This is a genomic window from Kitasatospora sp. NPDC001261 (assembly GCF_042896795.1).
Classification (GTDB): Bacteria; Actinomycetota; Actinomycetes; order Streptomycetales; family Streptomycetaceae; genus Kitasatospora.
In genome coordinates this window covers 113209-223829 of sequence record NZ_JBIAXP010000008.1, presented here as the reverse complement: position 1 = coordinate 223829, position 110621 = coordinate 113209, and the positions used below count along the sequence as shown (strand labels likewise).

Annotated in this window: 103 protein-coding genes and 1 pseudogene; 56 read left to right on the top strand and 48 right to left on the bottom strand. The window is 74.9% G+C overall.

The features are described 5' to 3' along the window. Positions 1-225 precede the first annotated feature (225 nt). The 3 genes from ACFY4B_RS13760 (at position 226) to ACFY4B_RS13750 (ending at position 3730) form a co-directional block, all read left to right on the top strand. The gene (locus ACFY4B_RS13760; protein ID WP_387967921.1) at positions 226-1836 is read left to right on the top strand and encodes a beta-propeller fold lactonase family protein; all 1611 of its coding nucleotides are present in this window, start codon (positions 226-228) and stop codon (positions 1834-1836) included. Between the two features lie 101 nt (positions 1837-1937). Continuing rightward, complete coding sequence (locus tag ACFY4B_RS13755; RefSeq protein WP_049652446.1) at positions 1938-2594, top strand: transcriptional regulator; 657 nt, start codon at positions 1938-1940, stop codon at positions 2592-2594. After that, positions 2591-3730, top strand: a complete 1140-nt coding sequence (locus ACFY4B_RS13750; RefSeq protein WP_387967919.1) for an aminotransferase class I/II-fold pyridoxal phosphate-dependent enzyme — start codon at positions 2591-2593, stop codon at positions 3728-3730. Before ACFY4B_RS13755 ends, ACFY4B_RS13750 begins: the two co-directional genes overlap by 4 nt. A gap of 161 nt (positions 3731-3891) precedes the next feature. Here ACFY4B_RS13750 and nagB read toward each other — a convergent pair whose 3' ends face one another. Together nagB and ACFY4B_RS13740 are read right to left on the bottom strand one after the other, a co-directional pair. Then, positions 3892-4674 carry a glucosamine-6-phosphate deaminase gene (gene nagB / locus ACFY4B_RS13745; protein ID WP_387967917.1) on the bottom strand — a complete coding sequence of 261 codons (783 nt, stop codon included), beginning with the start codon at positions 4672-4674 and terminating at the stop codon, positions 3892-3894. Positions 4675-4985: 311 nt separating this feature from the next. Then, the gene (locus tag ACFY4B_RS13740) at positions 4986-5393 is read right to left on the bottom strand and encodes a hypothetical protein (RefSeq protein WP_143204672.1); all 408 of its coding nucleotides are present in this window, start codon (positions 5391-5393) and stop codon (positions 4986-4988) included. Between the two features lie 299 nt (positions 5394-5692). Between ACFY4B_RS13740 and ACFY4B_RS13735 the strand changes: the two genes are divergently transcribed. The 6 genes from ACFY4B_RS13735 (at position 5693) to ACFY4B_RS13710 (ending at position 12646) form a co-directional block, all read left to right on the top strand. Beyond that, positions 5693-6454 carry a serine/threonine protein kinase gene (locus tag ACFY4B_RS13735; protein ID WP_380741498.1) on the top strand — a complete coding sequence of 254 codons (762 nt, stop codon included), beginning with the start codon at positions 5693-5695 and terminating at the stop codon, positions 6452-6454. Continuing rightward, positions 6451-8055 carry a protein kinase gene (locus ACFY4B_RS13730; RefSeq protein ID WP_387967915.1) on the top strand — a complete coding sequence of 535 codons (1605 nt, stop codon included), beginning with the start codon at positions 6451-6453 and terminating at the stop codon, positions 8053-8055. Before ACFY4B_RS13735 ends, ACFY4B_RS13730 begins: the two co-directional genes overlap by 4 nt. An 89-nt stretch (positions 8056-8144) precedes the next feature. Then, positions 8145-9245, top strand: coding sequence for a calcium:proton antiporter (locus ACFY4B_RS13725; RefSeq protein ID WP_074004922.1), 1101 nt, complete (start codon positions 8145-8147; stop codon positions 9243-9245). Between the two features lie 495 nt (positions 9246-9740). Continuing rightward, entirely contained in the window at positions 9741-11066 is a 1326-nt protein-coding gene (locus ACFY4B_RS13720) for a geranylgeranyl reductase family protein (RefSeq protein ID WP_387967913.1), read from the top strand. A gap of 212 nt (positions 11067-11278) precedes the next feature. Then, on the top strand, positions 11279-11935 hold the full coding sequence (locus ACFY4B_RS13715; protein WP_074004920.1) for a TNT domain-containing protein: 657 nt from the start codon (positions 11279-11281) through the stop codon (positions 11933-11935). Positions 11936-12046: 111 nt separating this feature from the next. After that, positions 12047-12646 carry a GNAT family N-acetyltransferase gene (locus ACFY4B_RS13710; RefSeq protein WP_387967910.1) on the top strand — a complete coding sequence of 200 codons (600 nt, stop codon included), beginning with the start codon at positions 12047-12049 and terminating at the stop codon, positions 12644-12646. Between the two features lie 35 nt (positions 12647-12681). On the opposite strand, the gene ACFY4B_RS13705 is transcribed toward ACFY4B_RS13710, so the two are convergent. After that, positions 12682-13383: a DUF4328 domain-containing protein gene (locus ACFY4B_RS13705; protein WP_387967908.1), complete on the bottom strand. Its 702-nt coding sequence runs from the start codon at positions 13381-13383 to the stop codon at positions 12682-12684. 340 nt (positions 13384-13723) lie between these two features. Here ACFY4B_RS13705 and ACFY4B_RS13700 point away from each other — a divergent pair, with 340 nt between their 5' ends. The 4 genes from ACFY4B_RS13700 to ACFY4B_RS13685 all read left to right on the top strand — a co-directional run bounded on the left by ACFY4B_RS13700 (position 13724) and on the right by ACFY4B_RS13685 (position 15547). Then, entirely contained in the window at positions 13724-14170 is a 447-nt protein-coding gene (locus ACFY4B_RS13700; RefSeq protein WP_074004917.1) for a hypothetical protein, read from the top strand. A gap of 66 nt (positions 14171-14236) precedes the next feature. Then, the gene (locus ACFY4B_RS13695; protein ID WP_147409348.1) at positions 14237-14650 is read left to right on the top strand and encodes a DUF3040 domain-containing protein; all 414 of its coding nucleotides are present in this window, start codon (positions 14237-14239) and stop codon (positions 14648-14650) included. A gap of 4 nt (positions 14651-14654) precedes the next feature. Beyond that, on the top strand, positions 14655-14951 hold the full coding sequence (locus ACFY4B_RS13690; RefSeq protein ID WP_387967905.1) for a PRC-barrel domain containing protein: 297 nt from the start codon (positions 14655-14657) through the stop codon (positions 14949-14951). Positions 14952-14962: 11 nt separating this feature from the next. Next, positions 14963-15547, top strand: coding sequence for a type 1 glutamine amidotransferase domain-containing protein (locus ACFY4B_RS13685; RefSeq protein ID WP_049660559.1), 585 nt, complete (start codon positions 14963-14965; stop codon positions 15545-15547). Positions 15548-15568: 21 nt separating this feature from the next. Here ACFY4B_RS13685 and ACFY4B_RS13680 read toward each other — a convergent pair whose 3' ends face one another. The 3 genes and pseudogenes from ACFY4B_RS13680 to ACFY4B_RS13670 all read right to left on the bottom strand — a co-directional run bounded on the left by ACFY4B_RS13680 (position 15569) and on the right by ACFY4B_RS13670 (position 17951). Beyond that, a complete protein-coding gene (locus ACFY4B_RS13680) occupies positions 15569-16423 on the bottom strand; it encodes a DNA ligase (protein WP_387967992.1) in 855 nt (284 codons plus the stop codon). 96 nt (positions 16424-16519) lie between these two features. After that, positions 16520-17389 (bottom strand): annotated as a pseudogene (ligD, locus tag ACFY4B_RS13675) (non-homologous end-joining DNA ligase); the annotation flags it as partial. A gap of 127 nt (positions 17390-17516) precedes the next feature. After that, positions 17517-17951 carry a VOC family protein gene (locus ACFY4B_RS13670; RefSeq protein ID WP_387967903.1) on the bottom strand — a complete coding sequence of 145 codons (435 nt, stop codon included), beginning with the start codon at positions 17949-17951 and terminating at the stop codon, positions 17517-17519. Between the two features lie 270 nt (positions 17952-18221). Here ACFY4B_RS13670 and ACFY4B_RS13665 point away from each other — a divergent pair, with 270 nt between their 5' ends. Further along, complete coding sequence (locus ACFY4B_RS13665) at positions 18222-18656, top strand: CBS domain-containing protein (protein WP_181970903.1); 435 nt, start codon at positions 18222-18224, stop codon at positions 18654-18656. A gap of 152 nt (positions 18657-18808) precedes the next feature. Here ACFY4B_RS13665 and ACFY4B_RS13660 read toward each other — a convergent pair whose 3' ends face one another. Continuing rightward, positions 18809-19741, bottom strand: coding sequence for a helix-turn-helix domain-containing protein (locus ACFY4B_RS13660; protein WP_387967900.1), 933 nt, complete (start codon positions 19739-19741; stop codon positions 18809-18811). A gap of 151 nt (positions 19742-19892) precedes the next feature. Here ACFY4B_RS13660 and ACFY4B_RS13655 point away from each other — a divergent pair, with 151 nt between their 5' ends. Continuing rightward, on the top strand, positions 19893-20477 hold the full coding sequence (locus ACFY4B_RS13655; protein ID WP_049658863.1) for a pyridoxamine 5'-phosphate oxidase family protein: 585 nt from the start codon (positions 19893-19895) through the stop codon (positions 20475-20477). A 139-nt stretch (positions 20478-20616) separates the two neighbouring features. Here ACFY4B_RS13655 and ACFY4B_RS13650 read toward each other — a convergent pair whose 3' ends face one another. Beyond that, on the bottom strand, positions 20617-21012 hold the full coding sequence (locus tag ACFY4B_RS13650) for a transglycosylase family protein (RefSeq protein ID WP_387967898.1): 396 nt from the start codon (positions 21010-21012) through the stop codon (positions 20617-20619). Between the two features lie 483 nt (positions 21013-21495). Here ACFY4B_RS13650 and ACFY4B_RS13645 point away from each other — a divergent pair, with 483 nt between their 5' ends. From ACFY4B_RS13645 to ACFY4B_RS13630, 4 genes are all read left to right on the top strand, one after another. Next, positions 21496-22089, top strand: coding sequence for a universal stress protein (locus tag ACFY4B_RS13645; protein ID WP_375873738.1), 594 nt, complete (start codon positions 21496-21498; stop codon positions 22087-22089). Positions 22090-22235: 146 nt separating this feature from the next. Continuing rightward, positions 22236-23690, top strand: coding sequence for a PLP-dependent aminotransferase family protein (locus ACFY4B_RS13640; protein WP_049658329.1), 1455 nt, complete (start codon positions 22236-22238; stop codon positions 23688-23690). 163 nt (positions 23691-23853) lie between these two features. After that, on the top strand, positions 23854-24369 hold the full coding sequence (locus ACFY4B_RS13635; RefSeq protein WP_063780349.1) for a hypothetical protein: 516 nt from the start codon (positions 23854-23856) through the stop codon (positions 24367-24369). Positions 24370-25008: 639 nt separating this feature from the next. Beyond that, complete coding sequence (locus ACFY4B_RS13630) at positions 25009-26415, top strand: family 2B encapsulin nanocompartment shell protein (RefSeq protein ID WP_074004908.1); 1407 nt, start codon at positions 25009-25011, stop codon at positions 26413-26415. Between the two features lie 896 nt (positions 26416-27311). Here the strand turns inward: ACFY4B_RS13630 and ACFY4B_RS13625 are convergent. Beyond that, complete coding sequence (locus ACFY4B_RS13625; protein WP_387967896.1) at positions 27312-28004, bottom strand: hypothetical protein; 693 nt, start codon at positions 28002-28004, stop codon at positions 27312-27314. A 240-nt stretch (positions 28005-28244) separates the two neighbouring features. Here ACFY4B_RS13625 and ACFY4B_RS13620 point away from each other — a divergent pair, with 240 nt between their 5' ends. Together ACFY4B_RS13620 and yidD are read left to right on the top strand one after the other, a co-directional pair. Beyond that, complete coding sequence (locus ACFY4B_RS13620) at positions 28245-29012, top strand: DUF4239 domain-containing protein (RefSeq protein WP_049660896.1); 768 nt, start codon at positions 28245-28247, stop codon at positions 29010-29012. 148 nt (positions 29013-29160) lie between these two features. Continuing rightward, positions 29161-29718, top strand: coding sequence for a membrane protein insertion efficiency factor YidD (yidD, locus tag ACFY4B_RS13615; protein WP_259317003.1), 558 nt, complete (start codon positions 29161-29163; stop codon positions 29716-29718). A 112-nt stretch (positions 29719-29830) separates the two neighbouring features. Here the strand turns inward: yidD and ACFY4B_RS13610 are convergent, their stop codons facing one another. Then, a complete protein-coding gene (locus ACFY4B_RS13610; protein WP_117492965.1) occupies positions 29831-32185 on the bottom strand; it encodes a glycosyl hydrolase family 18 protein in 2355 nt (784 codons plus the stop codon). Positions 32186-32487: 302 nt separating this feature from the next. On the opposite strand from ACFY4B_RS13610, the gene ACFY4B_RS13605 reads away from it, so the two are divergent. Together ACFY4B_RS13605 and ACFY4B_RS13600 are read left to right on the top strand one after the other, a co-directional pair. Further along, on the top strand, positions 32488-33162 hold the full coding sequence (locus tag ACFY4B_RS13605) for a class I SAM-dependent methyltransferase (protein WP_387967893.1): 675 nt from the start codon (positions 32488-32490) through the stop codon (positions 33160-33162). Positions 33163-33257: 95 nt separating this feature from the next. Beyond that, positions 33258-34343 carry a hypothetical protein gene (locus ACFY4B_RS13600; RefSeq protein ID WP_387967891.1) on the top strand — a complete coding sequence of 362 codons (1086 nt, stop codon included), beginning with the start codon at positions 33258-33260 and terminating at the stop codon, positions 34341-34343. Here the strand turns inward: ACFY4B_RS13600 and ACFY4B_RS13595 are convergent. After that, positions 34340-36583: a hypothetical protein gene (locus ACFY4B_RS13595; protein ID WP_387967889.1), complete on the bottom strand. Its 2244-nt coding sequence runs from the start codon at positions 36581-36583 to the stop codon at positions 34340-34342. The genes ACFY4B_RS13600 and ACFY4B_RS13595 overlap by 4 nt on opposite strands. 411 nt (positions 36584-36994) lie before the next feature. Here ACFY4B_RS13595 and ACFY4B_RS13590 point away from each other — a divergent pair, with 411 nt between their 5' ends. Beyond that, complete coding sequence (locus ACFY4B_RS13590; protein WP_049656177.1) at positions 36995-37582, top strand: TerD family protein; 588 nt, start codon at positions 36995-36997, stop codon at positions 37580-37582. A gap of 188 nt (positions 37583-37770) precedes the next feature. Here ACFY4B_RS13590 and ACFY4B_RS13585 read toward each other — a convergent pair whose 3' ends face one another. After that, positions 37771-39231: a lytic transglycosylase domain-containing protein gene (locus ACFY4B_RS13585; RefSeq protein WP_387967886.1), complete on the bottom strand. Its 1461-nt coding sequence runs from the start codon at positions 39229-39231 to the stop codon at positions 37771-37773. 490 nt (positions 39232-39721) lie between these two features. On the opposite strand from ACFY4B_RS13585, the gene ACFY4B_RS13580 reads away from it, so the two are divergent. Continuing rightward, positions 39722-40132: a hypothetical protein gene (locus tag ACFY4B_RS13580; RefSeq protein ID WP_143204668.1), complete on the top strand. Its 411-nt coding sequence runs from the start codon at positions 39722-39724 to the stop codon at positions 40130-40132. Positions 40133-40150: 18 nt separating this feature from the next. Further along, positions 40151-40459: a hypothetical protein gene (locus ACFY4B_RS13575; protein WP_380777468.1), complete on the top strand. Its 309-nt coding sequence runs from the start codon at positions 40151-40153 to the stop codon at positions 40457-40459. Between the two features lie 13 nt (positions 40460-40472). On the opposite strand, the gene ACFY4B_RS13570 is transcribed toward ACFY4B_RS13575, so the two are convergent. From ACFY4B_RS13570 to ACFY4B_RS13560, 3 genes are all read right to left on the bottom strand, one after another. Next, positions 40473-42092, bottom strand: coding sequence for an alpha/beta hydrolase (locus ACFY4B_RS13570; protein ID WP_387967884.1), 1620 nt, complete (start codon positions 42090-42092; stop codon positions 40473-40475). Between the two features lie 130 nt (positions 42093-42222). After that, complete coding sequence (locus tag ACFY4B_RS13565; protein ID WP_387826349.1) at positions 42223-42864, bottom strand: NAD(P)-dependent oxidoreductase; 642 nt, start codon at positions 42862-42864, stop codon at positions 42223-42225. Positions 42865-42919: 55 nt separating this feature from the next. Continuing rightward, the gene (locus tag ACFY4B_RS13560; RefSeq protein WP_387967881.1) at positions 42920-43843 is read right to left on the bottom strand and encodes an EamA family transporter; all 924 of its coding nucleotides are present in this window, start codon (positions 43841-43843) and stop codon (positions 42920-42922) included. A gap of 111 nt (positions 43844-43954) precedes the next feature. On the opposite strand from ACFY4B_RS13560, the gene ACFY4B_RS13555 reads away from it, so the two are divergent. Then, positions 43955-44452, top strand: coding sequence for a MarR family winged helix-turn-helix transcriptional regulator (locus tag ACFY4B_RS13555; RefSeq protein ID WP_074004989.1), 498 nt, complete (start codon positions 43955-43957; stop codon positions 44450-44452). 111 nt (positions 44453-44563) lie between these two features. Here ACFY4B_RS13555 and ACFY4B_RS13550 read toward each other — a convergent pair whose 3' ends face one another. Continuing rightward, positions 44564-45430, bottom strand: a complete 867-nt coding sequence (locus ACFY4B_RS13550) for a methyltransferase domain-containing protein (RefSeq protein ID WP_387967877.1) — start codon at positions 45428-45430, stop codon at positions 44564-44566. Between the two features lie 29 nt (positions 45431-45459). On the opposite strand from ACFY4B_RS13550, the gene ACFY4B_RS13545 reads away from it, so the two are divergent. The 5 genes from ACFY4B_RS13545 to ACFY4B_RS13525 all read left to right on the top strand — a co-directional run bounded on the left by ACFY4B_RS13545 (position 45460) and on the right by ACFY4B_RS13525 (position 49871). Further along, positions 45460-46983: a PLP-dependent aminotransferase family protein gene (locus ACFY4B_RS13545; protein WP_387967875.1), complete on the top strand. Its 1524-nt coding sequence runs from the start codon at positions 45460-45462 to the stop codon at positions 46981-46983. A gap of 96 nt (positions 46984-47079) precedes the next feature. After that, complete coding sequence (locus tag ACFY4B_RS13540; protein ID WP_387967872.1) at positions 47080-48273, top strand: glycoside hydrolase family 3 N-terminal domain-containing protein; 1194 nt, start codon at positions 47080-47082, stop codon at positions 48271-48273. A 303-nt stretch (positions 48274-48576) separates the two neighbouring features. Then, entirely contained in the window at positions 48577-49044 is a 468-nt protein-coding gene (locus ACFY4B_RS13535; RefSeq protein WP_387967870.1) for a hypothetical protein, read from the top strand. A 250-nt stretch (positions 49045-49294) separates the two neighbouring features. After that, positions 49295-49636, top strand: coding sequence for a helix-turn-helix transcriptional regulator (locus tag ACFY4B_RS13530; RefSeq protein WP_049656769.1), 342 nt, complete (start codon positions 49295-49297; stop codon positions 49634-49636). Positions 49637-49679: 43 nt separating this feature from the next. Further along, positions 49680-49871, top strand: coding sequence for a DUF6126 family protein (locus ACFY4B_RS13525; RefSeq protein ID WP_049656767.1), 192 nt, complete (start codon positions 49680-49682; stop codon positions 49869-49871). A gap of 19 nt (positions 49872-49890) precedes the next feature. Here the strand turns inward: ACFY4B_RS13525 and ACFY4B_RS13520 are convergent, their stop codons facing one another. Beyond that, positions 49891-52383, bottom strand: a complete 2493-nt coding sequence (locus ACFY4B_RS13520; protein WP_387967868.1) for a cytochrome P450 — start codon at positions 52381-52383, stop codon at positions 49891-49893. A gap of 341 nt (positions 52384-52724) precedes the next feature. Between ACFY4B_RS13520 and ACFY4B_RS13515 the strand changes: the two genes are divergently transcribed. The 4 genes from ACFY4B_RS13515 to galE all read left to right on the top strand — a co-directional run bounded on the left by ACFY4B_RS13515 (position 52725) and on the right by galE (position 56821). Then, positions 52725-53489 (top strand): sigma 54 modulation/S30EA ribosomal C-terminal domain-containing protein, encoded by a 765-nt coding sequence (locus ACFY4B_RS13515; RefSeq protein ID WP_181970906.1) that lies wholly within the window; start codon positions 52725-52727, stop codon positions 53487-53489. A 52-nt stretch (positions 53490-53541) separates the two neighbouring features. Continuing rightward, positions 53542-54003, top strand: coding sequence for a hypothetical protein (locus ACFY4B_RS13510; protein WP_387967866.1), 462 nt, complete (start codon positions 53542-53544; stop codon positions 54001-54003). 1020 nt (positions 54004-55023) lie between these two features. Next, on the top strand, positions 55024-55674 hold the full coding sequence (locus tag ACFY4B_RS13505) for a hypothetical protein (RefSeq protein ID WP_380737271.1): 651 nt from the start codon (positions 55024-55026) through the stop codon (positions 55672-55674). A gap of 130 nt (positions 55675-55804) precedes the next feature. Then, a complete protein-coding gene (gene galE, locus ACFY4B_RS13500) occupies positions 55805-56821 on the top strand; it encodes a UDP-glucose 4-epimerase GalE (protein WP_049660328.1) in 1017 nt (338 codons plus the stop codon). A gap of 13 nt (positions 56822-56834) precedes the next feature. On the opposite strand, the gene ACFY4B_RS13495 is transcribed toward galE, so the two are convergent. After that, a complete protein-coding gene (locus ACFY4B_RS13495; protein WP_049660326.1) occupies positions 56835-57524 on the bottom strand; it encodes a transglycosylase SLT domain-containing protein in 690 nt (229 codons plus the stop codon). Between the two features lie 71 nt (positions 57525-57595). Continuing rightward, positions 57596-57802, bottom strand: coding sequence for an antitoxin (locus ACFY4B_RS13490; protein WP_049660325.1), 207 nt, complete (start codon positions 57800-57802; stop codon positions 57596-57598). Between the two features lie 290 nt (positions 57803-58092). On the opposite strand from ACFY4B_RS13490, the gene ACFY4B_RS13485 reads away from it, so the two are divergent. Further along, positions 58093-58716 carry a DUF6542 domain-containing protein gene (locus ACFY4B_RS13485; RefSeq protein WP_074004891.1) on the top strand — a complete coding sequence of 208 codons (624 nt, stop codon included), beginning with the start codon at positions 58093-58095 and terminating at the stop codon, positions 58714-58716. Continuing rightward, entirely contained in the window at positions 58709-60358 is a 1650-nt protein-coding gene (locus ACFY4B_RS13480; protein ID WP_387967862.1) for an LCP family protein, read from the top strand. Before ACFY4B_RS13485 ends, ACFY4B_RS13480 begins: the two co-directional genes overlap by 8 nt. Before the next feature lie 204 nt (positions 60359-60562). On the opposite strand, the gene ACFY4B_RS13475 is transcribed toward ACFY4B_RS13480, so the two are convergent. Next, complete coding sequence (locus ACFY4B_RS13475; RefSeq protein ID WP_380737263.1) at positions 60563-61372, bottom strand: nucleotidyltransferase domain-containing protein; 810 nt, start codon at positions 61370-61372, stop codon at positions 60563-60565. A gap of 121 nt (positions 61373-61493) precedes the next feature. On the opposite strand from ACFY4B_RS13475, the gene ACFY4B_RS13470 reads away from it, so the two are divergent. Then, positions 61494-61928 (top strand): DUF4259 domain-containing protein, encoded by a 435-nt coding sequence (locus ACFY4B_RS13470; protein ID WP_049658045.1) that lies wholly within the window; start codon positions 61494-61496, stop codon positions 61926-61928. Between the two features lie 42 nt (positions 61929-61970). Here the strand turns inward: ACFY4B_RS13470 and ACFY4B_RS13465 are convergent, their stop codons facing one another. Beyond that, positions 61971-63236 carry an MFS transporter gene (locus tag ACFY4B_RS13465; RefSeq protein WP_387967859.1) on the bottom strand — a complete coding sequence of 422 codons (1266 nt, stop codon included), beginning with the start codon at positions 63234-63236 and terminating at the stop codon, positions 61971-61973. A 136-nt stretch (positions 63237-63372) separates the two neighbouring features. On the opposite strand from ACFY4B_RS13465, the gene ACFY4B_RS13460 reads away from it, so the two are divergent. Then, positions 63373-63816, top strand: coding sequence for a helix-turn-helix domain-containing protein (locus ACFY4B_RS13460; protein ID WP_049658043.1), 444 nt, complete (start codon positions 63373-63375; stop codon positions 63814-63816). 80 nt (positions 63817-63896) lie between these two features. Here ACFY4B_RS13460 and ACFY4B_RS13455 read toward each other — a convergent pair whose 3' ends face one another. Continuing rightward, the gene (locus ACFY4B_RS13455) at positions 63897-65210 is read right to left on the bottom strand and encodes a DUF6777 domain-containing protein (RefSeq protein ID WP_387967856.1); all 1314 of its coding nucleotides are present in this window, start codon (positions 65208-65210) and stop codon (positions 63897-63899) included. 623 nt (positions 65211-65833) lie between these two features. Here ACFY4B_RS13455 and ACFY4B_RS13450 point away from each other — a divergent pair. Then, positions 65834-67174: a streptophobe family protein gene (locus tag ACFY4B_RS13450; protein ID WP_387967854.1), complete on the top strand. Its 1341-nt coding sequence runs from the start codon at positions 65834-65836 to the stop codon at positions 67172-67174. Between the two features lie 24 nt (positions 67175-67198). On the opposite strand, the gene ACFY4B_RS13445 is transcribed toward ACFY4B_RS13450, so the two are convergent. From ACFY4B_RS13445 to ACFY4B_RS13425, 5 genes are all read right to left on the bottom strand, one after another. Further along, complete coding sequence (locus ACFY4B_RS13445; RefSeq protein WP_387967852.1) at positions 67199-67696, bottom strand: hypothetical protein; 498 nt, start codon at positions 67694-67696, stop codon at positions 67199-67201. Positions 67697-67775: 79 nt separating this feature from the next. Further along, complete coding sequence (locus ACFY4B_RS13440) at positions 67776-68150, bottom strand: DUF1304 domain-containing protein (RefSeq protein WP_387967850.1); 375 nt, start codon at positions 68148-68150, stop codon at positions 67776-67778. Further along, positions 68147-69145: a serine/threonine-protein kinase gene (locus ACFY4B_RS13435; protein WP_387967990.1), complete on the bottom strand. Its 999-nt coding sequence runs from the start codon at positions 69143-69145 to the stop codon at positions 68147-68149. The genes ACFY4B_RS13440 and ACFY4B_RS13435 overlap by 4 nt, the downstream gene beginning before the upstream one ends. Positions 69146-69231: 86 nt before the next feature. Continuing rightward, positions 69232-69852 (bottom strand): hypothetical protein, encoded by a 621-nt coding sequence (locus tag ACFY4B_RS13430; RefSeq protein WP_387967848.1) that lies wholly within the window; start codon positions 69850-69852, stop codon positions 69232-69234. Positions 69853-69870: 18 nt separating this feature from the next. Further along, positions 69871-72267 (bottom strand): FHA domain-containing protein, encoded by a 2397-nt coding sequence (locus ACFY4B_RS13425; RefSeq protein ID WP_387967846.1) that lies wholly within the window; start codon positions 72265-72267, stop codon positions 69871-69873. A gap of 179 nt (positions 72268-72446) precedes the next feature. Here ACFY4B_RS13425 and ACFY4B_RS13420 point away from each other — a divergent pair, with 179 nt between their 5' ends. After that, complete coding sequence (locus ACFY4B_RS13420; RefSeq protein ID WP_074004881.1) at positions 72447-73796, top strand: acyltransferase; 1350 nt, start codon at positions 72447-72449, stop codon at positions 73794-73796. 117 nt (positions 73797-73913) lie between these two features. Here the strand turns inward: ACFY4B_RS13420 and ACFY4B_RS13415 are convergent, their stop codons facing one another. From ACFY4B_RS13415 to ACFY4B_RS13365, 11 genes are all read right to left on the bottom strand, one after another. Next, positions 73914-74699 (bottom strand): DUF3050 domain-containing protein, encoded by a 786-nt coding sequence (locus ACFY4B_RS13415; RefSeq protein WP_074004880.1) that lies wholly within the window; start codon positions 74697-74699, stop codon positions 73914-73916. Positions 74700-74785: 86 nt separating this feature from the next. Then, positions 74786-75754 carry an alpha-ketoacid dehydrogenase subunit beta gene (locus tag ACFY4B_RS13410; RefSeq protein WP_074004879.1) on the bottom strand — a complete coding sequence of 323 codons (969 nt, stop codon included), beginning with the start codon at positions 75752-75754 and terminating at the stop codon, positions 74786-74788. Then, positions 75751-76824 (bottom strand): thiamine pyrophosphate-dependent dehydrogenase E1 component subunit alpha, encoded by a 1074-nt coding sequence (locus ACFY4B_RS13405; RefSeq protein WP_387967843.1) that lies wholly within the window; start codon positions 76822-76824, stop codon positions 75751-75753. The genes ACFY4B_RS13410 and ACFY4B_RS13405 overlap by 4 nt, the downstream gene beginning before the upstream one ends. Then, on the bottom strand, positions 76821-78755 hold the full coding sequence (hppD, locus tag ACFY4B_RS13400; RefSeq protein WP_387967841.1) for a 4-hydroxyphenylpyruvate dioxygenase: 1935 nt from the start codon (positions 78753-78755) through the stop codon (positions 76821-76823). Before hppD ends, ACFY4B_RS13405 begins: the two co-directional genes overlap by 4 nt. A 137-nt stretch (positions 78756-78892) precedes the next feature. Then, positions 78893-80191 carry a beta-ketoacyl-[acyl-carrier-protein] synthase family protein gene (locus ACFY4B_RS13395; RefSeq protein WP_387967839.1) on the bottom strand — a complete coding sequence of 433 codons (1299 nt, stop codon included), beginning with the start codon at positions 80189-80191 and terminating at the stop codon, positions 78893-78895. Then, the gene (locus tag ACFY4B_RS13390; RefSeq protein ID WP_375873770.1) at positions 80188-81804 is read right to left on the bottom strand and encodes a class I adenylate-forming enzyme family protein; all 1617 of its coding nucleotides are present in this window, start codon (positions 81802-81804) and stop codon (positions 80188-80190) included. The genes ACFY4B_RS13395 and ACFY4B_RS13390 overlap by 4 nt, the downstream gene beginning before the upstream one ends. Positions 81805-82107: 303 nt before the next feature. Continuing rightward, positions 82108-82677 (bottom strand): beta-ketoacyl synthase N-terminal-like domain-containing protein, encoded by a 570-nt coding sequence (locus ACFY4B_RS13385; RefSeq protein WP_387967836.1) that lies wholly within the window; start codon positions 82675-82677, stop codon positions 82108-82110. Beyond that, positions 82674-83831 carry a beta-ketoacyl synthase N-terminal-like domain-containing protein gene (locus tag ACFY4B_RS13380; protein ID WP_387967834.1) on the bottom strand — a complete coding sequence of 386 codons (1158 nt, stop codon included), beginning with the start codon at positions 83829-83831 and terminating at the stop codon, positions 82674-82676. The genes ACFY4B_RS13385 and ACFY4B_RS13380 overlap by 4 nt, the downstream gene beginning before the upstream one ends. Then, positions 83828-84094 carry a hypothetical protein gene (locus ACFY4B_RS13375; RefSeq protein ID WP_074004875.1) on the bottom strand — a complete coding sequence of 89 codons (267 nt, stop codon included), beginning with the start codon at positions 84092-84094 and terminating at the stop codon, positions 83828-83830. Before ACFY4B_RS13375 ends, ACFY4B_RS13380 begins: the two co-directional genes overlap by 4 nt. Continuing rightward, the gene (locus tag ACFY4B_RS13370; protein ID WP_049653814.1) at positions 84091-84366 is read right to left on the bottom strand and encodes an acyl carrier protein; all 276 of its coding nucleotides are present in this window, start codon (positions 84364-84366) and stop codon (positions 84091-84093) included. Before ACFY4B_RS13370 ends, ACFY4B_RS13375 begins: the two co-directional genes overlap by 4 nt. 93 nt (positions 84367-84459) lie before the next feature. Further along, the gene (locus ACFY4B_RS13365; protein ID WP_387967832.1) at positions 84460-85884 is read right to left on the bottom strand and encodes a class I adenylate-forming enzyme family protein; all 1425 of its coding nucleotides are present in this window, start codon (positions 85882-85884) and stop codon (positions 84460-84462) included. Positions 85885-86064: 180 nt separating this feature from the next. Between ACFY4B_RS13365 and ACFY4B_RS13360 the strand changes: the two genes are divergently transcribed. The 4 genes from ACFY4B_RS13360 (at position 86065) to ACFY4B_RS13345 (ending at position 90377) form a co-directional block, all read left to right on the top strand. Further along, positions 86065-87165, top strand: coding sequence for an alpha-hydroxy acid oxidase (locus tag ACFY4B_RS13360; RefSeq protein WP_387967830.1), 1101 nt, complete (start codon positions 86065-86067; stop codon positions 87163-87165). 145 nt (positions 87166-87310) lie between these two features. After that, on the top strand, positions 87311-88087 hold the full coding sequence (locus ACFY4B_RS13355; protein ID WP_074004873.1) for a class I SAM-dependent methyltransferase: 777 nt from the start codon (positions 87311-87313) through the stop codon (positions 88085-88087). 38 nt (positions 88088-88125) lie between these two features. After that, on the top strand, positions 88126-89061 hold the full coding sequence (locus tag ACFY4B_RS13350) for an alpha/beta hydrolase (RefSeq protein WP_074004872.1): 936 nt from the start codon (positions 88126-88128) through the stop codon (positions 89059-89061). Beyond that, complete coding sequence (locus ACFY4B_RS13345; protein ID WP_387967826.1) at positions 89058-90377, top strand: PLP-dependent aminotransferase family protein; 1320 nt, start codon at positions 89058-89060, stop codon at positions 90375-90377. Before ACFY4B_RS13350 ends, ACFY4B_RS13345 begins: the two co-directional genes overlap by 4 nt. Positions 90378-90440: 63 nt before the next feature. Here ACFY4B_RS13345 and ACFY4B_RS13340 read toward each other — a convergent pair whose 3' ends face one another. The 4 genes from ACFY4B_RS13340 to ACFY4B_RS13325 form a co-directional block, all read right to left on the bottom strand. After that, a complete protein-coding gene (locus ACFY4B_RS13340; RefSeq protein WP_074004870.1) occupies positions 90441-91205 on the bottom strand; it encodes an ABC transporter permease in 765 nt (254 codons plus the stop codon). A gap of 88 nt (positions 91206-91293) precedes the next feature. Then, positions 91294-92268 carry an ATP-binding cassette domain-containing protein gene (locus ACFY4B_RS13335; protein WP_049653828.1) on the bottom strand — a complete coding sequence of 325 codons (975 nt, stop codon included), beginning with the start codon at positions 92266-92268 and terminating at the stop codon, positions 91294-91296. Between the two features lie 117 nt (positions 92269-92385). Beyond that, positions 92386-93588 (bottom strand): glycosyltransferase, encoded by a 1203-nt coding sequence (locus tag ACFY4B_RS13330; protein ID WP_380737237.1) that lies wholly within the window; start codon positions 93586-93588, stop codon positions 92386-92388. After that, positions 93585-93884 (bottom strand): hypothetical protein, encoded by a 300-nt coding sequence (locus ACFY4B_RS13325; protein WP_380737235.1) that lies wholly within the window; start codon positions 93882-93884, stop codon positions 93585-93587. The genes ACFY4B_RS13330 and ACFY4B_RS13325 overlap by 4 nt, the downstream gene beginning before the upstream one ends. A 142-nt stretch (positions 93885-94026) precedes the next feature. Here ACFY4B_RS13325 and ACFY4B_RS13320 point away from each other — a divergent pair, with 142 nt between their 5' ends. The 5 genes from ACFY4B_RS13320 to ACFY4B_RS13300 all read left to right on the top strand — a co-directional run bounded on the left by ACFY4B_RS13320 (position 94027) and on the right by ACFY4B_RS13300 (position 98733). Then, positions 94027-94959 carry a 3-oxoacyl-[acyl-carrier-protein] synthase III C-terminal domain-containing protein gene (locus ACFY4B_RS13320; protein WP_387967823.1) on the top strand — a complete coding sequence of 311 codons (933 nt, stop codon included), beginning with the start codon at positions 94027-94029 and terminating at the stop codon, positions 94957-94959. 141 nt (positions 94960-95100) lie between these two features. Beyond that, complete coding sequence (locus ACFY4B_RS13315; protein WP_049653836.1) at positions 95101-95391, top strand: phosphopantetheine-binding protein; 291 nt, start codon at positions 95101-95103, stop codon at positions 95389-95391. A gap of 4 nt (positions 95392-95395) precedes the next feature. Beyond that, the gene (locus ACFY4B_RS13310; protein WP_387967821.1) at positions 95396-96181 is read left to right on the top strand and encodes a hypothetical protein; all 786 of its coding nucleotides are present in this window, start codon (positions 95396-95398) and stop codon (positions 96179-96181) included. Further along, entirely contained in the window at positions 96178-96855 is a 678-nt protein-coding gene (locus ACFY4B_RS13305; RefSeq protein ID WP_387967819.1) for a 4'-phosphopantetheinyl transferase family protein, read from the top strand. Before ACFY4B_RS13310 ends, ACFY4B_RS13305 begins: the two co-directional genes overlap by 4 nt. Before the next feature lie 123 nt (positions 96856-96978). Further along, positions 96979-98733 (top strand): condensation domain-containing protein, encoded by a 1755-nt coding sequence (locus ACFY4B_RS13300; RefSeq protein ID WP_387967817.1) that lies wholly within the window; start codon positions 96979-96981, stop codon positions 98731-98733. A 29-nt stretch (positions 98734-98762) separates the two neighbouring features. On the opposite strand, the gene ACFY4B_RS13295 is transcribed toward ACFY4B_RS13300, so the two are convergent. Continuing rightward, on the bottom strand, positions 98763-99494 hold the full coding sequence (locus tag ACFY4B_RS13295; protein WP_387967815.1) for a hypothetical protein: 732 nt from the start codon (positions 99492-99494) through the stop codon (positions 98763-98765). After that, positions 99491-100090, bottom strand: coding sequence for an RNA polymerase sigma factor (locus ACFY4B_RS13290; RefSeq protein WP_387967813.1), 600 nt, complete (start codon positions 100088-100090; stop codon positions 99491-99493). Before ACFY4B_RS13290 ends, ACFY4B_RS13295 begins: the two co-directional genes overlap by 4 nt. A gap of 286 nt (positions 100091-100376) precedes the next feature. On the opposite strand from ACFY4B_RS13290, the gene ACFY4B_RS13285 reads away from it, so the two are divergent. Next, a complete protein-coding gene (locus tag ACFY4B_RS13285; RefSeq protein ID WP_387967811.1) occupies positions 100377-101180 on the top strand; it encodes an SAM-dependent methyltransferase in 804 nt (267 codons plus the stop codon). 30 nt (positions 101181-101210) lie between these two features. Here ACFY4B_RS13285 and ACFY4B_RS13280 read toward each other — a convergent pair whose 3' ends face one another. Further along, entirely contained in the window at positions 101211-101933 is a 723-nt protein-coding gene (locus ACFY4B_RS13280; protein ID WP_387967808.1) for a DUF981 domain-containing protein, read from the bottom strand. A 179-nt stretch (positions 101934-102112) separates the two neighbouring features. On the opposite strand from ACFY4B_RS13280, the gene ACFY4B_RS13275 reads away from it, so the two are divergent. The 3 genes from ACFY4B_RS13275 to ACFY4B_RS13265 all read left to right on the top strand — a co-directional run bounded on the left by ACFY4B_RS13275 (position 102113) and on the right by ACFY4B_RS13265 (position 104694). Beyond that, complete coding sequence (locus ACFY4B_RS13275; protein ID WP_387967806.1) at positions 102113-103000, top strand: DMT family transporter; 888 nt, start codon at positions 102113-102115, stop codon at positions 102998-103000. A gap of 78 nt (positions 103001-103078) precedes the next feature. Further along, positions 103079-103930, top strand: coding sequence for an SDR family NAD(P)-dependent oxidoreductase (locus ACFY4B_RS13270; protein ID WP_387967804.1), 852 nt, complete (start codon positions 103079-103081; stop codon positions 103928-103930). Positions 103931-103938: 8 nt separating this feature from the next. Next, positions 103939-104694 carry a polysaccharide deacetylase family protein gene (locus ACFY4B_RS13265; RefSeq protein WP_387967801.1) on the top strand — a complete coding sequence of 252 codons (756 nt, stop codon included), beginning with the start codon at positions 103939-103941 and terminating at the stop codon, positions 104692-104694. A gap of 48 nt (positions 104695-104742) precedes the next feature. Here the strand turns inward: ACFY4B_RS13265 and ACFY4B_RS13260 are convergent, their stop codons facing one another. From ACFY4B_RS13260 to ACFY4B_RS13250, 3 genes are read right to left on the bottom strand one after another with little or no spacing between them, the layout of a single operon-like run. Beyond that, positions 104743-105834, bottom strand: a complete 1092-nt coding sequence (locus ACFY4B_RS13260) for a hypothetical protein (RefSeq protein WP_380737215.1) — start codon at positions 105832-105834, stop codon at positions 104743-104745. 13 nt (positions 105835-105847) lie between these two features. Next, positions 105848-106792 carry an NAD(P)-dependent oxidoreductase gene (locus ACFY4B_RS13255; protein WP_049658039.1) on the bottom strand — a complete coding sequence of 315 codons (945 nt, stop codon included), beginning with the start codon at positions 106790-106792 and terminating at the stop codon, positions 105848-105850. A 22-nt stretch (positions 106793-106814) separates the two neighbouring features. After that, on the bottom strand, positions 106815-107939 hold the full coding sequence (locus ACFY4B_RS13250; RefSeq protein WP_387967798.1) for a DegT/DnrJ/EryC1/StrS family aminotransferase: 1125 nt from the start codon (positions 107937-107939) through the stop codon (positions 106815-106817). 380 nt (positions 107940-108319) lie between these two features. Between ACFY4B_RS13250 and ACFY4B_RS13245 the strand changes: the two genes are divergently transcribed. Beyond that, complete coding sequence (locus ACFY4B_RS13245) at positions 108320-110521, top strand: MMPL family transporter (protein WP_387967796.1); 2202 nt, start codon at positions 108320-108322, stop codon at positions 110519-110521. The last annotated feature ends 100 nt before the right edge of the window (positions 110522-110621 follow it).

The window sequence follows — 110621 nt, the reverse complement described above, 5'->3', positions numbered from 1 at the left end:
AGCCCTCGGCCCGGTCGGGGCCGTGGCGGGTCCGTGCACCCTCGCGCGGTGATCGGATCTGAACATTTGGCGACATTAGTAGTCACTCCCTGACGGAAAGTCAGGGCGGCTTCTACGCTTCCCCCGGCTCCGAACCCACCACAGCACCACCACACGTTCGTCCGTGCCGAGCAGTTGGAGAGACCCGTGAGAACACCCCGCACACCCCGTCGTACCCGGACGGCCGTGGCCGCGATATCCGCGACCACGGCCGCACTGCTGTCGCTGCCCGCGACCGCCGAGGCCGTCACACCGCCGCCGGCCGTCGCCGCGCACCTGGCGGTGGCGCCGTACCCGGCGGGCGTCGCGCTGACGCCGGACGGTGGCCACGCCTATGTGACCAGCCAGAGCAGCGGCGCCGTCAGCGTGCTCGACACCGCGAGCAACACCGTGTCCGGCGGCTTCACCGCCGGGTCCGGCTCGTACGCCGTGGCCGTGTCGCCCGACGGGCACCGGGCCTACCTGACCCACCACCTGGACAACACCGTCAGCGTCGTGGACACCGCGACCGACGCCGTCACCGCGACCGTCCCGGTCGGCGCCCAGCCCTGGGGCCTCGCCCTCGCGCCGAACGGCTCCCGCGCCTACGTGAGCAACGCCGCCGCCAACACCGTCAGCGTGCTGGACACGTCGTCCGACACCGTGACCGCGACCGTGCCGGTCGGCGCCGAGCCGCACGGCCTGGCCGTCTCCCCGGACGGCACCCGGCTGTACGTCGCCGCGTCCGGCGCCAAGGCCGTCACCGTGGTCGACACCGCGAGCGGCACGGTGAGCGGCACCGTCCCGGTCGGCCACGGCGTCTTCGGCCTCGCGCTCAGCCCGGACGGCACCCGGCTGTGGACCGCCGACGGCGACGACGGCACCGCCGCCGTGATCGACACCGCGGCCGGTACGGTCCTCGGCACCGTCGCCGTCGGCTCCGGCCCCTACGCGGTGACCGTCTCCCCGGACGGTACGGCGGCCTACGTCTCCAACTACGCCGACAACACCCTGAGCGTGGTGGACACCGCGAGCCGGACGGTCGCCGCGACCGTCCCGGTGGGCGCCAGCCCGTACAGCCTGGCCCTGACCGCCGACGGGCGGCACGGCTACCTCGCCGACTTCACCGGCAGCGCCGTCGACGTGGTGACCTTCCCGCTGCCGGTGCCGGACGTGACCGCGATCAGCCCGAACGGCGGCTCCGGGACGGGCGGCACCGCGGTGACCATCACCGGCACCGACCTGGCCGGCGCCACCGCCGTGACCTTCGGCGCGGCCGGTGCCGCCACCTCGTTCAGCTGCACGAAGACCAGCTGCACCGCGACCGCCCCCGCCACCACCGTCGCCGGAGCCGTGGACGTGCGGGTCACCGGGCCCGGCGGCACCAGCGCGGCCGTCGCCGCCGACCGCTTCACCTACACGGCTCCGGCCGCCCACCTGGGCGTCGCGCTCACCGCGACCCCGGTCACCGGGCTGCTCTCCAGCCGGGTCGACTACACCGTCACCCTCACCGGCCAGGGCCCCGACCCGGTGACCACGGCCACCGTCGCCGCCGACCTGCCCGCCGGGCTGACCACGACCTCCGGCGACTGCACCGTCGCCGCCGGGAAGCTCAGCTGCGCGCTGACCGCGCCGCTGGCCAAGGGCGCGAGCACCACCCGGCACTTCTCGGTCGGCGTCGGCCTGCTCACCCTGCTCCGCAGCTGGGACGTCACCGTGGCGCGCACCGCCGGGGCGCCCGCCGACCCGTCGCCCGCCACCAGCCGGGCCACCCGCAGCTGCTCCGCGGTGCTCGGGCTGCTGATCACCTGCAAGTAGCGCACGGGCAGCCGCCCCCGGGCCCCGCCGGAACCCTCCGGCGGGGCCCGGGGCGCGAAAAGCCCTGGACCAAGTGTCCGATCCGGACGTACAGTCCAGGCATGTCCTCGGAAAACCCCGACCCCCGCGTGCGGACCTGGTCCCCGGTCTGCCGCGCGGTGGCCCTGCTGCTCGGCCCGTACGCCGAGGTCGTACTGCACGACACCGCCACCGACCGGGTCCTCGCCGTCTGGAACCCGATGACCCCCCGGGCCCCCGGCGACCCGTCACTGCTCGGCGAGCTCGACGGGATCGACCCCTCCGCCCCCGACGTCTACGGCCCGTACGCGAAGCTGCTGCCCGACGGACGCCGGCTCTCCTCCGTCAGCGCCGTACTGCGCGACGACGACGGGAAGCCCACCGCGGTGCTCTGCGTCAACCTCGACCGCGGCCCGCTGGAGCAGGCCGCCGCCCTGCTGGCCGGCTTCGCCGCCCCCACCGCGCCGCGCCCCGAACCGCTCTTCGAGCGCGACTGGACCGAGCGGATCAACGACGTGGTCGGCGGGTACGTCCGCGCCCAGGGCCGCCCGCTGGAGCGCTTCACCCGCGAGGACCGGCTCGCCGTCCTGGGCGAACTCGACCGGGCGGGCGTGTTCGCCGTCCGGCGCGCCGTCCCCGTCGTCGCCACCGCGCTGCGGATCTCCCGCTCCAGCGCCTACAGCCTGCTCGCCGAGCTCAAGCAGCACCCCGCGGGCCCCGGCGAGGAGGACCACCAGTGACCAGGCTCCCCGACTTCCGGCTCGAAACCCACTTCTCGCGCTGGGAGTTCACCGCCCGCCACCACCTCACCGCCTCCGACGCGCAGACCATGACGACGGCCGAGCTGCTCGCCCTGGCGGGCCCCGAGGACCGCGAGGCCTGGGACACCCTGGCCCTCGGCTACACCGAGACCTTCGGCGACCCCGGGCTGCGCCGCGCCGTCGCCGGGATGTACGAGCGGGTCGGCGAGGACGACGTGATCTGCTTCGGCGGCGCCCAGGAGGGGCTCAACCTCGCCATGCAGGTCCTGCTCGAACCGGGCGACCACGCGGTGGTGCTGACCCCGAACTACCAGTCCGCCGAGACCGTCCCGCTCTCGCTCTGCGAGGTCACCGGCGTCGCGCTGGACCCGGAGCGGGACTGGGCGCTGGACCTGGACGCGGTCGAGGCGGCGCTGCGGCCGAACACCAGGGTGCTGTCGGTCAACTTCCCGAACAACCCGACCGGCACGGTGATCGACGCCGCCGACTTCGTCCGGCTGGCCGAGCTCTGCGACGAGCGCGGCATCCGGCTGTTCTCGGACGAGGTCTACCGCGGCCTGGAGCGCGACCCGGCCCGCGCCCTGCCGCAGGCCGCCGACCTCTCCGAGCGGGCCCTCTCGCTCAACGTGACCTCCAAGTCGCTCGGCCTGCCCGGCCTGCCCGGCCTGCGGATCGGCTGGATCGCCTGCCGGGACCAGGAGCTGCGCTCGCGCCTGGAGCGGGCCAAGCACTACACCACGATCTGCAACTCGGCGCCGAGCGAGGTGCTGGCCCGGATCGCGATCACCGCCCGCGACCGCATCCTGGCCCGCAACCGCGCGATCATCGCCGGGAACCTGCCGCTGTTCGACGCCTTCTTCGCCGAGTTCGCCGACCTCTTCGAGTGGCGCGCGCCGGACGGCGGCTGCGTCGCCTTCCCGCGCTACCTGGGCCCGGACGGCGTGGAGGAGTTCTGCACCGCGCTGGTCGAGCAGGCGGGCGTGCTGCTGCTGCCCGCCGGGATCTTCCGCTCGGAGCTGACCCCGACCCCGGTCGACCGGTTCCGGATCGGCGTCGGCCGCCGCGACCCGGGCCCGGGCCTGGCGGCCTTCGCCGACTGGCTCCGCAAGCGCTGAGCGGCGCTTCCCGTGCTGAGCGGTGCTCCCCGTGCTGAGCGGTGCTCGCGGAACTGAGCGGTGCTTCCGTACGGCGAAACGGCCGGGGCGCCGGCCACCGAGGGGAGTCGGTGGCCGGCGCCCCGGCCGTCACGGCCGTCAAGGCCGCTGCCCGGGAGCGCTCAGAGCTTCTGCCAGGCCGGCTTGGCCGCGTAGGTGTCGCGGAAGTAGTCGGCGAGCTTGAGGCGGGAGGCGGCCGCCTCGTCCACCACGACGGTGGCGTGCGGGTGCAGCTGCAGCGCCGAGGCGGGGACGACCGCGGAGAGCGGGCCCTCGACGGCGAGCGCGACGGCCTCGGCCTTGGCCTCGTCGGTGGCGAGCAGGACCAGGTGGCGGGCCTCCAGGATGGTGCCGATGCCCTGGGTGATGACGTGGTGCGGGACCTCGTCGAGGCTGTCGAAGAAGCGGGCGTTGTCCTCGCGGGTCTGCCGGGTCAGGGTCTTGATCCGGGTCCGGGAGGAGAGCGAGGAGCAGGGCTCGTTGAAGCCGATGTGGCCGTCCGTGCCGATGCCGAGCAGCTGGAGGTCGACGCCGCCGGCCTCGGCCAGCGCGCGGTCGTAGGCGGTGGCCGCCGCGGCGATGTCGGAGGCGTTGCCGTCCGGGCCCAGGAAGGAGTCCTCGGTCAGGCCGAGCGGCTCCACGACCTCGCGCAGCACCACCGAGCGGTAGGACTCCGGGTGGCCGGCGGGCAGGCCGACGTACTCGTCCAGCTGGCAGATGCGCGCCTCGGCGGCGTCCAGTCGGCCGTCGCGGACCCGCTCGGCCAGGGCCTGGTAGATCGGCAGCGGGGTCGAGCCGGTGGCCACGCCGAGCAGGGCGTCGGGCTTGTCGGTCAGCAGATCGGTGATCGCCGCGGCGATGAGTTCGCCGGCCGCACGGGCGTCAGGGACGATCACGATTTCCATACTGGGTCCACCGTTCTGAGGCGAGGCTGAGGTCTAGACCTCCAAGGTCTAGACCAGTTTGCCGTGAAGGGGTGCCCCAGGTCCACCCGGGTCCGCGTTCCGGATGATCTCCGCCACCGCCTCTTCTGCCTGATCGGGACGGCTGCCGCCCGATCAGGACGACCGGGGCCGGTCGTCGGGATGGGATGTCCCGGCGGCCGGCCCCGGTGGTGGTGCCCTCTACTGCTTCCCGCCCCCTGGTCGTCCGGACGGCTGCCCGGTCGTACGGACGGCGTGGGGGTGGCGGGTGCGGCGCCTCGGCGGCCCCGCGATCAGAACGGGCGGGTACAGGTGGTGACCTGCTTGGCGACGTCCAGCGCGGGGCCGGCGGTCGCGCAGATCATGCGGGGGGCGCCGGCGGTCACCCGCGGGGTGACCGCCTTGGCGGAGCCGAACCGGACGGTGGTCGCGGAGGCGACCGCCTCCCAGGGGCTGCCCCAGGCGGCCTGGGTGCGGACCTCGACCCGAACCAGCGTCAACTGGCCCGGGTCCGCGCTGACCTGGGCGACGCCGACGATGCCGGCGCCGTCGGCCTGGTGCGAGATGCAGGGCTGGTTGAGCACCGTGGCGCAGAGCGCGGTGTCGGTGTCGGACGTCGCGGTGGCCGCTATGGCCGGGGCCGCCGTCAGGCCGGCGATCCCTGCCGCCGCCATCACCACAGCTGCGATCCGAGCGCGCATGATACGAACCTCCTTGGAAATTAAGGGAATCTCACTCCTTGAGATGAGTCTTGCACACATCGTGAACGTGTTGTGTGTGCGTTGCGTCACACTCATGGTGACCGTTCAACTACATCCTGCAACCATTCCTTATCTGTTCAGCACACGGACAACTCCAGTCCTGACGGATGATCAGTTCATGGGCGGAAAAGGGCGGTTCCTCACCCGTCCGGGTGGCGGGTTTGCCCCCGGGGCGAATAGGACGGATACCATCGACCCCATCCCACGGAGGTATCGACCCGATCCCACGGAGGTGCCGCGTGGACACGGTCATCGTCCAACTGCCCGGCCCCGGGCCCGGGATGAGGCCCGGTGGGGCCCCCGGCCTGCTGCGGATGGGCCCGGGCGAGACCGCGGTGTTCGGGCGCGGGGAGCCCGGCCGACCGGTCCCCATCCCACTGCCCGACCAGGGCGTCTCCCGCCGGGCGGGGGAGGTGGTCGCGGCCGAGGACTACTGGCGGCTGTCCAACTTCAGCACCTCGGCCACCTACGTGGTGGAGAACCTGGAGGGCGCGGGGGAGCACGTCAAGGTCGCGCCCGGCCGGCTCGGCGCCCCCGTCCCGTTCGAACTCTCCCGGGTGCTGCTGCCCGCGCTCGGCGAGCCCGCGGCCTTCAAGGTCTTCGCCCCGCAGCACGCCTACCTCGACGGGCGGCCCGGCGGCGCCGACGGCGAGCACACCGTCAGCCCGTTCGCCCTGGACCCGACCGCCAAGTACTTCCTGGTCCTGCTCGCGCTCTGCGAGCCCCGGCTGCGCTCGCCCTCCGCCGCCGCCGTCCCCGGGGTGACCGAGGTGCTCGCCCGGCTGCGCGCCCTGCCCGGCTGCCGCGGGCTGAGCCGCTCGGCGGTCAACTACCACATCGACTACCTGGTGGAGGCCAAGCTGCGGCTGCGCGAGCCGTACGAGGAAGGGCCGGCCGGCGGCAAGCGCGAGGAACTGGTGGCGCTGGCGCTGAAGTTCGACCTCGTCCGGGAGGAGCACCTGGCCCTGCTCCCGCCCCGGCGCCCGGTCGCCCGGCCGTGACGCCCGGCGCCCCGTCCGAGCCGTCGCCGCGGTCCGAGCCGGAGCCGTCGCCGCGGTCCGAGCCCGGGCCGGAGCCGGGTTCCGACCCCGGGCCGTCCGGGGGCCCGTCCTTCGCGGTCCCGGAGGGCTACCCGATCGCCGGCTACCGCCTCGGCGCCTTCCTCGGCGCGGGTGCCTGGGGCAGTGTGTACGCAGCCGAGGGCCCCGACGGGAGCCAGGCCGCCGTCAAGATCCTCGGCGCGGCCCGGTTCGCCCCCGGCCAGCGCCGGACCGTGGCCCGGATGGCCCGCAGTGAACAGCGTTTCAGCCGCCGCGCCGACCACCCCCACCTGATCCGAACCCTCGCCGTGGCCACCGTCGAGGACCCGGACCACCCGGCGCTCGACGGTGCCGTCGCCCTGGTGATGGAACGCGCCGCCGGCAGCCTCCAGGACCTGCTGGGCGAGGCCCGCCCCGGTGCGGCGGTGCCCGGCGCCGAGCGGATCCTGGCCGAGGTCTGCGCGGGGCTGAGCCACATGCACCGGGTCGGCTGGGTGCACGGGGACCTGAAACCGGCCAATGTCCTGCTGATGCCCGACGGCACCGCGAAGATCGCCGACTTCGGCCTCACCGCCGAGCTGGAGGGCACCCACGCCTACGCCCCGCCGCTGGGCTCGCCCGACCACGTCCCGCCCGAGTGGTGGTCCGAGCGCACCGGCGCCCGCGGCATCGCGGTGCGTCCGAGTGCCGACGTCTGGGCGTTCGGGGTGATCGCCCACCAGGTGCTCACCGGCGGCCTGCACCCCTTCCTCGGCGCCACCTGCCGGGCCCGCTCGCTGGCCGCCCAGGCGTACGCGCGGGGCGCCGCGCCGCTGCGGCTGGACGAGGCGCTGCCGGTGCGCTGGCGGCCGGTGGTCGCCGCCTGCCTCGCCCCCGGGCGGGAGGAGCGGATCCGGACCGGGCCGGCCGGGCTGGCGGCGCTGGTCGCCCGGGCCGCCGCCGTTCCGGGCCGGGGCCGTCGGGCCGCTGTCCGGGTCGCCGTCCAGGCCGCCGTCCGGTCCGGCGCGGGCCTGCTCGCCTGCGGGCTCGCCGTCCTCGTCCTGGCCGGTGGCCCGGAGTCCGGCGGTCCGGGCGCGGCTGAGCGCGCGGCGCCCCCGCCGCCCGGCGCGATCCCGGCCGGATCGGACGTCCCGGTGGCCTATCGGGGCATGATCGAGACCGCGGCGCGGCGCTGCCCCGAGCCGGAGGTCACCCCGGTGCTGCTGGCCGCCATGCTGAAGGCCGAGAGCGGCTTCGACCCGAAGGCCGCCCGCCCGGAGACCGGCGAGTACGGCATCGCCCTGTGGACGCCCTCCGTCTTCGAGGCCTGGGGCAAGGCCGCCACCCATGCCGGTCCGAAGTCGTACTGGGACCCGGGCGACGCGATCGCCGCGATGGGCAACTACGCCTGCTGGCTCGACCAGCAGATAAAGCGCCACGGCTTCACCCGCGACCTGCCCGCCCTGGTCGCGGCGGCCTACCGGACCAGCGACAAGACCGTGGCGACCGCCGGGGGCGTCCCGGAACGGCTTCGGCGACATGTCGACAAAGTGCTTCAGTACCTTCATGGCTACGGTGGGTGACTGCCGAATTGGGATGAGTTATGCCACATCCCTATGTATCCGGCGCGGGCACCCGGGTGACGGGCCTCCGGTCTGGGATCCTCGGCGGCATGATCACGAAGCTCCGCGCGGCTCTCGCGCAATGGACCGTCGTCGTCCCGGTGGTGTCGTTCCTCGTCCTCGCCCTGACCTGGCACAAGGAACTCCCCGGCTGGGTGGTGGCGGTGGTCGCCTGCTTCCTGGTGGGCGCCGTGCTGTCGGCCGTGCACCACGCGGAGGTGATCGCGCACTGGTCGGGGGAGCCCTTCGGGTCACTGGTCCTCGCCGTGGCGGTCACCGTGATCGAGGTCGCGCTGATCGTGACGCTGATGGCCGACGGCGGGGACAAGTCCTCCACCCTGGCCCGGGACACCGTCTTCGCCGCCGTGATGATCACCTGCAACGGCATCCTCGGACTGTCCATCCTGGTCGCCGCCGTCAAGTACCGGACCGCCGTCTTCAACGCCGAGGGCACCGGCGCCGCGCTGGCCTGCATCGCCACCCTCGCGACCCTCAGCCTGGTGCTGCCGACCTTCACCACCAGCTCGCCCGGCCCCCAGTTCTCGACCACCCAGCTCACCTTCGCGGCCACCGCCTCACTGGTGGTCTACGGCCTGTTCGTGGCCACCCAGACCGTCCGGCACCGCGACTACTTCCTGCCCGTCACCCCCGAGGGCCGGGTGCTGGCCGAGGAGGAGCACGCCTCCCCGCCCACCCTCCGGGCCGCCGGGATCAGCCTGCTGCTGCTCGCCGTCGCCCTGGTGGCGGTGGTGGGCCTGGCCAAGGGCGTGTCGCCGACCATCGAGAAGGCGGTGGACGACGCCGGGCTGCCGCACGCCGTGGTCGGCGTCGTGATCGCCATGATGGTGCTGCTGCCGGAGACCATCGCGGCGCTGCGCGCGGCCGTCCGCAACCGGGTGCAGACCAGCCTCAACCTCGCCCTCGGCTCGGCGCTCGCCAGCATCGGCCTGACCATCCCGGCGGTCGCGATCGCCTCCACCTGGCTCTCCGGCCCGCTCGTCCTCGGCCTCGACCCGGCGCACATGGTGCTGCTGAGCCTGACCATCGTGCTGCTCACCCTCACCGTCATCCCGCGCCGGGCGACCCCGCTGCAGGGCGCGGTGCACCTGGCGGTGCTGGCGGGGTACGTGGTGCTGGCGCTGAACCCGTGAGGGCCCGCCGGCCGTAGTCGACAGTGGAAGCCCCTGCCACGTTCCCCCGTGCGGTCAGGGGCTTCCGCCGTTCCCGGGGCCGGATCGGGTGGTGCCGGTGGTGTCAGTGGGACTAGTGAGACCAGTGGGACTGGTGGTGAACCCGGGAGGCGGTGCCGGCCGTGGTACCGGATGAGGGCCCCGGTCCGCCCCCGTGGTCGGGGCCCTCGTCGAACCCGGCGCGACCGCCGTTGATCCCCCCGAGGGGTCCGCGCCGCGGAACGACGGAGAGCCCCTGGTCCCGCTGCTGCTCGCGGGCCGGGGGCTCGGTTGCGTCCGGGATCCGGCGTGGCGGGTGGACCCGTACGGCAGGGGTGGCCGGTATTGGCCGGTTCGCGGGGCGGCCTGCGTGTCGGGGCGGCGGGCGGGCGCCGGGGTTCTCTATCGTCCGTCCGGAACCGCCCAGTCCGAGGACTCCGTCGCGCGGACAGCCGATCCGACCCGTGGGAGAGTGCGATGCCCGGCCCAGAGCAGACCGTCCGGCCCGAGGAGACCGTCAGTGGCGGGGAGGCCGTCCAGGACGGGGGGAGCGCCGACGTCATCGTGGTCGGCGCCGGACCGGCCGGCTCCACCGCCGCCGCCCACCTCGCCCGGACCGGACTGGATGTCCTGCTGCTGGAGAAGTCCGCCTTCCCGCGCGAGAAGGTCTGCGGGGACGGCCTCACCCCGCGCGCCGTCAAGCAGTTGACCGACCTCGGCATCGACGTCTCCGAGGAGGCCGGCTGGCTGCACAACCGGGGCCTGCGGCTGATCTCCGGGCACCGCTCGGTGGAGTTCGACTGGCCCGAGCTCTCCGCCTACCCCGGGTACGGACTGGTCCGGCGCCGCGCCGACTTCGACGAACTGCTCGCCCGCAAGGCCGCCTCGCTCGGAGCCCGGGTGGTCGAACGCGCCAATGTGACGGGCCCGACGCTGGACGAGCGGACCGGCCGGATCACCGGGGTCACCGCCAAGCTGGGCGAGGAGCGCCGGCCGGTCGCCTACCGGGCCCCGGTCGTGGTCGCCGCCGACGGCAACTCCACCCGGCTGTCGGTGGCGATGCGGCGCTACCGCCGCACCGACCGCGCGATGGGCGTCGCGTACCGGACGTACTTCACCACCCCGAGGCACGACGACCGCTACCTGGAGGTCTGGCTCGATCTGCGCGACCCCGACGACCGGGCCCGGCGCCAGTTGCCCGGCTACGCCTGGGTGTTCGGCATGGGCGACGGCACCGCCAACGTCGGCCTCGGGGTCCTGGACACCGCCGGGACCGAGGCGGACTGGCGGGAGGTGCTGCGGCGCTGGTGCGACGGCCTGCCCCCGGAGTACGGCTACACCCCCGACGCGGTCACCGAGCCGATCCGCGGTGCCGCCCTGCCGATGGGCCTCAACCGCGCGCCCCACTACGCCGACGGCCTGCTGCTGATCGGCGACGCGGGCGGGACGGTCAGCCCGGGCACCGGCGAGGGCATCGCCTACGCGATGGAGTCCGGCCGCTACGCCGCCGAGACCATCGTCCAGGCCCTCGCCCGCCGCACCGACCGCGGTCGCGAACTCGCCCTGCGCGCCTACCCGCAGGCGCTGCGCTCCGCCTACGCGGGCTACTTCGCGCTCGGCCGCCTGGCCGCCGACATGCTGGGCCGCCCGAAGCTGCGCGGCGCGGCCGGGGCGGCCGGGCTCGGCCACCCGGCGCTGCTGAAGGCGGCGTTCCGGCTGATGGCCAACCTGACCGAGCCGAACTCCAAGGACGCCCTCGACCGGCTGCTCCACCTGCTCGGGCGGGTCACCCCGGGGAAGTGACCCGGGCGTGCCGGACCGCTCATCCTCGCGGACGGGCGGTCCCGGTGTCCCGGCTTTGGCCGAATCCGCTGAGTCGAACGCGCAGTCGCACGGATCATGTTGACGAATGATCAGATGATCCGATTGCCTGGTGTCGAACCAGCCACGGAGGGTGAGCACAACGCTCCTCCGTGGCTCCTTTTTCGACCGCTGACCCGTTCGACGGAGACACCGTGCGCCTTCGCCTTCGCCTGCTCGTCGCGCCGCTCGCCGCGGCCGCCGCCCTCACCGCCGTGACCGTCCCCGCCGCCGTCGCGGCCCCGGCGGCCACCCCCGCCGACCAGTGCTCCGCCGCCTTCCGCCACGACGACGCCCGCCTCGGCCCGGCCGACCTCCCGACCGCCGGGCCGGTCGGCCGCCAGCTCGTCGGCTACCAGCGCACCGGCGGCGCGGGCGAGCAGGACTTCCTGGCCAAGTACTACGACCCGGCCGGCAACGGCGGCAAGGGCGGCTGGATATACCCGCCGGCCGACGGCTACGTCACCCTGCCCGACGGCAGCCCGATCGAGTTCGACCTCACCCTCTACCCGAACCAGAACATCGACCGCTACGGCAGCGAGTACGGCGCCTACCTCGCCCCCGAGGGCCTGCCCTACGCCAGCCGCGCGCTCCCGCCGCAGAGCCTGGACGGCACCCCGCCGGCCGCCTGCAACTACCACGACTACAAGGTGGTCAAGGCCTTCACGGTGCACGCCGGCCCGATCGCTCCCTGGTTCAACCAGCCCGGCTGGGGCCTCCAGTACCAGCTCGACGCCACCCTGCTGCCCGGCGGCCCGGCCAAGCTGAACGTGCTCTGGCTGGTGGAGAACGGCTACCTGGCCCGGATCTGACCGCGCCCCGTCCGCCCGCCCGCTCCGTCCACGAGGGCGGAGCGGGCGGGCGAAGTCGGGAACCGGAATATTCGCTGGCGGGCCCGGGGGAGCGGGGGATAGGAAGACGGGATGACCATCAGCGATCCCGGCACCGCCCAGCGGCTGTTCCGCCCCACCGTCCTCGACCTCGGCGACGCCGTGCTGCGCCCGTGGGGGCCCGGCCTCGACGTGGCCGGCGGTATCGTGCCCGCCCTGCTCGCCGCCGCGGCGGACCCGGCCGTCGCCCGCTGGAACCCGCTCAGCGCCACCGGCCCGCTCGACCCGCAGGCCTACCTGGAGCGCTGCGAGGCGAGCTGGGCCGACGGCAGCGCGGCCCCCTTCGCCGTGATCGACGCCGCCGACGGCAGCCTCTGCGGCAACGCCTACCTGGGGTGGAGCAACCGGGACGACGGCGTGGCCATGGTCGGCTACTGGCTGCTCGCCGCGGCCCGCGGCCGGGGCCTGGCCACCCGGGCCACCACCGCCGTCACCCGCTGGGCGGTGGAGCACGCCGGCGCCCGCCGGATCGAGCTCTACCACGCCGTCGGCAACGAGGCCTCCTGCCGGGTCGCCGAGCGGGCCGCCTTCCCGTACGAGGGCACCCTGCGCGCCTCCTACACCTACGGCGGGGGCGTCTACACGGACGAGCACCTGCACGCCCGGCTGGCCTCGGACCCGTTCACGGACTGAGCGCCCGGCCGCGGGCCCGCGGCCGGCGGAACGGCTCAGCCCCGGACGGTCCCGCCGCGGACCGCGTACGCGTGGGCGGTGGACTCGGCGAAGCGCTCCTCCTGCATGGCCGTCAGCCGCTGGACGACCAGGACGGCGAAGACGGCGGCGACCACCTCCAGCACGTCGGAGACCAGCAGCCAGCCGAGGGCGGTCTGGTAGTCGTCCGGGTACTTCGCCGAGTTCAGGTAGTTGGCGCCGAACCGGCCGGTCGCGTTGGCCAGCCAGAAGGTGGCCCACCAGAGGTTGACCAGCGGCTGGGGGTGCGGCAGGCGCACCCCGGAGGCGTCCGGCCGGGCGCTGGCCGTCCAGGTGTCGACCGTGATCCGGAACGGGAACCAGAGGGCGACCACGGGGGTGAACCAGCCGCCGATCGCCCAGCCGCGCTTGAACCGGTGCCCGCTCGGGTCGAAGACCTCCGCGTTCACCCGCACCCGGTGGAACCAGGTGATGAAGGCGACCGCCGAGGCCAGCAGGGTGAGCGTCTGGACCAGGCTGACGTTGTCGTAGAGCAGGGCCGCGTCCGTCAGCGCGGAGTCGTCGGCCAGGTCGGAGTCGGCGGCGAACTCCCCCGCCTCCCCGTACAGGCGGAAGCCCGCGGCGAGCGAGGCGAGGGTCGCGGTGCCGCACACGGCGAGCAGGACGGTGGCGGCGGTGGAGCTGGGTCTGGGCGAGCGGTACAGGGCGGGCGAAGGCATCGGGGACGGACTCCTGGACTGGACCAATGTGACGGGGCGACACCCTAGGGCCTGCGGGCAGCCCCGGACCAGCGGCTTTTCACGGACCGCACCGCACGACGGGCCCCGGCGCGCGGCCGCCGCCCCCGCCCCGGCCCCGGCTCGCGCTCCGGAGCGACGGCGCACGCGCGGAGCGGCGGTCCGGGCGGCGCGAACCGACGGCCGCGCGGCCCCCCGCCGTGGCTCCTTGCCACGGCCCCCCGCCGCGGATCCACGGGGCGCAGGCTGCGCGCGCGGCGGGGGAGCGACCTAACCTGGAAGAGAGCGTTCGGTGCGTCGCCCGCGAACGGAAGCGGTGGTCATGACGGTGGTCTCGGCGGCTCTCTTCGGTACCGACTGGTGGCAGCCCGCGCTGCCCGGCGGTGCCGAGTTGCTGCGCGAGTGCGCGGTACGGGGCTGGACGGTCGTGCTGACCGGCCCCGGGCCGGCCGGGGCTCCGGCACTGGCCGTGGCCGACCCCGGGGGCGACCCGGTGCGGGCCGCGCTGGACCTGGTGGACGGCAGGCCCTCGCACGCCGTGGCCGTCGCCGGGAGCGTGCGCGAGGTCCGGGCGGCGCGGCGGGCCGGGGTGCCGTGCGTCGCCTTGGCGGCCGGCCGGGACACCGGCCCCGAGCTGCGGGCGGCGGGCGCGGCCGAGGTCCACCGCGACGCCGCCGCCCTGTTGAGCGTCCTGGACGACAGCCTGCTCGCCCGCCCCCGGGCGTTCGGGCCCGTCGGCGCCGGAACAGGCGGTGCCCGGAACGGTTAGCGCGAGCCCGTACCGGGCAACCGCCCGGGTGCGAGCACGTCACCCGAAGTGTCGGAGGTGACCGAGATGGACGGACCCGCGTTGAGCGGATGGGAGCGGCGGCTCCTCGAGGAGATCGAGTCCGATCTGCGCCAGGACACACGGCTCGACCGGAAGCTGAGCACCATGGGCGCCGAGCCGCCGAGCCGGGTCCGGGGCGTGCTCCGCGGCATCGGGCGCAGGTTCTCGGCGGGGGTCGTGCTGACCGCCCTGGTGATGACGATGATCTGCCTCGGCGTGGGCCTGCGGACCCCGGCCACCGCCGTACTGGTCGCGCTCGGCGTGGTCTGGGCGGCCACCGTGGCGGCCGCGTTCGCCGCCTCCGAGCTGCTGCGCCGCCGCCGCGCCGGCCGCGGCGGCACCGAAGCGGTGGACCCGGCGGAGGCCCGGGAACGCCGGGAGCGCCGCGAACGGCGGCCCTGGGACCGTCCGGAGGCGTGACACCATGACCACCGACCTGTGGGAGTACCGCCCGGGCTCCCATCCCGCGGCCGAGTTCACGCTGGTCGGGTACGAGGTGCTCGCCACCGACGGCCCGGTCGGCCGGGTCGAACAGGACGCCGGGGACCACCTGCTGGTCGACGCCGAACCCTGGGTGCCCGGCACCCGGGTGCTCGTCCCAGCCGGGCTGGTCGCCCGGCTCGACCACCTCGACCGCGCCGTCCACCTCGACTGCCCGCGCGCCAGGCTCAGCTCCGCTCCGCCCGCGGCCGTCGACCTGACCGCCCCGCACCCGCGCTGAGCGACCACGCCATGGGCTGGCCGTCCACCACGCTCACCGGACGCGTGATCGCCTTCCTGGTCGCACCGTACGGGGCCGAACAGGTCGAACTGACCGACCCCTGGCAGGCCGTCGCCGAGTCCGGCGGCACCCCGCGGCTGCTGTCCACCGCCGAGGGCCGGGTCCGCACCGTCCGGCACCACGCCGAGGGCGACACCTTCGCCGTGGACGCCCTGGTCGCCGAGGCCGACCCGGCGGCCTACGACGGGCTGGTCCTCCCCGGCGGCGTCGCCAACCCCGACCGGCTGCGCCTGGACCGCCCGGCGGTCGCCTTCGTGCACGCCTACTGCGCCGCCGGCCGTCCGGTCGCGGCGATCTGCCACGCGGCCTGGACGCTCATCGAGGCCGACGCCGTCCGCGGCCGCACCCTCACCTCCTGGCCCAGCCTGCGCACCGACCTGGTCAACGCCGGCGCCCACTGGGTGGACGAGCCGGTCCACGTCTGCCACGACGGCCCCGGCCCGCTCGTCACCAGCCGCAAGCCGGGCGACCTGCCGCTGTTCGACGACGCCTTCGTGACGGAGTTCGCCCACGCGGCGGCGAAACGGAGGCGGTGAGCAAGGGGAGCGAGGGCGGGGTCAGTCGCCGCGGAGGCGGAGGAAGGTGGCGGACGGCGGGCGGCCGGTGAGGGTGAACTCGGCGCGGAGCGGGGCGGTCAGCGGGTGGACCGGGCCGTGGTCCGGGTCGGTGGCGGGCGGGCCGAGCAGGGGGCGGGCGAGTTCGGCGACCTCGCGGGACTGGACCGGGGTGAGCCGCGGGGTGGTCAGGAACACCCGGCCGTCGTCCAGCTGGAGGATCAGCGCGTGCGGCTGGGTGGCCGGGCCGGTGACGGCGCGGACGGTGGCGTCGAGGGTGTCGCCGCGGCGGTACTTGACCCAGACCCGGCCCGCGCCGCGCGGGCGGTACGGGGCTGCCGCGGCCTTGCAGACGAGCCCCTCCACCCCGGTGTCGGCGAGCCGCTCCGTCCACTCCAGCGCCTCCGCCCGGTCGGTCGTGGCCATGACCGGCCGGATCGGCGGCGGGACGTCGGCGAGGGCGGCGAGCAGCAGCCGGCGGCGGTCGGTGAGCGGAAGGGCCCGTACGTCGCGGCCGGGCAGCGCCAGCAGGTCGAAGGCGATCAGGCCGAGCGCGACCCCGGTGGCGGCGGCGCGGGCCCGGCGGGTGCGCAGCAACTCGCCGAAGGCGAACCGGCCGTCGCGCCAGGCGACCAGCTCGGCGTCCAGCACCAGGCCCTCCGGCAGCCGGGCGACGGCTGCGGCGATCGGCGGGAACTCGGGGGCGAGGTCGCGGCCGCCGCGGGACTGGAGGTACGCGGGCCGCCCGCCCCGGGCGAAGGCGACGCAGCGGAAGCCGTCCAGCTTCAGCTCGTACTGCACGCCCCCGCCGCCCAGGCCGTCGGCGGGCGGGACGGCGGCCACGGCGGCCGGGCGCATCACCTCGACGGGCGGGTGCAGCACCTGGGCCGGCCGCGCTCCTTCCGCCCGCCTCGTCGGCGGTGACCCCGTCGGCGGAGGCGCCGCCGGTGCGCCGGGCAGCGGCCGGGCCCGCTCCGGGTCCAGCAGCGGGGCGAGCAGGTCGCCGTGGGCGGCCAGCCGGTCGGGCACCTCGGCGAGGGTGAAGACCAGGTCCCGCTCGTCGGCGGCCCGTTCCAGCTCCGCCCAGGCCAGCGGGGTGGAGACGGTCGGCAGCGGCCTGGCCCGCAGGGTGTACGGCGCGGCGGTGGTCTTCTTGGCGTTGTTCTGCGACCAGTCGACCAGCACCCGGCCCCGGCGGCGGGCCTTGGCCATGGTGTGCACCACCAGCTCCGGGTGCTCGGCCTCCAGGGCGGCGGCCAGCGCCTTCGCGTACCCGGAGACCCGGGCGCTCGGCGCGGGCTCGATCGGGACCAGCAGGTGCAGGCCCTTGGAGCCGGAGGTCTTCACCCAGGCCGTCAGGCCGTCCGCCGCGAGCCGCTCGCGCAGCAGCAGCGCGACCGTGCGGCAGGTGAGCACGTCGGCGCCCTCGCCGGGGTCCAGGTCCAGCACCAGCCGGTCGGCGAGGGCGGGTCGGGCCGCGTGCCACTGCGGGACGTGCAGTTCCAGGCAGCCCAGGTTGGCGACCGCCAGCAGCGCCGCGCCGCTCTCCAACACCACCTGGCGCAGCTCGCCGGTGTTGCTCGGCACGTCGACCGTGCGCACCCAGTCCGGGGTGCCGGGCGGCGGGTTCTTGGCGACGAACACCTCCGCCTCGACGCCGTCCGGGCAGCGGAGGAAGGAGACCGGGCGGTCGCGCAGGTGCGGGAGCAGCGCGGCGTGCACGGCGGCGTAGTAGCGCAGCACCTCGCCTTTGGGCGTGCCGGTGCGCGGGTAGTACACCTTGTCGAGGTGGGAGAGGGCGAGGGTGCGCCCGTCCACCGTCATCTGCGGCACGGTCCGCCTCCGATGCCTCCGATGCCTCCGGTGGGGTGGCCCCGCTGTCAGTCTGCCCCGGTCCGGCGGCCACCGCCTCGGCGCCGCCGCTCCGGGCCGTCCGCGACCGCGGACCGCCTCACCCCCGTGGGCGGACGGCCGGCCGGGGCGCGCCCGGGTAGGTGCCGAAGTACCAGCGGTTGCCCTCCGGGTCGGCGGCGGCGAAGTCGCGCGAGCCGTAGTCGGTCTCGTACAGCCCGGTGGTGATCCGGGCCCCGGCGGCCACCGCGCGGGCGTGCACGCCGTCCGGGTCGGCGGTGACCACGTAGGCGGTGAAGCCGCCCGGCCGGCCCGGCCACGGTTCGGCGTCCTCGGGTGTCGGACGGTCGGAGCCGAGCATCACGCCGCCGCCCTCGGGCCAGGCGAGTTCGGCGTGCGCGACGAACTCGCCCTCGCCGTAGGTGACGACCTCCTGGAAGCCGAAGGCGTCGACCAGGAAGCGGATCAGGGCCCGGGCGTCGGTGGCGCGCAGGTTGGGCCAGACCTGCGGGGCGGGGGTCTCGGTGGTGTCCATCGCTCGCTCACTCCTCGGGAGGTGCGGGTGGCCGGGCCGGGAGCCGGGCCGGTCGCGTTCTCCTCCACTCTGCGGCCGCGCCCCGGGCCCCGCCTCGAAGGTCGCGCGGACTCGCCCGCTCCGGCTGCGCGGGGTCGCGGGCGGAGGCGGGATTGCTTATGGTGAGGGCGCGGTCACAGCCCCCTTCCGCCCCGACGGCGGGAGCCCGGGAGCACCGCCAGGGGGATGCGGGGGGATCCGGCGGGGGGAACCACCGACGAAGGAGTCCCCGTGACCAAAGCCCGAGACATCATGCACACCGGTGCCCAGTGCATCGGCGCTCACCAGACGCTCGCCGAGGCCGCGCGGATGATGCGCGACAAGCACGTGGGCGCGCTGCCGATCTGCGGCGACGACCAGAAGCTCAAGGGCATCATCACCGACCGCGACATCGTGCTGCGATGTATCGCGGAGGGCAAGGACCCGGCCACGATGACGGCCATCGAACTGGGCGGCCACCTGCACTGCGTACGCGCCGAGGACAGCATGGAGGCGGTGCTGCGCAAGATGGAGCAGCACCAGATCCGGCGCATCCCGGTGATCGACGGGGACCGGCTGGTGGGCATGATCAGCGAGGCCGACCTGGCGATGGGCCACCGCGAAGGCCAGCGGCTGACCGATCAGCAGATCATCGAATTCATGGACAGCGTGTACCTGAAGCACTGACCGGCTGACACCCCGACCGGCCCGCCCGCCCCGTTTCCGCCCTGCCCGGCCCCGCCCCGCCCGCTCCGGTGACCGGCCGGCCCCCCGTACCGGCCGGGCCCTTCGAGCGTGCCGGGCGGGGCAGCGGTGCGTCTTGTACGAATGCGCACGCCTCAGCTCCCGGAGCCCCCTGGGTCCAGGACGGTGCTGGTCACCCGCCCGCTGACCCGGTCGGTGACCCGCTCGGCGGGCCCGGGCAAGGCGGCGGCGGTGCGCCGGGCGGCCAGGAACGCGCGCGGCGAGCAGCCGACCATGGCGCGGAAGGTCCGGTCGAGGTGGGACTGGTCGTAGTAGCCGCAGCGCGTGGCCAGGTCGGCGCCGGTGGGCCGGTGCCCGGAGCGGTGATCCCCGGAGGGGTGGTCCTCGTGCGCGGTCAGGGCGTTGAGGGTGCGCTGGAGCCGGAGGATGCCGGCCGCCTGCTTGGGGGCCAGCCCGAGGTGCTCGCGGAAGCGCAGCTCCAGTCGGCGGCGGCTCCACCCGGTGCCCTCGACCAGGGTGCCGATCGGCACCAGCCCGTGTGAGTGCCGCAGTTGCCGCCAGACCCAGTGCACGGACGGGTCCCAGTCCGGCCCGTACGCGAACAGCGCGCCGAAGTACCCGTCCAGCATGGCGAACCGGGCCGGCCAGCTCGGCGCGTGGGCCAGCCGGTCGGTCAGCGCCCGCAGCCGCGGGCCCAGGACGTCCCCGGCCTCGGCCCAGTGCCCGCCGAGCTCGCCGGCCAGCGGCCCGAACGCCCGGAACGCGCCCTGCGGGGTGAGCGAGACGGCCAACCCGTGCAGCGCGCCCGCGTGTTCGGCGACCGTCGCGGTGCGGCGCAGCCCGGCCGCGACCGAGCCGAAGGAGGCCGCGGCCGCGGGGGAGACGGCGTCGGTGAGGCTCATGGTGCCCTCGAAGGCGAGCGCCACGGTGACCACGTCCGTCGGCACCTCCAGCCGCCGGAGCGGCTGCCGCAGCGCCAGCCGGTAGCCCCGGTAGCCGAGCACGTACCCGCGCAGCGGCGCGGCCGGCGCGCCGAGGACCGCCCCGGGAGGGGTGTTCCGGATCATCGCAACTCCCCAGCTCGGTCCGGCGGGTGACACGCGCACGGGCCATCGTAGGCGGCACCGCCCGGCCCCCGGGAGGGCCCGGGCGGTGCGGGGCGTCTCAGGAAGCGGAATCCGGTTTCTTGCCAGCCGAGATGGGGGCAGACTGGCGGGCATGGGAAAGCAGTACGAAGCCATCGACGGTCGGCTGCGCCGGTTCATCGAGCGCCAGCCGGTCTACTTCGTGGCCACCGCCCCGCTGGCCGCCGACGGGCACGTCAACCTCTCGCCCAAGGGCCGGTCAGGGACGCTCGCGGTGATCGACGAACTCACCCTCGCCTACCTGGATTTCGGCGGCTCGCAGGCCGAGACGGTCGCCCATCTGCGGGAGAACGGCCGGATCACCCTGATGTGGTGCGCCTTCGAGGGCCCGCCGACCGTGGTGCGGGTGCACGGGCGCGGGGAGCCGGTGTTCCGGGACGACCCGCGGTTCGCCGAACTGCTCGGCCACTTCGACCCGTCCGCCGACGGATCCGGGCTGCGGGCGATCGTGCTGGTCAGGGCGGAGCGGGTCAGCGACTCCTGCGGGTACGCGGTGCCGTTCATGGACTACCGGGCCGACCGCGACCTGCACGCCCAGTACTTCGACCGGAAGGACGAGGAGGAGTTCGGCGCCTACTGCGAGCGCAAGCCGCTGGTCGGCAGCAGCATCGACGGGCTGCCGGCCGTTCCGCTGCCGCTCCCGCCCCGGCCGTCCTGACCGGCCCGTTCCACCGGGGTGGCCGGGATCCGGGGGCCGAGGGGCCGGGAGCCGAGGGGTCGGGATCCGGGGCTCCGGCCGGGAACGCGACGAGGCCGCCGCGCCCCGGGTGGGGTGCGGCGGCCTCGTGGCCTACGTCCTACTTGCTCAGACCGGCCTTGACGGAGCAGACCGGCCAGGCGCCGGGGCCCTGGGCGGCGAGGACCTTCTCGCCGATGGCGATCTGCTGGTCCTTGGAGGCCTGGTGGGCCTGCGCGGCGTAGGCGGTGCCACCGAAGGCGGCCCAGGTGCTCTGGGTGAACTGCAGGCCGCCGTAGAAGCCGTTGCCGGAGTTGATGGCCCAGTTGCCGGTCGCCTCGCAGGCGGCGACCTTGTCCCAGACCGTGGCCGGCGCGGCGGAGGCGCTGGTGGCCGTGACGAGGCCGGCCACGGGCAGGGCGGTGATCGCCCCGGCCATCAGAGCCATCCGGACGCGGTTGCGGCGCTTCGGGGTGGCAGTGGTGGTGGCAGCGGCGGTCTCGTTACGGAAGGTCATGGAGTTCCTTTCGGAGGGGTCTGCGAGCGCGCGGAACCAGGCCCTCGGAAGGCCGTCGGTTTCGGGGACACGTCACTCGCGTGGTCCTGCACCGTTCTGCCCGGGGGCGGTTGGCCCGGCCGGAGCGGATCGCTCGGTGCAACGGGTTCGAAGTTACGGGGGTGGACGGGGCGGTTTCAAGGATCCGAAGGTTTAGCCACGTCAGAGGGGTGTTACCGCGCGTAAGGATCAAGGAAATGTGGCGATTTCGCCCGATTTGCCACCATTTCCAAGATCAAATAGCCCCGGGAAGTGGCCCGCGCCACTCCCAACCCGCCCCGGAACCGGTGTGAGGCCGCCCACACGGTCGACAGCGTGTGACGGTCGGCCAGCCGCCGGTGCCGGTTCCGCCGCCGCGGCCGCCCGCCCGGGTGGCCCGCGCCACAGCCCTCACCCGGAGTGCCCCCTGCCGTCACTCCCGGTGGCGGGCATAGCCTCGGCCCCATGAGCAACGACAGCGATGCAGCGGACACGGCGGACGCGGGAGAGGCGGCCGCCGGTGCGGGAGGGGCGGCCGACGCCGGTGCGGGACGGGCCGCCGCGGCGGGGGTGCCGATCGGCGCCGAGGAGCACGAGGCCGCGGCCGCGCCCGCGGGCTTCGAGCTGGGCACCGACGGCCCCAGCGTGGTGCTGGCCGGCCTGGACGGCTCCGACTCCTCCTGGCGCGCCACCGCCTACGCCGCCGGACTGGCCCGCCGGCAGGGCGCCGTCCTCGCGGTGGCGTACGTCCAGCCGATCCTCGGCGCCGCGACCGCCCTGGCCGGGGCCGCGGTGGAGGAGACCACCCAGGAGATCGCCGAGGAGCTGCTGGCCGCCCTGCGCGAGGCCGAGCACCGGGTGCGCGAGGTGTGGAAGGTGGAGTGGCGCTTCCTGACCATGCGCGGCGACCCGTACACCGGCCTCGCCAAGCTCGCGGACGAGCTGCGCGCCGACGCCGTGGTGGTCGGCGTCTCCGAGCAGGCCGGGCACAAGGTGATCGGTTCGGTGGCGGTCCGGCTGGTCAAGGCGGGCCGCTGGCCGGTCACCGTCGTCCCATAAGGCGTGTGCCCCCAGCCTGAGGCGCGTGCCCTGAGCTGCGTGCCCCGGGCCTGAGCTGCGTGCCCCGGGCCTGAGGTACGTGCCCGGCCCGGGGCCGGGTAGCCGCCCGAAGGGGGCCGGAGCGGCGGCCGGTAGGGTGCGTGACCATGACGGACACGCGGGGCACGCACCCCTCCGAGCCCGCCCACCCGACCGGCAGTGACCTGCACCTCGACCTCCCCGCCACCGGGGGCCGGCGTGCCGCGCTGATGACGGCCCTGCGCGAGGCGATCCGCAGCGGCAGACTGGCCCCCGGCACCCGGCTGCCGCCCTACCGCGCCCTCGCCACCGACCTCGGCCTGGCCCGCAACACCGCCGCCGAGGCCTACGCCGAACTCGTCGCCGAGGGCTGGCTCACCGCCCGGCAGGGCTCCGGCACCACCGTCGCCGAACGCGCCGAACCCGTCCCGAGCGGCCGGGCCCGTCGGCCCTCCCGCCGCCCCGGCCCCACCCACGACCTGCGCCAGGGCCAGCCCGACGCCTCCTCCTTCCCGCGCACCGCCTGGCTCGCCGCCGCCCGCCGGGCCCTCACCGCCGCCCCCAACGAGGCCTTCGGACCCGGCGACCCCCAGGGCCGGCGCGAACTGCGCACCGTCCTCGCCGACTACCTCGCCCGCGCCCGGGGCGTGCGCACCGACCCCGACCGGATCGTGGTCTGCTCGGGCTTCGCCCACGCGCTGCGGCTGCTCTTCGACGGTGCCGCGCCCGTCCTGCCGCCCGCCGAGCACGGCCCGCTGGCCGTCGAGGCGTACGGGCTGGGCTTCCACCGCGGGCTGCTGGCCGCCGCCGGCGTCACCACCGTTCCGCTGCCGATCGACGAACGGGGCGCCCGGACCGGCGAGTTGGCGAACCACCCGGACGTCCGGACGGCGCTGCTCACCCCCGCCCACCAGTTCCCCACCGGCGGCCCACTGCACCCTGGGCGCCGCGCCGCCGTGGTGGACTGGGCGCGCGGGCGCGGCGGGCTGGTCCTGGAGGACGACTACGACGGGGAGTTCCGCTACGACCGCCAGCCGGTCGGCGCCCTCCAGGGGCTCGACCCCGAACGGGTGGTCTACCTCGGCAGCGCCAGCAAGAGCCTCACCCCCGCGCTGCGGCTCGGCTGGATGGTGCTGCCCGACCACCTGGTGGACCGGGTGCTCGCCGCCAAGGGCGAGCGCGAGGGCTGGGCCAGCGCCCTCGACCAGCTGACCCTCGCCGAGTTCGTCGACTCCGGCGGCTACGACCGGCACGTGCGCCGGATGCGCCGCCGCTACCGCGAGCGCCGGGACGAGCTGGTGGCCGCCCTCGCGGCCCGCGCCCCGCACGTCGAGGTGTCCGGCATCGCGGCCGGCCTGCACGCGGTGCTGCGCCTGGAGCCGGGCACCGAGCGCTCGGTGCTCAAGGCCGCCGCCTACCGGGGCCTGGCCGTCGAGGGGCTCGCGGACTACCGGCACCCGGCGGTCGGGGAGGAGGCGATGCCCGCCGTCGACGGCCTGGTGGTCGGCTACGCCACGCCGCCGGACCACGCCTACCCGGCGGCGCTCGGCGCGCTCTGCGACATCCTGCCGCCGTGCGGGTGAGGGCCGCCCCCGGGAGCAGCGGCGAAGGATAGGCCCCCGGGTGCGCCCGTGGGGGCGGAACGAGAGCGGCCGGTGCGGGGTGTCCGCTCGCCGCTCCTGCGTCGGTACGGACCCGGGCCGAGGAGCACAACCCCGGCGGAGGCGGGGCCTACGCTCCTTGGTCATGCGCAGAACACATCCGCGTCGCGCCGCGCTCGCCGCGTGTCCGGCCCTCGTCGTCGGTCTGCTCCTCTCCGCCGCCCCTGCCGCCCGGGCCGACGGACAACTGCCCCTCACGGCCGTCTCCGACAAGCAGACGACGGTCCGGGGGAGCGAGTTCACCGTCACCCTGACGCTCACCAACCCGTACGACACCCCGATCCAGTTCGTCTACCAGAGCGTCCAGGAGACCTACGCCACGAGTCTGGAGACCGGGCTGAAGTTCACCGCGACCGCCTGCGGCACCCAGACCAACGGGTGCAGTGACAACGTCCACGGCGGCATCGCCCGCTACAACGTCCCACTCGCCCCCGGTGCCAGCAGCGCCTTCACGGTGACGTACGCCGTCGCCCCCGATTCGGCCTGCGGTCCCGGCACCCGGATCGACCTCTACTCCTACCTGTACTACGAGTACAAGGGCGGTGAGGCCAACAACTCGGGCATCGTCGGCGTCCCCGGCACCCAGGTCGCCTGCGCCTGACCCGCCCGCCTCGACCGGCCTTCCTCACCGGCCTGGTCCGCCTGACCCGGCTGACCCGAATGGTCCGACCGGCCCACCGGTGTCATCGGCGGAGCGCCACAGGCGCGCACCGTCCTCTCCGGCGCAGACGCCCACCGCACGCCCCCCGTTCACCCGTCAGGTGCCGGCCTCCCCCGTGCCGGCACCTGACGGGCCGTTCGCGTTTCCCGTGGTCGGCCGCGGGGAGCGGCGGTCGGAGCCCGGCGGCGCGCGGGTGTCCGAACCGCCGGGACGGTGCGTCGGGTTGACGCCGGACGGTGGTCTCAGGGCCGTCCGGCCGGGCCCCGACCGGGGTGGAAAGGCCGTTGGCCGCAGGGGGATCGCCGGGGCGAACGGATGTTCCCGGAGTTTGTGGGGAGATGGGGGCGGACCGGGCAAGATTCACCCTATCGGGGGGTAGTGAGCCTTCGTTCGGGCTCCGTCGGGTCCTGATGATCTAGGGTTCCGGGTGGGCCGCCGGGAGACGGTGGTCGCCTTCTCGCGTAAATCGCCAACGCCCCCACCGATAAACGGATCTGATGATCCGTCATGGCATGCGTCAGGGCGGGCCGCTGTGCCCCTGGACGTGTGACCCGATCACAGGAATGGAGAGCCCTGCCGATGACCGTGGACACGAGCCCGGAGGCAGTGCAGGCCAAGCAGCAGAGCCTTGCGACGGCTGCTGCCCGGAACCTTGCCACCACGACCAAGTCCGCACCGCAGATGCAGGAGATCACCTCCCGCTGGCTGCTCAAGGTGCTCCCCTGGGTCCAGGCGGCCGGTGGCGCCTACCGCGTCAACCGTCGGCTCACCTACGCCGTGGGCAACGGGGTGGTGGAGTTCATCAAGACCGGCTCCCAGGTCCGGGTGATCCCGGCCGAGCTGGGCGAGCTGGCCCTGCTGCGCGGCTACGAGGACGAGGACGTCCTCACCGCCCTGGCCGACCGCTGCCAGCAGCGGGACTTCGGCCCCGGCGAGGTGCTCACCACCCAGGGCGAGGCCGCCGACAAGATCTTCCTGATCGCGCACGGCAAGATCAACAAGATCGGCACCGGCAAGTACGGCGACGACACCGTGGTCGGCGTGGCCGGCGACGGCGACCGCTTCGGCGACGACGCGCTGCTGAACCCGGACGCCGTCTGGGAGTTCACGGCCAAGACCGCCACCTCCGGTGTCGCCCTGACGCTGACCCGGGCGGACTTCGCCGCCATCCGGGACAACGCGCCCAGCCTCCAGGAGCACCTCCAGGGCTTCCTGGCCCTGCCGCTCCAGGCGCAGAACGAGCGCGGCGAGGCCGAGATCGCCATGTCGGCCGGCCACCACGGCGAGTACGAGCTGCCCGGCGCCTTCGTGGACTACGAGCTCAAGCCGCGCGAGTACGAGCTGAGCGTCGCGCAGACCGTCCTGAAGGTCCACACCCGCGTCGCGGACCTGTACAACCAGCCGATGAACCAGACCGAGCACCAGCTGCGGCTGACGATCGAGGCCCTGCGCGAGCGCCAGGAGCACGAGATCGTCAACAACCCGGAGTTCGGCCTGCTCAACAACGCCGACTTCGACCAGCGCATCCAGACCCACTCCGGCCCGCCCACCCCGGACGACCTGGACGAGCTGCTCAACCGCCGCCGCGACCCCGACTACCTGCTCGCCCACCCGCGGACCATCGCCGCGATCGGCCGGGAGTTCAACGCCCGCGGGCTGTACCCCACCCACGTCGACCTCGGCGGGCAGCAGGTGCCGGCCTGGCGCGGGGTGCCGATCCTGCCGTGCAACAAGATCCCGATCACCAAGGAGAACACCAGCTCGATCCTGGTGATCCGTACCGGTGAGGACAACCAGGGCGTCATCGGCCTGCACCAGACCGGCCTCCCGGACGAGTACCAGCCCTCGCTGTCGGTCCGATTCATGGGCATCGACGAGAAGGCGATCATCTCGTACCTGGTCAGCGCCTACTACTCGGCCGCCATCCTGGTGCCGGACGCGGTCGGCGTGCTGGAGAACGTGGAGATCGCCCACCGCCGCAGCTGAGCGCGCAGAACGGTGAGCGCGGGCCGTTACCGGTCGGCTCGATGATCGTTTGACCTGATGACGGACGGCCCGCCCCCTGAAGGCGGGCCGTCCGCCTGACCGTGTCTGATCACTTCTGGTCGTACCCGATGGAACTTCCGTCGGGAACGCGACCGTACTCGACCTTTCCGCCCGTTCCGTCCGTTCTGCCCGTTCCCTCGCGGCCGGTCGGCCCGAGCCCGTTCCGTCCTCCCCGGACGATCCGAGAGGTGTGTGGAGCCCATGCCCCAGCGTCGGCAGATCTGCCGGATACCGTCCGGCGTCGCTGGGGGTGCGGCCCCCGGGCGGCGGGTACGGCTGATCGGCGCGGCGGCCGGCGTGGTCGCGATCTGCGCACTGGTCGGCGGTGCGACCGCGTCCGGCGCCGGGCATCCCGGGGGGTACCCGCACGGCCCGGTGGTGGACGTCTGCGTGTGCGACGAGACCGACCTCTCGATGTCGGTGCGGCCGGGCGGACAGGTGACCGTCGGCGTGGACGTGGACGTGGACGTCCAGGTCGGCGTCGGCGCCGCGCCGGGCGTCGGTCCGGGGCACCACGGGCCCAAGCCCCCGCACGGGCACCACCCCTGCCGCACACCCAAGCCCGCCCCGAAGCCCACCGCGCCGCACTTCCCCTCGCCCCAGTTCCCCTCGGCGCACTTCCCGGCGCCGTCCGTCTCGGCGTCGTCCTTGTCCTCGCCGCCCTTCTCCTCGCCCTCGCGTCCGGCGGGGCTGCGGAGCGAGCCCGGACGGCCGGTCGAGGGGCAGGGTGGCCCCGGGCAGCTCGGGCCGGGCCACGACGACGGCGATGACGACGAGTACGACGACGGGTACGGCGACGACGAGTACGGCGACCACGGCTGGCACCACCATCACCATCACCACCACCATCCGTGCCCGAGCCCCAGTCCGAGCCCGAAGCCCACACCGAGCCCGACGCCGACCCTCACCCACACGCCCAGCCCGACGCCCACTCCGACGCCAACTCGGACTCCGACCCGCACCCCCACACCGACCGCCACGCCGTCGCCGACTCCCACGCCGTCACCGACTCCGAGCCCCACGCCGAGTCCGAGCGCGACTCCGAGCCCCACGCCGAGCGCGAGCCCGAGTCCGAGTCCGAGCGCGAGTCCGAGTCCGAGCCCTACCGCCACGTCGTCGCCGACCTCACCGTCTCCCAGCCCGACGCCGTCCCCCAGCCCGTCGCCCGCGTCGCCCGCACCTTCGGCGTCCCCGGCTCCTTCGGTCCCGCCCTCCGTGCCGCCGTCGGCACCCGCTCCGGGGCCCTCCCCGGCCGCCCCCGCGCCGGCGTCCCCGGCCCCGGCGGCGCCCGCCCCCGCACAGGCCCCGCCGCTCCCCGTTCCGGCGGCTCCCGCGCAGGCGGTCCCGAGCCCGGCCGCGCCCGGTCCGGCGGCCCCCAGCCCCGCGGCCTCGCCGAGTTCGGCCCGTCCGAGCCCGCTGTGGCCGACCCCGTCGGCGCAGCCGGTGTTCCACGCCCCCAGGGCGAAGCCCGCCCCCATGGCCCGGCAGCACCAGGGCACCTCGATGACCACCATGCTGCTGGTGATCATGGTCCCCGGTGTGCTCGCGGCGGCGGCCCTGCGCCCGGGCCGTGGTGGCCGAGGACGCGGCGGCCGTTCGGGCCCGTCCTGACCGTCCCCTGAGGGCCCGCCGACCGGTTCCCGGTCGGCGGGGGCCCGCCCTACCGCGCGGTCCCGAACCGAACCGAACCCGAGCGGGCCGAAGCGGTCGGGGGCCGCCCCCTTGAGCTTTCCGTTCCGTCACAAGCCAAGCCAGAGAAGGGAGTTCCCATGTCCGAGTGGGTGGCGTTGATCATCGCCATGGCGTCGGCCTGTGCCGTCGTGATGGCGGTGGTGGTGCTGAGGCAGCGCCGACCGATCGAGGAGAGTGCCGACGAGACCCCGGATGTCATCGAGTACATCACGATGATGATCGGGGTGGTCTACGCGATCGTCCTCGGTCTCGCCATCGCGGGTGTCTGGGAGGCGCGCGGCGCCGCCCAGGACGACCTGTTCCGCGAGGCGCAGTCGCTGCGCGAGATCAGCGACCGTGCGGTGATCTACCCGGCGGAGTTCCGCGACCAGGTCCGGGCCGACGTGGACACCTACGTCTCGTACGTGGTGAACACCGAGTGGTCCTACATGCAGGAGACCGGTGGCATCACCGAGAAGGGCGACCAGCTGCTCCAGAAGCTCCAGAACGACATCGCCACCCGCTCGCCCGCCTCCGACCTGGAGTCGCAGGGCTACCAGCCGATCATGGACCGGGTCAGCCAGGCGTCCGAGTCCCGCAACTCGCGCGGACAGAACGCCGGGCCGACGATGCCCGGGGTGGTCTGGTTCGGCCTGATCGGGGGTGCGGTGGTGACCGTCGGCATGCTCTTCGCGCTCCAGATCCGGCGTACGCCGAGGGAGTTGACCCTGGCGCTCTGCTTCAGCGTGCTGATCGCCTTCCTGCTGTTCATGATCTGGGACTTCGACAACCCCTTCTCCCGGAGCGTCTCGGTGACCACCCAGCCGTTCGAGGACCTCTTCCCCTCGCTCAACCTCGGCGGCTGAGCCGGTCTCCGGCCGCTGCTCGCCGGTCGCGGGCCGTTGCTTGCGGGCCGTCGGCCGCAGGGCGGATCCGGGCAGATGATCTTCGGATAATCTTGCCCGGATCGTCGGGGGTCGGCCCCCGGCGGCGAGAACGAGGAGATCGTCAGCAGTGTCCGACCCGACGCCGGATCTCGGCGCCCACTTCCCGCCGGCCCGCCCGGAGCGCGCCTGGTGGTGGCTGCCCGCCTCGGAACGGCTCCGGCGGAAGAAGCAGCGGCGGGCCTGGGAGGACTACCGGGAGCGCTACCGCAAGGAGGACCACGCCAAGGCCCAGCGGCGCAAGCGCGCCCGGGACGAGGGCGCGGACTGCTGCGTCGACGGCTGCTGCGAGTTCGCCGACCCCTGCCTGATCGCCCTGATCCCGGTGATGATGGCCTCCGGTGTCCGGTTCGCCCTCACCGGGGCGCGCGGTCGCCGGGCGGCCGATCCGTCCGCCCCCGCCCCGCGCGGGTTCGCGGCCGGGGTGCTGTACGGCGCGGTGCGCTACTACCGCGCCGAGGTCAGCCCCCGCCGTCCGGCCTGCTGCCCGTACACGCCGTCCTGCTCGACCTACGCGGTGCGGGCGCTGCACCGGCACGGTGCGCTGCGCGGGGCCCGGCTGACCGCCGGGCGGCTGCTGCGCTGCCGCCCGGGCGCGGGCGGGGCGGACCCGGTGCCGCCGCGCTGAGCCGCGGCCGGCCGGGTCGCGACGGCCGAGCCCGGGACGGGAAGACCGCGGATGGCCCGCGCGGAGTCTCCGCGCGGGCCATCGCTCATTCCTGACGAAGCGTGACGAAACGTCAGCGAAGGCTGCTGTCCATCGAGTTGAGCATGGTGCCGGAGGCGTCGTCGTTCTCCAGGGAGAAGGCGAACAGCCCGCCCAGGCCCTTGGCCTTGGCATAGGCCCCGCGCGCCTGGACGGCCTGCGGGGTGTCGCCGGTCCAGAAGTTGGTGCCGTCGTAGACCCAGCTGCTCTCGGTGACCGGGTCCCAGTGGGTCTGGGCCGCGGTCGGGTTGAGCTCCTTCCAGGCGGCCAGGCCGGCCTCCTGGCTCAGCGGCTTCTTCGCCGTCGGGCCGGTCGCGCTCTGGTACAGGCCGTAGTTGGAGCCGGCCGGGACGCCGGTCCAGCCGCGCCAGTAGAACGGGATGCCCAGCACGATCTTGTTCGCGGGGAAGCCGCCGGGGATGCCGTACTCGGGCAGGCCGGTGGTGTACGCGGCGAGCGTGGTGTCCACGTTGTACTTGCGGGTGCCCGGGGTGATCGGCGTGGTCGGGTCGGCCGGGCTGTCGTGCAGCGGGTCCTGGTGGTTGGTCGGGCCGGTGGCGTCCCACGCGCCGTGCATGTCGTAGGACATCACGTCCGCGTAGTCCAGGTAGGCGCCGATCTTGTCGGTCTCCAGCTGGGCGACCTTGTCCTGGCCGCTGGGCAGTGCGGCGGTCAGCAGGTAGCGCTTGCCCTGGGCGGCGCCGAGGGCGTCCAGCTGGGTGCGGAACTCCTTGAGCAGCAGGGTGTAGTTCTGCTTGTCGGCCGCGGAGTAGTGGTTGCCGGTGTGGCCGCCGGCCGAGCCCGGGTACTCCCAGTCGAGGTCGACGCCGTCGAAGAGGCCCGCCGCCGAGGCCGCGCCGCCGGAGGCGTCACCGGCCACGCCGGTCGGCAGGTTCCCCTTGAGGAACATGTCGACGCACGAGGAGACGAAGGCCTTGCGGGAGGAGTCGGTGGCCGCCGCGTCGGAGAAGTACTTGGAGTACGTCCAGCCGCCGATCGAGATGGTGAACCGCAGGTTCGGGTACTTGGCCTTCAGCTGGCGCAGCTGGTTGAAGTTGCCCTTGAGCGGCTGCTCCCAGGTGTCGCTGCTGCCGTCCACGCTGGTGGCGGAGCTGTAGTCGGCCTGGTAGTCGGCGTAGGCGTCGCCCGCGCCGTCACCGGCGTTCGGGTTGGACTCGTTGGCCGAGTCGGAGGCCTTCACCGCCTGGAAGCAGGTGAACTTCGTCGGGTCGATGTTGGCGAACGCGTAGTGGACGACGTCCAGCTTGCCCGCCGCGCCGCTGGTGTCGACGTTCTTGGCGTTGTACGCGTTCTCGTAGACGCCCCACTGGTCGAAGTAGGCGGAGCGGATCGGCTGCTGGGCGGGGGCGGCCGCGGTCGTGGTGCTCACCGGCGCGGACTGGGCGGAGGCGTGGCTGCCGGAGTAGCCCTGGACGCTGAAGGTGTAGCTCCTGCCCGGCAGCAGCGAGCTGACCGCGACGGAGGTGCCCATCGAGGTGGCGACGAGCTGGCCGTTGGACCACACCTTGTAGGCGACCGGGCCGTCGCCGCTGGTGAGGGTGGACGGCTGCCAGGTGAGCACCACCGCGTTGGAGGTGGTCCTGGTGACCGCGAAGCCGGTCGGGGTGGTGACCTTGCCGTCCCCGGCCGGGCCGCTCGCGGTGGCCGTCGGGGTCGGGGTGGTGGTCGTGGGGGTGCCCGTGGGGCTGCCGGTCGCCGTCGGGCTCCCGGTGGGGCTGCCGGTGGCGGTGGGGCTCGCGGTGGCCGTCGGGCTGGCCGTGGCGGTCGGGCTGCCGGTGGCCGTCGGGCTGGTGGACGAGGTGGGGCCGGCCGGGCCGGTCAGCGTGAGGTCGTCCGCGTAGTAGGTGCCGGTGCCGTACCAGCCGTGGGTGAAGACCGTGACGGAGGTGGTGGTGGCACCGGTGGTGAAGGTGGTGCTCAGCTGGTTCCAGCCGGTCGCGCCCGGCGTCCAGGCCGAGGAGTTGACGCCGGTGCCGGTGGCGCCCAGGTAGACGTAGCTGCCCTGCACCCAGCCGGCCAGGGTGTACGTGGTGTTCGGCTGGACGGTGACGGTCTGCTGGCACTGCGCGGTGTCGCCGGCCGAGGCGGCGCCGGCGAGCGCGCGGCTCCCTCCATGCACCGGGGTGGTGACGACCGAGCCGTTGGAGCAGGTCCAGCCGGCCAGGGTGCCGGTCTCGAAGTCGCCGTTGGTCAGCAGGTTGACCGGGGCGGCCGAGGCGGAACCGAAGGTGAGGGCGATGGCGGCGCCGCTGGTGGTCAGCGTGGCGGCCAGGGCCAGTGCGGTGGCTCTTCTGCGCTGGGCGGCCCGGCGGTCGGCGCGCTCCCCGGCGGGGTGGGCGGGCCGTGCGGGCGTGACGCGGTCGTGCATGCGGTGGGTCCTCCGGATGTGTGGGGGGTTCCGGCGGTGCGGTGGCCCGGGACGGGCCGAGGGGAGCCGGCCCGGGCGCGGTGGGGGCGCGCGGGCTGGTGACGCGTGCTGACGAGCGGTGTGCGGACGAGCGGAGTGCGGACGCGACGGGCGGCCGACCCGTGCACGTCACGACTGAACAGATTGGACTGGACCAATATTCGCCGTCAAGGGTGTCCGCCCGCTGGACCGTTCCCTGCCGGGTCGGCGGCGGCCCGGTAGGTTGGCCGGTACGAGCAGGCCCGTCGAACGGAGGACGCGCGATGGACAGCCAGGACTGGGACGACCGCTACGCCGCGAGCGAGCTGGTGTGGGGTGCCGCGCCCAACCGGTGGGTGGTCCGCGAACTGGCCGGGCGCACTCCCGGCCACGCGCTGGACCTGGCCGCCGGAGAGGGCCGCAACGCGATCTGGCTGGCCGCCCAGGGCTGGGAGGTCACCGGACTGGACTTCTCCGCCGTCGCCCTGGAGCGCGCCGAACGGCTCACCGCCGAGCTGCCCGACGAGGTCGCCGACCGGCTCACCTGGCGCCACGGCGACGCCCGCGCCTACGAGGCCCCCGCCGCCGGCTACGACCTCGTCCTGGTCGCCTACCTGCAGATCCCCGCCGCGGAGCGCCGGGCCGCGCTGCGCCGCGCCGCCGACGCGCTCAGCCCCGGCGGCACCCTGCTGGTCATCGGGCACGACCTGAGCAACCTCACCGAGGGGGTCGGCGGCCCGCAGGACCCGGCCGTGCTCTTCACCCCGGAGGACGTCCTGGCGGACCTCGCCGACCGCGGGCTGCGCACCGTCCGCGCCGAGCGGGTGCACCGGACGGTCGGCGGCGAGCCGGGCCACAAGGGCGCTGCGGGCGCCGAGAGCGGCGAGGGTACCGAGGCGAACGAGGGCGGCCGGGTCGCGGTGGACGCGCTGGTGCGGCTGGAGCGGAGCGGCGGATGACGGGCGGGGGCACCGGCGGGGCCTGCCGGACGGCTGCGCCCTGATCCGCCTGGCGGCGTACGACAACTGACAGTTCGTCAACTAGCTTGTGGGGCATGAGGACTCGCATGCTCCCGGCGGTCTTGGCTGCCGTCGTGCTCCTGGCCGGCTGCGGCAGCTCGGGCTCCGGTTCCGAGGAGGAGCCGGCGCCCGGACCGACGGGTGCGCCGTCGGCCGGCGGGTCGTCGACCGGCGCGGCCCCGAGCGGCACCTCCCCGAGTGGGGCCGAGCGCCGCGCCGACGGTGCCCGGCTGCTCTACCGAGCCGGGGGCGGCCACAGCGCGCAGAACCCGGCCTTCGCCCCGGACGGCCGCTCGGTGCTGCTGACCGAGTTCAGCGGGGGCTACAACAAGGGCGCCGCCGCCCTTGGCGTCCTGCCGCTGGACGGCGGCGCGCCGCGTACGGTGTTGGAGGATCCCGACAAGGCGGCCGTCAACCTCCCCGGCAGTAGCTGGAACGCCGCCGCCGACGCCTTCGCCTTCGCCACCGACCGGGAGTCCGGGCACGACGAGGTCTGGCTGATGAAGCCGGGCGGCGCCCCTGAGCGGGTGACCAGCCACGCCGACGGCAGCGGTTACAGCGAACCGAGCTTCTCCCCGGACGGCGAGTGGATCGTCTTCCAGCAGAGCTGGGAGCCGGAGCACGCCGCGGTGCACGACGACGCGGCCGAGCAGGACTCGCTCTGGAAGGTCCGCCGCGGCGGCGGCGCGCCCGTCCTGCTGGTGGACGGCCGGGGCACCGGATCCGACAACCGGCAGCCGAACTGGTCCCCGAAGGGCGACCGGATCGTCTTCCAGCGGCGGAGCGCGGGCCGCGAGGACTGGTCGCTGTGGACGGTGGACGCGGACGGCGGCGGACTGCGGCGGGTCACCGACGCGCCGGGCGAGCACACCGACCCGAGCTGGTCCCCGGACGGCCGCTTCCTGGTCTTCTCCTCCAACCTCGGCGACCTGCCGAACGCCCAGGTCTTCGTGGTGGACGCGGGCGGCGGCACTCCCGTCCGGGTGACCCGCGACGACACCGCCTACGACGGCGCGCCGAGCTGGTCCCCGGACGGGCAGTGGATCGCCTTCGAGTCCGCCCCGGGCGGCGAGGCCAACCCCGCCGCCCTCTGGCGCATCCAGGCCCCTGGAAACCGCTAGGCGGTGGTGATCGTCACCACCGAGTACTGGGCGACGGTCAGCGGCACGCTGACCGTCGCGCCGGTGACGGTGTACGGGACGGCCTTGGGCGCCGGGTCGGTGCCGTCCGGGCTCGCGACGGTGACGGCGGTGACGCCCGCCCCGGCCGGGAGGGCGTAGGAGAGCGTGCAGTTGGCGGGTGCGCTGCGGAACGCCGCCGGGGTGTCGCCGAAGTTGGTGAAGTTCACCAGGTGGACGACGGTGTCGGCGCCGAGCCGCCGGGCGTCCAGGAAGATCCGGCGGTCCCCGGCGAGGGTGACCGCCGGCGGGGCGGCCTGCTGGACGGCGGTGAGCAGCTGGTCCGCCGAGGCCTGGTCGGTCTTGGTGAGGTAGCTCAGCCCGGGCAGTGCCTTGACGTACCAACAGCTTCCGCTGCCGTAGGAGTTCCGCTTGCCGGTGGGAAGCGGGTCGGCCTTGCGCAGGCCGAGCACGTCGGAGAGCGCGAACTCGGTGCGCTGGCCGCCGAGTTCGTCCAGCGCGGTGGGTGCCGGGCCGGTGATCACGATGGTTCCGCCGGCCGAGACGAAGCCGCGCAGCAGCGCCGCCTCGGTGTCCGAGACCGCCTGGAGGTTGGGCAGCAGCAGCACCTTGAACCGGGCCAGGTCGTCGGCGGTCAGGCCGGGGCTGGACACCGTGTCGAACGGGACGTGGGCGTAGACCAGCGCCTTGACGGTTCCCCGGAACTCGCCGAGCCAGGGGAGCGAGGCGCAGCTCATCTGCGGGTCGTCGCCGCCCCACCAGTCGGCGATCCCGGCCGGGGCCTTGGCGTTGACGTACATCCCGTTGCCCTCGCCCGGGGCCACGTAGTCCCGGGACGGCGCCGAGTGGTAGACGCCGACCTGCGCGATCGAGGCCGGGTCGTAGAGCTTCGTCTGGTTGGTGCGCACGAAGCGGTACATCCGGGTGCGCATCGCCGCGTCCACGGTGTCGTTCTTGAACGGGGTCTTCACCTCGTACGGGTTGCAGCCGGCCGCGATCAGCTGGGACATCACCAGCGAGGCGTCGTCGGCCTGCCAGCCGTAGGAGAACGCCCAGGCCGGCTTGGTGCCGCTGGCGGCGCGGGCGTACTTGTACATGGAGATCAGGCAGACCCAGTCGGAGGCGGTGGCGTGCCGCATGCCGTCGTAGTTGCCGAGGATGTCCACCTCCCAGACCTGGCTGACGGCGCCGGGGGCCTGGCGCAGGTAGCCGCCGTCCAGGCCGATCGAGGTGGCGTAGCGGTAGTCCATCGACACGGTTTCGACGAAGGTGACCAGGTCGGGGTTGACCGAGCGGCCCGCGTCGGCGATGTCCAGCTGGAATTGGAGCAGGTTGCGGTGGCGCCACTCGACGTAGCGGCGGAAGGCCGGGTCGGCGAAGTTCGCGGCCGTGGGCAGGGCGAGGCCGGTGTCGGCCTTGAACGCGGCGGCGCCCCAGGTGGAGGCGTCGCACCAGGTCTGCACGCCGTCGAAGTAGATCGGGACGTCCGGCCAGATGCCGTCCACGCCGGTCGCGGCCACGCCCTTGATCCGCTTGAGGTAGTAGTCCCGCCAGGGCGAGTTGGGGCTGAGCCAGACGCTCTCGTCGCCCGGGTCGACCCAGACCACCACGCTGCCGTAGAACACGTTGGGCTTGCCGGCGAGGTCGCGCTGGACCCAGTTCTTGCCCTGGTCGTTCTTGTAGAAGGAGCGGCCCTTCTCACCGCCGGGGGAGATCAGCTCCAGCGACGGGTAGTACATGACGACCTTGAGGCCGGCGGCGTGGGCCAGGCCGGTGAACTGCTTCACCTCGGCCATGTGCGCGGCGAACTGGGCGTCGGTGAGCCAGTCGGAGAGCAGGGTGTCCAGCTCGATGACGCTGACCTCCTGCGCCTTGAGGGCGTCCACGGCGCTCTGCATGTCGGCGGGCTCGTTGAAGGTGCCGTCGGCGATGCGGGCGTAGCGGGCCCAGTCCGGCCAGGTCTGCGCGGCGGTCCCGGGGGCGGCGGCCAGGTGGGAGGTGGGCCACTGGCCCTGGTACTCCGAGTTTCCGTAGTCCTCGGCCGCGGCCGGTGCGGGCGGCGGCCCGGCGGCCCAGGCGGCGCCGCCGTTCAGCAGCCGGACGGTGGCCAGCGCGCCGCCGGCGCCGAGGCCGGCCCGGAGCAGTCTGCGGCGGCCGAGGCGGGATCCCCCCGGGCGTTCGGGGGTGGTGTGCTGTTCGGTTCCTTCGTGCTGCTCGGGCATGGTGGTCCCCCCAGCGTGAGCGGGCCGGCGCGGGTCGGCCTGGCCCGGGAACGGTCGTGAGCACTGCGAGTGGTGAGCACGGTGGATCGTGGGCACTGCGAGTGGTGAGCACGGTGGGTCGTGAGCACGGTGGGTCGTGACGTACGGCGATCGGTGCGCGGACGGCGCGCCGTGGTTGCCGGCGGCGGTCCCGGGGCCGACCCTAGACCGTGCGCCGCCCCGGTCGTCCGGTCGCGGTCCACGGCTACGCCAGACGTCTGACCGCCGGTTCCCTCAGTGTGCGGACCGTTGTCGGGGTGAGGTCCGGGGGAGTTCGGGGTAGGGGTGCTCGCAGGGCGCCGTCGATGATCATAAATTCTCTACAGTGCTGTAGATTCGCGGCACGGGCGGTGGCAGAACGAGGAGGACGCGATGAGCGTTTCGCTGGCCAAGGGACAGAAGATCAGCCTGGAGAAGCCGGGCGGTGGACAACTGAGCCTGGTCCGGATGGGCCTCGGCTGGAAGGCGGCGGAGCGCAAGGGCTTCTTCGCCAAGCTGCTCGCCGCCGGCCGGGAGATCGACCTGGACGCCTCGGCGGTGCTGTTCGCCCAGGGGCGTCCGGTGGACGTGGTGTTCTTCCAGCACCTCAACAGCAACGACGGCTCGGTCCGGCACAGCGGGGACAACCTGGTCGGCGGCGCGGGCGACGCGACCGACGACGAGTCGATCACGGTCGACCTGACCGCCGTCTCCGCCGAGGTCGACCAGATCGTCTTCACCGTCAACTCCTTCACCGGGCAGACCTTCCAGGAGGTCGAGGCGGCCTTCTGCCGGCTGGTGGACGAGACCACCGGCGTCGAGCTGGCCCGCTACACGCTCACCGCCGGCGGCCCGTACACCGCCCAGGTCATGGCCAAGGTGCAGCGCACGGCCACGGGTTGGCAGATGACCGCGATCGGCCAGCCGGCCAGCGGGCGGACCTTCCAGGACCTGATGCCGGAGCTGGTCAAGCACCTCTGACCCGCTGCGGCGGGTGCCCGGCGCTGCCGGCGTCATGGGGCGCGTCCCGGTCGTCGACGACGGGACGCCGGTCGTCGCCCAGCGCTTCCGGGCGGTCGGGGCGGACAACGGCGCGCGGCCGTGAGGCAGTGACCGGCAGCGCCGGTTGAGCGGGGCGCGGTTCCTCAGGAGGAACCGCGCCCCTTTGCTCACTTCGTCGGGGCGGCCGACGGCGAGAAGGCGGCGCTGGGAGTGGTGCTGGGCGCGCCGCTCGGGGTGTCCGTCGCGGTCGGGGTGGGGGTGGGGCAGCCCGGGAGGGGCGTCGCCGTCGGGGTGCCGGTGGGCGTGGCGGCCGGGGACGGGGAGCCCGTCGGGGTGGGCGTGCCGGTGGGGGTGGCCGTCGGGTCCGGGCAGCTGGTGGGCGTACCGGTCGGGGTACCCGTGGGCGTACCGGTCGGAGTCGTGGTGGGCGTGCCGGTCGGCGTCGCCGTCGGGGAGGCGCCGCCGCTCGGGGTGGTCGTCGGCGTCGCCGACGGCGAGGTCGAACCGCCGGGCGTGGGCGTGGCGGTGGCGCTCGGGGTCGTCGTCGGCTGGGGGCTCGGCGACTGGTCCGGCGTCGGCGTGACCGGTGCGGGCGGCTGCGGCTCCGTGCTGGGCGTGCCGCCGGTGCCCGTGCCCGAACCGCCGGTGGGCAGGCCCGGGAGGTACGGCGAGGGCAGCGGGGCGGGCGGCACCGGGGAGCCCGGACGGTTCGGGACGGTGGTCACCGTGCCGCTGCCGTAGTGCGCCATCCAGTTGCGCACCGTCCGCAGGTACTCGCCGGAGTTGTTGTAGCTGAGTATCGCCCGGTCGAGCTGCGCCGGGTCGGCGAGGTCGCGTCCGCCCGCGCACAGGTAGCGGCCGGCGCTCTCGGCGGCGTCGAAGATGTTGTTCGGGTCGGCCTTGCCGTCGCCGTTGGCGTCCACGCCCCAGGAGGCCCAGGTGGAGGGGATGAACTGCATCGGCCCGACGGCGCGGTCCCAGCGGGCGTCGCCGTCGTAGCGGCCGCCGTCGCTGTCGGGTATCGCGGCGAAGCCGTTGCCGTCCAGGGCCGGGCCGAGGATCGGCGTCAGCGTCGTGCCGGCGGCGTCCACCTGGCCGCCGTTGGCCTGGCCGGACTCGACCTGGCCGATCGCGGCGAGCAGCTGCCACGGCAGGTGGCAGCCCGGCGAGCGCTGCGCCAGCGAGGCCTCGGCCTGGCGGTAGGCGGCGAGCACGGTGGCGGGCAGCGCGGGGCCGGTGGCCGCGAACGGGCCGGCCGAGGGCAGGCCGGGCAGGGTGCCGGGAGGCTGCGGGAGCTGGACGGTGCCGCCGCCGTCGGCCGGCACGCCGGTGCCGAAGGTGCCGGGGAGGTCCGTCGAGGGGCCGCCGCCGGGCAGGTAGCGGCCGGCGCCCTGATCGGCGGCGCCGTTCGCCGGACCGGCGTCGGCGACCGCGGCCGGGGCGAGCCCGATGCCCGTCACCTGAGAGCCGGTCAGCGCGGCCAGCGCGGCGAAGGCCGCCGCCGTCCCCGTGACCCGCTTGCCTATCCGGACCTTCCGCCCGTCCTTGGCCTTGCCGATCCGCACCGTCATCCGCTGCCCCTCCCCGTTGCCGTCCGGACCCTTCCGGAACGGTTGAGCTGTCGTCATCGTGCCCGTCCAGCCGAGGACCGGGCCCGCCGCCGCCACGATTAGTATCACGACGATCTGACAGGGACAGGGTGACCGGGAGGCGGACCGGAGCCCTCCGAGGGGTTAACTCGGCACCTCAGCGGGGGTGCGGCCGGGCGCCGTGCCGTCCGGCCGCCTGCGCCGCCTACCGCCTCCCGACCGCGACCCGGCGGCAACTCCCGTTCTGGTACGGAGAGTTGGCCGGGAGGCCAATACCAGTGGGACGGGCGCTCCCGGGCGCCGGACCGGCGGTTCGGGGCACGGGGGTGGTGCGTCCGCGGCGTTTCGGGCCCCCCGGCGCCGCCTGCTGCCGCCCCTGCTGACCTGCTGGAACGTCGGAGGGCGTCGGTGGCGCCACTACCAGGAAGGACGTCGGGACGCCAGGGCACGACCCCGACTCGGCCCTGGACGGGTGACGTTCTGGTGAAAATGGGCATGCCAGGAATGACTGCCCGGCATGCTGTGCCGCGTGATGATGCGGATGGAGGTCCAGACCGTGAGCCCGAACCTGCCGGAGACCCTCGCCGAGGGGACGGTCGTCCTGCCGGCTCCCCCTCGGGTGGTGGACGACCTGGCCCGTGACCTGACCCAGGCCGCCGCGGCCGTCCGGGCGGTGTCGCGCACCCGCCGCTCCGGTGGGGACGTCGCGGTCGCCGCGTACACGGCCGTGGTGTGCACCGGGCGGTCCCCCGCCGGCGTCCTGGAGGAGGCCGCCGCCTGGTGCCGGCAGGCCCCCGAGGCCGAGGTGCACTCGCTGGCCTGGGCGCGGGTGCCGGGACACCGCGAGGACGTCCACGAGTACCGCGTCACCATGGCCGTCAGCTTCCCCGACGACGAGACCGGCGAGCACGTCGGGGACACCCACCACGCCTACCGCTGACGCCGTATCATCGCCCTCATGACTGAGGGGGGTACGAACGAGATGACGAAGGACCCGACCGCCGACCCGGACGGCACGGCCGCGGGGGAGCACGCCGACGGCCCGCGGGAGCTCTCACGGGCCGCCGCCGTCGTGGTCACCCTGCTCGCGGCGCTGTTCGGCGCCGCGGTCCTGCTGGCCGTGTTCCACTGGCTGGGGTGGGGCGTCCCGTGGGTCGGCTGGATCGTCGCCAAGGCCGGGATCAAGCTCGCCGTCGGAGGCTTCGCCGGGCTGGCCGTCGGCTTCGCCTGGCTCCGGGGCAGACTGCGGGCGCGGCCCCGGAACTGACCGGCGGCCGGTCTCAACCGGCCTGCGGGGAGGGGCAGGTGAGGTCGCGCCCCGGTGCGGTGCCGTCCAGCAGGTAGCGCTCGACCACCGCGCTGACGCAGGTGTTGGACGTGGGGTACTGGCCGTGGTCGCCGCTCCCGGTGACGGTGACCAGCCTGGAGCCGCGCAGCGCGCGGTGGGCGCCGAGCGCCGCCTCGTAGTAGGTCGCCGGATCGTGCACCGAGTTGAGCATCAGCGTGGTCAGCAGGTGGGCGCCGGTCACCGTGACCTTGGGCGCCGGGGCGACCGGCCAGGCGGCGCAGACCGCGCTGAAGGCGAGCGTCCGGGCCCCGGCCAGCGGCCAGCGGGCGGTGTTCTCGGCGCCGCGCTCGATCCAGCTGCCCAGGTCCCTGGTCCACGGGGTGTCGTTGCAGGTCACCGCGAAGTACTCGGCGAGGAACTCCGGGCTGAGGTAGCTGTTGAAGGCCTTCGCGGCCGCCGCCCTGGTCGCCGGAGCGGCGCCCTGCCAGTCGTCGACGGTGGCCAGGATCCCGGCCAGGTCGGGGAAGTTGGCCGCCCGGTAGATCGCCGACATGGTGAGGCTGTCCAGCTGGTTCGGGCCGATCGTCACCGGGCCCTCGACGATGGGGGAGTCGTGCAGCGCGGCCCGCCGCTGCTCCCAGTGCGCCCGCACCTGCTCCGGCGTGGCGCCCCAGTGGTAGGTGGCGTCCCGGGCCGCGAGCCAGGGCACGAAGTCCTCGTCGAAGCGGCGCTGGAAGCTCATCGGCTGGCCCAGCTCGAAGGCCTCCCAGGTGCCGTCGAAGCCGATGTTGCTGTCCAGCACCATCCGTTCGACCCGGTGCGGGAAGAGCGTCCCGTAGTAGGCGCCGATCATGGAGGCGTAGGACGGGCCGTAGTAGCTGAGCCTGCGCTCGCCGAGCAGGCCGCGGAACAGGTCGATGTCGTGGGCCGTCTGCTCGGTGGTCAGATAGGGGAGGAGGTCCCCGCTGCGCTCCTGGCAACCGGCGACCAGCTTCTTCGAGTTGGCGATGACCCGGTCGATGGCTGTCGGGGACTGGTCGCGGTAGTCGCCGGCCAGGAACTCCTGGAACTCCTCCGGGGTCTGGCAGACCGCCTTGGTGCTCTCGCCGACCCCGCGCTGGTCGAAGCCGACGACGTCGTACGCGGCGCCGAGCGCCGGGGCGGCGCCGGCCAGCCCGGCCGGGCGCAGCAGGCCCGAGCCGCCGGGGCCGCCGGCCGCCATCAGCAGGGTGCCCTTGCGCTTGGCCGGGTCGGTGGCGCGGTGCCGGGAGACGGCGATGGTCAGGTCGGCCCCGACGCCGGGGTGGTGCCAGTCGCGCGGGGCGGTCATGGCGGCGCAGTCCAGCGCGGGCTGCTGGGCGCAGGGCTGCCAGTTCAGGCTCTGGTGGGTGTACCGGGCGGGCGCCGGGTCGGCGTCGCCCGGGTCACGCCCGGTGGCGGCCCCCGCGGTGGCGGGCGCCGCCAGGCCGGCCAGCACGGCGGCGGCGACGGCCAGCACGGCACGGCGGCTGCGCCGGGCGCGCCGCGGGGCGGTCTCGGCGGGCCGGCTCCCGGCCTTGCTCCGGGTCTGGTTCTGGTTCTGGGCCGGGGTCTTGGTCACGGTCTCGGTCACAGGAACGATCATGTCCGGCCCCGGCCTGACGATCGATCACCCCCACTGCCGTCTTCGGGGTGGTGCTGAGTACACCCCCGCCGGGGCGGGGGTGCCAGGGCCTCGGGTGGTCAGGTGGATGGGCAGGTGGTCAGTAGGCGGCGGTGAAGCGGGACCGGCGGTGGGCGGGCCGCTCGGTCTCGTCGAGGAGTGCGACGGCGAGGTCCTCCATGGAGATCGCCGAGGTGCCGTCGGCGTCGACCAGCAGCTCGTCGCGGCCGGTCCGGAACCGGCCGGTGCGCACGCCGGGCTCCAGCAGCGCGGCCGGGCTCAGGTACGTCCAGTCGGTGTCCGGGCCGGCGGCGCGGTAGAGGTCGAGCTGCTCGCCGCAGGCCAGGGCGATGGGCCGGATCGCGTCGGGGAAGCCGGGGCTTTCGACCAGGGTGGTCCCGCCGCCGCCCGGGACGAGCAGGCTGCCCGCGCCGCCGACGGCCAGCAGCCGCACGCCGGTGCCGGCGATCCCGGCGAGCAGGCCCTTGGTGGCGATGGCCAGCTCGTGCTCGCTGCCGGGCGCCGGGCGGGTGGCGGTGACCACCGCGTCCTGTCCGGCCGCGATCCGGGCGACGTCCTCGGGCGCCCGGGCGTCGCCGACGACCAGGGTGACGGCGGGCGGCAGGTCGTGCGGCTTCGCCGGGTCCCGTACGACGGCGGTGACGTGGTGGCCGCGGGACAGGGCCTCGGCCACGACCCGGCGGCCGACGTTGCCGGTGGCGCCGAACACGGTGATGCGCATGGGGTACTCCCTGGAGGTGGTGGGAAAGGGGTGGGAAGGGTGGGGCAGGGCGGGGTCAGGCGTTCTCGCGGACGGGCCGCGGGGCGGCCGTCGGCCCGGCTCCGGGCGCGGACTCCGGTGCGGTGCGCGGCCGTTGGATCTGGGCGGCGAGCAGCGAGCCGAGCACGACCAGGGCGCCGAGCGCCTGGAGCGGGCTGAGGTCCTGGCCGAGCGCCAGCCAGCCGAGCAGGGTGGCGACGACCGGGCTGAGCAGGGCGAGGAAGGAGACCGAGGTCGGCGGCAGGGCGCGGAGCCCGCGGAACCAGAGCACGTAGGTGACGGCCGCGCCGATCAGGCAGAGGTAGGTGTAGCCGAGCACGTTGGCAAGGCTGTAGTGGGACGGTGGGGCGCCCTCGGTGAGGAGCGTGACCGGCACCAGCAGCAGTCCGCCGGCGGTGAGCTGCCAGCCGGTGGTGGCGAGCATCGGCGCGGGGGAGGCCCAGCGCTTGGAGAGGACGATGCCGGCGGCCATCACCACGGCACCGCCGAGCGCGGCGGCCACCCCGACCGCGTCCGGCTCGGCGTCGGCCCGCAGCACCAGCAGGCTGACGCCGGCGACGCCCGCGATCCCGGCCAGCACGGTGCGCAGGGTGAGCCGGTCGCCGAGGGCCAGGGCCGAGAGCCCGGCGGTGACCAGGGGTTGGACGGCGCCGACGGTGGCGGCGATGCCACCGGGCAGACGGTAGGCGGCGATGAACAGCAGCGCCTGGAACACCCCGATGTTCAGCGCGCCGAGGATCAGCGAGCGCCACCACCAACTGCCCTGCGGCAGGCGGCGGGTGAGGGCGATCAGGAGGAGTCCGGCGGGCAGGCAGCGGATGACGGCGGCGAGCAGCGGGCGCCCGGGCGGCAGGAGTTCGGTGGTGGCCAGGTAGGTCGTGCCCCAGACCGCCGGGGCGAGGGCCGTCACCAGGACGAGGGCGAGGCGATTTCTTAGCACTAAGGCAATGTATCTCAGCGCTAAGGCATTCTTCACCGCATCGAGTGAGTGACATGGCTCACGGTTACCTCAGCGCTAAGGAATGTGGTCGGGATCGCCTACCCTGAACCCGTGGCAGATCATGTGGACCGCGTCGTCGCGCAATGGGGCACCGAGCGCCCCGACCTGGACGTCTCCCCGATGGAGGTGTTCGGCCGGCTCAAACGCCTCTACCGGCTGGTGGACACGGCGCTCAACCGCACCTTCGCCGAGCACGGGCTGGACGCCGCCTCCTTCGACGTCCTCGCCACCCTCAGGCGCAGCGGCCCGCCCTACCGCCTCACCCCCACCGGCCTGATGCGGTCCGCGATGGTCACCTCCGGCGCCATCACCCAGCGGCTGGACCGGCTGGAGGCGCGCGGACTCGTCACCCGCGCCCGCAGCGACCAGGACGGCCGCAGCCGCGAGGTCGCCCTCACCCCCGAGGGCCGGGACCTGATCGACCGCGCGCTGCCCGACCACCTCGCCACCGAGTACCGCATGCTGGCGGGCCTCGACGAGGCGCAGCGGACGGCGCTCGTCGAGGCGATGCGCACCCTGCTGGCGGACCTCGGGGACAGTCCGGAGTAGCGCGGTCGGGGTTTGGCTCCCAGGCGGGCCCCGCGGGCGCGATCGTGACCCCCGTCCACGACCCCGCCCGCGGGGCCCGCTCCGGCAGGAGCAGGTCCCGGCGGGCCCGCGCTACGGCCGGGCCGCCACCGCCTTGAAGAAGGTGTAGTGGAACGTCCCGCCCGGCTCGGCCGCGCGGCGCAGCTCCGCGATGCCCCGGTCGAAGGCCTCCGGGGTGCTCAGTCCGGCCTCCAGCGCCTCCGCCCGGACGGCCTCGACCATCGCGACGAAGGTCCGGCGGGTGAAGCCCTCCACCAGGGCGGGCCGGGCGTCGTCGGCGTAGACCGTGCGCGGGCGGACCGTCACCCGCGCGAACCCGGCCTCCGTCAGCAGCGGGTGGAGGCGGCGGCCGAGCAGGCCGTCGCCGCCCGCCCGGGCCTGCAGCCGGACCAGGTGGTCGACGGTGCGGCGGGCCGCCGGGGTCTCCGGGTGGAAGAGCGCCGAGCCGTGGTCGCCCTCGATCACGGTGATCGTCCCGCCCGGCCGCAGCACCCGGCGCAGCGCCGCCAGCCCGGCGGCGGGGTCGGCCAGGTGCTCCAGCACGAAGCAGAGGAAGACGTGGTCGAAGGAGCCGTCCGGGAACGGCAGTCGGTGGAGGTCGCCGTGGTGCCAGGTGACGTCCGCTGCGGGTGCCTGCGCGGCCACCCGGGAGCGGGCCTGGGGCAGCGAGTCCGCCGAGAGGTCGGCCGCCGTCAGCCGCACGCCGGGGCTGGCGGCCAGCAGGTGCACGGTCTGCGCCCCCACCCCGCAACCGGCCTCCAGCACCCGGCTGCCCGCGGGGTAGGCCGTGCCGGCGTGCAGCAGTTCGGCGAGGGTGTCGGCCTGGTCGCCGAGGCGCCGGGCCTCGGTCTCCGAGTAGCCGTGGACGTAGTCGGGGCCGTGGTCGGGGCCGTGCTCCGGCGCCGCCGCGTTCGCGGGCGCCGTCGTTTCCGTGGTCATGGCCCCACCCTCGCCGCCACTATGGTCCGGTGAACAGGTCCAAAGCCGAGGCATCCGACCGGTCCAAAGAGGCCGGCGCCGACTTCCTCCAGCTCGACACCACCGAGGCTCCGCCCGGCGGCCTCACCGACTGGCTCGCCCGCCGGCTGCGCGAGGCCGTCGCCGACGGGCGGCTCCCGGTCGGGGCCCGGCTGCCCGCCGGCCGGGTGCTGGCGGCCGAACTCGGCGTCTCCCGCGGGGTGGTGACCGACGCCTACCGGCGCCTCGCCGAGGAGGGGCAGGTCGCCGGCCGCGGGCGGGGCGGCACGGTCGTGGTCGCGGCCACCGCCGTACCGGTCACGGCCGCCGTCGTACCGGGGGAGGTGCCCGCGGCGCGGCCGCCCCGCCAGGCGCCCGCGCTGTTCCGGGACGACCCCGACCCCGAGGTCTTCGAGCGGCTGCGCGGCGCCCCCGCCAGGATCGACCTCACCCCCGGCGTGCCCGACCTCGCGGCCTTCCCCCGCGCCGCCTGGCTGCGCGCCGAACGGGCCGTCCTCGACGGCCTCGCCGCGTCCGACCTCGGCTACGGCGACGTGCGCGGCACCCCGGCCCTGCGCCGGGCCGTCGCCCACTGGCTGGCCCGCAACCGGGGCATCCGCGCCGACCCCGACGAGGTGCTGATCGTCGCCGGTACGGCCCAGGCGCTCGCCCTGCTCGGCCGCGCGCTCGGGCGGGCGCGCATCGACGAGGTCGCGGTGGAGGACCCGGGCTCGGTCGGCGTCCGGCAGCACCTCGCCCACTGGCTCGCCGCCACCCCGCCCGTCCCGGTCGACGCCGAGGGCGTCCGGGTCGACGCGCTGCGCGCCACCGGCGCCCCGGCCGTCCTGCTCACCCCGGCCCACCAGTTCCCGACCGGTGTCGTGCTCGGCGGCGAACGGCGCCGCGAACTGCTGTGCTGGGCGGCGGAGGGCGGCCTGGTCATCGAGGACGACTACGACGCCGAGCACCGCTACGACCGTCCGCCCGTCCCGGCCCTGCGGGCGGTCCTGCCGGATCGGGTCTGCTACGCGGGCAGCGTCTCCAAGCTGCTCGCCCCCGCGCTGCGCACCGGCTGGCTGCTGGTCCCGGACCGGCTGCGGGACGCCGTCCTGGAGGCCAAGCGGTTCGCCGACCTCGGGAACCCGGTGCTGCCCCAGCTGGTCCTCGCCCGGCTGATGGAGTCCGGCGACCTCGACCGGCACCTGCGGCTGCTGCGCCGCCGCCACCGCCGCCGCCGGGATGCGATGATCGACGCCATCCGCACCCACCTGCCGGGGGCCACGGTGCACGGCGCGGCGGCCGGCCTCCACCTGATGCTGACGCTCCCGGAGGGATGCGGCCGTACCGATACGGGGTTGGCCGCCGCCGCCCTGGCCGAGGGGGTCAAGGTGCAGCCGCTGTCCTGGCACGCCCGGCTGCCGCACCCGCCCGGCCTGGTCCTCGGCTACGCGGCGGGCTCGGTGTCCGAGATCGCCGAGGGCGTGGCCGTCCTGGGCCGGCTGGTCCGCGGAGAGGCGTCACCTCGCGGAGATTGAGTCGGATTATCGGATGAATACGGTGTATGGGGGAATGCCGCGCCGCACCCCTGGGTACGTTGACATGCCGAAGTCACCTGTCGACCGGGAGGCGTGATGGCCCTGTTCCGAAGTGTCGCCCAGTTCGGGGTGGTGCTGGCCGTCATGGGGGCCGCGCTCGGGCCGGTGCCGCTCGGCTCGCCCGCCCCGCCGCGCGGTGCCCCGAGCGCTCCGGGTGCCCCGGGTGCCCCGGACGTCCCGGGTGCACCGGACGAGAGGACCGCGGCGATGGCCGACCTGGGGCAGGAGGACTCCCGGGTGCTCGCCGGGCGGCGGGTCGTGCTGTCGTACCCGGGCCCGACACCGTCGGCCACGACGCTCCAGGCGATCCGGGAGGGCCGGGCCGCCGGGGTGATCCTGTTCGGTGAGAACATCACCAGCCCGGAGCAACTCGCGCAGGCTATAGGCGAGTTGAAGCAGGCCGCCGCCGAGGCGCCGGATCCGCGCCCGCTGCTGCTGATGACCGACCAGGAGGGCGGCAAGGTCCGCCGACTGCCCGGTGCGCCCGAACTCTCCGCCCGCCGTGTCGGGTTGGCGGCGAACCCGGTCGCCGCGGCGGCGGAGTCCGGGGCCGGCGCCGCCCGGACCCTCACCGACGCCGGGCTGAACCTCAACCTCGCCCCGGTGCTCGACGTCTACGACACGCCGGACAACTTCATCGACCACTCCGAGCGCTCCTTCGGCCAGGACCCGGCCAAGGTGGCGGAGTTGGGCAGCGCCTTCCTCACCGCCCAGCAGGGCCTCGGCGTGGCCGCGACCGCCAAGCACTTCCCCGGTCTCGGCGCCGCGCCCCGGGGCGCGAACACCGACGAGAGCCCGGTCACCCTGAACGTCCCGCTGTCGCAGCTCCGCGCCCGCGGCGAGGCCCCGTACCGGGCGGCCATCGCGGCGGGCGTGCGCCTGGTGATGGCCTCCTGGGCGATCTACCCGGCGCTGGACCCGGACCACCCGGCCGGGTTCTCGCACGCGATCATCCAGGGCGAGCTGCGCGGCCGGCTCGGCTTCGACGGCGTGACCGTCACCGACGCCATGGAGGCGGACGCACTGGCCCCGTACGGCGGCCCCGGTGACCGCGCGCTGGCCGCCGCGGCGGCCGGGATGGACCTGATGCTCTGCTCCGGGCGCGACCCCCGGCAGGGCGAGGAGGCCGCCGAGGCGCTGGCCGCCGCCCTGGACGACGGCCGCCTGGACCGGCACGCCTTCAGCGAGGCGGTGGCCCGGGTCGACGCCTTGCGCGGCTCGCTGGGCTGAGCCGGCGGCGGCGGTTAGGAAGCGGCTCGGCGGCGGCTTCGAAGGCGGCTCCGGGGGCGTTCGGAAACGGTTCACCCGGGCTCCACGCGGGCGTCCCCTGGATGGGGGCGCCCGTTCGACTGTCCGGCGCTGATTGCGCCATCGAAGGTTCAGTTTCGGTCGACACCTGACTTCCGAGGGTAAATCCGCCTCATGGCCGAGGAATCGCATGTCAAAGTTTCTGTCGTGGGCCTATGAAATGTCATATGTACCACGTCACCTGTTCCCAGTCCGTCCTCATACCCTCCGAAGGAGGAGGCACCGATGAACCGCATGAGTCGCGCCACCTGGATCGCCGCCGGCGCCGTCACCCTGCTCGCCGCCCCCGTCCCGGCCATCGCCGCGACCCCGGCCGCCGCCACCACCACCGCCACCGTCACCACCTGCGGCTACTCCAGCCTGCAGGCCGGCCTGGCCACCTACGCCTGCGCCGACGTGACGGGTGACAGCGTCGCGGTCTACGGGAAGATCGGCCTGGCCGGCCCGCCGTCCCCGGGCACCCCGTGGCCGCCGGCGCCGAAGGAGCTGGTGACCCACGTGTCGGCCAACGTGACCGGCGGGGCCTCGCTCGGCACCGTGAACGGCCGCACCGTGTTCCAGGTCTCCACCGTGCGGGTCGACGGCATCTCCAGCACGGTGCCGTGCGGGTCCACCGTGCACGTCTCCTTCGACGTCGAGGGCTTCTGGAGCGGGCAGGTCCCGGCCACGGTCGATGTGCCTGTAGTCTGCTGACGTCTCATCACCATGACTGCCGAGCCCGGGAGTTGGCAGCGTCCCGGGCTCGGCTTTCGCATGCCCCGACCCGATCGCGACCGCCCGGCGGAGCGCCCGGTCGGGGCCTTCCGGATTCCGGCGCACCCCGGCGACGCGCGGTGACGACTTGAAGAAATCTTCATCTGTCGCGATGATGCCTACCGGCCGCGGCGGAGATCCCCGCCCGGCCGGACGACCATCCAGCCGGACCCGAGGGAGAGCGCGGACGATGCCGGTGCCGCTGTACCAGGCCAAGGCGGAGTTCTTCCGCACCCTCGGCCACCCCGTACGGATCCGGGTCCTGGAACTGCTCCAGGACGGCCCCCGGCCGGTGCGCGAGCTGCTGGCGGAGATCGAGGTCGAGCCGTCCAACCTCTCCCAGCAGCTCGCGGTGCTGCGCCGCACCCAGCTGGTCACGGCGACCCGTGAGGGCAACACCGTGGTGTACGCGCTCAGCACCCCGGACGTCGCCGAACTGCTGCGCGCGGCCCGCCGGATCCTGACCGAGCTGATCACCGACCAGGGCGCGCTGCTCACCGAGCTGCGCGCCCCCGGCGGTCGGCCCCGCTGAGCCGCGCCCGGCCCGTCCGCCCGATCCGAGGAGAAGCACCACCATGAGCGCCAGCACGAGCGACGACAGCGTGAGCGAGGGCAGTACCAGCGGGAGCGGTACGGGCGGGGACGGTACGAGCGAGGAGAAGCGGCGCCGCAAGGCGATGCTGATCCGCGCGGGCATCTACATCTTCGCCACCCACCTGTTCGCCGGTTTCGTGCTGCTGCTGTTCGCGCTCGGCGGCCGGAAGTAGCGCTCCCGGACCGGGCCGCTCACGGGCGCGCCTCCCGGTCCCGCACGCGGTAGCGGTGGCTGGTGCTGGTCCAGGCCTGCACGCCGGCGACCAGCTCCCGGGTGCCGTCCAGGTACCAGCGCCCGGCCGGGTGGCGGCGCAGCAGGTCGCGGCGCAGCTCCTCGCTCTCCTGCTGAAGCTGCGCCACCCGGGTGCGCACCGCGTGGACCGCCCGGTCGCGGGTGCAGCCGTGGGCCCGCTCGAGGGTGAGCACGGTGTTGAACGCCGTCCCGCCCTGCCGCTCCTCGCGCTTCAGCGAGTAGAGGTCGTTGATCAGCGTGGCGGCGTCGGCGGTGTTGGCGCGCAGCTGGTGCAGCGCGGGTTCCGCGTGCAGCGCGGCCGGGGCGTCGGTGCCGTGGACCCGTTCCATTATGTTCATGAACGGGTAGAGGCAACTGCCGTGCCGGCGCAGCCACATGGTGTCCGTCAGGTCGAGGCCGAGGGCGGGCACGGTGCCGTTGGCGCGGTGGTCGGCCTCGGCGGGGAAGGTGGCCAGGCAGGCCCGCCATTCCCGGGCCGCCCGGGCGCGCCACTCGGGGGACATCGAGGCGGTCTGGCGCTCCCACAACTCCCTCCAGGAGAGCAGTAGTCGACTTTCGGAAGGGCTCCCGCCGCGGGCGCCGTCGAGGACCGCGATCAGCGGGTCGACCACGGCGCGGGCCTGGACGGGGTGGCGGCCGGGCGGGCCGTCGAACCGGTCGTCCAGGATGGTGAACCAGCCCAGCATGTCCACCAGGAGGTCGAGTTCGGTGCCCCGGGCGCGGGGATAGGCGTAGCCGATCAGCTCGTGCAGCGCGTACCCCCGGTAGCGGGGCAGCTCCGCCGGGGTGAGCAGGCCGCGGCGGACCGCCCAGTCGGCGTGCCGGTCGGCGGAGAGGAGCAGGTCGGCACGCGACCGGAGGTCCGCCGGGGCGGCCGGGTCGGCGGGGGCGGTCGCACGGGTGGCGCCGGTGAACGGGCACCGGCCCGACGGCGGCTCACCGGGGGAGGAGGGCACTGTGTCCCCCGGTGAGGAGCCGGTATCACCCTCGCGGGAGGCCGCGGTGGAGCTCCTGCGTGGGGAGCGCGCGCCGCGCGGCGCGAGCCGCACCCGCAGGCCGTGCGCCTGGACCGTCGTCCACACCACCTCGCGGGCCCGGGCACCCGGCACCGCCACCGGCCGCCAGCGCCGCAGGATCGCCGCGGCCGCGACGGTCAGCTCCGCCCAGGCGAAGGCCTCGCCGATGCACTTGTGCTTGCCCGCACCGAACGGCAGGAAGGACGGCCGTCCGGTGCCGCCGGCGTCCTGCCAGCGCTCGGGCCGGAAGCTCATGGGCTCGGGGTAGCGCAGCGGGTCGCGGTGCAGCGCGGTGAGGCTGTACAGCAGTTCGGTGCCGGCCGGGACGCGGTACGGGCCCAGATCGACCGGAACCCGGGCGGTGCGCATCAGGAAGGCGTTCGGCGCGTGCAGCCGCACCACCTCCTGGGTGACGCTGCGGGTGTACGTGAGCCGGGCCAGCGCCTCGAGGGTGGGGACGGTGCCCGCGGGCAGGTGCTCGTCCAGCTCGGCGAGGATCCGGGCCTCCACCTCGGGGTGGCGCAGCAGCTCGTCCAGCAGCCAGGTGAGCGTGGTGGAGACGGTCTCGGTGCCCGCGCCGAACATGGCGATCGCCTCGGACCGCACGTCGGCCTCGGTGAGCGGGCACCCGCTGGCCGGGTCGGTCGCGGCGCGCAGCAGGGCGGGCAGGGTGCGGCGGCCCTCCTCGGCGCCCGCGGCGCGGCCGTTGACGGCCTGGTCGACCACCCGGTTGAGCACCCGGACGGCGTCGTCGAAGCGCCGGTTGACGGGCAGCGGCAGCCGGGCGAGCGCCGGGTTCGGGTAGAGGGACTGGACGATCTGGCCCTTCACCAGGTCCGGCAGCGCCCGGTGGAAGGCGACGGTGGCGTCCTCGCTGAGCCGGGCGTCGAACAGCGTGCGGGTGACGATCTCCAGCGCCAGGTGGTTCATCTCCTTGGCCACGTCGAGGACCTGCCCGGGGCGCCAGCGTCCGGCCCGCTCCTCGGTGACCTGCTGCATCACGGCCAGGTACTCGCCCATCCGGTCCGGGCCGAAGGCCGGCTGGATGATCCGGCGGCGGTCCCGGTGGGCCTGGCCCTCGGACATCAGCAGGCCGTCGCCGAAGGCCGTCTTGAGGGTGTCCTGGACGGCGCCGCGCGGGCAGTCGTGGGCCAGCGCGACGAGCAGGGTGTGGACCAGCCGGGCGTCGGTGACCACGCAGACGGTGCGCGGGCCGAGGCGGATGCGGACCACCCCGCCGTGGCGGGAGAGCGAACCGAGGAAACGGAGCGGGTCGCGGAGCAGGGCACCGGCGTGCCCCAGGCCGGGCAGGGCGCCGGGGGCCAGCGGCGGGACGGCGGCGCGGGCCAGCGGGGACGGGCCGGGTGCGGTTCTCGGGGGGACGATCAGCTTCCGCGTCTCGGTCAGCAGGGACATGACACTACCTCTCACCAGAGGGGCCGGTGCGGGCGATGCCGGGTGGCAGCGGCGGGCCGGCCGGGAGCCGGGGGTCCGCCCAGCGCGGGCCCCGCGCGCGCCCCCGGCGGGAGGGCGCACGTTGAACAAACGCGCCGGTTTCCCGAGCGTTGCGCCGAATGTGCGGGGATCACTCCAACGGCCGAGTGGATCGACCCTTTCGTGCGTGCTCGAAATCCGGTGTTGACCTGCGCCGATGCGACCCTCCGGGCGGTCGGCGGCTCGCCCGCGGGGCAGGGTCTTTGGACCCTCGCCGCACGGGCGTACGAGGGACAGCATGGATGCGAAGAAGGAGGAACCTGATGACCCGTCTGCGCCACCGGCCGGCCCTCGACGTCCGGGTGGAGATCCGCGGTGAGCTGCCCCGCGAGGAGGCCGAGTACGCCCGGGCCCGGGCACTGGCCACCGCCGCGGCGCTCGGCCCCGACACCCACGCGCTGCGACTGCGGCTGACCCGCTCGCGAAACCGCTCGGTGACCCGGCCCGCGCTGGCCCAGGCGGACGTCGAGCTGGCGGGCGTCGGCCCGGTCCGGGTGCAGCTGGCCACCGGCACCGCGCGGGAGTCCGTCGACCTGGTGCTCGGCACACTGGCCGGCCGGGCCGTCCGGCTGCGCGAGCAGGGCGACATCGGCTTCGCCGTCGCGTACGAGAGCGCCTACCGCCCGCAGTTCGCCGACCGTCCGCTCGCCCAGCGGCGGATCGCCCGGCACAAGGCGGTCGTGCTCGCCCGCCGCGGCCCCGAACAGGCCGTGCTCGAACTGCTCGCCCTCGACCGGCGGTTCCACCTCTTCGCGGACGCCGCGACCGGACGGGACGGCCTGGTGCACCGCTGCACGCCGGGCGGCACGGTGGAACTGTGCGCCGCGGGCACCAGCGCGATGCCCCCGCTCGACCTCGCCGAGGCGGCCCGCCGGCTCTGGCTCACCGGCCGCCCGTTCGTCGGCTGGACCGACCCGGGCGACCACCGGGCCCGGGTGCTCTACCGCCGCTTCGACGGCCACTACGGCCTGATAGCGCCGGTATCGGAGGGCCGGATCGGGGCAGGAACCCTGTCGGCACAGGACTGACACCACGACCCGACGACCACACCACCAACTCTCCACGACAGGGGCCGGGACCATGGACTGCGACGAGGTCATGCTGACCGTCCGGATCACCGCCGCCGAGCGCGCGCTGCTGCGCGACCTCGCGCGCGGGCACGGCGGCGACGTCTCCGACGTGGCGGTGGACGGGTTGCTGGAGGTCATCCCCGCGCTGCACGACGACGCCTGCGTCCTGCCGCTGCTACGCGTTCTGGCCAGACCGGCGCCGTTCGCGCTCACGCTCTGGCTGCCCGCGGCGGTCGCGGACCTGCTGCCGCTGCTCGGCGAGCGGCTGGTGCGGACCGGCGGCCCCGCGGCCGGGCCGGCCAGCGCCGCGCTCTCGGCGGCCCTGCGGCTCTGGCTCGGCGGGGACCGGGTCGTCCTGGCGGCCGGGCTGGCCCGGCTGCACGGGGGCTGCGGCGCCGGCGCGACGGCGGCGGTACGGCCCTGGGCGGGTGCGGCGGCCTTCGGCGCGGAGCCGGTGAAGGCCGCGGCCTGACCGTCCGGCGATGTGACGGTACGTCGGATCTGACGGTGCGTCGCAGTCTGGCTGGCAATGGCATGTCCGGGGCGGAAAATCCGCTGGTCAGAGCACTGGTCAGCACCTGCCGACGGGTCTAGCATTCCGTCACGGCCGACGGAGTCGCACGCCCCGGGACTCCGGCCGGGTGGCCGCCACCACCTCCTGCCGGGGAGCGCCCGCCCCCCTGCTCGCGCTCCCCGGCTCCGCCCTGTGCTCGCTCCCCGGCTCCGTCCTGCGCGGTTGCGCCTTGCGCCCAGGGCCGGTTCGGCGTCCCCGGCCGCCACTCGATCGAACGGCCCGGGGATTTTCGCAAGAGGTTTCTGTTATTCCCGCTCGCCCCTCCCGCTCTCCGGAGTGTCGGAAGGCCCGAGCCCCTCCGTCGCAGGGGCACGGGCCGTCGCGCGAGGAGAGGAACGCGATGGGACACCGGAGCAGCGGGCCGCGCCGACGCCGCCGGCCCACCCGCAGGGCGCCCTGGCCGCCGCGGCCCCGCCCCCGACCCCGCCCCCGACCGCGGGGAGGACCGGCTCCCGAGGTGGCCATCAGTCAGATCACGCCGAATTCCGCCGACCCGGGCCGCCGCGTGGTGCTTGGCGGCACGGCGGCCCCGGTCCGGCGCACCGCCCGGCTGCCGCACCCCGAAGCGGTCGCGCGGACGTGTCAACTCGCCGCTGACGGAGGCGGGTTCACCCTCGACGCGGGCGGCGGCCGGAGTCTCCGCAGTCGAACGGCGGCCTCTCTTACCAGAACTGTTCGTTGCTGAAGTCCTCGTGTGCCGAACGGGGTAAGGCTGTTCCTGTGAGCCCGTAAAACCGGTCGGCCCGTACGCCGGCCGAACCCTCCGACCCGAGCCGCCGACGCCCGCGGGCCCCAAGACCCGCAGGCCCGAAGGTCCGTCGCGCCGGGACCGGCCGCCGCCCACCCAGTGGCGGGCCGTTCCCGGCGCCGGCCGTTCCCAGCGTCCCTGCCCCCACACCGCCCCGAGGACCCTCCCGTATGCGAACCCGCCCCCACCTCAGCGCCCTCGCCCTCGCCGCGGCGGCCCTGCTCGCCGCCGCCGCACCCGCCGCCGCCCACGGCGAGAGCGTCCACCTGGACGTCACCGGCCAGCAGAACGGTCGCGTCAGCACCGTCGCGACCTGGGAGAACGACCACGACCCGGTGACCGGGGAGTTCGCCGGCACGCTCTCCGCGACGGCCACCGACGGGCGCGCCGTCGGCCCCTGGCGCCTGGTCACCGCCCCCGGCCGTCCCGGGACGTACACCACCCGGGAGATCCTGCCCGTCGGGCACTGGCGGGTGACGGTGGACTGCTCTTCCCCCGCCCCAGGGCACGGCGAGGGCGAGCTCGACATCGACACCGCGGTGGTCACCGACCCGGCGCCCGCGGGGACGGGGGGCCCGCCGCTCGCCGAGGCCCAGCCGGGGGACGGCTCGCCACGCTCCGCCGAGGTGACCCCCGCCCCGCTCCGGGAGACCACCGCCGGGACGGGGACCACCGCGGCCCCCGTCTCCGCCCGGGAGGCCGCGCCCGGCCGCGTCCACGCGACCACCTCCGACGCCACCGCCTGGGCGGCCATCGGCACCGCCTGCGCGGCCGTCGTCCTGGTCGCCACCGGCCTCTGGCTACGCCGCCACCGCGGCTGAGCCGCCCGGCGCGGGCCGGCCGTCTCCGGGGGAGCGGCCCCGCCGTGGAACCGGCCGGGTGCGAACCGACGTCCCTTCCGGTCACCGGGCGCCACCTGGCGCCCGGACGACCGCAAGGGAGCGCTCGCGCATGAAGAAGGTCCTGATCACCGGCGGCGCGGGATTCATCGGCAGCACCGTCGCCTCCGCCCTGCTCGACCGGGGGATCACCCCGGTCGTGCTGGACGACCTCTCCCGGGGGCGGACCGAGTTCGTCGCGGACCGGCTCTTCTACCGGGGCGACATCGCCGACGCGGCCCTGCTCGACCGGATCTTCGCCGAGCACCCCGACATCGACGCCACCGTGCACTGCGCCGCGAAGATCGTCGTACCGGAGTCCGTGGCCAAGCCGCTGTACTACTACCGGGAGAACGTCGCCAAGACGGTCGAACTCCTGGACGCCCTCCAGCGCCACGGCTGCACCCGGGTCGTCTTCAGCAGCTCCGCCTCGATCTACGCCCCCACCCCCGACGCCCGGGTCGACGAGAGCAGCCCGGTCGACGCCGGCAGCCCGTACGCGCGCACCAAGCAGATGATGGAGCAGGTCCTCCAGGACTGGACCAGGGGCGAGGGCGCCGAGCGCCAACGCGTCATCGCCCTGCGCTACTTCAACCCGATCGGCGCCGACCCGCAGCTGCGCACCGGCCTCCAGGACCTCCGGCCCACCCACGCCCTCGGCAAGCTGATCGAGGCGCACACCACCGGCACCCCGTTCACCGTGACCGGCACCGACTGGGCGACCCGCGACGGCTCCGGCATCCGCGACTACGTCCACGTCCAGGACCTCGCCGAGGCGCACGTCGCGGCGCTGCTCCGGTTCGACGAGGTGATCGCGCCGGGCGTGGCGGACCGCTACCGGGTGATCAACGTCGGCACCGGCGACGGGACCACCGTGCGGGAGCTGATCGCCGCCTTCGAACAGGCCGTCGGCGCCAGTCTCGAGGTGCGGGAGGCCGGGCCGCGGCCCGGGGACGTGATCGGCTGCTACGCCGTCGTGGACACCGCGCGGGACCTGCTCGGCTGGCAGCCGCGGCGCGGCATCGCCGAGGGGGTCGCCGACGCGCTGGCCTGGCGGAGGGTCTGGTCCGCCCGGATCGCCGTCAGCTGACCGCCCGGAGGCGCTACTTCACGGCCTCGCCCGACTTCGACCAGTTGTCCCGCAGGCGGTCGAGGTAGGACTGCGCCTGGGAGCCGATCTTGACGCCCCGGGCGAAGGCCAGCATGTTGCCCGCGCCCGCGTTGTAGCCGAGGGCGACCAGTTCGTCCCGGCTGAGCGACACGCCCGGGCGCGCGGGAAGTTGGGCGGCGAGGTCGTGCAGGTGCCAGGCGGCCGCCTGGACGGCCAGGTCCCGGTCGTCCGGGAGCTCCTCCCACTGCCGGGAGGCGAAGGGGCGGCCGGGCTTGGTGTCGTCGAAGGCGGCCCGGTGCATGTTGGCGATGCCGAAGGAGGCGTCCGGTTTGCCGCGCTGCCAGGCCCGTTCGAGTTCGGGGTCGTGCGGCTTGTACGACTCGTTGTAGAGGATCGCCATCAGCAGCTGCGGGTTGACCCCGGCCTCGGTGGCGTACCGGCGGACCGGCTCCGCGTAGTCGGCCGGGTCGTAGCGGCCCGAGGGCTTCGACGGCTTCGCGGAGCCGCCGGCCGACGGCGCGGAGCCGGACCCGGGGACGGACGGGGCGGCGGCGGTCGGGGAGGGGTCGGCGGAGGCCGCGCCGTCGTGGTCGTTGCCGCGCAGGAGGCCCAGCCCGACCACGACCGCGACGGTGAGCACCAGCCACTGCCCCCAGCCCGGCCCCTTCTTCTCCTCGCTCACCGCTGCCGCCCCTCCCCGTTCGCCCGTGCGGTCGTTCGACCGTCGTGCGGCCGATCGTGTCCTGCGGCAGGTTACTCGGCGGGCTTCTGGTCGCCGTCGAGGTTGCGCAGGAAGTCCTTCGCCTTCTCGACGCCGGTGTCGATCTGCCCGCTGTACTTGCCGTCCGTGCGGTCGTCGATCGCGTCGCCGACCTTGTCCAGGCCCTGCCCGATCACGTCGCCGTGGTCACGGGCGAGGTCGGTGGCCTTGCCCGCGAGGTTCTTCAGACTCTCAAACATGGTGACGCTCTGCTCCTCTGATGCGTTCCTGATGGTGTGCCGACGTGGCGGGGATCATGACCATCCTAACGACGGTCCACCAGGCGGTCGGTCGCTGCCGGGTGGCAGCGGATGACTTTGCTGAAATGGGTTTTGTATGCTCCAGCCCAACCTCTACAGCAATGTAGAGGCTTGGTCCCCACCAGGACGTCACCAGGGCGCCGCCAGGGCCCCGGCAGGACCGACGGCGTCCCGGCACGCGCGGTGGTGCGATCGCGCCGCCGCAGCCGCAACGATCGAGGGAAGTGCGCATGGCCGGTCAGCGGGCGAGAACGCCGTACCAGGACGCGGGACCCCGCACCGAGGACCGCGCCCTGCCCGCCCAGCGCTCCTGGCCGGCCGGTGCGGGAGCCGCAGGCGCCCCCGGGAGGCGCGCGGACACCGCGGCGCCCCGGCAGGTCCGGTCGCCGCGCCCCGGGGCGGCCCGCCGCAGGCAGCAGGCGCGCCGGCGCGGCGGGACGGCGGCCGCGTTCTCGGCGGTCGGGCTGCCGCTGCTCGGAGCGGTCGCGGACGAACTCGACGGGCCGGGCGTCGGCCTCCTGTTCGCGGTGGGCTCGGTGCTCGGGACGGCGGCCGCGGCGCTGCTCTGCAGCCGCACCGGCCGGTGGTGGGTGGTGACGGCCGCTCCGGTCGTGGTGCTGCTCACCGCCTCGGGCGTCGAGTACCTGGCGCACCCCGGGAAGTACCAGGGGAGGAACCTCGGCACCGGCGCGCTGCGCTGGGTGGTCGGGGCGTTCCCGGTGATGGCCGCGGCCGTGGCGGTGGCGCTCGTCGTGGTCGCGGTCCGTGTCACGGCGGCCCGCCGCCGGGCGGTGCCGGAGCGCCGGCGGACCGGCAGGACGGCTGTCCCGGCCGGAAGGGGCCGCCGTGGCTGAGCGCGGCAACAGCCGTACCGGCGGCCGCGGCCAACGCGGGCAGCGCGGTCTGCGCGGCCGGCGCGGCTACGACCCGCGCCGCGCCGCCGCCCCGCTGACCGTCGCCGGGCGCACCCTGGCCTGCACCGTCTCGGTCGCGGTGCTCGGCGCCAGCGGCTTCACCTGGTACGAGTACCGCAGCCTGGACGACGGCATGATCAAGTCCACCGCGCTGAGCGAGGCCAGGAAGAACGCCCCGCCGCACCTCGACAAGTCCGTCAACCTGCTGCTGATCGGCCTGGACAGCCGCAAGGACATGGACGGCAACGACCTGCCCCGGCAGTTCGTGGAGGACGAACTGCACGCCGGCTCCAGCGAGATCGGCGGGTACAACACCAACGCCCTGATCGTGCTGCACATCCCGGCCAACGGCGGCAAGGTCACCGCGCTCTCCGTCCCGCGCGACGACTACGTGCAGACCGTCGGCGCGGACGGGAAGATGCACAAGATCAAGGAGGCGTACGGCATCGCCAAGGAGGCCGCCGAGCAGAAGCTGGCGGGCAAGGGGCTCTCCAAGGCGGCGCTGGAACGGCAGAGCCGCGAGGCCGGCCGCTCGGCGACCATCCGGACCGTGCAGAGCTTCCTGGACGTCCCGATCGACCACTTCGCGGAGGTGAACCTGATCGGCTTCTACGACATCGCCAAGGCGGTCGAGCCGGTCCAGGTCTGCCTCAACCACCCCGTGGACGACCCGATCATCGCCCGGACCGCCACCCACGAGGGCGGCGGCACCGGCCTCAAGCTCCCGGCCGGGATCAGCTCCCTCGACGCCGCGCAGGCGCTCTCCTTCGTCCGCCAGCGCCACCACCTCACCAACGGCGACCTCGACCGCACCCACCGGCAGCAGGCGTTCCTCTCCTCCGTCGAGTACCGGCTCAAGCAGCAGGGCATCCTGAACGACCTCGGGCAGATGCAGAAGCTGTTCGCGGTGGTGAAGAAGGACGTGGTCATCGACAACGAGTGGAACATCCTCGACTTCGCCCAGCAGGCGCCCAACCTGACCGGCGGCAACGTGGAGTTCAACACCCTGCCGATCAGCGGCTTCAAGACGGTCGGCGGGCAGGAGGTCAACACCGTCAACCCGGACCTGATCAGGAAGATCGTCCGGCAGCTCTTCAAGCACGAGCCGGCGCCGGCCGTCCCCGCCGTCGTGCCCGTCGCGCCGTCCGGGGACGCGCCGGGCGATCCGGCCCCGTCGCCCTCCGTGACCCCGACGCCGAGCGCGACGCCCAAGACGGTGGTCGACATCAACGCGGTCGCGGGGGCGGGGGCGGCGGCCAACGAGTCCCGGGCGCTGGCCGAACTCGGCTACCAGACGGGCCGGATCGGCGACGCCCCGGCCAGGACCCGGGCCACCGCGGTCGGGTACGGAGCCGGGGCCAAGGCCGAGGCGCAGCGCCTCGCCGCCCGCTACGGGGTGAACGCGGTCTTCTCGTCGGGGATCCCCGCGGGACGCGTCCTGCTCACCCTCGCCGTCTCCCGCACCCCGAGCCCGACGGCCGTGCCGTCGGCCGCGCCGGGTGAGACCTCCGCCGACTCGGCGGCGGGGCTGCCGATGCAGGGGCCGGCGGTGAAGGCGGGCGGGATCCCGTGCGTGGACTGAAGCCCCTGCGGCGGTGGGGAGTCCAGCCCCGGCCGGGGCTGGTGTCCCGGAGCGGCCGCCGGGTCGAGGGCCTCGACGTACCCGATCCGCCCGCCGACGACGTCCGGGACGAGCGTGCCGTGGGCCGGCGGGAGCGGGACGCACCGGTGGTCCGGGCCGTAGGGCCGGCCGTCCGGGTGCGGTTCCGTCACGGGCGCGGCGCCGTCACGGGCGCGGTGCCTTCACGCCGTGGACGGCGGCGTACTCGGCGGCGAGCCAGGGGCCCAGGTCGTCGACGAGCACGGTGAGGGCGGCCCGGTCGGGGGTGCGGCCGCGGGCGAGGGCGGCGGCGAGGCGTGCTTGGGCGGCGCGCTCGGGGTAGTAGCCGGCGAATATCTCGGCGGAGGCGGCGAGGTCGCTGGTCCAGCCGCCCCAGCGGGGCATGACCAGGGTGAGGCAAGTGCGGACGAGGCGGCGGGAGACGGCGCGGGTGAGGCCGCGCAGTTCGGCCTCCGTGGTGGCGGCGGCCAGGCGCTCGTGCCAGAGCGGGAGGACCAGGGCCAGGTCGCCGTTGGTCTCCCGGGCGAGCAGCGAGGTGGGGCGGTAGCGGGGGAGCCGGGCGGCGAGGTCCTCGCCGAGCAGCGGGGTGCAGAGGCAGGCGACGAACCAGCCGAGGTCGTGGCGTTCGAGCTCGCTCAGCAGGGTGTCCGTGCCGGCCAGCACCACGCCGACCCCGTTCACCTGCGCGAACTCCCCGTCGAGCGCGGCTTCGAGGGCGTCGGCCTCTGCCCGGTCCGCGGCGGTGGGCTCGTGGCGCAGGGCGAGCAGCAGGTCGAGGTCGGAGACGCCGGGGGTGGCGGTGCCGCGCGGGAGGCTGCCGTAGAGGTAGGCGCTGTGCAGCCGGTCGGGGGCGAAGGCCGCGGCGATCCGCTCCCGGGCGGCGGCGACCACCGGCGTGAACGCCGGCGGCACGCGGTCGAGCGAGCCCTCCCGTGCGATGTACCCGTCCCGGTCCAGCCCCTGAATCGTGGTCATGGGGGCACTCTGCCCCACCGCGGTCGGCCCTGACCAGCGAATATCCGTCGGCCCGGCCGATTGTCAGTGCCGTGTGCAAGCATCCGTCGCACACGAACACGAACGGCGTGAGGGGATCGGCATGGGCACCTGGGACATCGGGCACTTCGACAACGACTCGGCGGCGGACTTCTGCGGCGGACTGGACGACGCGGCGCCGGGCGAGCGGGAGGCGCTGCTCCGGTCGGCGCTGCTGTACGCAGTCCGGGCGGAGGAGTTCCTGGACTCGGACGAGGCGGTGGAGGCGGTCGCCTCCGCCGCGCTGGTGGCGGCGCAGTGCCCGGGCGGGGCGGCGGTGACCAGTGCCTACGGGCCCAAGGAGCCGGTCCCGCCGCTCTCCGCCGAGCTGCGCCCGCTCGCGGTGGCGGCGCTCGACCGGGTGGTCGCGGAGGAGTCGGAGCTCGCGGAGCTGTGGGACGAGTCGGGGGAGGCGGCGGCCTGGCGCGAGGGCATACGGACGCTGCGGGAGGTCCTCGCCGCGGCGTCGTCGGCGGAGGCGCCGGTGGCGGACGCGTAGGTGACATGCGCGTAGGCGCCGGGGCCGGTGGCCGATCGGCCGTCAGCGGCGGGCCGCCGTCCACCAGTAGCCGAGCGCGGTGAGGCTGGTGGCGGAGCCGAGCAGGCAGACGGCCGTCCAGCCGCCGTGGTCGTAGACGACGGTGGACAGGATCGCGCCCGCGCCGCACCCGGCGGAGTAGAGCAGCATGTAGCCGGCGGTCAGGCGGCTCTGCGCCTCCGGGCGGACCTGGTAGAGGAGGTGCTGATTGGCGACGTGGACGGACTGCAGGCCGTAGTCGATCACCACCATGGCGAGCACCAGCCACCAGACCGAGTGGGGCAGCAGCGCGGCCGGGAGCCAGCCGACCAGCATGGCCAGCAGGCCGATGCCGGCGGTGCGTTCGGCGCGGCCGCGGTCGGCCTGGCGGCCGGCGTATCCGGCGCCGAGCGCTCCGGCGGCGCCGGCCAGGCCGAAGAGTCCGATCTGGGTGTGGCTGAGGTTGAAGGGAGGCGCGGCGAGCGGGAGCACCATCGGGGTGAGCAGCACGGTGACGGAGGTGAAGCCGAGCAGCGCGAGGACGGCCCGGACCCGGAGCACGCGCTCCTGGGCGAAGAGCGTGAACACCGAGCCGACCAGCCGCGGGTAGCCGATCCGCTCGGCCGCCCGGTGCCGCTCGGACGGGAGGGCGGCCGCGACGGCGAGGGCCATGGCGGCGGTGGCGACGGCGGAGACCACGTAGACGGCGCGCCAGCCGGCCAGGTCGCCGATGGTCCCGGCGACGGTGCGGGCGAGCAGGATGCCGACCACGATGCCGCTGGTCACGGTGCCGACCACCCGCCCCTGGTCGCCCGGGGCGGCGAGTTGGGCGGAGTAGGCGACGACCACCTGGGCGACGACGGCGAGGACGCCGACGGCGGCCATCGCGAGGAGCAGCAGCGGAGCGGAGGGGGCGAGTGCGACGGCGAGGAGGGCGAGGACGGACAGGCCGAGCTGGGAGGTGATCAGGGTGCGGCGGTTGACGTGGTCGCCGAGCGGCACGAGCAGGAGCAGGCCGAGGGCGTAGCCCGTCTGGGTGAGGGTGCCGACCAGGCCGATGGTCGCCGGGGCGATGCCGTAGTCCCGGGCGATCAGGTCGAGCAGTGGCTGCGAGTAGTAGACGTTGGCCACGGCGAGGCCGCAGGCGACGGAGAGCAGCCAGGCGACGGCTGGTGACAGGCCGCGCGGCGGGGCCCCGGTGGGGGTGGCGGCCGGGGCTTCGGCCAGGGCGTCGGCGGTCGGGTCGTCGGCGGTCGGGTCCTCGGCGGACGCGCGGGCGGGTGAGGTCATGGGCGGGACTCCCTCGAAGGGGCATGGTGGTTTCAAAGTGCTACCGCGACACCATGGCATACCCTGGTTTTAATAAGCAACCACGCTCTGATCGGTACGCTGGGCGCCGACCGGTGAGAGCTGAGAGGTGGGAGAAGTGCCGAAACGCACCACGCACGAGGAATCGGCCTGCCCGGTCGCCCGTCCGCTCGACGTCGTCGGCGACGGCTGGACGCTGCTGATCGTCCGTGACGCCTTCGACGGACTGCGCCGCTTCGGGCAGTTCCAGAAGAACCTCGGCCTGGCCAAGAACATCCTGTCCTCCCGCCTGGCCGGCCTGGTCGCCAACGGCGTGTTCGAGCTCGCGCCGGCCGCCGACGGCAGCCCGTACCAGGAGTACGTGCTCACCGAGAAGGGCCGTGCGCTGTTCCCGGTGATCACGGCGCTGCGGCAGTGGGGCGACCAGTGGTTCTTCGAGGAGGGCGAGCCCCGGGCGCGTCTGGTGGACCGCGAGTCCGGTGCGCCCGTCGCGCCGGTCGAGGTGCGCTCGGCGGACGGCCGGGTGCTCGGGCCCGAGGACGCGAAGGTGCTGCTGCCCTGAGGTCCGTGCCCTGAGGCGCGCCGCTGCCACCGGCCGGGTGAGGGTCGATGGCAGCGGGGCGGAGTGGGGCGTGCGCCGGGTCAGCTCGGCGTGGCGGCACTCGCGGTCGGGCAGGGCGGCAGGGTGGACGGCGCGGTGCTCGCGCAGGTCGCGGTCGGCGCCTGGGCGGTGGTGGTCGTCGCCGTGGTCCCGGTTGCCGTCGTGACGGCGGTGGTCGTCGTCGCGGGGGAGGGCGTCCTGGTGACCGGTGCCGGCGTCTGTGTCTGAGTCTGAGTCGGTGTGCCGGTGGTCACCGTGGACGGGGGCGGGGTGCTGGTCGTCGTGGCCGTCCCCGGCGGCTGACCCGAGCTGGTCGCGGACGTGGCTCCGGGGGTCGTCGGGCCCGCGGAGGTGACTCCGGCGCCTGTGGAGCCTGAGGGGGTGGCACCCGAACTCGTCGGCGTGCCGGGCGATGGCGTGCCGGGTGGGGTCGTGCCCGGCGATGTTGCACCAGGCGACGTTGCACCGGGCGAGGTCATGCTGGGGGACGTCGTGCCGGGGGAGGTCGAGGAGGTGGCCGAGGGTGTGGACGGCGTCCACGGGCCCGGCGGCGGGATGCCGGGCACCAGGGGCCCCTTCGGCGGTTCGGCCGGTCGGTCCACGACCTCGACCCGCCCGGTCATCCGGGAGAACCACCCGCCGGTCTCGACGTTCACCAGGATGATCTCGGTCACCGGTCGGGCTGCCGGCACCACGATGATCAGCGTGGACGGCTGGAAGCCCGCCCAGGCCTTCCCGGTGTACCTCGCGTTGCTCACCAGCGCCGGCGGCTTCAGCGGGTTGCCGCAGGAGCAGCGCACCCGGGGCACGCCCTGGGCGTCGACCAGGACGGCGGTGCCCGCCTCCAGTGCGGACTGGTACTCGACCACCGCGCCGCTCTTGTAGGTGTGGTTGGTCACCCGGGTGTCCACCCGCAGGTAGGCGGAGGTCAGCGAGCGCAGGTAGCCGGGGACGTCGGCCTGCGCGATGCCGGCGGCGGAGGCCCAGGCGCGCCCGGTGTCCCCGGTTGAGAGCATCCCGACCAGGCGCTCGGTGTCGCAGCTCGGCTTGCCCATCGACCCGGCGTACAGCCCGGCCGAGCTGCCCTCGACGCTGTGGAGCGAGGTCGGCGAACCGCTCCGGGACGAGGCGCCGCCCGGGTGCTGCGCCGTCGGGGTGACGGTCGGGGCGGGGGTCGGAGCGGGGGTCGGGACGGCGGAGCCGGGTGCGGGGGCGCCCACCCCCTGGGTCTCCACCGACGGGGTGAACGGGTCCGGCCCGGGATCGGCCGGGGCCTGCAGGGCGACCTCGTTCGCGGTCGGCACGGCCGGGTGGTTGCCGCCCTGGTTGTTGACGATCAGCACGGTGGCCACCACGGCCACCGCCACCGTGCCCGCCGCCAGCGCCAGCCCCTTCCCGGAGCGCCACCACGGCGTGCGCGCCCCGCGTCCGGGCCCGCCGGACGACGGCCCGCCGGGCCCGCTCGCGCCGCCCGGTCCGGATGGCCCGCCCGGCCCGCTCGCACCGCCGGGACCACTCGCACTCCCGGCGCCACCCGCCCCGGCGGCCCCGGACGGGCCCGAGGGCGGAGGGGGCGTGGACGGCGGACCGGCCGTACCGCCGCCGGACGGTCGACCGGCCAACGGCCCGGACGGCGGACCGGACGGCGGACCGTGCGGAGGTTCACCGGGCGGGCCGGGCAGGCCGGACGGAGGCGGTTGGGAGGTCATCGAGGCTCCGTTTCGCAGGCGGTCGGCCGACCGGGGCCGGCTCGGGAGGCTCCTGCCAGTGGCTTCCCTTTCTCCCCCGTTGCCCCGTTCGCCGCAACAGCAGGTGCCGGGGCGTCGCCGAGCGTGCCCGCCGACCGTCGGCCACCCTGGAAACCCGGCCGGAACCCGGCCGGGAGTCGACCGGACGTAGAACGGGCGTAGATTCGGAGATCGATCGCGCCGCGTCCGGGCCGGACCCCTGTGCACCCCGCGAGCGACGAGGAGGCGGCATGCAGCAGCCCACCACCCGGGCCGCGGGCCCGCCCGGCGCCGTACGCGGCTGGCTGGACGCGCTCGCCGTGGTGCTGGCCGGGCTGGTCGCGATGGCGGCGGTGGCCGCGCTCGGTCTCTGGCTGGCCGGCGCCGACGACCTCCCGGACGGCGGCTTCCCCGCCGTGCTGGCGGCGACGCTCGCCCTCGCCGTCGGCGGCACCGTCGAACTCGACGGCGGCGCCGGGGACTTCGCGGCGGTCGGGGCCGGGATCAGCGCGATGCCGCTGAGCGTCTCGGTGGTCGGCGCGGTCGCGATGGCCGAGGTGTTCCTGCGCCAGCTGCGCTTCCGCGCGGTCGCGGGCGGCGGTGAGCTGCTCGGGCGGATCGGCCGGACGGTGCTGCTCTGGGTGCTCGCCCTGGTGCTGCTCACCCTCGGCGCCCGGCACAGCTTCGTCGTCCCGCTCGGCGGCGACCTGGCCCAGTCGATCGGCGGCGCGCTCGGGCTGACCCCGGAGGTCGGCTTCCGCGCGGACGGCCCGACCACCGTGGGCATCGGGCTGGCCTGGCTGCTGGTGGTGTTCGCGGTCACCTTCGCGGTGTCCCGGCGGGCCCCGCTGCCGCCCGCCCTGGTGCGCTACCAACTCGCCGTCCGCCCGCCCGCGTTCGCGCTCTGGCTGGTCCTGCTGGCGTACCTGGCGATCGGTGCGGTGGCCGGGGTGCTGACCGCGGTCGTGCACGGGAACCCCCGGCAGACCCTGGCCGTGGTGCTGCTCGCGCTGCCCGACCTGGTCTGGCTGGCCTTCGGCATCGGGCTCGGCGCCACGTGGCACGGGCGGCTGGTCGGCGGGCTCGGCCTGCCCGTCCCCAAGCCGCTCAGCGCGGTGCTGCGCACCCCCGGGGGCGGGCCGGCGACCATCGACCTCGGCACCCTCGCGGAGCAGGACGCCCGCAGCTGGTGGCTGCTGCCGTTGGCCGCCGTCCTGCTGCTCGCCGCCGCCTTCCTGGCGGCCCGCCGCGCGCCGCGCACCGTCCGGCTCTGGCGGCACGCCGTCCGGTTCGCGCTCGCCACCGCCGTCACCGTGCTGCTGGTGGGTCTGTGGACCCGGGTGGACGCCGACTACGGGCTCTCCGTGCTCGGTGTCGGCCTCGGCCAGGGCGGCCTGGGCGACCTGCTGGGCGCCGTGCTCGGCGGCGGCAACCCGCTGGCCGGGCTGGGCGGCGGGAGCCTCACCCTGCGCCCGGTGCTCTGGACGGCGGTGCCGCTCGCGGCGGGCTGGGGGCTGCTGACCGGCGCGCTCGGCGCCCTGCTCGCCACCCGGGTGCGGCACCGCGGCGAGGTACCGGCGGACGCCGAGTGACGGGTGCGGCGGCCGTGGCCCGGCTCAGAACAGCCGGTGGCCCCGTACCCACATGGTCTTGCGGCCGTCGGCCCGGATGAGCCGGAGTTTCCCGATGCCGTCGTGGATGCCCGCACTGAGCAGCAGCGACGGTCCGACGACCACGCCCGCGGCGGCCAGCGCGAAGAGCAGGCCGATGTTGTCGACGGCCTGGTCGTCGCCCTCCTCGACGGTCCGGCCGCCCAGCTGGACCAGCATCGGGACGAGGGCCAGCAGCGAGAGCACCAGCAGCCAGCCCACCGTCCGGTGGACCAGCCGCTTGACCCGCGCCCTGGTGGCGGTCTCCACCCGGACGGAGAAGGAACGCCGGCAGCGCGGGCAGATGACGCCGATCTCCTTGTTGCCGCCGGTGGGCCGGGGCGAGCCGCCCTCCGGCAGGTGTGCGACGCTCCAGCTGACCTTCGTCGAGGTGAGGCCCTGCTGGACGCTCACCCGACAGCCGAGGCCGACGACGTACCGGTCGGTGATCGGGATCTTCGCCACTGCTGCCACCCCCAGCCGCCGCGACCGTCGCGGGGTAGGCGGAGTTTAGCCGTACGCCTGAAGAGATGGTGATGAAACGTCAGAAAGCCTCCGTCAGAAGGATGATCGCCGCCGGGACGGCCTGGCCGAGTGCACCGCGCCACAGCTTCGGCTCCGAGGTGAACAGGGTGATCCCGCCCGCGACCATGAACGCGGCGACGTAGAGCACCACCGCCCGCCCGGCCTCCGGGTGTCCGGTGTGCAGCAGGACCAGGCCGGCGACCAGGCCGAGGGCCAGGAAGAGGTTGTAGAAACCGACGTTGACGCGCCACAGCCGGACCTCCGGGGCGTCCGCGGTGCTGCCGGTCAGCACGCGGCGCACCCGCGGGTGCCCGTACAGGAAGCTCTCCAGCGGCCAGACGATCAGGTGGATCGCCGCGGCGACCACGGCGAAGACCTGGCTCACGGCGTTCATGACGGACGGCTCCCTGCGGGCGGCGACGGCGGCGGGTGGATGACCGGTGCGGCCCAGGCGGGCGGCCCGGGCACCGAGCGCGGGTCGGGGGCGAGCGCGGGGACGACCCGGGTGGGCGGCCCGTCGGCGCGCCACGGTTCCGGCGCGGCGGCGGTGCTCGCCGCGCGCAGCTCGGCGACGAAGTCCAGGCAGTTCGGGTACCGCTTCCCGGGCGTCTTGGCCAGCGCCCGGGCGACCACCGCGCCGACGGCGGCCGGCAGGTCGGGCCGGTGTTCGCGCAGCGCGGGCGGCGGGTCGTTGAGGTGCGCCCAGAGCAGCGCGAGGTCGCTCTCCCGGCGGAACGGCGGGGCGCCCGCGAGCATCTCGAAGACCACGCAGCCGAGGCCGTACTGGTCGCAGCGCCCGTCCAGCGGCCTGCCGGAGATCTGCTCGGGCGCCGCGTAGTCGAGCGTGCCGACGATCTGGCCGACGGTGGTCAGCCCGCTGAGCGAGAGGGACTTCTTGGTCAGGCCGAAGTCCGCCAGGTACAGGTGCTCGGGGTGCTCGCTGTCCGTCCCGGCGGCGACCAGGACGTTGCCCGGCTTGACGTCCCGGTGCACCAGGCCGTGGTCGTGCGCGGCGTCCAGCGCCGAGGCGATCTGGAGGGCGAACCGGACGGCCCGCCCGACCGGGAACGGGCCGGAGCGGTTGATCAGGGCGCGCAGGTCGCCGCCCTCCACGTAGCGCATCGCGAGGTACAGGATGCCGTCCTGTTCGCCCGCTTCGAACACCGGGATGATGTGCGGGTGGTCGATCGCGGCGGCGGCCTCCGACTCGTGCATGAACCGCTGCCGGAACACCTCGTTGCGGGCCAGCTCGGGGGCGAGCAGCTTGACCGCGACGGTCCGGCCGAGCCGCAGGTCCTTGGCCCGGTAGACCACGGCCATGCCGCCGCGCCCGATCTCGTTCTCCAGCCGGTAGCCGGCGACCCGCCGCCCGACCAGCCCGGCGGGCAGACCGGTGGCGTCCCGCTCGGTGGCATCCCGCTTGGCGCCGTCGCGTGCGGCGGACGGCCGCTCGACGCCGTCGCGCTCGGCGGAGGTCACGGCTCACCGGTCCGGGTGGGGGCGGACGGGCCCTTCGCGGACGGGCCCTCCGCGGACGGGCCCGCCGCGGACGGGCCCGCCGCGGACGGGCCGTGCGAGGGCGCGGGCGCGGGCGACGGCGCGGGCGAGGGGCTGGGCCGGTCGGTGGCCGCGTACGTCTGGAGCTGGAGCCCGTCGCCGTAGCACCAGCGGTCGTGCACCGGGTCGAACAGCCAGACCGCCTCGCCGTCCACCACCAGGCCGATCCGCAGGCCCCGGGTGCGCTCCCGGAAGGCCCCCAGGTCGAGGGTGCCGCTGGCGAGCTCCTCCAGCAGGGCGCGGTAGCGGTCGAGTGCGCCCCCGGCCTCGGCGAGCGCCGGTCGCGGGTCGGCGGTCCGCGCGGGCGGGCCGCCGGCGGCGGGCGGTGGCTGCGGCAGCGCGACCAGCAGGCGGCCGTCCACCCAGGCGGTCCAGCCGTTGGAGCAGAGGATCCGCGCCCAGTCGCCCCGGCGGTCGACCAGTTGCAGCGGCAGCAGCGCGTCGAGCCGGGCGTCGGGCCGGGCCGGGTCGGGTGCCGCCCAGGAGGCCATCCCGTCCGGCGGGGCGACGTGGGTGGGGCGGAACGCGAACTCGTCCATGCGGCGGTCGCCCTTCCGCTAGCGCCGCATGATGCTCGGCTCGTGCCGCCGCAGCAGGGCCAGCACCACCAGGCCGTACAGCAGCGAGAGCGCGGGCAGCAGCGCGATGCCCACCAGCCAGCCGGAGCGCTGGTGCCGGAACATCGGGTCGGCGGTGATCGCGTTCGGGAAGATGCCGTGCAGCTCGACGGTGCGCGCCATCGCCGACAGGCCCCAGCGGGACGGGACCAGCCAGGCGAACTGCTCCAGCCCCGGGACGCCGTGCAGCTTGAGCATCAGGCCGCTGAAGACGATCTGCACCACCGAGAGGAGCACCAGCAGCGGCATGGTGGCCTCCTCCTTGCCCACCAGCGCCGAGACCACCAGGCCGAGCATCATCGCCGAGAAGGCGAGCAGCGCGACCGCGAGGATCAGTTCGGGCAGCTGCGGCATCACCACCCCGGTCGGCACCGCGAAGGAGAGGTCCACCCCGGCCAGGCCGACCACGGTCAGCACCGCGGCCTGGGCCACCGTGACCGTGCCGAGCACCACCACCTTGGAGACCAGGTAGGCCGATCTGGACAGCCCGACCACCCGCTCCCGCCGGTAGATCGCGCGCTCCTTGACCAGCTCGCGCACCGAGTTGGCGGCGCCGGTGAGCAGCCCGCCGATGCAGAGCGTGAGCAGGCAGTTGACGGCGTTGTCGGGGGAGAGCCGGGAGCCGGCCATCGCCCGGCACATCAGGCCGATCACGAAGGGCAGCACCACCATGATGGTGAGGAAGAGCCGGTCGGCGGCCAGCACCGCGGTGTACCGGCGTACCAGGGTGCCCAGTTGGGAGAACCAGCCCTGCGGCTTGTCCCAGTCGATCACGGGCGCGGCGGGCGTGGCCGAAGCGGCGGGCTCGTGCGGGGTCGGGTGCGGATGGGGGTGCGGACGGGGCGACGGCGTCGGCCCGCCCTCGGCCGCCACGTAGCGCGCGTACTGCGGGGAGCCGCGGAACCGCTGCTGCCAGCTGTCGTGGTCCTCGTCCTCGAAGGCCTCGAAGGCCTCGAAGGCCTCCGGCCACTCCTCGTAGCCGAAGAAGCCCAGCGCCTCGCCGGGCGGCCCGTAGTACGCCGTCCGCCCGCCCGGGGCCAGCACCAGCAGCCGGTCGCAGACGCTCAGGCTCAGTACGCTGTGCGTCACCACGACCACCGTCCGGCCGTCGTCGGCGAGCCCGCGCAGCATCCGCATCACCGAGCGCTCCATGCCCGGGTCCAGCCCGGAGGTCGGCTCGTCGAGGAAGAGCAGGGACGGCTTGGTGAGCAGCTCCAGCGCGACGCTGACCCGTTTGCGCTGGCCGCCGGAGAGGCTGGCGATCACCTGGTCGGCGCGGCCGTCCAGGCCCAGTTCGTGGATCACCTCGCGGACCCGGGCCTCCCGCTCGTGCGGGTCGGTGTCGCCGGGGAAGCGCAGCTCGGCGGCGTAGGACAGGGCGCGGTGGACGGTGAGCTGGGTGTGCAGGATGTCGTCCTGCGGCACCAGGCCGATCCGGCGGCGCAGCTCGGCGTAGTCGCGGTAGAGGTCGCGCCCGTCGTACAGCACCGTGCCCTGGTCGGCGGGGCGCAGCCCGGTGAGCGCGTTGAGCAGGGTGGACTTGCCCGCGCCGCTCGGCCCGGCCACCGCGAGCAGCGCCTTCTCGGCGAGCGGGAAGCCGACGTCGTCCAGCAGCACCCGGTGGTCGGGGCCGACCCGGACCACCAGGTGCCGGACGTCCAGGGAGACCTCGCCGGTGTCGGTGTACTCGACCAGCCGGCCGTCGGCCAGGCAGAGCGCGGAGTGGCCGATGCCGACGATGTCCGCCGGGCCGACCGGGGCGCGCTGGACGGGGCGGCCGTTGAGGTAGGTGCCGTTGTGGCTGTCCAGGTCGACGATCTCGTGGCCGCCGTCGGGCAGCGCGCGCAGTTCGGCGTGGTACCGGGAGACCACCAGGTTGTCCAGGACCAGGTCGTTGTCGCGCGAGCGGCCGATCCGGACGGTGCGGCCGAGCAGCCGGTGGACGGCGCTCGGACGGCGGAAGGTGCCGGAGAGGTGCGGGGCGACCAGCGACGGCCGCTTGTGCGCGGTGGGTGCCGGAAGGCCGGCGAAGGCCGCGGACGGGCCGTCGGCCGGGTCGCCGAAGCGCAGCCGGGTGCCCGGGCCGACCTCCTCGCGGCTGACCCGCCGGCCCTCGTCGTACGTGCCGTTGGTGCTGTCGACGTCCTCCAGCAGCCAGTGCCCTCCGGTGGCGCGCAGGATCGCGTGGTGCCAGGACACCCGGGGGTCGTCCAGGACGATCTCGCTGGTCGGGTCGCGGCCGAGGTGGTAGGCCCGGGTCGGGTCGATCACCCGCGACGCGGTGCCGGTGACCAGGACGAGGGGCGGCGCGGAGGGTGCGCCGGGGCGCTCTCCCATGCTGCGCATTCTATCGCCGTCGCTGTCGCCGCACCGGCCGAAGAGCCCTGCCGGAGTGCGGGATTGGACTGGACCACTGCCTCCGCGCGCCACTATCGTTCGGCGTGCCCGCGGATCGCGCGCCGCCGGAACGCGCCCGCGCGTCACCGGGAGTCGTCGAGTGCTTCGGAACGGAACCCATGAGCATCTGGCCGCAGTTGCGAAGATCCCGGACCGTCCGGGCCGGGCACGCCACCGGCCGGGTGCTGCGCTGCGGGCTGATGGACACCATGCTCGCCGACCTCGCCGTCTCGGTCGTGCTCTGCTTCGAGCACCCGCTGGACGACGACCGGCTCGCCGCCGGCCTGGCCCGGGCGCTGGAGCGGGTGCCGGTCTTCGCCGGAAGGCTGCGCACCGTCGAGGGCGTCCTGGAGGCGGTCTGCGACGACACCGGTGTGCCGTTCGAGGTCTACACCGTCGAGGGCACGCTCGCCGAGGCGATGGGCCGGGCGACGGCGGCCGGCGCCGAACTGGTCGCCCCGCTGGACGCCCCCGCCGCCCGCGACGGCGGCGTCCCGCTGCTCACCGTGCGCCTCACCCGCACGGCCGACGGCGGCACGGTGCTCGGCTGCTCCTGGCACCATGCGATCGGCGACCTGCACAGCTTCATGCTGCTGCTGCGGACCTGGTCCGCAGCGGTCGAGGGCGAACCGCTGCCGAAGGCCGAACTCGTCGACGACCAGGACGAGTTGCTGGCCGAGGTACTCCCGGACGAGGACTGCGGCCGGCCCGGCTTCCGGCTGCCCTCGGCGGCGGAGGCGGAGCTGCTGGCCCGCGAGGTGGCGGTCGGGCCGCGTGCCAACCGGATCGTCCAGATCGCCTTCACTGACGCCGAACTGGCCAGGATGCGCGAGGAGTTCGGACTGGCGGCCGGGCGCCGGCTCTCCTCCGGGGACGTGCTCTGCGCCCACCTCCTCAGCACCCTGCGGGAGTTGGACGGGGACGACGCCGAGCGGATGCTGACCGTGCCGGTCAACGCGCGCCGCTGGCTGGGCCTGTCGCCCGCGCTGCTCGGCAACCTCCTCAGTGAGGTCCATCTGCCGCACCGGCCCGAGGAAGGACCGGCGGTGCTCGCGGGCGCACTGCGTACGGCGGTCGAGGAGTTCCCGACCGCACACCTCAACCTCCGCGCCAACCTGTGGTTCCTGGCCACCCTCGGCCGCTCGCGGCTGCGCGACTGCGTGCCATTGGGCTTCGACCCGGCGGCGCGCCGGTTCAGCTTCTCCAACTGGAGCGGCTTCGGCGCCTATGCGGTGAGCTTCCAGGGGAAGCGGCCCGTGCTGTTCAGTCCGGCGGCCAACTATCCGATTCCCTGGGTCTGTTGGACGGTCGAGGGGTTCCGGGGCGAGGGCCGGCTGGCCACCGTGGTGCTGCCGGCCCGGCTCGCCGCCCGGGTGCGCGGGGCGGAGGGCCGGGCGGCGCTGCACCGGTTCCGCAGGGCCGGGGACCGGCCGCCCGCCTCGGCCGGGGTGCTGCCCAAGGTGCTCTGAGCCGCCCCGCCGGCGCGGGTGCGAAGGCAGGCCCCGGCGGCGGAAGGGCGCCCACGGGGGAGGCCGGTTCCCCGTGGGCGCCCTTCCGCCGTGACTACGGACGTCCTCCGGCAGGCCTCAGAAGGACCGCTCGATCGCGGTCCACAGCTGGAGCCGGGCGCGCAACGCGGTGCGGACCGTCTCGGCGCAGGAGTCCCACTTGTCCTGGTCGTCGCCGCACAGGTCGATCAGCATCTGCATCGCCATCGGGGTGTGCTGCTCGCCGTCGACCTCGATGTGACGGGCCAGGTAGTCCTTGAAGACGGTGAGCGCGCCCTCGGGGTCGTCGATCCGGATGACCTGGGTGAACATGTCCGGGATCAGGTCCTCGCGGCCGAAGGCGAAGGCGGCGGCCCGGCAGTGCACCGGCGCGTTCTCCACGATCGACCAGGTGGTGGAGGTGAAGTCCAGGGCGGGCTGCGGCACTCCGGCGTTCTTCAGGGCATCCGGTACGGCGGTGCCGGAGCCCAGCAGGGCCAGGAACTCCTCGATCGGGCGCGGGTCGGCACCGGCCTGCCGCATGCCCTCGACGTACAGCTCGAAGTGGCTGGTGTAGCCCTCGCCGAGCTCGTCGCTCTCCTCGACCAGCACGATCTCGTTGATCAGCCGGCGGCTGGCGGTCGGGCCGTTCGGGACCCACGGCACGTCCACGCAGGTGAGGTCGCGCTGGAGGCTCTTGAGCAGCGACATGAAGTCCCAGACGGCGAAGACGTGGCTGCCGAGGAAGGTGCGGACCCGTTCGATGCCGGTGAGCGAGCGGTACACCGAGTGCTCGACCACCTCGCGGCGCAGCGGGTCGATGGCCTGCTGGAGACTGGTCAGGCCGGGGTGCGAGCGGTCCCAGTGGTAGCGGTTCGTGGACAACGGGGCTCCTTGGTCGGGCTGTTGGGCGATCGAAGTGTTCGGGGTGCGCGAGGTACGCGGGGGCTGCGCCGCTTCGGGGCGCGCGGTCAGCGGTGCTTCAGCACGAGGTCCAGCGCGTGCCGCAGCTGCTCGCGGCCGGGCTGGACGGCGCGGTCGAGGGCGGGGGCGAAGGGCAGCACGGCGCCGTCCGGGCGGGTGATCCGTCGGGGCGGGGCGACCAGGCGCATCTCCTCGGCGGCGGTGGCCAGCACCTCGGCGCCGAAGCCGCAGCTGCGGTTGGAGTCGTCCAGGACGACCAGGCGGCCGGTGCGCTCCAGCGAGTCGGCGAGCGCCTGCCAGTCGAAGGGGTACACCGTGCGCGGGTCGAGGACCTCCACCGAGACCTCCGGCGCCAGTTCCTCGGCCACCGCGAGGGCGTCGTGCACCAGGTGCCCGAGGGCGACCACGGTGACGTCGCTGCCCGCCCGGTGGATCCGGGCCCGGCCGAGCGGGACGGGGACGAGGTCCCAGGTGACGGTCTCGCGCACCGGCATCGCGGCGGCGGGCGCGAACACCACGACCGGGTCCGGGTCGCGGATCGCCGAGCGCAGTAGCCCGTAGGCGTCGGTCGGGGTGGCGGGCACCACGGTCTTCACCCCGGCGTGCGCGAACAGGCTGTACGGGTGGTCGGAGTGCTGCCCGGCCCAGCCGTCCCGGGAGCCCGAGCCGGGCACCAGGCAGGTCAGCGGGACGGCGGCCTGGCCGCCGGTCATCAGCGAGAACTTGTGGGCCTGGTTGACGAGTTGCTCGAAGACCAGGAACAGCAGCGACGGGATCTGGAACTCCAGCACCGGGCGCCGGCCGGCCAGCGCGGCGCCGACCGCCATCGAGGTGAAGGCCTGCTCGGACAGCGGGGTGTCGACGATCCGGCCCGGCCCGAAGCGGTCCAGCAGGCCGAGGGTCGGCCCGGCCAGACCGGCGCCGATGTCCTCGCCGAAGACGCAGACCGCCGGATCGGCGGCGAGTTCGTCGGCCAGCGCCCGGTTGAGCGCCTTGGTGTACGAGAGCCTGGTCACGGCGTCGCCCCCGCCCGGGGCCGCAGCCCGTCGGCGTACAGGTGGTCCAGTGCGCCCGCCGGGTCCGGGTGCTCCGAGGCGAGCGCGAACTCCTCGGCGGCGGCGAGCTGTTCGGCCACCGAGCGGTCCAGCTCGGCGACCGTCGCGGGGTCGAGCAGGGCGGCGGCCCGGGGGAGCGGGTCGCGCTCGCGCCAGGTGTCGACCTCCTCGGGGGAGCGGTAGCGCAGCTTCATCCGGCGTTCCATGGTGTGGTGGCCCTCGTAGCGGTAGGTGCGGCAGGCCAGGAAGCCCGGGCCGCGGCCGTCGCGGGCCCGTTCGACGGCGCGCAGCGCGGCGGTGCGGACGGCCTCGGTGTCCATGCCGTCCACCTCCTCGGCGGGGATGCCGAAGGCGGCGGCCCGGCCGGTGGCGCTGCCCGCGACGGCGGTGGCGGCGGGCAGGGTGGTGGCGTAGCCGTTGTCCTCGCAGACGAACAGCACCGGCAGGCGCCACATCGCGGCGAGGTTGAGCGACTCCAGCAGGACGCCCTGGTTGAGCGCGCCGTCGCCGAAGAAGGCCACCGCGACCGGGCACCGGCCGGCCTCCGGGCCGTCGGTCCCCGGCCCTTCGGCCGCCGTCCGTCCGGGGTTGACAGCCGCCCAGGCCGCGCCGACCGCGATCGGGGCACCGGCGCCGACCATGCCGTTGGCGCCGAGGATGCCCAGCGAGAAGTCGGCGGCGTGCATGGAGCCGCCCCGGCCGCCGTTCGATCCGCCGACCCGCCCCAGGAGTTCGGCGAGCAGCCGGTGCGGCGCGGTGCCCCGGGCGAGCACGTGGCCGTGGCCGCGGTGGGTGCTGGCGAGCCGGTCGCCCGGGCCGAGCGCCGAGCAGACGCCGACCGCGACGGCCTCCTGCCCGATGTACGGGTGGATGCCGCCGGGAATCGCGCCGGACTTCACCAGGCCGAGCGCCAGCTCCTCGAAGCCGCGGATCAGCCGCAGCATCCGGTAGCGCTCGGCGGGGGTGTCCAGTGGGGCAGGGCTGTCGGGCAGTGCGGCGCCCTCGCCGGCCGGGTGCGCGGGAGCGGTCACGGCCGCCCCCGCCAGACCGTCGGGCAGAACCGCGGGTCGGCGTAGTCCGGCCGGCCGTCGTCCGTACGGCCCACCAGCACGTCGTGGTTGTACACCACCGGCTCGCCGTCCGGCCGGTCGTGCCGGCGGTACTCGTTGGCGCCGTCCTGGAGGTGCAGCGAGACCGCCCGGCGCGGGAAGGAGGCGAGGTTGGGGCCGCTGCCGTGGTACGTGCGGCAGTGGTGGAAGGACATGTGGCCGCGCGGGATCAGCATCGGGACCTTGCGCACCCGCTGCCCGTTGTGGGCGGCGTTGGCGGCCAGGATGGACTCCAGCTCGGAGCCGTCGCGGTCGGCGAAGTGCCGGGTGGAGTCCTCGCCGGAGGGCAGCTCCTGCCAGCGGTGGCTGCCGTCGACCATGGTGATGGTGCCGTTCTCCTCGCGGCAGTCGTGGAACGGGATGAAGGCGGTGAGCATCTCCTCGGAGCTGCAGGTCTGCCAGTAGTGCTTGTCGAAGTGCCACGGCACCCGGTTGCTGGGCTCCTCGGGCACCGGGGGCTTGTAGATGAGCGTCGACTGGAAGACCCGGATCTCCTCGGTGCCGGCGAGCAGCGCGGCCACCGCGCCGACCAGCGGCTTGCGCAGGATCGCGCCGATCGCGTCGCTCTCGTAGTGCACGTAGTCGTTGTGCCGCTGGACCGGCCCGTCCTCGGGCCGCCAGGAGGCCAACCGGGGCGGCCGGACGGGCAGTTCGCGGTCCCGGTGGCCGGCGTAGTACGCCTCGGTGGCGGCCTGGAGGGTGTCCAGCTCCTCGTCGCTGAAGAGCCTGCGGGAGAGGTACCAGCCGTGCTCGCGGTAGTGCGCCACCTCGTCGGGGGTGGGCAGCAGGGCGCGCTCGGCCTCGGTGAGCCGGAACCCGGGGGCGGCGGCCAGCGCGCGGGCCTGCTTCGGCTGTGCGGGGGCGGGCCGGTCCTCGGCGGCGGGGCCGTGCCGTTCGACGGCCTCGTAGAGGGCCTTGATGTTCGCGGTGCCGAAGGTGCCCGCTCCCTGCCGTTCGATCAGTTCGAGGAAATAGGTGCGCCGGGGGTGGGTCGAGCGGGCGAAGATCTGGAACAGCTGGCCGCCGTGGTCCTGGTCAACCAGGACGTGCAGGTCGCGCAGGGTCGCCACCGGGATGGCCGTCTCGCCGAAGCGGTCGGCCAGGGCGTCGAAGTAGGCGTCCGGCGTGGTCAGGAACTCCACGCCGCGCTCCCGGGCGGTCCGGACGGCGCCGGCGATGTCGCGGGTGCTGAAGGCGAGGTGCTGGACGCCGGCCCCGCCGTGGGCGGCGAGGAACTCGTCGATCTGGCCGGGGCGGCGGGCGGTGTCGGGCTCGATCAGGGTGAAGGTGACGCCGCCGGAGGCGCTCTGCACCACCTTGGAGTCCATCGCCTGCTCGCCGACCTCGATGTACTCCTCGAAGATCGTGCGGAAGTCCAGCGCGTCCTCGCAGAACCGTACGGCCTCCGCGAGCGTGCCGGCCGGCAGGCAGATCGCGACGTGGTCGAGGCCGTCCAGCAGGCGGGGCTCCGGGGTGGCCTCGGCGTCCGGCAGCGGGACCAGGCGCAGCGCGGTGTCGCCGAAGCCCTCGATCAGGGCGCCGGCCCGGTCGAGCACCCGGGCGCCGTGCCGCTCGGCCCGCTCCAGTGCGGCCGCCGGGTCGGCGCAGCCGAGGGCGAGGACGGCGACGCCGTCCCCGTGCCGGGTGACGTACTCGGCCACCGGGTGCTCCGGGTCGGCGGCGGAGGTCAGCCGCAGCCGGATGGTGCCCTGGCGCAGCCCGATGGTGCGGGAGCCGTCCGGGGCGGTGGCCGGGGCGTCGGCGGTGAAGCCGAGGTCGGCGCTGAGTCCGGCCGCGGTCTTGTCGGCGTCCGCGCAGTGGAACTCGACGTGGGTGATGGTCTGGATGGACAACGGGATCTCCCCCCGGGAGGGATGGTGGATCGAGGATCGGGGCGCGCCGGCGCCGCGCGGCGGTGCGCGGCGGGCGACCGCGGTCGGGCGGCGGCGGTCGGATGGCGGCAGTCGGACGGCGGCTGTCGGCGGTACCGCTAGCGGGCGGTCCGGGTGGAGGCCGGGCCGAGGATCAGGCTGAGGTTGTGGCCGCCGAAGGCGAAGGCGTTGCTCAGCGCGGCGCGCACCGGGACGGTCCGGGCGGCGCCCCGGACGTGGTCCAGGTCGCAGGCCGGGTCGGGGTCGGTCAGGTTGAGGGTGGGCGGCAGCGTCCCCCGGGCCACCGCCAGGGCGGTCACCGCCGCCTCCAACGCGCCCGCGGCGCCCAGCAGATGGCCGGTGGCGCCCTTGGTGGAGCTGACCGCGGGCGGCTCGGCGCCGAAGACGGCGCGCAGCGCGGCGGTCTCGGCCACGTCGCCGAGCTTGGTGCCGGTGCCGTGGGCGTTCACGTAGTCGATGTCACCCGGGGCCAGGCCCGCGTTGGCGAGCGCGGCGCGCATCGCGTCGGCGGCGCCGGTGCCGTCCGGGCGGGGCATGGTCGGGTGGTGGGCGTCGGTGGAGGCGCCCCAGCCGAGGACGTCCGCGTAGCCGGCGGCGCCGCGCGCCTCGGCGTGCTCGGCCCGTTCCAGGACCAGGACGGCGCTGCCCTCGCCGAGCACGAAGCCGTTGCGGCGGGCGTCGAAGGGTCGGCTGGCCTGCTCGGGGTCGTCCCAACCCTGCGCCAGGGCGCGGGCGTTGGTGAAGGCGGCGGCGATGGTCGGGTGCAGCGAGGACTCGGTGCCGCCGCACACCACCACGTCGGCGTCCCCGGCCCGGATCAGCCGCAGCCCCTCGGCGATCGCCTGGGCGCCGGCCGCGCAGGCCGTCACCACGGCGGAGCTGTAGCCCCGGATGCCGTGCTTGATGGCGATCCGGGCGGCGGCCATGTTGGAGAGCATGCCGGGCAGCAGGTACGGGCTGACGCCGGGGCGGCCGCGCTCCAGCCGGCGGTGCGACTGCTGCTCGAAGGTCTCCAGTCCGCCGCCGCCGGTGGCCAGCACCACGGCGGTGCGGTGCGGGTCGGCGTCCCGGCCGACGGCCAGTCCGGCGTCGGCGAGCGCGTCGTCGGCGGCGGCCAGGGCGAGCAGCACGAAGCGGTCCACGCAGCGGGTCTCGGTCGGCGGCAGCACCTCCCGGCCGTCCACGGCGGGGGCGAGCCCGGCGGCGGGCAGCCAGCCGTGCGCGGCGTGGCCCTCGGGGACGGCGCGCAGGCCGGTGCGGCCGGCGGTGAGCGCCTCGAACACCTCGGCGGGCTCGCGGCCGAGCGGGGAGACCAGGCCGATGCCGGTGACGACGGCGCCGGGGCGCGGGGTCGTGCGCCCACCCCGCTCGCCTGCTCGCACACTCCGCTCGCTCATGCGCCCACCGCCGCGAGGTGGGTTTCCCGCAGCAGGACCTTGCGGACCTTGCCGGTCGGGCCGAGCGGGATGTCGTCGGGGGAGACCACCAGCACCTTGCGGACGGTCGCGGCGGCGGCCTCGTCCAGGGCGGCGACGACCGCCCCGGTGCGGTCCGCGGCCGGGTCGGCGTCCGCGGCGAGGAGCAGCAGCACGTCGGTGACGACGCGCTCGCCGTCCCGGACCGCGACCACCGTGCAGTCCAGCACGTCCGGGCAGGCGGCCAGCACCCGCTCCTCCGACATCGCGGTGAACAGCCGCTTGCCGCCGCCGAGTTCGACCGAGTCGACGGCCCGGTCCACGTGGTAGTAGTAGCCCTCCTCGTCCCGGTACATCAGGTCCCCGGTGAGGAAGCGGCCGCGCAGCCGGGTGCGGAAGGTGGTGGCCGAGTCGTTCCAGTAGCCGAGCGCCAGGGTCGGTGAGGCGGTGGCGAGTTCACCGACCTCGCCGGGCCCGAGCGGCTCGCCGTCCGGGCCGACCACCTCGCAGTCGACGAAGGCGTGCGGGCGGCCGACGCAGCGGCCGTAGCGCTCGGTGCCGGGGCCGTGGGTGATGAAGAAGTGCGAGTGCCCCATCTCGGTGGAGCCGAGGCCGTCCACGAACAGCGAGCCGGGCAGCCGGGTGCGGCCGGCCCGGGTGACGGTCTCCCGGCTGCCGGTGGCGATCAGGCGGCGGATGTGCACCTCGTGGGCGCAGTCGCCGGTGTTCCACCAGAGCGCCACGGAGGTCAGGTCGCGGGTGGCGAGGTCGTGCCGGGCGAGGTCGGCCCAGGTGGCGGCGAAGCCGATCACCCCGGTGGGCCGCCACCGCTCGACGGCCTCCAGCACGCCGTCGCCGGACTGCCGGGAGAGCACGGCGAGTTCGGTGTGCGAGCTGAGCGCGAGGTTGAGCGCGATCAGGGTGGCGGCGTGCGGGGCGGGCAGCGCGCTGAGCATCCGGTCCTGGCCCTGCGGGCGGGGCAGCCGCAGCCGGTGGCGGATCGCGGCGTACAGGCTCGCGTGGGAGTGGACGACGGCCTTGGGCATGCCGGTGGTGCCGGAGGAGTGGGTGATCGCCACCGGGTCGCCGGACCAGTGCCGGTACGGCTCCGGGGCGGCGTCCGGGTCGCCGGCGCCGAGGGTGGCGATCTCGGGCAGCAGCGGCGCGCCCGGGTCGTGGCCGGCCAGTGCGGCCAGGTGGGCGGGGTCGGCGAGGACGCCGGCCGCGCCGAGGCGGGCGATGTAGCGGGCGGCGCGCTCGCCGTCCAGGTTGGGGTTGAGCAGCGCGGGGACGGCGCCGAGCCGGGCCAGGGCGAGGAAGGCGAGCACGTGGTCGGCGGCGTCGCTCGCGTACACCACCACCGGGTCGCGCCGGGTGATGCCCAGGCCGTGCAGCGCGGCGGCGCGCGCCCGGACGGCGCGGTCCAGCTCGCGCAGGGTGAACGGCTGCCAGGCGGGGTGGTCGTCCACCGGGGTGTCGAAGCTGAGCAGCGGTACGTCCAGGTCGAGCCCGAGCGCGATCCGGGCGGTGAGGACGTTGCCGGCGCCCACGTCGGGGTCGTCCGCGAGCTGGGTGCGGAGGCTGCGGATGGTCACGGGGGTGGATCCCTCCCTCGGGGCCGGTGGACGGCCCGGGCGGCTGATCGGGTGGCAGGGTCGGTCGGCCGCGCGGGGGCGGCGGGTGCGGTCGGCTGCTCGGGCGGCGTGTGGCGTGCGGTGGGCTGCGTGCGGTCGGTCGCTCGGGCGGCGGGTGCCGGGAGCGAGGCGGGGACGGGCGGGGGCGCTGGTGTGCCGGGTGCGGCTGCGTCAGGCGCCGGGCCTCGATGGTTCCTACGGCCGGGGGCGGTCGCGGGGTTCAGCCCGGGAGGCGGTTCGGTCCGGTCGGACGGTTCGGAGGGGTCAGTCCGGCCGGTTCCCCGCCGCCGGACCGGCGAGCAGGACGGCCGCGGCCCGGTCCCCGTCGGGCGTCTGCTCGACGGCCACGGCCAGCACCCGGTCGGCGTCGCCGTCCTGGAGCAGCAGTGCGGCGAGTTCGAACGCCTCGGCCGGGACCACGCCGGGTTCGGCCTCGGCCGGGCAGATCGCCACGATCGGGCCGGTCAGGCCCCAGCGCGCGGAGACGTGCCCGAGGACGGCGTTGGGGTTGGACTGGAAGAACAGCAGCGGGCCGGTCCGCTGTCCGGGTTCGGCGCTGCGCTCGATGGCCCGTGCGGTGTCGAGGTCGCCGCTCGCGCTGGCGAGCAGCAGGGCGGTCCGTCCGGGGGCGGGCGGTTCGCCGTGGTGGGCGCGCAGGCAGCGTTCGGCGGTGTCGGCGACCAGCGGGTTGAAGGCGGAGGCGGCGAAGCCGGGCAGCGGTGGCGGCGGCCCGTCCAGGCCGGGTGCGGGGCGGCGGGCCTCGGCGAGGATCCGCAGTCCGTGGGTGTGGTCGGCAGGGGTGTTCTCGGCGGTGGTCATGGCGGTGGCGGTCATCCCGGGGCCAGCAGGAGGGCGGTGTTGGCGCCGCCGAAGGCGGAGTTGAGGCTGAGGGCGTACGGCGGCCTGGCGGCGTGCGGGCCGTCCAGGACGAGGTCCAGCGCGAGGTCCGGGTCGGGGCCGAGCCAGCCGGCGTTGACCGGGAGCAGGCCGGTGCCCAACGCGCCGATGGTGACGGCGAGTTCGAGCAGTGCGGAGGCCTCCAGGGCGTGCCCGTGCACGGACTTGCTGGAGCTGACCGGCAGACGGTCGGTGTGCGGGCCGAACACCCGCCGCAGGGCGCGGGCCTCGGCCCGGTCGGCGAGGGTCGAGCCGGTGCCGTTGGCGTTGACGTAGCCGACCTCGGCCGGATCGACGCCCGCGCGGGTGAGCGCGGCACCGATCGCCCGGGCCGTCCCGTCGCCCTCCGGTTCCGGGCGGCAGACGTGGTGGGCGTCCCCGGCCCGGCCCCAGCCGGCCAGCCGGGCGAGCGCGGGCGCGCCGCGCCGTTCGGCGGCCGGGGCGGACTCGACCAGGACGGCGGCGGCCGCGTCGGCGAGCAGGGTGCCGGTGCGGCCGGCGCTGAACGGGCGGGCCTCGCCGTCCCGGGCCAGTGCCCGTCCGGCGTCGAAGACCGCGAAGACGCCCGGTCCGACCAGGTGTCCGGCCGCGACCAGGACCCGCTCGTGCCGCCCGGCGGCGACCAGGGCCGCCGCGTCGGCGACGGCGGTCGAGGCGGCCACGCAGGCGCCGTTGTACACCCGGGTGACACCCGGCGCGCCCCACCCGGAACGGACCCCGGCGGCCACCGCGTCGGCGGTCGCCCGGGTGCGCTCGTCGCTGTGCAGGGCGAGCAGGACGGGCAGTCCGGCGCCCTCGGCGGCGGTCAGCCCGGCCTGCCCGCAGGCCTGGCCGATCGCGTCGAGCACGGTCCTGGCCAGGGGGAAGGTGCAGGCCAGGGGCACGGTGTCGGGGAACAGCGCGGCCCGGGTGGTGCGGCGGGCGCTCACGTCGAAGCGGGTGACCGGGCCGGACAGGGCCTTGCCGTGGGTGGCGGCCTCGGTGAGTACGGCGAGCCCGCGCCCGGCGGCGCTGAGCACCCCGACACCGCTGACCACCGGGCGGCCGGCCGCCCGGCCGGGCGGGCCGGAGCCCGTGCCCCCGGGGATCACGGCCGGGCGCCCGCGCGGTCGGCGAGGACGGCCTCGCGCAGCAGCCCGGTGGCGTCGTCGACGGTGCGCACCGCGCCGAAGCGGTCGTCGTCCAGGTCCAGCTGGAGTCCGTACCGTTGCTCGAACTCGGCGACGAGCCAGGTGAGTTCGAGCGACCCGAGGTCTTCGGGCACGGTGTCGACGGCGCGCTGCCCGAACGCCGCCAGCATGGTCAGGACCTCGGCCCGGTCCGGCAGGGCGTCGGGGAGCGGGGAGCCGGTCACGCGGCGCTGCCGGAGGTGGCGGCGAGGGCGTCGACCCGGCGGGCGACGTCGCCGGTGAACTCGTCCAGCGTCATCAGCGCGGTGGTCTCCATCTCGTCCAGGTCGAACTTGATCCCGAACTCGTCCTCGACCTGCACCGACAGGTCGGCCAGGGCGAGCGATTCGAGGTCCAGCCCGGCCGGGCCGAGGTCGGTGTCCCCGGTGACCTCGGAGACGTCGTACTGCATCTCGGCGAGTGCCGCCAGGACGAAGGCGCGGATGCGGTCCTGCATGGTGGGCTCCTTGTCGGGGTGGTGGTGCGAAGGGGTCGGGGCGCGAAGGGGTCGGGGCGCGGCCGGGTGCGGCCCGCGCGCCGGTGGGCGCGGTCAGCCGGCGGTCGCGGTCGCGCGCAGGGCGGCCGGGTCGCGCAGCAGCTTTCCGGTGGCGGTGCGGGGGAGACGGTCCAGTCGGGCGAGCCGGCGCGGCCGCTTGTAGGCGGCCAGGCGGCGGGCCAGCCCGTCCTGGACGGAGGAGAGGTCGGTCCCGGGTTCGGTGGCCAGGTAGGCCTCGATCGCGCCGCCGTCGAAGACCACCACGGCCTCGCGGACGTCGGGCAGCGCGGTCAGCGTCTGCTCGACCTCGGTGAGGTCGACCTTCAGGCCGCCGATCGAGACCTGGGAGTCCAGCCGGCCGAGCACGGTGACCGGGCCGTCGGCGGCCAGCTCGGCCGCGTCCCGGGTGTGCAGCCAGCCGTCGGACCAGCGGGTCGGATCGTCCAGTCCGGGGTACGGGGAGGAATCCGTGCCGATCTGCAACTCGCCCTTCACCAGGCGCAGTCGCATGCCGTGCACGGGCCGCTTGGCAGGGTGGAGCGTACCGGAGAGGTCGGTGGCGATCACCCCGGTCTCGGTCATGCCGTACATGGTGCCGAGCGGGACGCCGTACCGTTCGGTGAACAGCGCGGGCAGTCCCGGGCGGACGAGTTCGCCCGCCACGACCATCCGCCGCAGCCGGGGCAGTGGCGGGGGAGCGACCGCCCCCGCCAGCAGTTCGGCGTGGAACGGCACCCCGAGAACGGTGGTCGGCCGGTCGCTCGCGGCGACCTCGGCGAGGATGCCCGCCGCCGTCATCCGCTCCGGCACGGTGAGCGCGACCCGGGCGTGCAGGCTGTTGAGCAGCCCGCCGACCAGGCCGAGCACGTGCACCACCGAGGAGAGCAGGACGACCCGCTCGCCCTCGCCGGGGAACTCCACCAGCCTGTGGTAGCAGTCGAGTTCGCGCAGCAGATCGGCCGCGGTGCGGGCGATGACCTTGGCCGGACCGGTGGATCCGGAGCTGAGCTGGATCAGCGCGTGTCCGGTGCGGGCCGGGCGCCCGTCCGCCAGCGGGACGGCCACCGGCTCGACTTCGGAGAAGCCGCGCAGGGCCGCCGCCGACCGATGGGCGGAGCCTACCAGCACCTGCGGGGCCAGCCGCGCCACCGCCGCGTCGATCTCGTGGTCGGTCAACCGGTGGTCGAGCAGGGCGACTTGGGCGCCGAGGCGCCAGCACGCCAGCAGCACCGCGACGAACGCCACCGAGGGCGGCAGCCGCAGCGCCGCCGTCCCGCCGGGTCCGAGCCCGGCGGCCGACAGCCGTTCGGACTGCTCCTCGACCAGGGCGCGCAGGGCGTCCCGGTCGAGCGGTGCGCCGAGGCGCAGGCACTCCTCGCCGCCGGGTCCGGCCAGCAGCAGCCGGTCGACCCAGGAGTCCGGGGCGTCGGAGTGCGGCAGGAGGGCAGGCGGAAGTACGGAGGGGAGAAAGCCGGTCAACGCGGCTCCACACAAGTGAGGGGATTTTGACATGAACGCCGTTAACAAATCCGAACGGCCAATTCCGTGGCCAGACCTTGGCACAGACGTTTGGTCAAATCAAGGTCTATACCAATGTGGTCGTTGCTCCTACGCTGCCGAAGCAGGACCGGCCCGTGTGTGGCCGTCCTGGAACGAGGAATGCCCGTGGGACTTCTCACGCTGGCCGGGATCGAGCGTGCGGCGCACGCCCAACTCCCACCGGAAATATGGGATTTCATCGAAGGCGGAAGCGGCGCCGAACGCACCCTGACGGCCAATCGGGAGATGTTCGGGCGCCATGCGCTGCGCCCGCGCACCCTGGTCGACGTCTCCGCCTGCGACCCCGCGCTGACCCTGCTCGGCGCACCGCTGCGCCTCCCGCTCGGCATCGCCCCGATGGCCTACCACCGGCTGGTCGACCCGGAGGGGGAGACCGCCACCGCGCGCGCCGCCGGCCGGGCCGGCGCCCTGCTGGTCGCCGGGATGTTCGCCAGCCGGACGCTGGAGGAGATCGCCGCGGCCGCCACCGGCCCGCTCTGGCTCCAGCTGTACTGGCTGCGCGAACGCGCCGTCCTCGCCGCCCTGGTGGAACGCGCCGAGGCGGCCGGCTACGGCGCGCTCGTGCTGACCGTGGACGCCCCCAGGATCGGCCGCCGGCTGCGCGACCTGCGCAACGGCTTCGCCGTCCCGTCGGCCGTCCGCGCGGTCAACCTGGACCAGGCCCTGACGGCCGCCAGCCACCGCGCCACCGCCGGACGTTCGGGCATCGCCGAGCACGCCCGCGAACAGTTCGACCCCGCACTGAGCTGGACCGACCTGGCCTGGCTGCGCGATCGCACCCGGCTGCCGCTGGTCCTCAAGGGGATCCTCACCGCCGAGGACGCCCGGCTGGCCGTCGAGCACGGCGTCGACGCCGTCCTGGTCTCCAACCACGGCGGCCGCCAACTCGACGGTGCGATGCCGGCCCTGGCCGCCCTCCCCGAGGTGGTCGACGCCGTTCCCGCCGAACTGCCGGTGCTCTTCGACGGCGGCGTGCGCAGCGGCACCGACCTCGCGATCGCCCTCGCCCTCGGCGCCCGCGCCGTGCTGGTCGGCCGCCCCGCGCTCTGGGGCCTGGCCACCGACGGCGAGGCCGGGGTGCACCGGGTGCTCGACCTGCTGCGCGAGGAACTGGAGCACACCATGGCCCTGTTGGGCCGCCCCCGGCTCGCCGACCTGGACCGTACGGTCCTCGCGCCCTGGCCCTGCCCGGCCGGCTGAACCCTGGCCCCCCGCGCGGCCGGCCGGGCCCGAGCCCCGCACGGCTGTTGAACCGCGCGGCTGTTGAACCACGCAGCCGTTGAACCGCACCGCCGTTGAACCGCGCCGTACCCGAACCGCGTTCTCCCCCATGGAGGTCCGACACATGACCGAGCAGAACGAACGATTCCCGGGCTGGGACTGGGACGACCCGGACGGGCTGGCTCCCCGGCTGGACGCCTTCAGCGAGCAGGTCGCCACCTGCGACACGCTCGAAGCGCACCCCGGCGGGCTGCCGCGCGACCACCAGGGCCTGCGCGAACTCGGCATCACCGGAATCGAGTTCGCCGCCTTCCGGACCGCCCACCCGGAGGGCCTCGGCACCGACCTCGCCACCCTGCGCAGCCCCGACGCCGCCACCGCGCCCGGCACCCTCTACCGGGTCGACGGCGACCGCTGGTTCACGCAGCTCGACATCGCCGAACCGCTGCCCTTCGCCGACGCCAGCGTCGACTGGGTGTACGCCGAGCACCTGATCGAACACGTCACCATGCCGGTCGCCGTCGGCTGGCTGCGCGAGGCCCGCCGGGTGCTGCGCCCCGGCGGCGTCCTGCGCCTGACCACCCCCGACCTCGCCCGCTACCTGGTCGGCTACGCCACCGGCGACGGCTTCCTCGGCAAGCACCGGCGCCGGCTGACCACCCTCGGCTTCGGCCCGCCGATGCCCGAGCGCCCCGCCTTCCTGGTGAACCAGATCTTCCGGTACTTCGGGCACCAGTGGATCTACGACCTGGACGAGCTGCGGCACGTCCTCACCCGGGCCGGCTTCGACCCCGACGGCATCCGTCCGTGCGCCTACCGGCAGGGCGCCCGTCCGGACGTCGCCGACCTCGACACGGCCTTCCGCACCGACGAGACCGTGTACGTCGAGGCAGACTGCTGAACCCGCCGCCGAGCCCCGCGCACCGAACGGATCCGCCCATGCCCCTGCACCCCCAGGCCGAGGCGCTGCGCGCCCGGCGCGCGAGCAGCGGGACCCCGCCGCTCTACACCCTCACCCTCGCCGAGGCCCGTGCCGCCGACCTCGCGGACATCCGCGCGGCGGCCGGCACGCCCGAGCCGGTCGCCGCCGTCGAGGAGCACCGCGTCCCCGGCCCCGGCGGCGAACTCGCCCTGCGGCTCTACCGCCCCGAGCCGCCGGGCCGCCGACTGCCCGCCCTGCTCTACCTGTTCGGCGGCGGCTGGACGCTCGGCTCGCCCGACACCAGCGACGCGATCTGCCGCCGGCTCACCAACGCCGTCGGCTGCGTCACCGCCTCCGTCGGCTACCGGCTCGCCCCCGAGCACCCCTTCCCCGCGGCGCTCCACGACAGCCGCGCCGCACTGCTGCAACTCGTCGAACGGGCCGAGGAGTTCGGCGTCGACCCGGACCGGATCGCGGTCGCCGGCGACAGCGCCGGCGGCAACCTCGCCGCCGCGCTCACCCTCCTGCTGCGTGCCGAGGGCGGCCCCGCCCTGCGCCACCAGCTGCTGGTCTACCCCAACACCGACCACGGCGCCGACACCCCGTCGCTGCGCGACCACGACGACCCGGCACTGTTCAACCGCCGCTCGGTGGACTGGTACTGGGGGCACTACCTGGCCGACCGGGGCGACGGCGCCAGCCCGTACGCCTCCCCGCTGCGCGCCGCCACCCTGGCCGGCCTGCCGCCCGCGACCGTGCTGACCGCCGAGTACGACCCGCTGCGGGACGAGGGCGAGCAGTACGCCGAGGCGCTGCGCGCGGCAGGGGTCCCGGTCGAGCTGCGCCGCTACCCGGGCATGCCGCACGGCTTCTTCGCCATGACCGGCACCCTGGACGACGCCGCCGAGGCCCAGGCCTTCGCGGCCGGCTGTCTCCGGGAGGCGCTGCGGTGACGGTTCCGCCCGCTCCGGGAGGCGCCGCGGCGGACCTCCGACTGGACGACCTGCACGCCTCCCTGGCCGATCCGCTGCTGGACGCGATGACCTTCCTCAACGAGGTCACCACCCGCTACCCGGACGCCGTCTCCTTCGCCCCCGGCCGCCCCTACGAGGGCTTCTTCGAGCCCGAGGACGTCCCGGCCTACCTGGAGACCTACCTCGCCCACCTGGCCGACCGCGGCCTCGGCCGGGACGCGGTGCGCACCGCGCTGTTCCAGTACGGCCCGACCAAGGGCCTCATCAACGACCTGGTCGCCCGCGCGCTGGCCAACGACGAGGGCCTGACCGTCGACCCGGGGGCCGTGGTGGTCACCGTCGGCGCCCAGGAGGGCATGCTGCTGACGCTGCGCGCCCTGTGCGCCGGCCCGGACGACGTCCTGCTGGTGAGCTCGCCCTGCTACGTCGGCGTCACCGGCGCCGCCCGGCTGCTCGACCTGACCGTCCGCCCCGTCCCCGAGGGCCCGGACGGCGGCCCCGACCCGGCGGCGGTCCGCGCCGCCGCCCGCGCGGTGCGGGCCGAGGGGCGCCGTCCGCGCGCCCTCTACGTCGTCCCGGACTTCGCCAACCCCTCCGGCACCAGCATGCCGGTCGCGGCCCGCACCGGGCTGCTGGAGGCCGCGGCCGAGGAGGGCGTGCTCGTCGTCGAGGACAACCCGTACGGCTTCTTCTCCCGCACCCCGGGGCAGCGGCCCACCCTCAAGGCGCTGGACCGCCGCCGCCAGGTCGTCTACCTGGGCTCGTTCGCCAAGACCTGCTTCCCCGGGGCCCGCCTCGGCTACGTGGTCGCCGACCAGGAGGTGGCCGGCCCCGACGGGCGGCGCAGCCTGCTCGCGGACGAGCTGGCCAAGCTGAAGAGCATGACGACGGTCAACACGCCCGCGCTCAGCCAGGCCGTCATCGGCGGCATGCTGCTGACCCACGACTGCCGCCTGCGGGCCGCCAACGCCCCTGCCACGGCCCACTACGCGGCGGGCATGGACACCCTGCTGCGGGAGCTGGACCGGCACTTCCCGGCCTCCGTGCGGCGCCGGCTGGGCATCTCCTGGACCCGGCCGGACGGCGGCTTCTTCGCCGTGCTGACGGTGCCGTTCGTCGCCGACGAGGCGGCCATGGAGCGCTGCGCGCGCGACCACGGGGTGCTCTGGACGCCGATGGCGCCGTTCTACCCGGCGGGCGGAGGCGAGCACCGGCTGCGGCTGTCCGTCAGCTCGCTGACGCAGGCGCAGATCATCGACGGCGTGGCGAAGCTGGCGGCCTTCCTGACCGCCTGAGTCCGCTACGGGGATGACGGAGGGGCCCGGCTCATCGCGAGCCGGGCCCCTCCGCGCCGTCCGTCAGCGCACCCGGGTGGAGAACAGCCGGGCCGACCAGTACACCGCCAGGACGGTCATCACCGTGACCACCAGCAGCCCCTGCCAGACCACGTCGTCCCCGGCGTGCCCCGAGAACAGCGCGCGCATGCCCTCCACCGCCCAGTAGAAGGGGTTCCACCTGGCCGCCTGCTGCTGCCACTCCGGCGCCAGGGTGAGCGGCAGCAGCACCCCGGACAGCAACGCGATCGGCTGCGCGATGGTGTTGACCACCGGCGACATCGCCGCGTCGGTCGGCACCATCAGCGCGATGCCGAAGGAGATCGCCGAGGTCATCAGCGCCAGCAGGCCCAGCAGCAGGTAGGCGAGCAGCAGGTTCAGCGGGCTCACCCGCAGCCCGAACGGCAGCGCGATCAGGGTGATCAGGACGGCCTGCACCAGCAGCGCCACCATCTCCCGCATCGCCCGCCCGAGCAGCAGCGCCAGCCGGCTCACCGGGGTCACCCGCGAGCGCTCGATGATGCCGGACCTGAGCTCGCCGAGCAGGCTGAAGCCGGTGTACAGCCCGCCGAAGATGCACAGCACCGCCAACAGGCCCGGTACGTACACCTGGTAGACATCGGCGTAGCTGCGCGCGCCTTCCGAGGCGAGCACCTTCTTCAGCAGCGGGGCGAACAGCAGGAGGTAGAACACGGGCTGGATGATGCCGACGGCGATCCAGATCGGGGTACGGATCATGAGCAGCAGCTGGCGCTGGAAGACCAGCCAGGTGTCGCGGGCGAGCTTCACGGTCTCCCCAGGGAGGTGTGCGGGGCCGGGTGGTGCGGGTCCGGGTGGTGCGGGGGTGGGACTGCCGCGGCGGGCGCCCGGTGCGGGGTCAGGACTGCTGCAACGAGCGCCCGGTGCGGGCCAGGAACACGTCGTCCAGGCTGGGCCGTTGGAGCTGCACGGTGCCGGGCGTCAGGCCCGCCGCGTCCAGCGCGCGCAGCAGCTGGGGGATGGCGGCGGCGCCGTCCTCCAGGTACAGCCGCAGCCCCTCGTCGCCGTTCTGCTCCAGCCGGTGCAGGTACGGCTGCGGGCGCAGCACCGCGGCCGCGCGCTCGAAGGCGGCCTCCGCGGCGTCCAGCCCGACCAGGACGACGTCGCCGGAGATCTCGCGCTTGAGCGCCTCGGGGGTGCCCTCGGCCACCACCTGGCCGTGGTCGACGATGGCGACCCGGTCGCAGAGCGCGTCGGCCTCGTCCAGGTAGTGGGTGGTGACGACCACCGTCATGCCCTCGGTGCGCAGCCGGCGGATCTCCTCCCAGACGTACGCCCGGCTGGCCGGGTCCAGCCCGACCGTGGGCTCGTCCAGGAACAGCACCCGCGGCTGGTGGATCACCCCGAGCGCGATGTCCACCCGGCGGCGCTGGCCGCCGGAGTAGGTGGCGCACGGGCGGTCTCCGAACCCGGTCAGGTCGAAGGCCTTGAGCGCGTCCGCGGCGGCCTGGCCGGCCTGTGCCTTGGCCGCGCCGTACATCCGGGCCTGGAGCACCAGTTCCTCGCGGGCGCTGACGTTGTCGGTGGTGCCGCCGCCCTGGGCGACGTAGCCGATCCGGCGGCGGACCCCGGCGGGGTCGGTGAACAGGTCGGCCCCGGCGATGACGGCCTGTCCGCCGTCGGGGCGGATCAGGGTGGCCAGCATGCGCAGGGTGGTGGTCTTCCCGGCGCCGTTGGGGCCGAGGAAGCCGTAGATCTCGCCGGCGGCGACCGACAGGTCGATGCCGCGGACGGCGTCGACGGTGGTGTCGTCGCCGCCGCGGCGGGAGGTCTTCTTGCGGTAGGACTTGCGCAGTCCCGTGGTCTCGATCAACGGGAACTCCCGTGCGGGGATGGGCTGCCACGGCACCTGGGAAGGCGGGGCCCGGCACCTGCGGAGGGCGGTGCCGCTGCGACACCCTAGGGCGAACCCCGCCCCGGAAACAATGGCCTAGACCAATGGACGTGCGGTCTCCCGGTCTGCTACAGGGCGCCGACCCGGGCCCGTTCGGCCGAGCGCCTCCAGCCGGTCCGCCGCGACCACCGCACCGCCCCCGGCCAGCAGTTCCGCGCCGACCTGAACCGCCCGCCGCCGGTACTCCGTGGAGTCGAGTACGGCCCGCAGCGCGCCCGCCAGCCGTTCCGGCGAGACGCGCGCGAACGGCACCCGCAGCCCCGCGCCGGCCGCCGCCACCTGGCCGGCCACGACCGGCTGGTCGTGCCGGATCGGCGCGGTGACCAGCGGCAGGCCGTGCGCCAGCGCCTCGCCCACGGTGTTCATCCCGCCGTGGCAGAGCACCGCGTCCAGCTCGCCGCGCGCCATCAGCTCCAGCACCGGCGCCCGGTCCACCGCCACGGCCCGGGGCGGGAGTTCGGGCAGCAGCCCGCGCGGCGCGGCGAACACCGGCTGCACGTCGCCGCCGCACAGCTCCAGCGCCCGGACGGACCGGGCCAGGAAGTCCGCGCCCAGCTCGCCGGCCAGCGTGCCCATGGTGACCAGCACCCGCCGCCGGCCGGGCAGCAGCCGCTCCCACGGGAAGTCCGGGTCGTGCGGCCGTACCGACAGCACCGGCCCGACCAGCGCGTGCTCCGACGGCGGGGCCGAACCGGTCAGCGCCGGACCGGTGGTCGCCAGCACCAGGGCGGGGGAGAAGCGCGGGTCCAGGTACTCCTCCGGAGGCAGCGCGGCGCGCTCCCACAGCCCGCGCAGCAGCCCGGCCATCCAGGCCTCGACCTGCGGCAACGCCCGGTAGGGGCGCCCCAGTTCCATCGCCCCCGGCGCGAAGGACGCCCACGGCAGCCCGTGCCGGTGCGCGACCAGCGCGCCCGCCGGGGTGTGCTGGTCGACCAGCAGGACGTCCGGCCGCCACTCCCGCACGATCGCGTCCAGCGGCTTCGCGGTGAACCGCGCGTACGGGACGATGAAGCCCTCCCAGAGCGTGCGCAGCGCGGCCAGTCCGTGCCCGCCCTGGGCCCGGAACGCCCGGGTGCCGGTGCCGAGCACCTCGGCGTGCGGGCCGAGCAGCGGGCGCAGCACGGACTCGGTGCCGGTCCAGGCGACCTGGTGGCCGCGTGCGGTCAGCTCGGCGGCGATGCCCGCGGCCGGGTTGACGTGGCCGGTCAACGGCGGCATCACCAGCAGGAACCGGGTCATCGCGCGTCCTCCTCGGGGAGCAGCCGCCGCAGGTCGGCGACGGTCAGGGCCTCCAGGGCGGCCAGGTCCAGCCCGGCGCGCAGCGCGGCCAGGTCGGCCCGCGGACCGAAGCGCTCGCGCAGCCGTAGCGACAGATCGGCGAGTTCGGCCTCGTCCAGCAGCAGGTCGCCGTCCAGCCGGGCGTCCGGGGTGACGTGGCGCGCCCAGTCGGGCGGCGCGCCGGCCGCCTCGACCAGCAGGGCCACCAGCTCCGGGTCCAACGGGGCGTCGGGGTGGAGGGGTTCAGGGTTCGGCATGAGAGATCTCCCACCTGCTCGACGGCACGGGGTGAACGCGGCCGCACCGGAGCGCAGTTGGCGGCTTCCGGGGAGCGGCGGCGACGGTGGAGGGGCCCGGGATCACTTGTGCGACCCGGCGGGCGTCGGAATACTAGCCCGGGTGACCGCACTGGAGGCAGTGGCCGTCCACCTCCCCCCACACGCCGTTCCCATCGAGGCGGTGGGCGAGCGCATCGGCCTGACCCCACGTCAACTCCGTCTCTTCCGCCGCTTCCACGGCCTGGACCAGCTACGTCTGGATCCGACCGGGACGCTGCCCGACCTGCTCGCCGCCGCCCTGGACAACCTGCCGGAGCTGCGCGGACGCGAACGCGACGTCCGCTTCGTGATCCATGCCCGCAGCATGCCGGTGGCGGTGCCCCATCCGCTCAACCCGCTGCACGACCTGCTCGAAACCCGTGGCCTGGCGCACGCCGACGCCTTCACGGCGACCCACCACGCCTGCGCGGTGGGCCTGCTGGCCATCGACCTGGCCGGTCGGCTGCTCGCGGCCGAACCCGACCCGGCGGCGCTCGCCCTGGTGCTGACCGGCGAGAAGACCTTCACCAGGGACGCCCAGGTGGTGCCCGAGACCGGCATCTTCGCCGAGGGCGCGGCCGCCTGCCTGGTCAGCGCCGACGGCGAGCGCCACCGGATGCTCTCCTTCGCGGTGCGCCAACGCCCGGAGTTCGACGGCCGGCTGGCCGAGGACCCGGACCTGCTCGCCCGCTACCAGCGCGAGTACCCGAACGTGATGGTGGAGGCGATCGAGGCCGCCCTGGACCAGGCCGGTCTGGACCTCTCCGACCTGGCCGCGATCCTGCCGCACAACGTCAACCAGGCGTCCTGGCGGATGATCGCGCGCCGGATCGGCTATCCGGTCGAGAAAGTCGTGCTGGACAACGTGCGGTCGGTCGGGCACAGTTTCGCCTCAGACAGCCTCATCAATCTCCACACCGCCACCACGCGGGGGCTGCTCCGCCGCGGCGACCACTACCTGATCGCCGCCGCCGGTGTCGGAGCCACGTTCTCCGCGATGGCCATGCGGTGCTGACGGCCCGCCGACTCCTCCGGCGGCCGTCGTCCGCACAGCGACGCCGCATTTCCCACACCGCATTTCCCACGCCACCCCAGAGCCCCGGGGCGCCTGCAAGCCCCGGAGCACACATCCCACGTACGACGGGACGGGACACCCATGTCAGAAGCCGCGGTCCAGACCACCGACCCCGAACTGCGCGAGCGCATCCTGCACGGCATCGGCGAGCTCCTGCCGCGCGTCCTCAAGCGCGAGCTGCCCGAGATCCCGCAGGACGCCTGCCTCTTCGACGACCTCGGCCTCACCTCGGCCGGCACCATCGAGCTGATCCTGGAGCTGGAGGAGTCGCTCGACATCCAGGTGGACGTCGAGCAGATCACCGAGGACGACCTGCGGTCGGTCACCAGGCTGGCCGACTACGTCGCCGGGCACGTCATCCCCGAGGACTGACCGGGTGGCCCCCGGTCCCACCGGCCTGCGGATCACCCGGGTGCTCGCCCGCCGCTCCGCCGGCCGCTCGGAGACCTCGCTCGACCCGGACCTGCGGGTCTTCGTCTCCGACCTCGTCCGCCCCTACGGCCTGCCGCTGCGCGAGGACCTGCTGGGCGAGGGCGTCGGCCACTCCTACGAGGAGCTGGCCGCCGGACCGCTGCGCGAGGCGCTGGCCGAGGACGAGCCGGCGGACCTGCTGATCCTGGCCTTCGACACCCCGGACGTCCGGCCCGGCGCGCCGTCCTCGCTGGCGCTCAGCCGGTCCGTCCCGGGGAGCCCGCTCTCCTTCGCGGTCTGCGACCAGGGCGGCGCGGCGGCCTTCACCGCGCTGCGGCTGGCCGCCGCCCACCAGCGCACCGGCACCTGCCGCCGGGCCGTGGTGGTGCTCGCCGAACAGAGCGCGCTGCACTACGAACCGTCCGGGCCGGTGCCGTTGCCGGAGCGGCACGCGGTGGTGGTGCTGGTCTGCGAGGAGGCCCCCGGCGACGGTCTGGCCGTCCGGCAGACCCGGGGCGAGGCCTCCCCGGCGGAGGCGGTCCGGGCCGAGGCGGAGAAGCTCGGGCCGGAGGCGGCGCTCCTGCTCGGCCCCGGCTTCGGGGCCGGGGAGCCCCCGCCGGCTCAGCCGTTCACCGGACTCTGGGCGGAGCTGGCCGACCACCTCCCGCGCTGGCGGGCGGACGGCCGGCCCGCGCTGCTGGCCGGGTACGACCGCCGGCTCGGCGTGCTCAGCACGCTGGCCCTGCCGTGACGGCGATCGACCTCTGGCTGATCGATACGCGTCAACCAGCCGTACCGGCCGCCGAGTTGTGGCCGTTGCTCGACCCGGACGAACGCGCCCGGGCGGCGCGGATGGAGCCCGGGCCGGGCGAGCGCTTCACCGTGGTGCGCGGCGCCGTCCGGCGGCTGGTCGCCGCCCGGCTCGGCGTGCCCCCGGCCGCACTGGTCTGGCGGTACGGTCCGCACGGCAAGCCCGAGCCCGCGTCGGCCGGTGGGCTGCGGGTCAGCTGGTCGGCCTCGGGGGCGTTCGCGGCGCTGGCCCTCGCCGAGGGGCGGGCGGTCGGCGTCGACGTCGAGCGGCTCCACGACCCCCGGACGGCCGAGCGGATGGCCGCCCGCTGGTTCCCGTCCGAGGAGGCGCGGTTCGTCGCCGAGCCCGTCGAACCGGCCGAGCGGGCGGCGCGGTTCACCACCCTGTGGTGCCGCCGCGAGGCCTGCGTCAAGGCGTACGGCGGGCGGCTCGCGCAGTCCTTCGGCGTGCCCGTGGGCGGCCCCTCGCCGGTGCTCGTGGCCGACCCGGGCGGGCTCGGCACCGGCCCGTCCCGGCTTCGTGACGTTCCCGTGGCGGAGCCGTTCCGGGCTGCCGTGGCGGCCCTCGGGGAATCGCCGATGCATGTCAACTGCCGTATGTGGAAAGAAAATTGACGATGGATCGGACCCGTCGAGGTTTGGTCTGGACCAGCTCGCGAGGGCGCTGGTAGCGTCCCGGTCACACCCCCTGCCGAACCCTCCCCGGCCCTCCCCGGCGAGCCGAAAGGCGCGTACGACGTGACACCGCAGGACGCCCCACCGAACGATCCGACGTCACTCGGCGCGACACCGCGCGGCACGACAGCGACCCCCAGGCGGATCACCGTCCGGTACGCCGTCGAGGGCGGCGGCTCCGGCCCGCTCACCCGGGGCCAGGGCAACATGGTCCTCTGCATCCGGCGCGACCCGCCCGAGGGGATCAACAAGGACTCCGTCTGGCCGGTGCCCGACGGCGTCTCGGTCCCCGCCGGGCTGGTCGCCCTGCGCCTGCTGGTCGAACGCCACGAGTCGCTGCGGACCTCCTTTCCCGCGGGCCCCGGCCCGGACGGCTTCCCGGACCGCCAGGTGGTGCACCGGAACGGCCGGTTCGCCGTCAGGGTGGTCGAGGCCGGCAATCGGAGCGATGCTGAACTGGACGCGCTGGCCGCCGAGTTGGGCCGGGCGGATGTCGCCCTCCCGGTGCCCCTCGAGGCTCCGCCGCGGGTCCGGTTCACCATGCTCGCCGCGGGCGAGCGGCTGCTGCGGCTGGTCGCCGTGGTCTGCCACGCGGGTGCCGACGGCGCCGCCACCGCGGTGCTGATCCAGGACTGGCACGCCCTCGCCGCCGGGAAGGAGCTGCCGCCGGTCACCGCTCCGACCCCACTGGAGGTCGCCGTCGCGGAGCAGAGCGCCCAGGGCCGCCGCAGGGCCGCGGCCGCACTGCGGCACTGGGCCCGGGTCCTGACCGCCGGCCCGCAGGTCGTCTTCGCCGACGCGCGGATCACCGGCCCGCCCGGCGACCACAGCGCCCTGCTGGTCCGCTCGCGCACCGCCGCGGACCACCTCGCCGCCGTCTGCCGGCGCACCGGCGCCAGTCCGTCGGTCGTCCTGCTCGCCGCCTTCGCCGCGCTGGTCGCCCACCGGTCCGGCAGCCGCGAGCTGGTGCTCTCGGCGCTCTCCGCCAACCGCCAGCGCGCCGCCCTGATCGACCACGTGGGCACCCTCGCGCAGGACGCGCTGGTCCTGCTCGACGCCGGCGCGGCCGACCTCGACCAGCTGATCGGCCGCGCCAAGTCCGCCTCGCTGAGCGCCTACTGGCACAGCACACTGGATGCCCAGCAGGTCTGGCAGCTGGTGGACGACGCCGCCCACCTGCGCGGGGCCCGGTTCTCCCGCCAGGTGGTCGTCAACGACCTGAGCCTCACCATCCCGGCCGCCGTCGCCGACGCCCAGCCGCCCCCGGCCGTCGACCCCGAACTCACCGTGCTGCCCGCCCCGCCGCTGCCGGTCCGGCTGATGTTCACCATCCTGCGGATCACCGGCAGCCTCGACTTCGCCCTGATCGCCTGCCCCCAGGTGCTCGACCCCGAGGAGACCGAGGGCTTCGCCCGGGCCCTGCCGGCCCTGCTCGCGGCCGCCGCCGAGGGGCCGGTGCTGCTGTCCGACCTGCCCGCCGTGCTCGGCCCGCCGGGGGGTGAAAGGGGCGGCGAATGGCGGCTGGTCGACGGCGCCTGGATCGACCTCGCGGCCGTCCGCGAACTGCTGCGGACCGCCCTCGGGGAGCACCGACTCTCCGAGGAGGAGGGGAAGTTGGTGGTGGAACTGGCGACCGTTGACCCCTCGTTCGGCCCGGTCGAGGCCCACCGTGCGGTGGTCGCCGCCCTACCCGGACGCGACACCGCGATGGCGCCGCACCACTACGTCGTCCGGTACGCCGCTCCGGCGGGGGAGCGGACCGAGGCGGGCAGCGGGCGCGACCCGGCCGTCGTCGCCCGGCTGTCCGTGCTCACCTGAAGGGGTGATCACGGCGGCCCCAACGGCGCTCACCCCCACGGGGCGTCGTGATCATCCACCGGGTCCCACGGAAGGTCCTCCCAGGAACAGGCGGAGGTTGCCCCCGAGGTGAGCCCCCAGGGGCTCGGCACCTCCTCCTCGCCGCCGTCCTGCACCGGCAGCCGGTCGATCACCGCGACCAGGGCGGGCGGCAGCTGCGGGGCCAGCCCGTGGTGAACCCGGGCGAGGATGTCGCGCCGCACGTCGTCCGGCAGCAGCGGCCGGTTCATCCGCAACGCCCGCGGCCCGGGCGGCCGTTCGGCCGTGGCCAGCTGGTCCGACCAGGCCCGCCAGTAGTCGGCGTCGTCGGTCTCGCCGAGCATCAGGTGGTGCAGGTGCAGGCAGTACGCGGCCGTCCCGCTGCCCGAGCCGGCCGCGAAGCGCCACCAGAACTCGGCGCCCTCCTCCTTGCCGGTCGCGTACAGCAGCGCGCCGAACACCTCGGCCCCCTCCGGCTGGATCCGGCGCGCGTTCACCAGCAGGTCGAGTCCGCGCGAGGCGTCCGGCGCGCCCAGCACCAGGGCCACCACCAGGCCGAGTTCGAACGCCGCCTGCTCGTGCTCCGAGGGCAGGTGCGCGGGCGCGGCCGTGAGCCGCGCCCGGCGCACGGCGGCGATCCGCTCCGCATGGGCGCGTTCGGGCCGCGGGACGCGGAACACCGTGCGCCCGCCGTCGGCCCGGCCCGGTCCGTCCGGGGCCCGGTCCTCCGGTGCCGCCGTCACAGCTCCCCGCCGCCGTCCGGAAGTTCGCCCACCCCGAGCCGGCGGGCCAGCCTCTCCCGGGCGTGCCGGAGGTTGGAGTGCACCGTCGCCACCGGCCGCCCCAGGTACGCCGCGATCACCTTGACGTGCAGGCCGAGCAGGTACCGCAGGATCACCACGTCCCGCTGCCGGTCCGGCAGTTCGAGGATCGCCGCGTACAGCCGCACCTCGTCCGCCTCGCTGTGCAGCAGCCCCTTCGCCACCTGCTTGAAGGCGCCGATCACCGCCGCGAAGGTGACCGCCTCCACCTCGACCGGCTCCTCGGAGGCCACCCAGTCCGCGACGTGCCGATTGGCCAACCGCCAGGCGTACGCGGCCGGTTCCTCGAACCGGAGCACCTGCGACCAGCAGCGGGCCAGGTCGGCCTTCACCGCCGAGACCACCAGCTCCGCGTCGGACTGGCTGCCTATCCGGGTCAGGGCCAGGGCGCGCCAGGCGGGTTCGTGGGTCTCGCAGAAGGCCGCGTAGGGGAGGCCCAGGCGAAGTTCGGGGTCGGAGCGGAGTCCGGGGTCGGTGTCGGCCGTCGGCTCCGCCGCCGTCCCGCGGAGGTACGCCACGGCCGTTCCGCCCCGGTGCCTGTGCGTCGGGGCGCCCCTGTCGATCGTCATCGGGCCTGCTTTCCGTGGCCGCCGGCTGCGCACCGGGCCACCCGAGGGTCGGGCTGTCTGCGCCCATCCTCATTCCATCAGGCCTGTCACTCCAGGCTGCAATCCGAATACAGATTGTCATCTCATGGGAACCGGCGGTTGGTTGGAATGCCCGGAAGCTGTTCGGAACACGAGGGGCCGCGCCTATCGTGGGCGGGGAGGATCGATCGGGCACGGCACCGGGGGGAGAACACGGATGGGTCTCTACGACGGGGTGGACCTGCGGCTCAACGTTCCGCACTCGGCGCGGATGTACGACTACTTCCTCGGCGGGTTCACCAACTTCGCCGCCGACCGCGAGGCCGCCGGGCACGCCCTCGCCGTCGCGCCCTGGCTGCGCGCCGCCGCCCGCGTGAACCGCTCCTTCATGCAGCGCTCGACCCGTGCCCTCGCCGAGCTCGGCTTCGACCAGTTCCTCGACATCGGCACCGGCATCCCCACCTCGCCGAACCTGCACGAGGTCGCCCAGGGCGTCCGGCCGGACGCCCGGGTGGTCTACGCCGACAACGACCCGATCGTGCTCTCGCACGCCCAGGCCCTGCTCACCGGCACCCCCGAGGGCCGCACCGCCTACGTCGAGGCCGACGCCACCGACCCGGCCCGGCTGCTCGCCGCCCCCGGACTGCGGGAGACCCTCGACCTGTCCCGCCCGGTCGCGCTCTCCCTCAACGCCCTGCTCCACTTCGTCCCCGACACCCACGGCGCGTACGAGCTGGTCGAGCACCTCAAGTCCGCCCTCGTCCCGGGCAGCGCCCTGGTGATCACCCACGTCAGCCCCGAGTTCGCACCCGAGGACATCGCCACACTGACCCGGATCTACGAGGCGGCCGGCACCGCGGCCCAGGCCCGCACCCGGCTGCGGATCGCCCGCTTCTTCGACGGCTGGACCCTCCTGGAGCCGGGGCTCGTCCCCATCGCGCAGTGGCGGCCGTCCCCCGACGAGGCGCCCGTCGCGGCCGAGGAGGTCTCGCTGTACGCGGGGGTGGCCGTCCGGCCGTGACGGGGCGCCCCCGGCCACACCCGCGGCCGGTCACATGGTGTTGACGATGAGCCCGATGTGGGTGAAGTAGTTCAGCCCGCCGAACGCCAGGAAGGCGAGGCCGGCCAGCCCCCACACGACGCCGATCACCGGGCTCATCCACCGCCGGGGGTCCCGCAGCGCGAAGGGGAAGAGCAGCGCCCCGATGCCGACCAGCACGTACAGCCCGGACATGAAGCTCGCCTCCAGCCACGGCCAGTCCGAGAACTCCCCGGAGATCGGCTCCTCCGGCGGGGCGGCGAAGAGCGTGTACTTCCAGCCCGCGGCGGCGATGCCGAAGCAGGCCAGCCCCATGCCGAAGACGAACACCGAGATCGGCGCGGCCACCCGGACCGTCCGGTCGACGCCGTCCGCGGCGAGGAGCTCGCTGCCGCGCTTCCAGAGGTAGAAGGAGGCGGTCAGCAGGAAGACGCCGAACGCCAGGGCGGGTTCGCCGAAGATGACGTTGTCGAACGGGAAGCCCTGCCCGGCCAGCGGCCAGGTCAGGGTCATGTGCAGGCCGGTGGTGACGAGCGTGAACCCGAGGGCCCCGAACGCCAGCGCCCAGCCCTCGAGCGTGGTGCTGCGCCCCTGGACGAGGAGTCGGCGCCCCAGGGCGACCACCAGCAGGAGTCCGGCGCCGGCGGCCACCGACATGATCGTGTTGTAGGTCGGCATCCTGGCCCAGTCGATCTTCAGACCGGATGCGGCGAGCGGCACGGCGTGCTGAATCATGGATCAGGGATGACGCGACACCGTCCGTCGGCAAACCGCGCGCCGCCCGGGTCCACCCGGCGGGCCCAGCCGATCCCGTCCGACCCCGCGCCCGTCCCACCCGCTCCACCCGTGCGACCCCGTCCCCCCGGCCCCAGACTGGTGGTGGATCGACGCTGCCCCGGGAGGCTGGGAGAGGCATGCTGCTGGGACTCACCACCGCCTTGGTCGCGACCGTCTGCTTCGGCTTCGGGGCGGTCTTCCAGGCGCGCGGGGCGCGGTCGGCCCCGCGCGCCGACCGGGTCCGGGCGGGCCTGCTCGCCGCGCTGGCGCGGTCCTGGCAGTTCCTCCTCGGCACCCTGCTGGACATCGTCGGCTTCGCGCTGAGCATCGTCGCCCTGCGCACCCTCCCGCTCTTCCTCGTCCAGGCCGTCACCAACGCCAGCCTGGCCGTCACCGCCCTGGCGGCCGTCCGGCTGCTGGGCGCGCGGCTGCGCCGCGGCGACCTCGCGGGCATCCTCGCCGTGGTCGTCGGCCTGACCCTGCTGGCGCTCGGCTCCGGCCGGGAGGGCCGTGACCACGCCGCGCCCGCCTTCCACTGGGCGCTGCTCGCCACCACCGCCGTCCTACTGCTCGCCACCCTGGTCCTGGTGCGGCGGGAGGGCAACGCGGCCGCGGCCGGCCTGGGCCTGCTGGCCGGGGCCGGCTTCGGCGTGACCAGCCTGGCCGTACGGGTGCTGGACGCCTCCGGCCCGGTCGCCGTGCTCACCAACCCGGCCGCCTACGCCCTCGCCGTCGGCGGCCTCGGCGGCTACCTCGCCTACGCCCTGGCCCTGCAGCGCGGCACGGTGACGGCCGCGACCGCCGCCGGGACGGTGACCGAGACCTTCGGCCCGGCGCTGGTCGGCGTGACGGTGCTCGGGGACGCCGCGCGCCCCGGGTTCGAGTGGTGCGCGCTGACGGGCTTCGCGGTGGCGGTGGGCGGCACCTTCGTGCTCTCCCGCTTCGGGGAGCCGGAGGGCGGGTCCACGGAGCCGACCGCCCCGCACCGGGACGCCGAGGCGGAGCCCGCCGTACCGCCCCGGTAGCCCGGACGGCTCCGCCGTGCGAAGGTGACTTGCCGGACAAAACGGACGGCTAGGCGGTCACAGAGCGGCAGGTGCCCGATGGCGGAGGAGCCCCACTCCCGACCCCGGCGGTCGGACCCGAAGGACGTCACCGACCTCGCGGCTCCCGCCGACCGGAAGGCCTTGAAGCCCCCGCCGGACCCGGCCGACCGCCCCGTCGCGCTGATCACCGGCGCCTCCTCCGGGATCGGCCGCGCCACCGCCACCCGCCTGGCCGACGCCGGCTGGCTCACCCTGCTCTCCGGCACCGACCGCGCCCGCCTCGACGAACTCGCCGACCGCACCGGCGGCCGCGCCCTGCCCGAGGACCTGAGCAAGCCGGACGGCCCGGCCCGCCTCGCCGAGGCCGCCCTGGCCGACACCGGCCGGGTGGACGCCCTGGTCGCGAGCGCCGGCCTGGGCTGGCGCGGCCCGTACGCGCAGACGCCCTCTGACACCCTGGACCGGATGATCGAAGTCAACCTCGCCGCCCCGCTGCGCCTGGTCCGCCTGCTGCTGCCCGGCATGCTGGAGCGCCGCCGCGGCCGGATCGTGCTGCTCGGCTCGATCGTCGGCCAGGTCGGCTCGCGGGAGGAGTCCGGCTACGCGGCCACCAAGGGCGCGCTGACGATGTTCGCCGAGAGCCTCTGGTACGAGCTGCGCGGCACGGGCGTCGGGGTGCGCCTGGTGCTCCCCGGCGCGGTGGACACCCCGTTCTTCGAGCGGCGCGGCACCCCGTACGAGCGCGACTGGCCGAGGCTGGTCCCGGCGGACCGGGTCGCGGACGCGGTGGTGGCGACCATCACCACCGAACGCGACCGCCTCTACGTCCCGCACTGGCTCGGCTTCCCGTCCCGCCTCCACGGGGTGGCACCGGGCGTGTTCCGCCGGATGGCCGCCCGCTTCGAGTGAGCGCCGCCGTGCACCGGACGGGCACCGCCGCCGTCGCCGCCACTGCCCTCGCCGCCGGCGCGGAGTTCCTGCACCTCGCCCCGGCCGCCGTCCGCCTGCCGCCACTGCGCCGTACCCTGGCCCGCCGCACCGCCGGCCACGGCACCGCGCCCGGCCACGTCGCCCTGACCTTCGACGACGGCCCCGATCCGGCCAGCACCCCGTACGTCCTCGACGCGCTGGACGAACTCGGCGCCCGCGCCACCTTCTTCCTGCTCGGCGCGATGCTGGAGCGCGCCCCCGGGCTCGGCCGCGAGCTGGTGCTGCGCGGCCACGAGGTGGCCGTCCACGGCTGGCACCACCGGCAGCAGTGGTACCCGGCCCCCGCCCGCGACCTGCGTGAACTGCGCCGCGCCAGCGAGGCCGTGACCGAACTCTGCGGCGCCCGCCCGCGCTGGTACCGCCCGCCGTACGGCGTCCTGACCGCCGGCCCGGCCCTGGCCGCCCGCCGGCTCGGCCTGCGCAGCGTGCTGTGGACGGCCTGGGGCCGCGACTGGACGGCGGAGGCCACCGGCGAGTCCGTCTACGCGACCGCCCGCCCCGGCCTCACCGGCGGCGCCACCCTCCTGCTGCACGACTCCGACTGCACCTCCGCCCCCGGCTCCTGGCGCGCCACCCTCGCCGCCCTCCCACTGATCGCCGCCCACTGCCGCACCCACCGCCTCACCCTCGGCCCCCTCCGCGACCACCGGGTGCCGTCGGGCGCGGGGAACCGTCCGGGGTGACGGACGCACCGGCCACCACCCGCGTGCCGCACCACGTCCCCCGCGCGGCTAGCCCAGCCCCATCCGTCGCAGCGCCGCCCCGAACCCGGCCTGCCAGGCCTCCGGTGTGGCGCCGGGGGACGGTGCGGGCTCGGGGCGGCCGAGGGCGGCCAGGGCGTTGCGGACCACCTCGGCCGGGCGGGCGGTGGCGACGTCGGCGTGGCCGAGCTCCAGCTCGTGCTGGAGGTTGTCGCGCCCGTGCCCCTGCACCACGTCGAGGAGCAGCAGCCGCCGGCCCAGTGCCCGGGCCTCGCTGCAGGTGTCGCCCGAGCTGGTGACCACCAGGTCGGCGGCGGCCATCAGCGCGGGGACGCGGTCGGTGTAGCCGAAGGGGTGCAGCCGGGGCTCCCGGCGGGCGGCGGTCCGCAGCCGGCGCTCCAGTTCCCGGTTGCGCCCGGCCACCGCGAGTACGTGCGGCCCCGCGGCGGCCAGCGAGGCGGCGGTGCGGGCGAGCGGGCCGAGCCCCCAGGAGCCCGACATCAGCAGCACGCAGGCGGCGCCCGCCGGTACGCCCAACTCGGCGCGCGCCGCGGCCCGTTCCGGCGGCCGGTAGAACGGCTGCCGCAGCGGCGCCGGCACGACGGCGACGTCGGCGTCCGGCCGGTACCGCCGCACCGCGCACGCCGCGACCTCCGAGGTGACCAGGAACAGGTCCGTCCCCTCCTGCACCCAGAGCCGGTGCGGCGTCACGTCGGTGCAGAACACGAAGTGCCGGAACTCCCGCTCCGGGGCCTGCCGCAGCAGCCGGTTGACCGCCGAGGTCGCGGTGGCGAACACCGAGACCACCAGCTGCGGCCGCTGCGCCGCGATCAGCTCCCGCAGCGCCGGGACCAGCCGGGCGCGGGCCGCCGCGTCGGCGAGCAGGGCGAGCCGGGCGCCCGGCCGCAGCGCCGAGAAGTGGAAGGCGTCGTACACCCCGGGCAGGTCGAGCAGCCGGCGGAACACCGCTTCCCCGGCCGCGCCGGAGCGCTGCCCGAGCAGGGCCATGGCGTCGACCGTGCCGGTGGTCCAGCCGCGTTCCCGCAGGGTGTCCGCGCAGGCCTGCGCCATCACGTCGTGGCCCTGCCCGAGCGAGCCGGAGACCAGCAGGGCGTGCGGCATCGGGCGGCCCCCGTCAGGCGCCGGCGGCCGAGCCGACGGCGGCCCGGTACCAGTCCGCGTACTGCCGCACGCCGGCGGTGAAGTTGGTGCTCGGCGACCAGCCCAGCAGCCGCTTCGCCTGTGCCGAGGAGATCCGCCGCCCCGCGTAGTCGGCCTTCCGCCCGTCGATGTGCTCGATGGTGACGGGCCCCAGCAGGGCGTCGACGGTGTCGGCGATGTCCCGCACCGAGACGGCCGCCGAGCCCTCCAGCGCGAAGGTCTGGTCCTCGGCGGCGGGGGAGAGGGCCCGGACGTGGGCGTCGGCGAGGTCCTCGACGTAGACGAAGTTGCGGCTCTGCCGGCCGTCCCCGGCGATGGTGATCGGCCGGCCGGTCAGCGCGGCCTGGACGAACCGGGCGACGACCAGCTCGTCCCGCATCCGGGGGCCGTACGGGATGCCATAGCGCAGGATGGTGAAGTGCTGCCCGTAGAGCTCGCGGTAGCTGTGCACCAGCATCTCGGCGGCGAGCTTGGTGGCGACGTACAGATGGCCGCTGTGCTCCAGCTCGATCGGCACGTGCTCGTCCAGCTCCTGTTCGCCGCCGTCGATCTGCCCGTCGGTGAGGGCGGCCCCGTAGACCCAGACGGTGCTCGCCAGCACGGTCCGGCTCAGGCCGCTGCGCCGGGCGGCCTCCAGGACGGCCTCGGTGCCGTCGATGTTGGTCCGCACCGCGCGGACGGGGTCGGCGGAGACCTGCTCGACGTCGGCCATGGCGGCCAGGTGGTAGACCACCTCGCTGCCGGCCAGCGCCGCGGTGAGGGCCCCGAGGTCGAGGATGTCGAGCCGCGCGTGCTCGGCGTCCGGGTTGAGGTACTTGTCGGTGGTGTCCACCGCGAGGACGTCGTGGCCGGCCGCGATCAGGTGGTCCACGACGTGTGAACCGATGAACCCGCAGCCTCCGGTGACGGCTATCCGCACGATCCTGCTCCCTTCGCTCCGGCTACCCGGCCAGGCGCCGGTACGCCGCGGAGACGGCGTCGACCACCTGCTCCGTCTCGTCCTCGGTCATGTCGGAGTGCACCGGCAGGCAGACCTGCCGGGCGCAGACGTCCTCGGCCACCGGCAGCGGCCCGCGCCGGTACGGGGCGAGCACCGGCTGGAGGTGCAGCGGCAGGTCGTAGACCTCGCCGGACAGCCGCACCCCGTGCTCCTCGGCCACCGCCCGTTTGAACTCCGCGCGGTCCACCCCGGGCGGCAGCAGCGCCACGTACTTGTAGTAGTTGCCCCGGCAGCCGGGCGGTTCGAGCACCGGGTCGAGGCCGTCCAGCTCGGCCAGCGCCGCGTCGTAGCGGCGGGCGACGGCCCGGCGGGTCTCGATGAACTCCTTCAGCCGGCGCAGGTGCACCGCCCCGATCGCGGCGTGCGGCTCGCTCATCCGCCAGGAGTAGCCGAGCTTCACGTGGTGGTTGGTGGTGAAGGAGCCCTTGCCCTGGTCGCGGTAGATCCGGGCCTCGTCGCGCAGCTCCGGCGACTCGGTGAGGATCATCCCGCCCTCGCCGCTGGTGGTGACCTTGGTCGGGTAGAAGGAGAAGGCCCCGGCCAGGCCGAAGGTCCCGGCGGCGCGCCCGTCGAAGCTGCTGCCGTGGGCGTGCGCGGCGTCCTCGACCAGCGGGATACCGCGCCGGTCGCACAGCGCCCGCACCGCGGTGACCTGCGGGCCGACCAGCCCGCCGATGTGCACTAGGACGACGGCGGCGGTGTCCGGGGTGAGCGCCGCCTCCAGGGTCTCGGGGGAGAGCGCGAGGGTGGCCGGGTCGACGTCGGCGAAGACCGGACGCCCGCCCGCGTGCACCACCGCGCCGGCGGTCGCGTAGAAGGTGACGGCGGGGACGACCACGTCGCGGCCCCGGACGTCGATGCCGCGCAGGATCACCTCCAGCGCCGCCGTGCCGCTGCTCACCGCGACGGCGTGCGAGGCGCCGTGCTCGGTGGCGAAGGCCTGCTCGAAGCGCTCGGTCCACGGACCGAGGGTCAGCGCGCCGGTGGTGAGCATCTCGGTCACCGCTTCGGCGACGGCCGCACGGTCGCTCTCGTCGAACACGATGCGGGCGGCTGGAACGCCCATGGGGCACCTCCGGCGGCGGGCTGCGAAAGCAGCACCGATCGGGTCGGATCCTCCCGAACCGCACGTCAGCGGACGGGTCAGGCACATCACGCTACTTCGCCCACCGGTCCGCGGCCCGCCGCCGCGGACCGCACGGGTGACCGGATCTGCTTCCGCCGCAGGTCCAGGGGCTGCTTCCGGGGTAGGACGCGCGCTCCTCCGTACGGGGGAGGGCACTACTGCGTCCGCAGTACGCAAACGGCCTGCGCAGGGACGACGACGGAGTAGGGGTCGGCGATCAAGGATTGGTCATGCTGCGGCGGACCGCGTCCACCAGGACGTCCGGCCGGCCGCGGCACCTCCCGATCCCGAGAACCGCATCCGAAGGAGTCCGCTCTCCCGTGGCCACGTTCCTCTACCGTCTGGGCCGATGGACCTTCGTCCGGCGCCGGCTGGTGACCTTCCTCTGGGTCGCCGTGCTGGCGGCCGTCGGAGTCCTCGCGGCCAAGGCGCCCGCCGCACCCGACGACGGCTTCGCGATGCCCGGCACGGAGGCGCAGAAGGCCTTCGACCTGATGAACGAGCGCTTCCCCGGCGGCCACGCCGACGGGGCCTCGGCACGCCTGGTGTTCGTCGCCCCCTCCGGCCAGAAGATCACCGCCGCGCCGAACCAGCAGGCCGTCGAGCGCACGGTCGGCGAGCTCGCCGGCTCCGAGCAGGTCACCAGCGCGGTGGACCCGTTCAAGATGAAGGGCGCCGTCTCCGCGGACGGCACCACCGCCTACGCCACGGTGAGCTACTCCGCCAAGGCCGGCGAGGTCTCCAAGACCGCCACCGACACCCTGGAGCAGGCCGCCCAGCACGGGCGGGACGCCGGCCTCAAGGTCGAGATCGGCGGCACCGCGCTGATGGCCAAGCCCGACGCGGGCGGCAGCAGCGAGGCGATCGGCATGGCGCTGTCCGCCGTCGTCCTGGTGATCACCTTCGGCTCGCTGCTCGCGGCCGGCCTGCCGCTGCTCACCGCCGTCATCGGCGTCGGCCTCGGCATGGCGTTGATCACCGCGCTCGGCAGCACGCTCGGGCTCTCCACCACCACCGGTACGCTCGCGATGATGCTCGGCCTCGCGGTCGGCATCGACTACGCGGTGTTCATCGTCTCCCGCTACCGCGCCGAGCTCGCCGAGGGCCGGACGCCCCAGGAGGCGGCGGGCCGGGCGGTCGGCACGGCCGGGTCCGCGGTGGTCTTCGCGGGCCTCACCGTGGTGATCGCGCTCGCCGGCCTCTCCGTGGTCGGCATCCCGATCCTGGCCAAGATGGGCATGGCCGCCGCCGGGACGGTCGTCATAGCCGTGCTGGTCGCGCTCACCCTGGTGCCCGCGCTGCTCGGCTTCCTCGGCCGCAAGGTGCTGCCGCGCAAGGCCCGCAAGGCCCGCGGTGCGGCGGCCCCGGGCGCGAAGGAGAACGGCGGTGCCCGCTGGGCCCGCTTCATCCTGCGCCGCCCGCTCGCGGTGCTGCTCGGCGGCGTGATCGGCCTCGGGGTGCTCGCCGCCCCGGCGCTCGACCTGCGGCTCGGCCTGCCGGGGGACGAGTCCAAGCCCACCTCCACCACCCAGCGCCGCGCGTACGACCTGCTCTCCGAGGGCTTCGGCCCTGGCTTCAACGGCCCGCTGACGGTCATGGTGGACGCCAAGGGCGTCGCCGACCCGAAGGCCGCCGCCGACGAGGTCGCCAAGAAGGTCTCGGGTCTGCCCGGGGTCATCGCGGTGACGCCGCCGATGTTCAACCAGGCGGGCGACACGGCCCTGCTCAACGCCGTCCCGGCGACCGGCCCGAGCGAGGCCGAGACCAAGGACATCGTGCACGCCATCCGCCACGACGCGGCCGGCCTGAAGACGGCCACCGGGGCGACGGTCCTGGTCAGCGGCACCACGGCGATGAACATCGACGTGTCGCAGAAGATGTCCGACGCGCTGGTGCCCTACCTCGCCGTGGTCGTCGGCCTCGCCGTCATCCTGCTGATGATCGTCTTCCGCTCGCTCCTCGTCCCGCTGAAGGCGGCGCTCGGCTTCCTGCTGTCGGTGGTCGCCGCGCTCGGCGCCGTGGTCGCGGTCTTCCAGTGGGGCTGGCTGGCCAACCTGATCGGCGTGGAGCAGACCGGCCCGGTGATGAGCATGATGCCGATCTTCATGATCGGCGTGGTCTTCGGCCTCGCCATGGACTACGAGGTGTTCCTGGTCACCCGCATCCGCGAGGGCTTCGTCCACGGCGAGGAGCCCGGTGAGGCGATCGTCACCGGATTCCGGCACAACGCCCGGGTGGTCACCGCCGCCGCGTTCATCATGATCGCCGTCTTCGCGGGCTTCATCGGGATGAGCGAGCCGATGATCAAGATGATGGGCCTGGGCCTCGCCGCGGCCGTCGCCTTCGACGCCTTCATCGTCCGGATGACCATCGTCCCGGCCGTCCTCGCCCTGCTCGGCCGCCGCGCCTGGTGGCTGCCGCGCTGGCTCGACCGCCTGATACCGGACGTGGACGTCGAGGGCAGCAAGCTCGCGACCGCCGCCCCGGAGCCGACCCCGGCCCGGGAGTCCATCACCGTCTAGGGCGCTGCCGCCCGGCCCGGCCCCGCCACCGCGCGGGCCCGGGCCGCGCACCGCCCCTCGGCCCGACCCCGCGCGGCCCGATCCCCCTCGGACCGACCCC

Excerpts from the sequence above, each read along its gene's own strand:
- ACFY4B_RS13530 (WP_049656769.1), top strand. The coding sequence starts at position 49,295 with ATGCCGGTGCCGCTGTACCAGGCCAAGGCGGAGTTCTTCCGCACCCTC.
- ACFY4B_RS13655 (WP_049658863.1), top strand. The coding sequence starts at position 19,893 with ATGGGAAAGCAGTACGAAGCCATCGACGGTCGGCTGCGCCGGTTCATC.
- ACFY4B_RS13670 (WP_387967903.1), bottom strand. The coding sequence starts at position 17,951 with ATGGACACCACCGAGACCCCCGCCCCGCAGGTCTGGCCCAACCTGCGC.
- ACFY4B_RS13330 (WP_380737237.1), bottom strand. The coding sequence starts at position 93,588 with ATGACCCGGTTCCTGCTGGTGATGCCGCCGTTGACCGGCCACGTCAAC.
- ACFY4B_RS13620 (WP_049660896.1), top strand. The coding sequence starts at position 28,245 with ATGTCCGAGTGGGTGGCGTTGATCATCGCCATGGCGTCGGCCTGTGCC.
- ACFY4B_RS13505 (WP_380737271.1), top strand. The coding sequence starts at position 55,024 with ATGCGAACCCGCCCCCACCTCAGCGCCCTCGCCCTCGCCGCGGCGGCC.
- ACFY4B_RS13395 (WP_387967839.1), bottom strand. The coding sequence starts at position 80,191 with ATGAGCGAGCGGAGTGTGCGAGCAGGCGAGCGGGGTGGGCGCACGACC.
- ACFY4B_RS13285 (WP_387967811.1), top strand. The coding sequence starts at position 100,377 with ATGGGTCTCTACGACGGGGTGGACCTGCGGCTCAACGTTCCGCACTCG.
- ACFY4B_RS13645 (WP_375873738.1), top strand. The coding sequence starts at position 21,496 with ATGAGCAACGACAGCGATGCAGCGGACACGGCGGACGCGGGAGAGGCG.
- ACFY4B_RS13260 (WP_380737215.1), bottom strand. The coding sequence starts at position 105,834 with ATGCCGCACGCCCTGCTGGTCTCCGGCTCGCTCGGGCAGGGCCACGAC.
- ACFY4B_RS13710 (WP_387967910.1), top strand. The coding sequence starts at position 12,047 with ATGACCATCAGCGATCCCGGCACCGCCCAGCGGCTGTTCCGCCCCACC.
- ACFY4B_RS13650 (WP_387967898.1), bottom strand. The coding sequence starts at position 21,012 with ATGACCTTCCGTAACGAGACCGCCGCTGCCACCACCACTGCCACCCCG.
- ACFY4B_RS13690 (WP_387967905.1), top strand. The coding sequence starts at position 14,655 with ATGACCACCGACCTGTGGGAGTACCGCCCGGGCTCCCATCCCGCGGCC.
- ACFY4B_RS13550 (WP_387967877.1), bottom strand. The coding sequence starts at position 45,430 with ATGACCACGGAAACGACGGCGCCCGCGAACGCGGCGGCGCCGGAGCAC.
- ACFY4B_RS13280 (WP_387967808.1), bottom strand. The coding sequence starts at position 101,933 with ATGATTCAGCACGCCGTGCCGCTCGCCGCATCCGGTCTGAAGATCGAC.
- ACFY4B_RS13510 (WP_387967866.1), top strand. The coding sequence starts at position 53,542 with ATGGACTGCGACGAGGTCATGCTGACCGTCCGGATCACCGCCGCCGAG.
- ACFY4B_RS13475 (WP_380737263.1), bottom strand. The coding sequence starts at position 61,372 with ATGACCACGATTCAGGGGCTGGACCGGGACGGGTACATCGCACGGGAG.
- ACFY4B_RS13525 (WP_049656767.1), top strand. The coding sequence starts at position 49,680 with ATGAGCGCCAGCACGAGCGACGACAGCGTGAGCGAGGGCAGTACCAGC.
- ACFY4B_RS13250 (WP_387967798.1), bottom strand. The coding sequence starts at position 107,939 with ATGGGCGTTCCAGCCGCCCGCATCGTGTTCGACGAGAGCGACCGTGCG.
- ACFY4B_RS13680 (WP_387967992.1), bottom strand. The coding sequence starts at position 16,423 with ATGCGCCCGGCCGCCGTGGCCGCCGTCCCGCCCGCCGACGGCCTGGGC.
- ACFY4B_RS13430 (WP_387967848.1), bottom strand. The coding sequence starts at position 69,852 with ATGGACGAGTTCGCGTTCCGCCCCACCCACGTCGCCCCGCCGGACGGG.
- ACFY4B_RS13695 (WP_147409348.1), top strand. The coding sequence starts at position 14,237 with ATGGACGGACCCGCGTTGAGCGGATGGGAGCGGCGGCTCCTCGAGGAG.
- ACFY4B_RS13520 (WP_387967868.1), bottom strand. The coding sequence starts at position 52,383 with ATGTCCCTGCTGACCGAGACGCGGAAGCTGATCGTCCCCCCGAGAACC.
- ACFY4B_RS13755 (WP_049652446.1), top strand. The coding sequence starts at position 1,938 with ATGTCCTCGGAAAACCCCGACCCCCGCGTGCGGACCTGGTCCCCGGTC.
- ACFY4B_RS13685 (WP_049660559.1), top strand. The coding sequence starts at position 14,963 with ATGGGCTGGCCGTCCACCACGCTCACCGGACGCGTGATCGCCTTCCTG.
- nagB (WP_387967917.1), bottom strand. The coding sequence starts at position 4,674 with ATGGAAATCGTGATCGTCCCTGACGCCCGTGCGGCCGGCGAACTCATC.
- ACFY4B_RS13360 (WP_387967830.1), top strand. The coding sequence starts at position 86,065 with ATGCCCGTGGGACTTCTCACGCTGGCCGGGATCGAGCGTGCGGCGCAC.
- ACFY4B_RS13700 (WP_074004917.1), top strand. The coding sequence starts at position 13,724 with ATGACGGTGGTCTCGGCGGCTCTCTTCGGTACCGACTGGTGGCAGCCC.
- ACFY4B_RS13465 (WP_387967859.1), bottom strand. The coding sequence starts at position 63,236 with ATGACCTCACCCGCCCGCGCGTCCGCCGAGGACCCGACCGCCGACGAC.
- ACFY4B_RS13740 (WP_143204672.1), bottom strand. The coding sequence starts at position 5,393 with ATGCGCGCTCGGATCGCAGCTGTGGTGATGGCGGCGGCAGGGATCGCC.
- ACFY4B_RS13485 (WP_074004891.1), top strand. The coding sequence starts at position 58,093 with ATGGCCGGTCAGCGGGCGAGAACGCCGTACCAGGACGCGGGACCCCGC.
- ACFY4B_RS13565 (WP_387826349.1), bottom strand. The coding sequence starts at position 42,864 with ATGCGCATCACCGTGTTCGGCGCCACCGGCAACGTCGGCCGCCGGGTC.
- ACFY4B_RS13575 (WP_380777468.1), top strand. The coding sequence starts at position 40,151 with ATGACTGAGGGGGGTACGAACGAGATGACGAAGGACCCGACCGCCGAC.
- ACFY4B_RS13660 (WP_387967900.1), bottom strand. The coding sequence starts at position 19,741 with ATGATCCGGAACACCCCTCCCGGGGCGGTCCTCGGCGCGCCGGCCGCG.
- ACFY4B_RS13635 (WP_063780349.1), top strand. The coding sequence starts at position 23,854 with ATGCGCAGAACACATCCGCGTCGCGCCGCGCTCGCCGCGTGTCCGGCC.
- galE (WP_049660328.1), top strand. The coding sequence starts at position 55,805 with ATGAAGAAGGTCCTGATCACCGGCGGCGCGGGATTCATCGGCAGCACC.
- ACFY4B_RS13515 (WP_181970906.1), top strand. The coding sequence starts at position 52,725 with ATGACCCGTCTGCGCCACCGGCCGGCCCTCGACGTCCGGGTGGAGATC.
- ACFY4B_RS13605 (WP_387967893.1), top strand. The coding sequence starts at position 32,488 with ATGGACAGCCAGGACTGGGACGACCGCTACGCCGCGAGCGAGCTGGTG.
- ACFY4B_RS13640 (WP_049658329.1), top strand. The coding sequence starts at position 22,236 with ATGACGGACACGCGGGGCACGCACCCCTCCGAGCCCGCCCACCCGACC.
- ACFY4B_RS13705 (WP_387967908.1), bottom strand. The coding sequence starts at position 13,383 with ATGCCTTCGCCCGCCCTGTACCGCTCGCCCAGACCCAGCTCCACCGCC.
- ACFY4B_RS13600 (WP_387967891.1), top strand. The coding sequence starts at position 33,258 with ATGAGGACTCGCATGCTCCCGGCGGTCTTGGCTGCCGTCGTGCTCCTG.
- ACFY4B_RS13350 (WP_074004872.1), top strand. The coding sequence starts at position 88,126 with ATGCCCCTGCACCCCCAGGCCGAGGCGCTGCGCGCCCGGCGCGCGAGC.
- ACFY4B_RS13470 (WP_049658045.1), top strand. The coding sequence starts at position 61,494 with ATGGGCACCTGGGACATCGGGCACTTCGACAACGACTCGGCGGCGGAC.
- ACFY4B_RS13720 (WP_387967913.1), top strand. The coding sequence starts at position 9,741 with ATGCCCGGCCCAGAGCAGACCGTCCGGCCCGAGGAGACCGTCAGTGGC.
- ACFY4B_RS13540 (WP_387967872.1), top strand. The coding sequence starts at position 47,080 with ATGGCCCTGTTCCGAAGTGTCGCCCAGTTCGGGGTGGTGCTGGCCGTC.
- ACFY4B_RS13585 (WP_387967886.1), bottom strand. The coding sequence starts at position 39,231 with ATGACGACAGCTCAACCGTTCCGGAAGGGTCCGGACGGCAACGGGGAG.
- ACFY4B_RS13725 (WP_074004922.1), top strand. The coding sequence starts at position 8,145 with ATGATCACGAAGCTCCGCGCGGCTCTCGCGCAATGGACCGTCGTCGTC.
- ACFY4B_RS13270 (WP_387967804.1), top strand. The coding sequence starts at position 103,079 with ATGGCGGAGGAGCCCCACTCCCGACCCCGGCGGTCGGACCCGAAGGAC.
- ACFY4B_RS13595 (WP_387967889.1), bottom strand. The coding sequence starts at position 36,583 with ATGCCCGAGCAGCACGAAGGAACCGAACAGCACACCACCCCCGAACGC.
- ACFY4B_RS13385 (WP_387967836.1), bottom strand. The coding sequence starts at position 82,677 with ATGACCGCCACCGCCATGACCACCGCCGAGAACACCCCTGCCGACCAC.
- ACFY4B_RS13450 (WP_387967854.1), top strand. The coding sequence starts at position 65,834 with ATGCAGCAGCCCACCACCCGGGCCGCGGGCCCGCCCGGCGCCGTACGC.
- ACFY4B_RS13630 (WP_074004908.1), top strand. The coding sequence starts at position 25,009 with ATGACCGTGGACACGAGCCCGGAGGCAGTGCAGGCCAAGCAGCAGAGC.
- ACFY4B_RS13325 (WP_380737235.1), bottom strand. The coding sequence starts at position 93,884 with ATGCCGAACCCTGAACCCCTCCACCCCGACGCCCCGTTGGACCCGGAG.
- ACFY4B_RS13490 (WP_049660325.1), bottom strand. The coding sequence starts at position 57,802 with ATGTTTGAGAGTCTGAAGAACCTCGCGGGCAAGGCCACCGACCTCGCC.
- ACFY4B_RS13315 (WP_049653836.1), top strand. The coding sequence starts at position 95,101 with ATGTCAGAAGCCGCGGTCCAGACCACCGACCCCGAACTGCGCGAGCGC.
- ACFY4B_RS13440 (WP_387967850.1), bottom strand. The coding sequence starts at position 68,150 with ATGAACGCCGTGAGCCAGGTCTTCGCCGTGGTCGCCGCGGCGATCCAC.
- ACFY4B_RS13355 (WP_074004873.1), top strand. The coding sequence starts at position 87,311 with ATGACCGAGCAGAACGAACGATTCCCGGGCTGGGACTGGGACGACCCG.
- ACFY4B_RS13420 (WP_074004881.1), top strand. The coding sequence starts at position 72,447 with ATGAGCATCTGGCCGCAGTTGCGAAGATCCCGGACCGTCCGGGCCGGG.
- ACFY4B_RS13625 (WP_387967896.1), bottom strand. The coding sequence starts at position 28,004 with ATGATCACCAGCAGCATGGTGGTCATCGAGGTGCCCTGGTGCTGCCGG.
- ACFY4B_RS13535 (WP_387967870.1), top strand. The coding sequence starts at position 48,577 with ATGAACCGCATGAGTCGCGCCACCTGGATCGCCGCCGGCGCCGTCACC.
- ACFY4B_RS13275 (WP_387967806.1), top strand. The coding sequence starts at position 102,113 with ATGCTGCTGGGACTCACCACCGCCTTGGTCGCGACCGTCTGCTTCGGC.
- ACFY4B_RS13370 (WP_049653814.1), bottom strand. The coding sequence starts at position 84,366 with ATGCAGGACCGCATCCGCGCCTTCGTCCTGGCGGCACTCGCCGAGATG.
- ACFY4B_RS13610 (WP_117492965.1), bottom strand. The coding sequence starts at position 32,185 with ATGCACGACCGCGTCACGCCCGCACGGCCCGCCCACCCCGCCGGGGAG.
- ACFY4B_RS13590 (WP_049656177.1), top strand. The coding sequence starts at position 36,995 with ATGAGCGTTTCGCTGGCCAAGGGACAGAAGATCAGCCTGGAGAAGCCG.
- ACFY4B_RS13425 (WP_387967846.1), bottom strand. The coding sequence starts at position 72,267 with ATGGGAGAGCGCCCCGGCGCACCCTCCGCGCCGCCCCTCGTCCTGGTC.